Annotated in this window: 107 protein-coding genes, 10 tRNA genes, 1 other RNA gene and 2 pseudogenes (2 of these 120 cut by a window edge); 71 read left to right on the top strand and 49 right to left on the bottom strand. The window is 64.2% G+C overall.

Translation table 11 applies throughout. From position 1 onward, the window contains the following. Both Lysil_RS12870 and Lysil_RS12865 read right to left on the bottom strand, forming a co-directional pair. Positions 1-242, bottom strand: the 5' portion of a protein-coding gene (locus tag Lysil_RS12870; RefSeq protein ID WP_103075924.1) for a hypothetical protein. The gene continues 139 nt to the left of window position 1, outside the view; 242 of the gene's 381 nt are visible here — the first part of the coding sequence; the start codon lies at positions 240-242; its stop codon lies off the left edge, out of view. Positions 243-388: 146 nt separating this feature from the next. Continuing rightward, complete coding sequence (locus Lysil_RS12865) at positions 389-1,564, bottom strand: thiolase family protein (RefSeq protein WP_103076067.1); 1,176 nt, start codon at positions 1,562-1,564, stop codon at positions 389-391. A 181-nt stretch (positions 1,565-1,745) separates the two neighbouring features. On the opposite strand from Lysil_RS12865, the gene Lysil_RS12860 reads away from it, so the two are divergent. Next, complete coding sequence (locus Lysil_RS12860) at positions 1,746-4,682, top strand: S8 family serine peptidase (protein WP_205756938.1); 2,937 nt, start codon at positions 1,746-1,748, stop codon at positions 4,680-4,682. A 127-nt stretch (positions 4,683-4,809) separates the two neighbouring features. Here the strand turns inward: Lysil_RS12860 and Lysil_RS12855 are convergent, their stop codons facing one another. Together Lysil_RS12855 and Lysil_RS12850 are read right to left on the bottom strand one after the other, a co-directional pair. Next, the gene (locus Lysil_RS12855; RefSeq protein ID WP_103075922.1) at positions 4,810-5,967 is read right to left on the bottom strand and encodes an isovaleryl-CoA dehydrogenase; all 1,158 of its coding nucleotides are present in this window, start codon (positions 5,965-5,967) and stop codon (positions 4,810-4,812) included. 65 nt (positions 5,968-6,032) lie between these two features. Then, on the bottom strand, positions 6,033-7,130 hold the full coding sequence (locus tag Lysil_RS12850; RefSeq protein ID WP_103075921.1) for a Glu/Leu/Phe/Val dehydrogenase dimerization domain-containing protein: 1,098 nt from the start codon (positions 7,128-7,130) through the stop codon (positions 6,033-6,035). 259 nt (positions 7,131-7,389) lie between these two features. On the opposite strand from Lysil_RS12850, the gene Lysil_RS12845 reads away from it, so the two are divergent. After that, the gene (locus tag Lysil_RS12845) at positions 7,390-10,923 is read left to right on the top strand and encodes a methylmalonyl-CoA mutase family protein (protein ID WP_240600617.1); all 3,534 of its coding nucleotides are present in this window, start codon (positions 7,390-7,392) and stop codon (positions 10,921-10,923) included. A gap of 50 nt (positions 10,924-10,973) precedes the next feature. Further along, positions 10,974-12,959, top strand: coding sequence for an ATP-binding protein (locus Lysil_RS12840; protein WP_103075919.1), 1,986 nt, complete (start codon positions 10,974-10,976; stop codon positions 12,957-12,959). Between the two features lie 36 nt (positions 12,960-12,995). Here the strand turns inward: Lysil_RS12840 and trmY are convergent, their stop codons facing one another. Both trmY and Lysil_RS12830 read right to left on the bottom strand, forming a co-directional pair. Then, positions 12,996-13,589 (bottom strand): tRNA (pseudouridine(54)-N(1))-methyltransferase TrmY, encoded by a 594-nt coding sequence (trmY, locus tag Lysil_RS12835; RefSeq protein WP_103075918.1) that lies wholly within the window; start codon positions 13,587-13,589, stop codon positions 12,996-12,998. An 84-nt stretch (positions 13,590-13,673) separates the two neighbouring features. Further along, positions 13,674-14,147, bottom strand: a complete 474-nt coding sequence (locus tag Lysil_RS12830) for a hypothetical protein (protein WP_103075917.1) — start codon at positions 14,145-14,147, stop codon at positions 13,674-13,676. 229 nt (positions 14,148-14,376) lie between these two features. Here Lysil_RS12830 and Lysil_RS12825 point away from each other — a divergent pair, with 229 nt between their 5' ends. Then, a complete protein-coding gene (locus Lysil_RS12825) occupies positions 14,377-15,924 on the top strand; it encodes a hypothetical protein (protein ID WP_103075916.1) in 1,548 nt (515 codons plus the stop codon). Here Lysil_RS12825 and Lysil_RS12820 read toward each other — a convergent pair. Then, a complete protein-coding gene (locus tag Lysil_RS12820; protein ID WP_103075915.1) occupies positions 15,921-16,763 on the bottom strand; it encodes a class I SAM-dependent methyltransferase in 843 nt (280 codons plus the stop codon). The genes Lysil_RS12825 and Lysil_RS12820 overlap by 4 nt on opposite strands. Before the next feature lie 104 nt (positions 16,764-16,867). Here Lysil_RS12820 and Lysil_RS12815 point away from each other — a divergent pair, with 104 nt between their 5' ends. Next, a complete protein-coding gene (locus tag Lysil_RS12815) occupies positions 16,868-17,338 on the top strand; it encodes a YehS family protein (RefSeq protein ID WP_103075914.1) in 471 nt (156 codons plus the stop codon). An 11-nt stretch (positions 17,339-17,349) separates the two neighbouring features. Here Lysil_RS12815 and Lysil_RS12810 read toward each other — a convergent pair. Beyond that, a pseudogene (locus tag Lysil_RS12810) lies at positions 17,350-17,895 on the bottom strand (RNA-binding protein); the annotation flags it as partial. Between the two features lie 103 nt (positions 17,896-17,998). Between Lysil_RS12810 and Lysil_RS12805 the strand changes: the two are divergent. Next, complete coding sequence (locus Lysil_RS12805) at positions 17,999-18,856, top strand: PA4780 family RIO1-like protein kinase (protein ID WP_103075912.1); 858 nt, start codon at positions 17,999-18,001, stop codon at positions 18,854-18,856. Positions 18,857-18,883: 27 nt separating this feature from the next. On the opposite strand, the gene Lysil_RS13455 is transcribed toward Lysil_RS12805, so the two are convergent. After that, positions 18,884-19,024 carry a hypothetical protein gene (locus Lysil_RS13455; RefSeq protein ID WP_165782494.1) on the bottom strand — a complete coding sequence of 47 codons (141 nt, stop codon included), beginning with the start codon at positions 19,022-19,024 and terminating at the stop codon, positions 18,884-18,886. A 55-nt stretch (positions 19,025-19,079) separates the two neighbouring features. After that, positions 19,080-20,468: an ATP-dependent RNA helicase DbpA gene (gene dbpA, locus Lysil_RS12800; RefSeq protein WP_103075911.1), complete on the bottom strand. Its 1,389-nt coding sequence runs from the start codon at positions 20,466-20,468 to the stop codon at positions 19,080-19,082. 54 nt (positions 20,469-20,522) lie between these two features. On the opposite strand from dbpA, the gene Lysil_RS12795 reads away from it, so the two are divergent. The 7 genes from Lysil_RS12795 to Lysil_RS12765 all read left to right on the top strand — a co-directional run bounded on the left by Lysil_RS12795 (position 20,523) and on the right by Lysil_RS12765 (position 25,705). After that, positions 20,523-21,368, top strand: a complete 846-nt coding sequence (locus Lysil_RS12795) for an alpha/beta hydrolase (protein ID WP_129588441.1) — start codon at positions 20,523-20,525, stop codon at positions 21,366-21,368. Continuing rightward, positions 21,365-21,808 (top strand): helix-turn-helix transcriptional regulator, encoded by a 444-nt coding sequence (locus tag Lysil_RS12790; RefSeq protein WP_103075909.1) that lies wholly within the window; start codon positions 21,365-21,367, stop codon positions 21,806-21,808. Before Lysil_RS12795 ends, Lysil_RS12790 begins: the two co-directional genes overlap by 4 nt. A 33-nt stretch (positions 21,809-21,841) precedes the next feature. Next, positions 21,842-22,252, top strand: coding sequence for a VOC family protein (locus Lysil_RS12785; protein WP_103076066.1), 411 nt, complete (start codon positions 21,842-21,844; stop codon positions 22,250-22,252). Positions 22,253-22,285: 33 nt separating this feature from the next. After that, positions 22,286-22,762: an iron chaperone gene (locus Lysil_RS12780; protein ID WP_103075908.1), complete on the top strand. Its 477-nt coding sequence runs from the start codon at positions 22,286-22,288 to the stop codon at positions 22,760-22,762. Continuing rightward, the gene (locus Lysil_RS12775; RefSeq protein ID WP_240600577.1) at positions 22,763-23,971 is read left to right on the top strand and encodes a glycoside hydrolase family 18 protein; all 1,209 of its coding nucleotides are present in this window, start codon (positions 22,763-22,765) and stop codon (positions 23,969-23,971) included. A 67-nt stretch (positions 23,972-24,038) separates the two neighbouring features. Then, the gene (locus Lysil_RS12770) at positions 24,039-24,962 is read left to right on the top strand and encodes a M14 family metallopeptidase (protein ID WP_103075907.1); all 924 of its coding nucleotides are present in this window, start codon (positions 24,039-24,041) and stop codon (positions 24,960-24,962) included. Beyond that, complete coding sequence (locus tag Lysil_RS12765) at positions 24,959-25,705, top strand: queuosine precursor transporter (RefSeq protein WP_240600575.1); 747 nt, start codon at positions 24,959-24,961, stop codon at positions 25,703-25,705. The genes Lysil_RS12770 and Lysil_RS12765 overlap by 4 nt, the downstream gene beginning before the upstream one ends. Here Lysil_RS12765 and ppx read toward each other — a convergent pair whose 3' ends face one another. From ppx to Lysil_RS12740, 5 genes are all read right to left on the bottom strand, one after another. Next, positions 25,706-27,238 (bottom strand): exopolyphosphatase, encoded by a 1,533-nt coding sequence (ppx, locus tag Lysil_RS12760; protein WP_103075905.1) that lies wholly within the window; start codon positions 27,236-27,238, stop codon positions 25,706-25,708. A gap of 39 nt (positions 27,239-27,277) precedes the next feature. After that, complete coding sequence (gene ppk1, locus Lysil_RS12755) at positions 27,278-29,371, bottom strand: polyphosphate kinase 1 (RefSeq protein ID WP_103075904.1); 2,094 nt, start codon at positions 29,369-29,371, stop codon at positions 27,278-27,280. Further along, positions 29,368-30,672 (bottom strand): phosphate regulon sensor histidine kinase PhoR, encoded by a 1,305-nt coding sequence (phoR, locus tag Lysil_RS12750; protein ID WP_103075903.1) that lies wholly within the window; start codon positions 30,670-30,672, stop codon positions 29,368-29,370. The genes ppk1 and phoR overlap by 4 nt, the downstream gene beginning before the upstream one ends. An 11-nt stretch (positions 30,673-30,683) precedes the next feature. After that, on the bottom strand, positions 30,684-31,388 hold the full coding sequence (phoB, locus tag Lysil_RS12745) for a phosphate regulon transcriptional regulator PhoB (protein ID WP_103076064.1): 705 nt from the start codon (positions 31,386-31,388) through the stop codon (positions 30,684-30,686). Positions 31,389-31,476: 88 nt separating this feature from the next. Beyond that, positions 31,477-33,120 (bottom strand): M48 family metalloprotease, encoded by a 1,644-nt coding sequence (locus tag Lysil_RS12740; protein ID WP_103075902.1) that lies wholly within the window; start codon positions 33,118-33,120, stop codon positions 31,477-31,479. A 118-nt stretch (positions 33,121-33,238) separates the two neighbouring features. On the opposite strand from Lysil_RS12740, the gene grxC reads away from it, so the two are divergent. From grxC to Lysil_RS12710, 6 genes are all read left to right on the top strand, one after another. Continuing rightward, positions 33,239-33,499: a glutaredoxin 3 gene (grxC, locus tag Lysil_RS12735; RefSeq protein ID WP_103075901.1), complete on the top strand. Its 261-nt coding sequence runs from the start codon at positions 33,239-33,241 to the stop codon at positions 33,497-33,499. 104 nt (positions 33,500-33,603) lie between these two features. Then, positions 33,604-34,611 (top strand): isocitrate dehydrogenase, encoded by a 1,008-nt coding sequence (locus Lysil_RS12730; RefSeq protein ID WP_103075900.1) that lies wholly within the window; start codon positions 33,604-33,606, stop codon positions 34,609-34,611. Positions 34,612-34,739: 128 nt separating this feature from the next. Then, a tRNA-Pro gene (locus Lysil_RS12725) sits at positions 34,740-34,816 on the top strand. A 20-nt stretch (positions 34,817-34,836) separates the two neighbouring features. After that, a tRNA-Arg gene (locus Lysil_RS12720) sits at positions 34,837-34,913 on the top strand. A gap of 29 nt (positions 34,914-34,942) precedes the next feature. After that, positions 34,943-35,019, top strand: a tRNA-His gene (locus tag Lysil_RS12715). A 54-nt stretch (positions 35,020-35,073) separates the two neighbouring features. Continuing rightward, a tRNA-Lys gene (locus Lysil_RS12710) sits at positions 35,074-35,149 on the top strand. Positions 35,150-35,193: 44 nt separating this feature from the next. Here Lysil_RS12710 and Lysil_RS12705 read toward each other — a convergent pair. Next, positions 35,194-35,278: transfer RNA gene (locus Lysil_RS12705), tRNA-Leu, on the bottom strand. Between the two features lie 213 nt (positions 35,279-35,491). Between Lysil_RS12705 and tig the strand changes: the two genes are divergently transcribed. The 8 genes from tig (at position 35,492) to Lysil_RS12665 (ending at position 44,375) form a co-directional block, all read left to right on the top strand. Further along, entirely contained in the window at positions 35,492-36,793 is a 1,302-nt protein-coding gene (tig, locus tag Lysil_RS12700) for a trigger factor (protein ID WP_103075899.1), read from the top strand. A 67-nt stretch (positions 36,794-36,860) separates the two neighbouring features. Then, positions 36,861-37,487 (top strand): ATP-dependent Clp endopeptidase proteolytic subunit ClpP, encoded by a 627-nt coding sequence (gene clpP / locus Lysil_RS12695; RefSeq protein ID WP_103075898.1) that lies wholly within the window; start codon positions 36,861-36,863, stop codon positions 37,485-37,487. A gap of 125 nt (positions 37,488-37,612) precedes the next feature. Then, entirely contained in the window at positions 37,613-38,911 is a 1,299-nt protein-coding gene (gene clpX / locus Lysil_RS12690) for an ATP-dependent Clp protease ATP-binding subunit ClpX (RefSeq protein ID WP_103075897.1), read from the top strand. Between the two features lie 174 nt (positions 38,912-39,085). Then, positions 39,086-41,566 carry an endopeptidase La gene (gene lon, locus Lysil_RS12685; protein ID WP_103075896.1) on the top strand — a complete coding sequence of 827 codons (2,481 nt, stop codon included), beginning with the start codon at positions 39,086-39,088 and terminating at the stop codon, positions 41,564-41,566. A gap of 208 nt (positions 41,567-41,774) precedes the next feature. Next, on the top strand, positions 41,775-42,047 hold the full coding sequence (locus Lysil_RS12680) for an HU family DNA-binding protein (RefSeq protein ID WP_103075895.1): 273 nt from the start codon (positions 41,775-41,777) through the stop codon (positions 42,045-42,047). A gap of 8 nt (positions 42,048-42,055) precedes the next feature. Further along, positions 42,056-42,130, top strand: a tRNA-Val gene (locus Lysil_RS12675). Between the two features lie 99 nt (positions 42,131-42,229). Further along, positions 42,230-42,306: transfer RNA gene (locus Lysil_RS12670), tRNA-Asp, on the top strand. A 98-nt stretch (positions 42,307-42,404) separates the two neighbouring features. After that, complete coding sequence (locus Lysil_RS12665) at positions 42,405-44,375, top strand: SurA N-terminal domain-containing protein (RefSeq protein WP_103075894.1); 1,971 nt, start codon at positions 42,405-42,407, stop codon at positions 44,373-44,375. A 76-nt stretch (positions 44,376-44,451) separates the two neighbouring features. Here Lysil_RS12665 and Lysil_RS12660 read toward each other — a convergent pair whose 3' ends face one another. The 3 genes from Lysil_RS12660 to gloB form a co-directional block, all read right to left on the bottom strand. Further along, positions 44,452-45,237, bottom strand: coding sequence for an enoyl-ACP reductase FabI (locus tag Lysil_RS12660; RefSeq protein WP_103075893.1), 786 nt, complete (start codon positions 45,235-45,237; stop codon positions 44,452-44,454). A gap of 75 nt (positions 45,238-45,312) precedes the next feature. Continuing rightward, entirely contained in the window at positions 45,313-46,020 is a 708-nt protein-coding gene (locus Lysil_RS12655; protein ID WP_129588440.1) for a lytic transglycosylase domain-containing protein, read from the bottom strand. Continuing rightward, the gene (gene gloB / locus Lysil_RS12650) at positions 46,017-46,775 is read right to left on the bottom strand and encodes a hydroxyacylglutathione hydrolase (RefSeq protein WP_103075891.1); all 759 of its coding nucleotides are present in this window, start codon (positions 46,773-46,775) and stop codon (positions 46,017-46,019) included. The genes Lysil_RS12655 and gloB overlap by 4 nt, the downstream gene beginning before the upstream one ends. A gap of 12 nt (positions 46,776-46,787) precedes the next feature. On the opposite strand from gloB, the gene Lysil_RS12645 reads away from it, so the two are divergent. From Lysil_RS12645 to dnaQ, 3 genes are read left to right on the top strand one after another with little or no spacing between them, the layout of a single operon-like run. After that, complete coding sequence (locus tag Lysil_RS12645; RefSeq protein ID WP_103075890.1) at positions 46,788-47,444, top strand: class I SAM-dependent methyltransferase; 657 nt, start codon at positions 46,788-46,790, stop codon at positions 47,442-47,444. Between the two features lie 5 nt (positions 47,445-47,449). Continuing rightward, positions 47,450-47,896: a ribonuclease HI gene (gene rnhA, locus Lysil_RS12640; RefSeq protein WP_103076063.1), complete on the top strand. Its 447-nt coding sequence runs from the start codon at positions 47,450-47,452 to the stop codon at positions 47,894-47,896. Continuing rightward, positions 47,896-48,603, top strand: a complete 708-nt coding sequence (gene dnaQ, locus Lysil_RS12635) for a DNA polymerase III subunit epsilon (RefSeq protein WP_103075889.1) — start codon at positions 47,896-47,898, stop codon at positions 48,601-48,603. The genes rnhA and dnaQ overlap by 1 nt, the downstream gene beginning before the upstream one ends. Before the next feature lie 6 nt (positions 48,604-48,609). Here the strand turns inward: dnaQ and Lysil_RS12630 are convergent, their stop codons facing one another. Next, positions 48,610-49,317, bottom strand: a complete 708-nt coding sequence (locus Lysil_RS12630; protein WP_103075888.1) for a PP2C family protein-serine/threonine phosphatase — start codon at positions 49,315-49,317, stop codon at positions 48,610-48,612. A gap of 241 nt (positions 49,318-49,558) precedes the next feature. Next, positions 49,559-49,649 (bottom strand) — tRNA-Ser (locus tag Lysil_RS12625). A gap of 68 nt (positions 49,650-49,717) precedes the next feature. On the opposite strand from Lysil_RS12625, the gene Lysil_RS12620 reads away from it, so the two are divergent. Continuing rightward, positions 49,718-50,128, top strand: coding sequence for a DUF6165 family protein (locus tag Lysil_RS12620; protein WP_103075887.1), 411 nt, complete (start codon positions 49,718-49,720; stop codon positions 50,126-50,128). Here the strand turns inward: Lysil_RS12620 and Lysil_RS12615 are convergent. Further along, positions 50,101-51,177 carry a glycosyltransferase family 9 protein gene (locus Lysil_RS12615; RefSeq protein WP_103075886.1) on the bottom strand — a complete coding sequence of 359 codons (1,077 nt, stop codon included), beginning with the start codon at positions 51,175-51,177 and terminating at the stop codon, positions 50,101-50,103. The genes Lysil_RS12620 and Lysil_RS12615 overlap by 28 nt on opposite strands. Positions 51,178-51,203: 26 nt before the next feature. Between Lysil_RS12615 and Lysil_RS12610 the strand changes: the two genes are divergently transcribed. Together Lysil_RS12610 and Lysil_RS12605 are read left to right on the top strand one after the other, a co-directional pair. Then, the gene (locus Lysil_RS12610) at positions 51,204-51,932 is read left to right on the top strand and encodes a 3-deoxy-D-manno-octulosonic acid kinase (protein ID WP_165782493.1); all 729 of its coding nucleotides are present in this window, start codon (positions 51,204-51,206) and stop codon (positions 51,930-51,932) included. Further along, positions 51,929-52,669, top strand: coding sequence for an MBL fold metallo-hydrolase (locus Lysil_RS12605; RefSeq protein ID WP_103075884.1), 741 nt, complete (start codon positions 51,929-51,931; stop codon positions 52,667-52,669). Before Lysil_RS12610 ends, Lysil_RS12605 begins: the two co-directional genes overlap by 4 nt. 7 nt (positions 52,670-52,676) lie before the next feature. On the opposite strand, the gene ffs is transcribed toward Lysil_RS12605, so the two are convergent. The 4 genes from ffs to Lysil_RS12585 form a co-directional block, all read right to left on the bottom strand. Beyond that, positions 52,677-52,773, bottom strand: an RNA gene (gene ffs, locus Lysil_RS12600) — signal recognition particle sRNA small type. Between the two features lie 57 nt (positions 52,774-52,830). After that, positions 52,831-53,955 (bottom strand): inorganic phosphate transporter, encoded by a 1,125-nt coding sequence (locus tag Lysil_RS12595; RefSeq protein WP_103075883.1) that lies wholly within the window; start codon positions 53,953-53,955, stop codon positions 52,831-52,833. Positions 53,956-53,965: 10 nt separating this feature from the next. After that, positions 53,966-54,592 carry a DUF47 domain-containing protein gene (locus tag Lysil_RS12590; protein WP_103075882.1) on the bottom strand — a complete coding sequence of 209 codons (627 nt, stop codon included), beginning with the start codon at positions 54,590-54,592 and terminating at the stop codon, positions 53,966-53,968. Positions 54,593-54,690: 98 nt separating this feature from the next. Next, a tRNA-Ser gene (locus Lysil_RS12585) sits at positions 54,691-54,783 on the bottom strand. 96 nt (positions 54,784-54,879) lie between these two features. Here Lysil_RS12585 and dnaX point away from each other — a divergent pair. From dnaX to Lysil_RS12565, 4 genes are read left to right on the top strand one after another with little or no spacing between them, the layout of a single operon-like run. Then, entirely contained in the window at positions 54,880-56,643 is a 1,764-nt protein-coding gene (gene dnaX, locus Lysil_RS12580; protein ID WP_103075881.1) for a DNA polymerase III subunit gamma/tau, read from the top strand. A 3-nt stretch (positions 56,644-56,646) separates the two neighbouring features. Continuing rightward, the gene (locus Lysil_RS12575) at positions 56,647-56,973 is read left to right on the top strand and encodes a YbaB/EbfC family nucleoid-associated protein (protein ID WP_103075880.1); all 327 of its coding nucleotides are present in this window, start codon (positions 56,647-56,649) and stop codon (positions 56,971-56,973) included. Positions 56,974-56,994: 21 nt separating this feature from the next. Further along, positions 56,995-57,594: a recombination mediator RecR gene (gene recR, locus Lysil_RS12570; protein WP_103075879.1), complete on the top strand. Its 600-nt coding sequence runs from the start codon at positions 56,995-56,997 to the stop codon at positions 57,592-57,594. A 3-nt stretch (positions 57,595-57,597) separates the two neighbouring features. Beyond that, entirely contained in the window at positions 57,598-57,948 is a 351-nt protein-coding gene (locus Lysil_RS12565; RefSeq protein WP_103075878.1) for a histidine triad nucleotide-binding protein, read from the top strand. A 411-nt stretch (positions 57,949-58,359) separates the two neighbouring features. Here Lysil_RS12565 and Lysil_RS12560 read toward each other — a convergent pair whose 3' ends face one another. Genes Lysil_RS12560 through Lysil_RS12545 form a run of 4 tightly spaced genes read right to left on the bottom strand, consistent with a single transcriptional unit; the run spans position 58,360 to position 62,553 of the window. Then, entirely contained in the window at positions 58,360-60,276 is a 1,917-nt protein-coding gene (locus tag Lysil_RS12560) for a transglutaminase TgpA family protein (RefSeq protein WP_425477178.1), read from the bottom strand. A gap of 2 nt (positions 60,277-60,278) precedes the next feature. Continuing rightward, entirely contained in the window at positions 60,279-61,256 is a 978-nt protein-coding gene (locus Lysil_RS12555) for a DUF58 domain-containing protein (protein WP_103075876.1), read from the bottom strand. Then, positions 61,256-62,206 carry an AAA family ATPase gene (locus Lysil_RS12550; RefSeq protein WP_103075875.1) on the bottom strand — a complete coding sequence of 317 codons (951 nt, stop codon included), beginning with the start codon at positions 62,204-62,206 and terminating at the stop codon, positions 61,256-61,258. The genes Lysil_RS12555 and Lysil_RS12550 overlap by 1 nt, the downstream gene beginning before the upstream one ends. A 29-nt stretch (positions 62,207-62,235) precedes the next feature. After that, entirely contained in the window at positions 62,236-62,553 is a 318-nt protein-coding gene (locus Lysil_RS12545; protein WP_103075874.1) for a hypothetical protein, read from the bottom strand. Between the two features lie 167 nt (positions 62,554-62,720). On the opposite strand from Lysil_RS12545, the gene Lysil_RS12540 reads away from it, so the two are divergent. The 13 genes from Lysil_RS12540 (at position 62,721) to Lysil_RS12480 (ending at position 73,395) form a co-directional block, all read left to right on the top strand. Then, the gene (locus Lysil_RS12540) at positions 62,721-63,236 is read left to right on the top strand and encodes a YceD family protein (protein ID WP_103075873.1); all 516 of its coding nucleotides are present in this window, start codon (positions 62,721-62,723) and stop codon (positions 63,234-63,236) included. Between the two features lie 50 nt (positions 63,237-63,286). Then, positions 63,287-63,481 (top strand): 50S ribosomal protein L32, encoded by a 195-nt coding sequence (gene rpmF / locus Lysil_RS12535; protein ID WP_103075872.1) that lies wholly within the window; start codon positions 63,287-63,289, stop codon positions 63,479-63,481. Positions 63,482-63,596: 115 nt separating this feature from the next. Then, positions 63,597-64,586 (top strand): beta-ketoacyl-ACP synthase III, encoded by a 990-nt coding sequence (locus Lysil_RS12530; protein WP_103075871.1) that lies wholly within the window; start codon positions 63,597-63,599, stop codon positions 64,584-64,586. A 28-nt stretch (positions 64,587-64,614) separates the two neighbouring features. After that, entirely contained in the window at positions 64,615-65,607 is a 993-nt protein-coding gene (fabD, locus tag Lysil_RS12525) for an ACP S-malonyltransferase (RefSeq protein ID WP_103075870.1), read from the top strand. Next, on the top strand, positions 65,604-66,347 hold the full coding sequence (gene fabG, locus Lysil_RS12520) for a 3-oxoacyl-ACP reductase FabG (RefSeq protein WP_103076062.1): 744 nt from the start codon (positions 65,604-65,606) through the stop codon (positions 66,345-66,347). The genes fabD and fabG overlap by 4 nt, the downstream gene beginning before the upstream one ends. A gap of 131 nt (positions 66,348-66,478) precedes the next feature. Then, positions 66,479-66,721 carry an acyl carrier protein gene (gene acpP / locus Lysil_RS12515; protein WP_103075869.1) on the top strand — a complete coding sequence of 81 codons (243 nt, stop codon included), beginning with the start codon at positions 66,479-66,481 and terminating at the stop codon, positions 66,719-66,721. A gap of 87 nt (positions 66,722-66,808) precedes the next feature. Then, entirely contained in the window at positions 66,809-68,047 is a 1,239-nt protein-coding gene (fabF, locus tag Lysil_RS12510; protein WP_103075868.1) for a beta-ketoacyl-ACP synthase II, read from the top strand. 22 nt (positions 68,048-68,069) lie between these two features. After that, on the top strand, positions 68,070-69,449 hold the full coding sequence (locus Lysil_RS12505) for an aminodeoxychorismate synthase component I (protein WP_103075867.1): 1,380 nt from the start codon (positions 68,070-68,072) through the stop codon (positions 69,447-69,449). 2 nt (positions 69,450-69,451) lie between these two features. After that, positions 69,452-70,255, top strand: coding sequence for an aminodeoxychorismate lyase (pabC, locus tag Lysil_RS12500; RefSeq protein ID WP_103075866.1), 804 nt, complete (start codon positions 69,452-69,454; stop codon positions 70,253-70,255). A 38-nt stretch (positions 70,256-70,293) separates the two neighbouring features. After that, positions 70,294-71,427, top strand: coding sequence for an endolytic transglycosylase MltG (mltG, locus tag Lysil_RS12495; protein ID WP_103075865.1), 1,134 nt, complete (start codon positions 70,294-70,296; stop codon positions 71,425-71,427). 11 nt (positions 71,428-71,438) lie between these two features. Beyond that, on the top strand, positions 71,439-72,074 hold the full coding sequence (tmk, locus tag Lysil_RS12490; protein WP_103076061.1) for a dTMP kinase: 636 nt from the start codon (positions 71,439-71,441) through the stop codon (positions 72,072-72,074). Next, positions 72,071-73,042: a DNA polymerase III subunit delta' gene (locus Lysil_RS12485; protein ID WP_103075864.1), complete on the top strand. Its 972-nt coding sequence runs from the start codon at positions 72,071-72,073 to the stop codon at positions 73,040-73,042. Before tmk ends, Lysil_RS12485 begins: the two co-directional genes overlap by 4 nt. Next, positions 73,039-73,395: a PilZ domain-containing protein gene (locus tag Lysil_RS12480; RefSeq protein WP_103075863.1), complete on the top strand. Its 357-nt coding sequence runs from the start codon at positions 73,039-73,041 to the stop codon at positions 73,393-73,395. The genes Lysil_RS12485 and Lysil_RS12480 overlap by 4 nt, the downstream gene beginning before the upstream one ends. A 54-nt stretch (positions 73,396-73,449) precedes the next feature. On the opposite strand, the gene Lysil_RS12475 is transcribed toward Lysil_RS12480, so the two are convergent. After that, positions 73,450-75,501 carry a 3-hydroxyacyl-CoA dehydrogenase NAD-binding domain-containing protein gene (locus tag Lysil_RS12475; RefSeq protein WP_103076060.1) on the bottom strand — a complete coding sequence of 684 codons (2,052 nt, stop codon included), beginning with the start codon at positions 75,499-75,501 and terminating at the stop codon, positions 73,450-73,452. A 157-nt stretch (positions 75,502-75,658) separates the two neighbouring features. Between Lysil_RS12475 and rpoE the strand changes: the two genes are divergently transcribed. The 9 genes from rpoE (at position 75,659) to recO (ending at position 84,172) form a co-directional block, all read left to right on the top strand. Beyond that, entirely contained in the window at positions 75,659-76,264 is a 606-nt protein-coding gene (rpoE, locus tag Lysil_RS12470) for an RNA polymerase sigma factor RpoE (RefSeq protein ID WP_103076059.1), read from the top strand. Then, entirely contained in the window at positions 76,261-77,091 is an 831-nt protein-coding gene (locus tag Lysil_RS12465; RefSeq protein WP_103075862.1) for a sigma-E factor negative regulatory protein, read from the top strand. The genes rpoE and Lysil_RS12465 overlap by 4 nt, the downstream gene beginning before the upstream one ends. Positions 77,092-77,166: 75 nt before the next feature. Continuing rightward, positions 77,167-78,669: a Do family serine endopeptidase gene (locus Lysil_RS12460; protein ID WP_103075861.1), complete on the top strand. Its 1,503-nt coding sequence runs from the start codon at positions 77,167-77,169 to the stop codon at positions 78,667-78,669. Positions 78,670-78,784: 115 nt separating this feature from the next. Next, the gene (gene lepA, locus Lysil_RS12455) at positions 78,785-80,578 is read left to right on the top strand and encodes a translation elongation factor 4 (protein ID WP_103075860.1); all 1,794 of its coding nucleotides are present in this window, start codon (positions 78,785-78,787) and stop codon (positions 80,576-80,578) included. Between the two features lie 9 nt (positions 80,579-80,587). Continuing rightward, entirely contained in the window at positions 80,588-81,394 is an 807-nt protein-coding gene (gene lepB, locus Lysil_RS12450) for a signal peptidase I (protein WP_103075859.1), read from the top strand. Positions 81,395-81,430: 36 nt separating this feature from the next. Then, positions 81,431-81,796: a DUF4845 domain-containing protein gene (locus tag Lysil_RS12445; protein WP_103075858.1), complete on the top strand. Its 366-nt coding sequence runs from the start codon at positions 81,431-81,433 to the stop codon at positions 81,794-81,796. Positions 81,797-81,799: 3 nt separating this feature from the next. Beyond that, positions 81,800-82,471: a ribonuclease III gene (rnc, locus tag Lysil_RS12440; RefSeq protein WP_103075857.1), complete on the top strand. Its 672-nt coding sequence runs from the start codon at positions 81,800-81,802 to the stop codon at positions 82,469-82,471. Next, a complete protein-coding gene (gene era, locus Lysil_RS12435; protein WP_103075856.1) occupies positions 82,468-83,364 on the top strand; it encodes a GTPase Era in 897 nt (298 codons plus the stop codon). Before rnc ends, era begins: the two co-directional genes overlap by 4 nt. Before the next feature lie 16 nt (positions 83,365-83,380). Continuing rightward, the gene (recO, locus tag Lysil_RS13450; RefSeq protein WP_165782492.1) at positions 83,381-84,172 is read left to right on the top strand and encodes a DNA repair protein RecO; all 792 of its coding nucleotides are present in this window, start codon (positions 83,381-83,383) and stop codon (positions 84,170-84,172) included. Here the strand turns inward: recO and Lysil_RS13445 are convergent. Continuing rightward, positions 84,100-84,798 carry an Hpt domain-containing response regulator gene (locus Lysil_RS13445; RefSeq protein ID WP_165782491.1) on the bottom strand — a complete coding sequence of 233 codons (699 nt, stop codon included), beginning with the start codon at positions 84,796-84,798 and terminating at the stop codon, positions 84,100-84,102. The two genes, recO and Lysil_RS13445, sit on opposite strands and share 73 nt — an antisense overlap. Before the next feature lie 73 nt (positions 84,799-84,871). Between Lysil_RS13445 and rlmD the strand changes: the two genes are divergently transcribed. From rlmD to Lysil_RS12400, 6 genes are all read left to right on the top strand, one after another. Then, positions 84,872-86,218, top strand: a complete 1,347-nt coding sequence (gene rlmD, locus Lysil_RS12425) for a 23S rRNA (uracil(1939)-C(5))-methyltransferase RlmD (protein WP_425477169.1) — start codon at positions 84,872-84,874, stop codon at positions 86,216-86,218. A 3-nt stretch (positions 86,219-86,221) separates the two neighbouring features. Beyond that, positions 86,222-86,737 carry a CYTH domain-containing protein gene (locus Lysil_RS12420; RefSeq protein ID WP_103075854.1) on the top strand — a complete coding sequence of 172 codons (516 nt, stop codon included), beginning with the start codon at positions 86,222-86,224 and terminating at the stop codon, positions 86,735-86,737. Between the two features lie 34 nt (positions 86,738-86,771). Then, entirely contained in the window at positions 86,772-87,785 is a 1,014-nt protein-coding gene (gene nagZ / locus Lysil_RS12415) for a beta-N-acetylhexosaminidase (RefSeq protein ID WP_103075853.1), read from the top strand. After that, positions 87,782-88,348 carry a hypoxanthine-guanine phosphoribosyltransferase gene (locus Lysil_RS12410; protein ID WP_425477168.1) on the top strand — a complete coding sequence of 189 codons (567 nt, stop codon included), beginning with the start codon at positions 87,782-87,784 and terminating at the stop codon, positions 88,346-88,348. The genes nagZ and Lysil_RS12410 overlap by 4 nt, the downstream gene beginning before the upstream one ends. Before the next feature lie 29 nt (positions 88,349-88,377). After that, a complete protein-coding gene (locus tag Lysil_RS12405; protein ID WP_103076057.1) occupies positions 88,378-89,139 on the top strand; it encodes an S-methyl-5'-thioinosine phosphorylase in 762 nt (253 codons plus the stop codon). Between the two features lie 24 nt (positions 89,140-89,163). Then, positions 89,164-89,249, top strand: a tRNA-Leu gene (locus tag Lysil_RS12400). Between the two features lie 83 nt (positions 89,250-89,332). Here Lysil_RS12400 and katG read toward each other — a convergent pair. The 13 genes from katG to ccmA all read right to left on the bottom strand — a co-directional run bounded on the left by katG (position 89,333) and on the right by ccmA (position 101,984). Further along, positions 89,333-91,507, bottom strand: a complete 2,175-nt coding sequence (gene katG, locus Lysil_RS12395) for a catalase/peroxidase HPI (protein WP_103075852.1) — start codon at positions 91,505-91,507, stop codon at positions 89,333-89,335. A gap of 152 nt (positions 91,508-91,659) precedes the next feature. Next, positions 91,660-93,834 (bottom strand): TonB-dependent receptor, encoded by a 2,175-nt coding sequence (locus Lysil_RS12390; protein WP_103075851.1) that lies wholly within the window; start codon positions 93,832-93,834, stop codon positions 91,660-91,662. Positions 93,835-93,965: 131 nt separating this feature from the next. Then, entirely contained in the window at positions 93,966-94,571 is a 606-nt protein-coding gene (locus tag Lysil_RS12385) for a cysteine dioxygenase family protein (protein WP_103075850.1), read from the bottom strand. 73 nt (positions 94,572-94,644) lie between these two features. Beyond that, on the bottom strand, positions 94,645-95,637 hold the full coding sequence (locus tag Lysil_RS12380) for a tetratricopeptide repeat protein (protein WP_240600570.1): 993 nt from the start codon (positions 95,635-95,637) through the stop codon (positions 94,645-94,647). 2 nt (positions 95,638-95,639) lie between these two features. Further along, entirely contained in the window at positions 95,640-96,086 is a 447-nt protein-coding gene (locus Lysil_RS12375; RefSeq protein ID WP_425477177.1) for a cytochrome c-type biogenesis protein, read from the bottom strand. Beyond that, complete coding sequence (locus Lysil_RS12370) at positions 96,083-96,628, bottom strand: DsbE family thiol:disulfide interchange protein (RefSeq protein WP_103075847.1); 546 nt, start codon at positions 96,626-96,628, stop codon at positions 96,083-96,085. Before Lysil_RS12370 ends, Lysil_RS12375 begins: the two co-directional genes overlap by 4 nt. Further along, positions 96,625-98,547 carry a heme lyase CcmF/NrfE family subunit gene (locus Lysil_RS12365; protein ID WP_103075846.1) on the bottom strand — a complete coding sequence of 641 codons (1,923 nt, stop codon included), beginning with the start codon at positions 98,545-98,547 and terminating at the stop codon, positions 96,625-96,627. The genes Lysil_RS12370 and Lysil_RS12365 overlap by 4 nt, the downstream gene beginning before the upstream one ends. Beyond that, a complete protein-coding gene (gene ccmE / locus Lysil_RS12360) occupies positions 98,547-99,011 on the bottom strand; it encodes a cytochrome c maturation protein CcmE (protein ID WP_103075845.1) in 465 nt (154 codons plus the stop codon). Before ccmE ends, Lysil_RS12365 begins: the two co-directional genes overlap by 1 nt. Then, entirely contained in the window at positions 99,008-99,166 is a 159-nt protein-coding gene (locus tag Lysil_RS12355; protein WP_103075844.1) for a heme exporter protein CcmD, read from the bottom strand. The genes ccmE and Lysil_RS12355 overlap by 4 nt, the downstream gene beginning before the upstream one ends. Continuing rightward, a complete protein-coding gene (gene ccmC / locus Lysil_RS12350) occupies positions 99,163-99,900 on the bottom strand; it encodes a heme ABC transporter permease CcmC (RefSeq protein WP_103075843.1) in 738 nt (245 codons plus the stop codon). Before ccmC ends, Lysil_RS12355 begins: the two co-directional genes overlap by 4 nt. A gap of 65 nt (positions 99,901-99,965) precedes the next feature. After that, positions 99,966-100,583: an azurin gene (gene azu / locus Lysil_RS12345; RefSeq protein ID WP_103075842.1), complete on the bottom strand. Its 618-nt coding sequence runs from the start codon at positions 100,581-100,583 to the stop codon at positions 99,966-99,968. 79 nt (positions 100,584-100,662) lie between these two features. Beyond that, a complete protein-coding gene (gene ccmB / locus Lysil_RS12340) occupies positions 100,663-101,346 on the bottom strand; it encodes a heme exporter protein CcmB (RefSeq protein ID WP_103075841.1) in 684 nt (227 codons plus the stop codon). After that, a complete protein-coding gene (gene ccmA, locus Lysil_RS12335; RefSeq protein WP_103075840.1) occupies positions 101,343-101,984 on the bottom strand; it encodes a heme ABC exporter ATP-binding protein CcmA in 642 nt (213 codons plus the stop codon). The genes ccmB and ccmA overlap by 4 nt, the downstream gene beginning before the upstream one ends. A 121-nt stretch (positions 101,985-102,105) precedes the next feature. On the opposite strand from ccmA, the gene Lysil_RS12330 reads away from it, so the two are divergent. The 3 genes from Lysil_RS12330 (at position 102,106) to Lysil_RS12320 (ending at position 105,491) form a co-directional block, all read left to right on the top strand. Further along, positions 102,106-103,254 carry a pyridoxal phosphate-dependent aminotransferase gene (locus Lysil_RS12330; RefSeq protein ID WP_103075839.1) on the top strand — a complete coding sequence of 383 codons (1,149 nt, stop codon included), beginning with the start codon at positions 102,106-102,108 and terminating at the stop codon, positions 103,252-103,254. A gap of 28 nt (positions 103,255-103,282) precedes the next feature. Beyond that, complete coding sequence (gene msrA / locus Lysil_RS12325; RefSeq protein WP_103075838.1) at positions 103,283-104,623, top strand: peptide-methionine (S)-S-oxide reductase MsrA; 1,341 nt, start codon at positions 103,283-103,285, stop codon at positions 104,621-104,623. A 64-nt stretch (positions 104,624-104,687) separates the two neighbouring features. Continuing rightward, positions 104,688-105,491 carry an amidohydrolase gene (locus tag Lysil_RS12320; RefSeq protein WP_103075837.1) on the top strand — a complete coding sequence of 268 codons (804 nt, stop codon included), beginning with the start codon at positions 104,688-104,690 and terminating at the stop codon, positions 105,489-105,491. A gap of 54 nt (positions 105,492-105,545) precedes the next feature. Here Lysil_RS12320 and rluB read toward each other — a convergent pair whose 3' ends face one another. The 4 genes and pseudogenes from rluB to Lysil_RS12300 all read right to left on the bottom strand — a co-directional run bounded on the left by rluB (position 105,546) and on the right by Lysil_RS12300 (position 109,571). Further along, positions 105,546-107,201 carry a 23S rRNA pseudouridine(2605) synthase RluB gene (gene rluB / locus Lysil_RS12315; RefSeq protein ID WP_103075836.1) on the bottom strand — a complete coding sequence of 552 codons (1,656 nt, stop codon included), beginning with the start codon at positions 107,199-107,201 and terminating at the stop codon, positions 105,546-105,548. A 150-nt stretch (positions 107,202-107,351) separates the two neighbouring features. After that, positions 107,352-107,922: pseudogene (gene scpB / locus Lysil_RS12310) on the bottom strand (SMC-Scp complex subunit ScpB); the annotation flags it as partial. 5 nt (positions 107,923-107,927) lie between these two features. Continuing rightward, complete coding sequence (locus Lysil_RS12305) at positions 107,928-108,848, bottom strand: segregation and condensation protein A (RefSeq protein ID WP_103075834.1); 921 nt, start codon at positions 108,846-108,848, stop codon at positions 107,928-107,930. A gap of 216 nt (positions 108,849-109,064) precedes the next feature. Continuing rightward, positions 109,065-109,571 (bottom strand): hypothetical protein, encoded by a 507-nt coding sequence (locus Lysil_RS12300; protein WP_103075833.1) that lies wholly within the window; start codon positions 109,569-109,571, stop codon positions 109,065-109,067. A 98-nt stretch (positions 109,572-109,669) separates the two neighbouring features. Between Lysil_RS12300 and Lysil_RS12295 the strand changes: the two genes are divergently transcribed. The 3 genes from Lysil_RS12295 to Lysil_RS12285 all read left to right on the top strand — a co-directional run. Continuing rightward, positions 109,670-109,969, top strand: a complete 300-nt coding sequence (locus Lysil_RS12295; RefSeq protein ID WP_103075832.1) for a YciI family protein — start codon at positions 109,670-109,672, stop codon at positions 109,967-109,969. Continuing rightward, positions 109,966-110,238: a BolA family protein gene (locus tag Lysil_RS12290; protein ID WP_103075831.1), complete on the top strand. Its 273-nt coding sequence runs from the start codon at positions 109,966-109,968 to the stop codon at positions 110,236-110,238. Before Lysil_RS12295 ends, Lysil_RS12290 begins: the two co-directional genes overlap by 4 nt. 73 nt (positions 110,239-110,311) lie before the next feature. Beyond that, positions 110,312-112,252 carry the 5' portion of a glycoside hydrolase family 3 N-terminal domain-containing protein gene (locus Lysil_RS12285; protein ID WP_103075830.1) on the top strand. Its footprint extends 303 nt past the window's final position, so only the first 1,941 of its 2,244 coding nucleotides appear in the window; it begins with the start codon at positions 110,312-110,314; its stop codon lies beyond the right edge, outside the window.

The raw sequence follows: 112,252 nt of genomic DNA, 5'->3' as shown, positions 1-112,252 counted from the left end.
GCGTCGGCAGCTTGCTTGGAGGCAGCGTCGGCAGCGCTGGCGGCGGCATCGGCACCGGCCTGGGCAGCCTGGGCGGTAGACGCTGTACCGCCAGAGGTCGCAGCGGCCTGGTCAGCGGACTGCTGGGCGCTGGTGGCGGCCTTGTTGGCGTCGGCGGCAGCATCGTTGGCCTGCTGCGAGTTCGAGCAGGCGGAAAGTGCAATACCCATGGCCAGTGCCAGGAGAGCCTTGTTCATTGTCATGTCGGGATCCTCATGATGTGGTTTGGGTAACGCGTTGGGCACGCGTTGGCTGTCATCATGACCCAATGATGAGCCGTGTCAAGAACCTTGGCCGGTTTTTTTGCGGATTGCGTTGGGCCGAAGTTAAAACGGCTTCAGCCTCGCCTTCACACCAGCTCGATGGCCATGGCAGTGGCTTCGCCGCCGCCGATGCACAGCGAAGCCACGCCGCGCTTGCCGCCACGGGACTGGAGTGCGTGGATCAGCGTCACCAGCAGGCGTGCGCCGCTGCAGCCGATGGGATGGCCGAGCGCGACCGCGCCGCCATTCACGTTGAGCTTGTCGTGGGGGATGCCGAGCGCCTTCATCGGCGCCATGGCGACGACGGAGAACGCCTCGTTGACTTCGAACAGATCGACGTCGCCGACCGACCAGCCAGCCTTGTCCAGCACCTTGCGGATCGCATCGACCGGCGCGGTGGTGAACACTTCCGGCGCTTGCGCATGCGTGGCGTGGGCGACGATGCGGGCGATCGGCTTGGCACCGGCAGCCTTCGCGGCGTCGGCCGACATCACTACCAGCGCGGCAGCGCCATCGGAAATCTTCGAGGAGGATGCCGCCGTCAGCACGCCGTCCTTGCCGAAGGCCGCGCGCAGGCCGGGAATCTTGCTGGTGTCGATCTTGCCGGGCTCTTCGTCGGCATCGATCACCACGTCGCCCTTGCGGCCGCTGACGGTCACCGGTGCGATTTCGGCCTTGAAAGCACCCGAAGCCATGGCCGCCTGGGCACGACGCACGCTTTCGGTGGAATAGGCGTCGACATCCTCGCGGCTGAAATCGAGCGTTTTGCAGGTGGCATCGCCGAAGACGCCCATGGCCTTGCCGTCTTCGGGGTTGGTCAGGCCGTCCCACGCCATGTGGTCGAGGAATTCGGCGCTGCCATAGCGGATGCCGGTGCGCGAACCATTCAACACGTGCGGTGCGTTGGTCATCGATTCCATGCCGCCGGCGATCACGGCGTTGGCGCTGCCGGCCTTGATCAGGTCGTGGGCCAGCATCACTGCCTTCATGCCCGAGCCGCAGACCTTGTTGATGGTGGTGGCGCCGGCCTTGTCGGGAATGCCGGCCTTGCGTGCCGCCTGGCGTGCGGGGGCCTGGCCGAGACCGGCAGGAAGCACGCAGCCCATGATGACTTCGTCGATCACATCGGGCTTGATGCCGGCGGCGTCGACCGCGGCGCTGATGGCGGCTGCGCCGAGCACTGGGGTGGCGACGCCGGTGAACTGGCCGAGCATGGAGCCGATGGCGGTGCGCTTGGCGCCAACGATGACGATGTCAGACATGACGATTCCGGTCTGGAGGGGGACAGCCCTCGATTATCACCCAGCCAGCGCATGGTGGCGACGCACCAGGCAATCCACTCACATTCCCTTCTTGCCACGGTGCTGGCTGCGGCGTTACAAAGGAATACGACATGGATCACATTCCGGGCATGCCTGGAGCCCCTTTGGAGGAAGGCCGAAGATGATGAAAATGCATCGCAACGCGTTGTCCGTTGCCGTTGTCCTGGCGCTGTCGTCGCTGGCCTTGAGCGGTTGCGGGGGCGGGGGCGGCACGAAGTCGGGTTCGGGCGGCACGACGGTGCCACCGTTCACTCCGACCATCGCCACCGATGCGACGCTGACCAACATCGTCCCGCCGACCATCGCCGCGGAACCGGCGCCCGCGACTTTTTCCGATCCCAACCTCGCGCAGATGCACGTGCTGATCAACGATGCCGGCGCCTTGGGTGCGGGCAAGATCGGTACCGGCGTCAAGATCGGCTTTCTCGACACCGGCATCGACCACAACAATCCTGCGCTTGCAGGGCGCGTGCAGCAGCCGGAATATATCAACGTCGATCCCTCGACCAACAACACCGCGGTTGATGACGTGGTCGGCCACGGCACCATCGTCGCCTCCCTTGCGGCGGGCAAGCCGATGGCGGCCAACTACCTCGACACCAACAACAATGTCGTGGGTACTTCCACCTGGCAAGGCGGTGTGGCGCAAGGCGCGACGGTCATTTCCTCGCGCATCATCGAGGACAATCCGCCGCCGCCGCCGAATCCCGGGCAAGGGGGCACCCCGATCGGTGCCGGGCAGGGCTATGGCACCACTTTCCAGCAATTGAATGCGCAGCTTGCCGATGCCGGCGCGAAAATCATCAACAATTCCTGGGGCGGCCTGTACTGGAACGATCCCGCGCTGTCGGTGGAATTGCAGACGGCGTGGAAGGATTTCGTGGTCAATCGCGGCGGGCTGGTCGTGTTCGCCAGCGGCAACGATGGCGCGACGCCCGCTCTGCTGCCGAACCCATCGGACAACGCGATGTTGCCGAGCAAGGATGGTGGCGATGCAGTGCTGGCGAAGGGTTGGATCACCGTTGGCGCACTCGACCCCGCGAAACCGACGCAACTCACGTCGTATTCGCAGCAGTGTGGCGTGGCGATGAATTACTGCATGGTCGCGCCCGGCGACGTGGTGATCGCGCAGCACTACAACTCGACGTCCGCGTATGGCCTGTACAACGGCAGCGGCACCTCGTTCTCGGCGCCGCAAGTGAGCGGTGCGGCGGCGGTAGTGTGGGCGCAATTCCCGTATTTCAACAACGACCTGGTGCGACAGACGTTGCTTGGCACGGCCAAGGATCTCGGTGCACCCGGTGTCGATCCGGTATTCGGCTGGGGCTTGCTCGACGTGACCAAAGCGGCGAACGGTCCGGGCAATTTCGCCTGGGGCGATGTCACTGTGTCGTTTTCCGGCAATTCGATCTGGCGCAATTCCATCGTCGGTGCCGGCGGTTTGATCAAGCAAGGCAGCGGGACGCTGACGTTGACGCAAGCGCAGGGCTACACCGGCGCCACCAGCGTGCAGGGCGGCGCTCTCGACATCCGCCAGGGGCTGGGTGGCTCGGCCCTGTCGATTTCATCGGGTGCACAAGTCTTCGCCAGCGGGACATTCGGACAGAGCGTCGGCAACGCCGGATTCTTCGTCAATGGCCGCGATGCCGGTTCCACCATCAATGGCAATTACACGCAGTCGGGCACCGGCAATCTCGGTATCTGGCTGGGCACGCCGTTGCAGGTCAACGGCACTGCGTCGATCGCCGGCCAGCTGAGTCTGCTCGGGACGCGCACCGGTTACACCACGCAGGCGAAGGAGAACTTGCTGAAAGCGAATGGCGGCCTCAGCGGCACGTTTGCCGCGGTCAAGGCCGCGCCCAATGTCTTCCTTGACGCGACGGTGGGCTACGACGCCAACAATGCCTTCCTCAACATCAACCGCATCAACGTGACTGCCGCTGCCGTGAGTCTTGGCCTGCCGACGACGACCATCGCCACGGCAACGCGCGTCGAAGGCGCGATGACGGCGATCGACGGCCAGCTCGCAAGCGGCGTCGGCGCGATTCCCACCGGCTTCATCAATGGTGCCGCGGCGATCCAGCAGACGCCGAATGCACAAGTCGCCGAACGCACGTTGTCATCCCTGTCTGGCCAATTGCAGGCGGCGTCGGCGACGATGACACTGGAATCGCTGGATGCCGGGCGCCATGCCCTTGATCGGCGTTTCGCCAGCCTTTCCAACGATGCGCTGTTGAAGGGGGCGTGGACGCAGGATCTGCAACGCGATGGCACGTTGGCGCAATCGGGATTGAACAGCATCGGTCTCGACGTGAGCGGCACGATGTCGGGCTACGACCAGCGCATCGGCCGCGACGCGGTGGTCGGCATGGCGATGAGCCAGACACGCTTGAACGGCTGGATGAACGGCTTGGGTGATCGTGCCCGCGGCAACCAGGCCGAAGCGCAGATGTATGCGGGCCTGTGGCGCGATGGCTGGTTCGCGTTCGGCAGCGCCGGTGCCGGTCGTTTCGATCGCCGCACCGATCGTTTGTTGCAACTCGGCCTGCAGGTTGATGGCGCGAGTGCGCTGCAACGCGGCAACTACTTGTTCGCCGATGTCGAGGGTGGATACCGCTTCGCGCTGTCGGGCCTGGATCTCACGCCGTATGTCGGGACCCAATACGCCTCGATTCGCAACGACGGTTTCCGCGAACTGGATGCGTCGGGATTCGGATTGCAGGCGAATACCTGGCGCAATGATCGCTGGCAGGGCTATGCGGGGTTGCGCGCGAGCCATGACTGGCGGTTGGCGAATGGCTGGCGTTTCGGAATGGAGGCGCGCGGCGAATTCCAGCAACTGCTGCACGGGAACGACACGGTGCTGGCGAGCTTCACCGGTGTCGAACAATGGTCGCCTGTCACCGGCTTTGGGTTGGCGCGGCAGGGCAGTCTGTTCGGATTGGGCTTCACGCTCGATCCGACGAAGCTGACGCACCTGCGCTTCGACCTGAGCCAGCGCAACAGCAGTCTTGGCAATGCAAGGACGTGGATGGCGATGTACGAGCGGCTGTTCTGATCGCACCTACTGCGCTCGTCATCCCGGGCGCGCGTCCAGTGCTCGCCACCTCATGGGCTTCAGCCCACTTCGGTGGCTGCGCGCTTCCGCGCATCCCGGCCTGACTTCGCTCGTGACGGTGCGAGGCTTAGCCTTGCCCGTTGAATAGTTCGCGGCCGATCAGCATGCGGCGGATTTCGTTGGTGCCGGCGCCGATCGCGTAAAGCTTGGCATCGCGCAGCAGGCGTCCGGTCGGGAACTCGTTGATGTAGCCGTTGCCGCCGAGCGCCTGGATCGCTTCCAGCGTGACGTCGACTGCGGCTTCCGAGGCGTGCATCAGGCAGGCGGCGGCGTCGACGCGACTCTTGCGACCTGCGTCATAGTCGCGCGCCACCGAATAAGCGAAGGCGCGGCTCGACTGCAACGCCGTGTACATGTCGGCGATCTTGGCCTGCATCAACTGGAAGGTGCCGATCGCCACGTCGAACTGCTTGCGTTCGCGCACGTAGGGCAGGGTGATGTCGAGCGCGGCCTGCATCAGTCCGAGCGGGCCGCCACTCAGCACCAGTCGTTCGGTATTGAGGCCGGACATCAGCACCTTGACGCCGTGGTGCACTTCGCCGACCACGTTCTCCTGCGGGATCGCGCAATCCTCGAACACCAGCTCGCAGGTGTTGGAGCCGCGCATGCCTAGCTTGTCGAGCTTCTGTGCGGTGCTGAAACCCTTCATGCCTTTCTCGACGATGAAGGTGGTCATGCACTTGCTGCCGGCGTCCTTGCCCGCGGTGCGCATGTAGACCAGCAGCACGTCGGCTTCGGGACCGTTGGTGATCCACATCTTGTTGCCGTTGGCGATCCACATGCCGTCGCGCAATTCGGCGCGGCAGGACATTGATCCCACCACGTCGGAACCGGCGCCCGGTTCGCTCATGGCCAGCGCGCCCTTCCATTCGCCGCTGCACAACTTCGGCAGGTACTTTTCGCGCTGCGCCTGATTGCCGTTGGCGTACAGGTTCGACACGCACAGATTGGAATGCGCGCCGTAGCTGAGGCCGACCGAACCCGAGGCGCGGCTGATTTCCTCCATCGCCACCATGTGCGCGAGATAACCCATCTCGCTGCCGCCGAATTCGCCGGGCACGGTCATGCCGAGCAGGCCCATCTCGCCAAGTTTCGGCCACAGGTCCTGCGGGAACATGTTGTCGTGATCGATGGCGGCAGCGCGCGGCGCGATTTCCGCGTCGGCAAAACGGCGGACGGCATCGCGCAGGGCGTCGATGTCTTCACCAAGGCTGGGAGTGCGCATTGCGGGTCAATCCTTTTGCTTGTCGTCGCCGGCCACGCCGATGGGCATGGCCGGACACGTGCCGATCAGTGGCGAATGCGGCCCTTGAAGCGCGCGGAACCACGACCCATCGGCAACTTGAGCTTGCCGATCGACTCGATGCGCTCCTCGGCGAGGCGATCCGCGGCCTGGTAGGTCGGGATGTTGTCGCGTTCGGAGATCTCGTAGATGCGGCCGAGGTTGTGGTAGATGGTGCGCATCATCCGCATCGCGCGTTCGCGGTTGTAGCCGTCGATTTCCAGCGACACGTTCATCACGCCGCCGGCATTCACCGCGTAATCGGGCGCGTAGAGGATGCCGCGGCGCTGCACTTCGTCGCCGATCTCGTTGCTGGCGAGCTGGTTGTTGGCCGCGCCGCAGATGATCTTGGCCTTGAGGCGCGGCAATGTCTTCTCGTTGATGGTGCCGCCGAGCGCGCACGGCGAATAGACATCGGCGTTGACGTCGTAGATCTCGTCGAGGCCGACCGCTTCGGCGCCGTATTCGCTCACGGCCTTGTCGACCAGCTGCTTGTTGATGTCGGTGACGAAGATCTTGGCGCCGCGTTCCTTCAGCAGCTTCACGAACTCCATGCCGACGTGGCCGAGGCCCTGCACCGCGTAGGAATGCTTGCCGACTTCCTCGTCGCCGTACTTCTTGTTGAGCGTCGCCATCAGGCCCTGCAGCGTGCCGTAGGCGGTGAACGGCGAGGGATCGCCCGAACCGCCGTGGACCTGGTGCACGCCGGTGACGTATTCGGTTTCGCGGAACACGTATTCCATGTCGTTGACATCGATGCCGACGTCCTCGGCAGTGATGTAGCGGCCGCCCAGCGATTCCACGAACTGGCCGAAGGCGCGGAACAGCGCTTCCGATTTGTCCTTGGCCGGATCGCCGATGATCACCGCCTTGCCGCCGCCGAGGTTGAGGCCGGCCACCGCGTTCTTGTAGGTCATGCCGCGCGACAGCCGCAGCACGTCGTTCAGCGCTTCATCCTCGCTCTTGTACGGCCACATGCGCGTGCCGCCCAACGCCGGGCCGAGCACGGTGTTGTGGATGGCGATGATCGCCTTCAGGCCGGCGTCCTTGTTATGGCAGAACACGACCTGCTCGTGGCCGGTGGTGTCGAGGGTTTCGAAAATCATTCGTAGCTCCGATGAGCATTGGCAGCTGGCGGCCGATGCGTGGTCCGGGAAGGAAGCGCGCCGAGCCGGATGGCTGGGGGCGGCATATTCTAGCCCTTCCCATCCGCCGGCTTGCGTGCGCCGCCGCATGGGCAGGGATGAATGTGGGCTTGACACGGCGGCCCGTTCGGTATGCGCAAATGGCGGCAGGGATGCCCGCGCTACAATGGGAAATTCCCGAAATCCGGCTTGAAAGCGCATGAGCACGCCCGCCCAGACGATGACCGAACGCCAGTCCACCGCGGCCAGCGAGAGCGCGGTGCCGCTGCGCTTCGTGACCGCCGCCAGCCTGTTCGATGGACATGACGCCGCGATCAACATCATGCGCCGGTTGATCCAGGCGCAGGGCGCGGAAGTGATCCACCTCGGCCACAACCGCAGTGTCGAGGACGTGGTGCGCGCGGCCCTGCAGGAAGACGCCGACGGCATCGCGCTGTCGTCCTACCAGGGTGGGCATGTCGAATACTTCAAGTACATGGTCGACATGCTGAAGGAACGCGGCGCGCCGCACATCAAGGTGTTCGGCGGCGGCGGCGGCACCATTACCCCGGAAGAAATCCGCGAGCTCGAGGCCTATGGCGTCGAACGCATCTATCACCCCAACGATGGCATGAAGATGGGGTTGGTCGAAATGATCGAGGACGTGGTCAAGCGCGCCGATGATGGCCGCCAGGCCACGGCACGCAGTTCCAGCAACGATGCGCCAGGCATCGACGACGAAATCGGCATCGGTCGCGTGCTGTCGGCGATCGAGGACGGCCAGCTGGGCGAATCCGAACTCGCACACCTGCGCAAGCAGTGGCAACTGGCGGGCGGGAAGACGCCAGTGATCGGCATTACCGGCACCGGCGGCGCCGGCAAGTCGTCGGTGACCGACGAGCTGCTCAATCGCTTCCTGGCGAATTTCCCGCAGATGCGCATCGCGGTGATTTCGGTCGATCCCACCCGCCGCCGTACCGGTGGCGCGTTGCTGGGCGATCGCATCCGCATGAACTCGCTGCGCAGCCATCGCGTCTACATGCGTTCGATGGCGACGCGCCGGCAGAACGTGGCGACCAATGCGGTGCTGAAGGATTGCATCGCCTTCCTGAAATCACTCGACTACGACCTGGTGATCGTCGAGACCGCCGGCATCGGCCAGAGCGATTCGGAGATCGTCGATCTGGTCGATTTCCCGATGTACGTGATGACCAGCGATTACGGCGCGGCGTCGCAGCTCGAGAAGATCGACATGATCGATTACGCCGAACTGGTCGTGCTCAACAAATACGACAAGCGTGGTGCCGAGGATGCGCTGCGCGATATCCGCAAGCAGTGGAAGCGCAATCGCGTGGCGTTCCAGACCAAGGACGAAGACGTGCCGGTCTATCCGACCATCGCATCGCAGTTCAACGATCCCGGCATCAGTTGGATGTTCGCCAACCTGTGCCGCCTGCTGCGCGGGAAGCTGTCGCTGCCGGAAGCGAAGTGGTCGCCTGCGGTCGATACCACGTTGAAGGAACCGCGTGCCACCGTGCTGATTCCCGGTGCGCGCGTGCGTTATCTCGCCGAGATCGCCGAGCAGGGCCGTTCGATCAACACGCAAATTGAAAAGCAGTCCGACATCGCCGATCGCGCCCAGAGCTGCTGGGAAGCGCTGCGCGAACTGGATGACGCCAAGCTGCCGCAGACGCTGGAGTTGTATGCCCGCGATGACGTCCAGCCAGGTGCGGTCGATGCCGATCGTTCCTTGCTGACGCTGCGTCAGCGCTACAACGATGCCGTGCAATCGCTGAGCAACGAGAACCTGAAACTGCTGCGCGAATGGCCGGCACGCCTGAAGTCGATCACCGATGACGTCACCGAATACCAGGTGCGTGGCAAGACCATTCGCGTCGAGAATTATCGCGAATCACTGAGCCACCAGAAGGTGCCGAAGATCGCCGCACCGACCTACAAGTCGTGGGGCGAGCTGCTGGTCTTTCTCGGCAAGGAAAACCTGCCGGGCTCGTATCCGTATACCGGCGGCGTCTATCCGTATCGCCGCACCGGCGAGGATCCGATCCGCATGTTCGCGGGCGAAGGCACACCGGAACGCACCAATCGTCGCTTCCACTATTTGAGCGTTGGCCAGCCGGCCGCGCGCCTGTCGACCGCGTTCGACAGCGTGACGCTGTACGGCGAGGATCCCGCGCCGCGCCCGGACATCTACGGCAAGATCGGCAATTCTGGGGTCAACATCCCGACGCTGGACGACATGAAGAAGCTGTATTCGGGCTTCGACCTGTGCGCGCCGACCACTTCGGTGTCGATGACGATCAACGGGCCGGCGCCGATGATCCTCGCGATGTTCATGAACACGGCGATCGATCAGCAGGTCGAGAAATACCTGAAGGAAGATCCGGCACGCTGGGCCGAAGCGCAGCAGAAGATCGATGCGTTCTTCGCATCTCAGCTCGATAAAGGCATCTCACGTCCGCGCTACCACGGCGACCTGCCGCCGACCAACGATGGACTCGGGCTGGGACTGCTCGGCGTGACCGGCGACCAGCTGGTCGATGCCGACACCTATGCGCGCATCAAGGCGGAGACGCTCAAGACCGTGCGCGGCACCGTGCAGGCCGACATCCTCAAGGAAGACCAGGCACAGAACACCTGCATCTTCAGCACCGAATTCGCGCTGCGGATGATGGGCGATATCCAGCAGTACTTCGTCGACCACGCCGTGCGCAATTTCTACTCGGTGTCGATTTCCGGCTACCACATCGCCGAAGCCGGCGCGAACCCGATCTCGCAGCTGGCGTTCACCCTCAGCAACGGCTTCACTATCGTCGAGTACTACCTCGCGCGCGGGATGAAGATCGACGACTTCGCGCCCAACCTGTCGTTCTTCTTCTCCAACGGCATGGACCCGGAATACACCGTGATCGGCCGCGTCGCGCGGCGCATCTGGGCACGCGCGATGCGCGAGCGTTACGGCGCCAATGAACGCAGCCAGATGATGAAATACCACATCCAGACGTCAGGCCGTTCGCTGCACGCGCAGGAAATCCAGTTCAACGACATCCGCACCACGCTACAGGCGCTGTACGCACTGTTCGACAACTGCAACAGCCTGCACACCAACGCCTACGACGAAGCGATTACCACCCCCACCGAGGAATCGGTGCGGCGCGCGGTGGCGATCCAGATGATCATCAACAAGGAACTCGGGCTCAACTTCAACGAGAACCCGTGGCAAGGCAGCTTCGCGGTCGAGTACCTCACCGATATCGTCGAGGAAGCGGTCTACAAGGAATTCGAGGCGATCAGCGAGCGCGGCGGCGTGCTCGGCGCGATGGACACCATGTACCAGCGCGGCAAGATCCAAGAAGAAAGCTTGTACTACGAGCACAAGAAGCACGATGGCAGCCTGCCGCTGGTCGGCGTCAACACCTTCCTGCCCAAGGAACACGCCGGCGAAGTGGTCACCGAGATCGAGTTGATCCGTTCGACCGAGGAAGAAAAGGGTCAACAGATCGAGAACGTGCGCGCCTGGCAGATGTCACGCAACGCCTTGGCGCCGGAAGGCGAAACCCATCACGAACATGTGGTCGAGGATGCGGCGGTGGAGGGCGAGGTCCACGATGGTCATGGCCTGGGGTATCTGCAGAAGACCGCGCGTGACCGGAAGAACGTGTTTGCAGCGCTGATGGAGGCGGTGAAGACGCATAGCCTGGGGCAGATCAGCCATGCGTTGTACGATGTGGGTGGGGAGTACAGAAGGAATATGTGACAAGGTTCTGTCGACTTTCTAATCAATTTTATTTTTTCTGGGGGTAGACAGTGTCAGATCACCATGCGCTCGATGGATTTGATCCGCTTGCAACTTCGACCGACGGTGGCGATGAATTCGTCTCTGTCATAGAAGAGGCAAGCAAGCGAATTGTTCACAATATTCTGAAGAGCTATACGGGGTACTTCGATGTTTTTTCGGAATTGATCCAAAATGCACTAGACGCAGTGCAGGCGCGCACCAGAAAAGATGATGCGTCTTACAAGCCGAAAGTTTGGATCTCGATAGACATTCCATCTGGTTTGGTGCAGGTCGTAGACAACGGAATTGGAATGTCGGAGTCAGAGTTTCGTTATTGCCTTCGACCGAATGTCAGTTTTAAGAAGCAGGCTGACTTGCGCGGGCACAAGGGGGTTGGAGCAACTTTCCTCGCATACGGATTTTCATTTCTAAAACTCCAAAGCAGGAAGAGTGGTTTGGAATTGGCTGCAATTCTTCGTCAGGGACGCCAATGGGCTGAGGACAATAGCGGTACCGTTCCGCGACCAAAATTTGAGGCTACGAAGTTTGAAGTGCCATACCTGGTGGGTGAAGCAAGTGGAACTTCGGTTTCTATCTTTGTGGGTAAAGCGCCAGGCGAGAGGCCAAAGAACCTGAATTGGATTGGTGCACAAAGTGCTGATCAATGGGCCGAAATACTGAGAATCAAGTCTCCACTTGGTGGCATCTATCTTTCGGCAGGAAAAACACCTTCCATCGAGGTGGTTATTGAGGTTACGTCTGCTGAGGGGACTAAGACACGTAAAGAACTATCAAGCCCTGACTATTACTACCCTCATGAAATTCCGGGGTTGAAGATTCAAACGGTTTCTGATGTTGCCAAGGCTGTAGCGAAGGTTGAAGGTGACCCAGCTACAAAATTCGCGCGCGTTGGCGCGGAATTCAAACGCCTCGATGCTCTATGGGAAATTTGGGATCGCGAGGCGATTCTTTCAGACGAATCCCCCTTTGCGTCAGCACTCACTGAAGAATCCAGAACGCTTATTGAAAAGCATAATGTGATTGTGTACGCAGTATTCCTGCGTTCCGCAAAAATATGGGGTGAATTCAACGACGAGGTTTTGAAACTTAGAAAAGGGCAGCGTTTGGTTCATGGTGGCCTGCAGTTGGCTTCGGATTTCATGCCTCAAGGTGACCTATCGATTATTCCGCTGACGAGCACAATCGGTTATCAGGCGAATACGCATGTTGTTGTCCACTTCACGGATGGCAATCCTGATATGGGGCGAAAAATTTTCCAACCAGAATTGACTGAACTAGGTGAGCAGTTAGCTGTCAGGGCAGTCAATGTGTTCAAGCGGTTTTTGACCCATTTGAAACCGGATACTGGTGCGCAAGTAATCACACCAGAGAAAGAACTTTACGACTGGAAGAAAGCGCAAGAAGCGTATCGTGATGCGAACCCACTGGCGTTCTCGTCGGATCATGGCTCTGTGGCGTTGATCTCAAAACCTCGTCAAGAGCAAGATGTTATTGCGCTCTTCCATGAATTTGTAGGTATGGGCTTGATTACCGGATACAAATTTCTTGGCACAAGCCAAAGTGACCGATATGACTCGCTTTTCTTGCTTGATTACGATTCAGGCGAGAAATTTGCGTTTAGCCAAAGGAACCGATTGGGCGTGTCAAAAGATCTTTCGCAAGTTGGTCTGAGCGAACCCAAGGTTCTGGAATATAAGTATTCTTTCGATGGATTAATCACCGATTTGGACCGAGAGGAGAAGTTCGCGAAACAAATCGACTTGGTGGTCTGCTGGTCGGTTGGCTCTTCGTATAAAGAGCGCTTCTATTTCGAGCCACTTCTTGTGGGCGATGAAGGGTCATCTCGAAATTTCTATGGGAGTACCCATCAAGTTTTTCTGACTGGGTCTCACGGACAACCCCAATTCGAGTTGATCGTACTCGAAGATTTAGTTTCTTGGCTTCAAGATCCAGTGTCCGAGGAAGCGAGGCAGAAGCGAAAATACAGGGATTGAGGCAGCGATCAGGTCAACGAATATCGGATGGCCACGCTACCGCTGATCCAACTCATAATGAATCAACACCACACACTGCGACGCAAACAGCATCTTTGATCCCAGCGTGATTTTCTTTGCGCCGAGGCGTTCAAGGCTATGGAAGGTCTTTTTCGGCATCGGGATGTGGTCGGTCAGCAGGAAGCAGGGATTGCCCTCGAACACCTGCTCGCGGATTGGTGCGCCTTTCCTGTCCATCACGAAGAGTTGGTGATCTTCGGCGAGTTCCTGCACCAGTCGCTCGAAGCTCACCGTGCGCACGGTGACGCCCGATTCCACCGGTCGCGTTTCTTCCTTGCCCATTCCCCTGGAGACATCCAGCGCGTTGGCGATCTTGCCCAGCAGCGCGCGCTCGTCGAAGCCGCCGATGTCATGCATGGCATCGGGTTCGAAGCGGATCGTGCGGGAGAAATCCTGGGTGCTTTCCAACACCAGGTAGACCGTGACATCCGGGCGGTGCGACTGGGCCACGAAGACAGCGTTCATCAGCGTATGCGCGAGGATTTCGGTATGGGCCTCCTTGCCAATGGATGCCAGCAGTTTCTGGCTGTCCGTGGGTGCCGCCCGTGCTCTCAGTACGAAGGTTCGCATGTGTGTCCTGGCTGATGAGTCGTCGCATGCGGCACATGACTCGCCGCCGATCTCATCATGCCAGCGTGGGACGAAAGAGTGGAACTACCAGCTGCGGCGAGCACGCCCAGGGCCACTGCTGCCCTGGCCGATGCTGATACTCACGCCGACGTCGTGCGCGTTGCCTTCATTGTTGTAATAGCGCTTGCAGGTATTGAGTTGGGCGGCCTGGAAGTTGCTATTGCCGAAGCGGTTGGAATAACCGACGCCAACCGTGGCACTGCCATGCGGCTTGCCGTCGCAGGTATCCACGCGTTCGAGGGTATTTGTCGGTGCAGCGAAGCGTTTGGCCGGATCGTAGGGATAGCTGCCGGCCGGCATGGTGCTGCGGGTTTCCGGGACGCCGCTGGCGTCGCCACGCGGATCGGTGGGCGCGTAGGAATAGGTCGGCTGGTTGGGCAGGGAGAGATCGAGTGCCTTCGCGGACGCTGAAGATGCGGAATCGGACTGGCCGCCGCCTGCAGCCAGAGCCGGCGAGGTGGCGATCATCAAGAGCACCAGGGGCAGGATCTGCTTCACCGCGTCACTCCTGGATGCCTGCCGGGATGGAGGTCATGGCAACACGCTAGCAACACCCGGTTGAATGCCTGCTGTCTTCCCTGCAATACCTGCCGTGGATCTGCTCTGGTGTGATGTCGATCCGGGTATTGAGCCGACTCTCGTCACTTTGCCTGCAAGTTCCGTTGGCGGGGATATTCATTCGACGGATTCGATGCAACTATCGCGATATCCATCGGGGGAGATCTGCATGCGGCATTTCGTTTCGGGCGCGTTCGCCTTGCTGTGCCTGTGTTCGATATCGGGTATTGCACGCGCAGCGGAGCCCCAGTTCGCGTATTGCTCGGTCAACGATGCCGGCGGACGCAATATCTGGGTGTCGCAGATTTTTCCGGCGCCGCCGAATACCGACCCGCTGGGCAACGAACTCGCGACCGAATTCCATGCCTATGTCGGGACGCTCGGTGGTTCGGGCGACAAGTCGTGCGTGGTTGCGCCGCGCCAGGCACTCGAGGATTTGCGGGTGAAGATCGCCGGAATCATGGGCAGGCGATCGTTCGGCATCCGCGTCTACAAATGGCATGACGTGCAGTGGATGCCCAGCGCGGCGATGTATGCGCGAACCGCGCCGGCGCCAGCCGTTGCCAGCGACAGCTACGTCTATTGCCGGACGGCGGATTCCGATGTGCGCAAACTGGTCACCAGTGCCGTCTTCACTGCAACACTGCCAGCGAGGAGCAACGGCGAGTATTACGGTACGTTGACCCGTTACGCGCAGGCATTCGCCCGCAGCGCGGCAGCCAGCTACGGCGTCGCGCCGGACGCGCTGTGCATCGGCAGCGACACCCAGGCCGAAGCGGACAAGAGTCGCAACGATTATCGCCATGCGTTCCCGTTCACTGGCATCAAGATCATCGAGATGCCATGGACGCCGGACCCGGCGCTGGCGTCGCCGCCCGCGGCTGCGGTGCAGCGATCAATGCCTGTCGCCAACGCTCCCGCGAATGCAAAGCCCGCGGCAGGTGCCAGTGATGATGTCGAAGCCGAGTTCTGGGGCCGCATCGGCAAGAGCAGGCAGATCGCCGATTACAAGGATTATCTGGCGGCATTCCCGCAGGGACGCCACGCCCCGATCGCGCGGATGGAAATCAGGCGCCTCGGTGGCACGGTCGATGCGAATGTGGCGGCCCCCGCAGCTCCAGTCGTGCAGGCGCCACAGGTTCCTACCGATGACGATGCATTGTCACGACGCGTCGCGAGTGAAAAGTTCTTCCAGATTCCGGCAGGAAACGGCGTGCCCATCGAGCGGTCCGGAACGCGCATGATCGGCACGATTCCGGTGTTGACCAAGGTGCAGGTGCGGCGTACGGCGGGCGGCAATCAGTGCCAGCTTCGTAGCGAATCGACGGCGGGCAGCGGGGGCACGTCGGCGACGACCACCGTGGATGGATCGGCTTGGGCGGGACTGTTGCCGCTGGACTCGGCGATTCACTCAGCCAGTGCATACGGCGCGAGCGAATTCACCGTCCACACTGTTTCCGTCGACGCGTTGCAGGGGCAGCCGTTCCCGCTGGTCGAGGGTGGCACGTTCGGCTACACCTTTGTCCAGAAAACCGTCATGGCGACCGGCAATCCGATCGAATCCACGATCACGACACAGTGCATGGTGGGCGCCACGGCCTCGGGCACGTTGCAATGCACGCAGACGTTCTCCAACCCGGGGTTGAAGCCGCAGCAGTTGCGGATGCATTGGGATGGCGCGGTCGGTTGCTTCGTGCAGGATCTCGGCAATCCCTAACGCTTCACCGCCAATACCCCGTCCAGCGCCAGCTCCGCCTTGAAGCCGGCTTTTTCCAGTCGTTTCTGCACTTCGCGCGGCACGTCACGGCCGCTGGTGAGTTTGTTCGGACTGCCGGTGTAGTGGAACAGCCGGCCGCCACGCCGCAACACCCGCGCCAGTTGATCATAGAACGCCTGCGAATACAGTTCGCCGGCGATGCCGAAGCGTGGGGGATCGTGCAGCACGGCATCGAACGACGCTGCAGGCAGTTGCGAGATCGCCAGCGAGACATCGCCATGCGCGAGTTGCAAGCGGCCGCCACTGGCGGGCGCATCGGGATCGGGTGACCACGGATTGAGCGTCCGCAGCCACAGCACGTCTTCGTTCTTCTCGAACGACTGGATGCGGGCGACACCAGCATCGAGGCAGCAGGCAGCGAAATAACCAAGTCCGCCGCAGGTATCGAGCACCGTCTTGCCTGACGGCTGGATCAGCGTGACCTTGCGCCGGGCATCGTCGAGCGGCGATTCCTTCGAGGTCGGCAGCATCTTGATGCCATCGATCTCGAACGTGGGAACGTCCCATTCGGTCGGCACCAGCTTGATCAGCTTGCCGGCATAGCGCGAGACCGCCGCGAACTCGTCGTCGTGCCACCAGTAGATCGTGCGGTCCTTGAGCTTGCCCGGCCACGGATAACGCACGCCGCGATAGCTCCAGTCATCAGCGGACAATAGCGCCTCGTCATTGCTGCGGCCAAGATCGAGCGAGCCGGCCCACGAATCCGCACCGCGATCGCAGGCAGCGGTCAAGGCGTCGCCGAGGGCGCGGGTCAGCAAGGGGCCGGTGTATCGGGTCAAGCGTAGATCTCCGGAACGGGAGTGCATGCTAGCGCGCATCCCGGACTTGCAGGATGCGACACTAGCGCTCTGTTCCGTTTCGCCATCCGCCGGGCTGCTTCGCCATGATCAACAACGACATCCTCCGCAGCATCCGCTACATGCTCGATCTCAGCGACAACAAGGTGATCGAGGTCGCGGGACTGGCCGATCCCGGGTTCGTCATCGACAAGGATGATGTCCAGGCGTTCCTGAAGAAGGAAGAGGAACCGGGTTTCATCGCCTGCAGCGACAGCGTGCTGGCGCATTTCCTCGATGGACTGGTCATCCACTTCCGTGGCAGGCAGGACGGCGCGCCGCCGCGAGCGGTGGAGAAACGCATCAACAACAATCTGGTGCTGAAGAAGCTGCGCGTCGCTTTCGAGCTCAAGGACGTCGACATGCACCAGGTGTTCGTCGATGCCGGCTTCCCGGTGTCGAAGCCGGAACTGTCGGCGCTGTTCCGCCAGCACGCGCACAAGAACTTCCGCCCCTGTGGTGACCAGATGATGCGCAATTTCCTGAAAGGCCTGACCCTGCGCGTGCGCAAGGGTTAGTCGTTTCGCGCTCAGAAGCGCTCGCCGACCGGCAGGTAGCGCCACGCGCCGACCGGCATCTTCGCCAATCCGACCTTGCCGATGCGCAGGCGCCGGATCGCGACCACGCCCAGGCCGACTTGTGCGCACATATCGCGCAGTTGCCCGCTTTGCACGCCTTTCAGGGCGAAACGCAGGCGGATTTCGTTCTGCCAGCTGACCCGGCACGGGGGCAGGGTGCGGCCGTTGAACTGCAGACCGTGGCTCAGTCGACTCAAGCCATACGGCGCGATCTCGCCGCTGACTTCGACGACGAATTCCTGTTCGATCGTGTCGACATCCTCGGTCAGCCGGCGCCAGATGCGACCGTCCTGGGTGAACACCATCAAGCCGCTGGCATCGTTGTCGAGAGGAACCAGTGGCGTCAGGCGTTGGAAGTGGCGCTTCAATGGTTCGATGCCGGAAGGATCATCGGCCCAGCGGGCGTCATCTTTCACCAATGCCACCGCGGGCATGTTGCCAGCGATGGCGTCGAAGCCAACGGGTTTGTGCAGCAGGATCGTGGCGGGTTCCACCGCGTCCGATGGTTCGGCCCCGCGTTTTCCCCATCGAATCGGTTCGGGCATGGATCATGGGCCGGTAAACGAGACAGGCAGTGTATCGATCAGGCACTCTATTGCGATGAAAACTCCTGCAGGACTGCAAGCGCTGATCGATGACGGCGTGATCGATGGCGTGGTGCGACCGCTCAAGAGCGGCAAGGAAGCCTCCGTATACGTGGTGCGCGCCGGCGACGATATCCGTTGCGCGAAGGTTTACAAGGACATGGCGCAGCGCAGTTTCCGCCAGCGCGTGCAATACCAGGAAGGGCGCAAGGTACGTGGCAGCCGCGAGGCGCGCGCGATCGGCAAAGCCAGCAAATACGGGCGCAAGCAGCAGGAGACCGCGTGGAAGAACACCGAAGTCGATGCGCTGTACCAGTTGCGGGATGCCGGCGTGCGCGTGCCGCATCCCTATGGCTATTTCCACGGCGTGCTGGTGATGGAATTGGTGGTTGATGCCGACGGCCACTCCGCGCCGCGCTTGGCCGAGGTGGAACTGTCAGCCGATCAGGCGCGCGAGTTTCATCGTTTCCTGGTGCGCCAGGTGGTGAGGATGCTGTGCGTCGGCCTGATCCATGGCGATCTGTCGGAATACAACGTGCTGGTCGCGCCCGATGGCCCGGTGATCATCGATTTTCCGCAAGTGGTCAGCGCCGCCGGCAACAATGCCGCGCGCACCATGCTGTTGCGTGACGTCAACAACCTCACCGCTAGCCTTGGCCGCTGGGCGCCGGAGTTGCTGGAGACCTGGTATGGCGAGGAAATGTGGGCGCTGTTCGAGGCCGGCGAACTGCTGCCGGACAGCGAATTGACCGGTGTCTTCGTACACGACGAATCGGCTCCCGATCTCGACGCCGTGCGCCATGCGATCAACGATGCGCGCGAGGAAGCCCTGATCCGCCAGCAGGGGCGCGAGGCGGCAGCCGAGGCGGAGTGAGCGCGGGAACCGCAGTTCCCGATGCCGTCATTCGGCCGGCGGCGGGGTGGTTCCGGGCTTCTGCTTGGCTTCGCGTTCGGCCTGCTTCTTGGCGTCCTTCTCGTCCTGCTTCTTTTTCTTGGCGAGTTCGCGCTGGCGTTTTTCGAAGGAATAGTTGGGCTTGGCCATGATTGGTTCCGTTGGGGATGCGCCAGTGTACCGCGCAGGCCCGCCACAGCCCGGTTCAGAATTGCCGTACGCGGAACTTGCGGCCCTTGATTTTCCCGGCCTGCAGCCGCGCCAGCGCCTTCGTGGCGTGGTTTCGCGCGATCGCGACATAGCTGCGCGTCGGGAACACGTCGATCTTGCCGACCGCGTCGCCCGGCAGCCCGGCATCGCCGGTCAGCGCCCCGACGATGTCGCCGGGGCGCAGCTTGTCGGTGCGACCGGCATCGATCCGCAACGTGACCATCGGCGCCGCCGGCGCGGCATTCGGGCGCAGGCTGGCGAGTGCGGGGCGCTGCCAGCGTGGTTTGATCCCGAGCTGTTCTTCCATCGTCACCACGCGGGCGACTTCGCGCGCGCCGCACAGGCTCATCGCCAGGCCGCTGCGGCCGGCGCGTCCGGTGCGACCGATGCGATGCAGATAGGTGTCGGGATCGGTCGGGAAGTCGTAATTGACCACGGCGCCGAGATCGTCGATGTCGAGTCCGCGCGCGGCGACGTCGCTGGCGACCAGCACATTGCAGCTGCGGTTGGCGAAGCGCACCAGCACTTCGTCGCGGTCGCGCTGTTCCATCTCGCCGTGCAATGGCAGCGCGGAGAATCCGAGGTGGGCGAGCGAGGCGGCGACATCATCGACATCACGACGCATGTTGCAGAACACCACCGCCGAACCGGGATCGTGCTGCAGCAACAGACCGGCGAGGGCGGCGGGTTTCTGCGCCGGTTCCACCTCGAAAAACAATTGTTCGATCACCGGGCGCTGGGCAATGTCGCCGACGGTCACTTCCAGCGCATCGTGGGTCAGGCCATGTCCGATGGCGCGGATCGCGTCCGGATATGTCGCCGAGAACAGCAGGCTCTGGCGCGTCTTCGGCAGTTTGCCGGCGATTTCGCGGATCGCATCCTCGAAGCCCATGTCGAGCATGCGGTCGGCTTCGTCCAGCACCAGCACACTGACGCTGCGCAGGTCGAGCACCCGCTTGCGCATCAGTTCCTGTACGCGGCCGGGGGTTCCAACCACCACCTGCGGCGCGTGCTGCGCCAGCGAGGCGAGCTGCGGCGCCAGCGCGGTGCCGCCGGTGAAGATCGACAGTTTGAGATTGGCGATGCCGGTGGCGAGCTTGCGAATGTGCTTGCCGACCTGGTCGGCCAATTCGCGGGTCGGACACAACACCAAAGCCTGCACGCCAGCCTGCGTCGGGTCGATCCGGTGCAGCAGCGCGAGTCCGAACGCGGCGGTCTTGCCGCTGCCGGTCGGCGCCTGCGCGATCAGGTCGCGGCCTTCGATCAGCGCGGGCAAGGCCTGCGCCTGGATCGGCGTCATCCGCACATGGCCCAAGGCGTCGAGGCCCTGGAACAATTCGGGCTTCAACGGCAAGGTGGTGAATTCGGGGGCGGCGTCGGTCATGCGTCATGATACGGTGTCGCCGATCGCGGTTTTTGATTCCGTCAGGAGAACGGCGTGCGCCACCTATTCGCGATAGTGCTGCTGCTGTTCATCCCTTGCGCACGCGCGCAGACGACAGTGAGGTTGTGGCCGGGCGCGGCGCCGGGGACCGGCCATTGGGCGCAGCACGAGCAGACCATCACCGGGACGCCGGTCGGCACCATCATCATCAACGTGACCGAACCGACATTGACGGCGTACCTGCCGGACAAGGGCAAGGCGACCGGCGCCGGGGTGATCATTGCGCCCGGAGGCGCGTTCGTCGCGCTCGCGGTCGGGCTCGAGGGCGAAAACGTGGCGCGCTGGCTGCAACAACGCGGCATCGCCGCCTTCGTGCTCAAGTACCGCATTCCGGAAAAACGTGGCCAGGGCATACCCGACGACATGGACATGGATGCGGCGGCGAAGTACGGTACCCAGGATGCATTGCGCGCGCTTGCGCTGGTGCGCGAACACGCGATGGAATGGGGCGTCGCTCCGGGCAAACTCGGCATTCTCGGATTTTCGGCGGGCGCGATGGTCGCGAGCAACACCGCGCTGCAATCCGATGTCCGGACGCGACCCGACTTCGTGGCCTTGCTCTACGGTGCACCATTCGGTGTGATGCCGGCGATTCCGAAAGCACTGCCACCGATATTCATGGCCTGGGCGCAGGATGATCCGGTGGCGTTGCCGCAGATCGAGCGCTTCCACATGGCACTGGATGCCGCGGGCATGAAGCCGGAAGCACACATATTCGCCACTGGCGGCCATGGCTTCGGCATGAAACACCAAGGGACCAGCAGCGATCACTGGCCGGAAGAATTCCGTGATTGGCTGGTGGCTCGGAAATTCGTGCCGGCGGAGCCGTCAACGCCATGACCGGCCGATCCCCTGATGCGGTGTTCCTGCGCGATCTCGCGCGATTGCGCCGCGTCCGTGACCGCATGGATCGCGAGTACGCCAAGCCACTCAACGTCGATGAACTGGCGCACGATATCGGCATGTCGTCCGGGCATCTCAGCCGACAATTCAAACTTGCGTTCGGCGAGTCGCCCTACAGCTACCTGATGACGCGCCGGATCGAACGCGCGATGGCGATGCTGCGACGTGGCGACCCCAGCGTCACCGAGATCTGCTTCGCGGTTGGCTGCGCGTCGCTGGGCACGTTCACCACGCGCTTCACCGAACTGGTCGGCGTCTCGCCCGGCGTGTATCGGCGTGAAGCCGCGCTGGCGACGGCGGGGATGCCGGCGTGCGTGGCGCGCCAGGTGACGCGACCGATCAGGAATCGAGAAGCGCCGACTCCGGAGTCCACCTAGCATCATGGCTCCACCCATGCAGCGAACATGATCATGGACATCACGATTCATTCGAGTTTCCTCCCGCACCTCGATCCCGACGCGTCACTGGCTTTCTATCGCGACATCCTCGGTTTCGAGGTCCGCAACGATGTCGGCTACAACGGCATGCGCTGGCTTACCATCGGTCCGCCCGACCAGCCCGGCACCTCGATCGTGCTGTTTCCGCCGGCCGCCAGCCCGGGCGTGACCGACGACGAGAAACGCATCATCTCGGAAATGATGGCCAAGGGTACTTACGCGATCATGCTGCTGGCGACGAAAGACCTTGATGCCGCATTCGAACGCATCCAGGCCAGTGGCGCCGAGATCGTCGAGGAACCGACCATGCAACCCTACGGCGTGCGCGATTGTGCCGTGCGCGATCCCGCTGGCAATTTGCTGCGCCTGCAGGAACGCAGCTGAAATTCCGCTCCGAACAGATCCGAGGACATCGACATGAGCCAGACCACCAGGAAAACCGCGAGCAAGATCACGAAGAAGGCCAAGACGGGCGCCAGCCCATCGGAGGGTTTCAGCGCCGCCGAGCGTGACGCGATGAAGGAACGCGCCCGCGAACTCAAGGCTGAAAAGAGCCGGGCAGACGGTGAAGCCGACGTGCTGGCCAAGGTCGCCGAAATGGACGCATCGGACCGCGCGATGGCCACGCGCCTGCACGCCATCGTCAAATCGGTCGCGCCGGGGCTGATGCCGAAGACGTGGTATGGAATGCCTGCTTATGCGAACACGGATGGCAAGATCATCTGCTTTTTCAAGGATGCGAAGAAGTTCGGAGACCGCTATGCGACATTGGGTTTCAACGACGCCGCCATGCTGGATGATGGCGTGATGTGGCCGACGTCCTATGGCCTGAAAGACTTGGGCGATGCCGAGGAAAAGAAGATCCGTGCGTTGGTGAAAAAGGCGGTGGCTTGAGTGTCGCGCCAGCCCGTGTTTCGACGCATGGCGATTGCCTGCATCCTTCTGGCTGGAGGAATCGTTCCCGCCGCACGCGCCGCCGATGCGCCATTGTCGAAAGTCGTCGCCGCCTACTACCCGGGCGGTTCGTCGTCGCGCTATCCGATCGAACATATCCCAGCCGACACGCTGACGCATCTGTTCTATGCGTTCGCGCGGATCGAAGACGGTCAATGCGCGGCGAAGGCGAATGCCGATGCGAATTTCGTCGCGCTGGCGAAACTGAAACGTGAACATCCGAAACTGCACACCATCATTTCGATTGGCGGCTGGGAAGGCGATGGATTCTCGGACGCAGCGCTCACCGACGCCAGCCGCAAGCGTTTCGTCTCGTCGTGCATCGCCGAGTTCTTCGATCACCAGCGCGGAACGTTCGACGGCATCGACATCGATTGGGAATTCCCGGTGTATGGCGGACCGCAGCACATCGCCGCACGCCCCCAAGATCATCACAACGCGACCTTGTTGCTGCAGGAGTTCCGTCGCCAGCTGGACGGCATCGGCAAACGGCGCGGACAACACTTGTGGCTCACCGCGGCCTTGCCCGGTGGGCGCATGGAATCCGCGGGTGCCTATGATCCGGCGAAGAGCTATGAACTGGCCGCGGTGGCGAAAACGCTCGATTTCATCAACCTGATGAGCTACGACATGGGCACCACGTTCTCCCCGGTGACATCGTTCAACGCGCCCATGCGCGAAGTTCCGGAAGATCCGCTTGCTCCCGAATCACGGCGCTGGAACAGCGTCGAAGGCGCGGTCGCGTATTACCGTGCGCATGGCGTGCCGGCGGACAAGCTGGTGGTGGGCGTGCCGTTCTATGGTCGCGGTTATCACGTCACCCGTGACGGCAACGACGGGCTGTATCAACCGTATTCCGGCACGTATCCGGCCGGCGATTGGCGTGTCATCAAGGCGAAGCTGTTGGGCGATCCGCAGTGGCAACAGCATTGGCATCCGGTCGCGCAGGCGCCGTGGCTGTTCAACGCCAAGGAGCATGTCTTCGTGAGCTATGAAGATCCGCGCTCCATCGGAATTCGTGCACGCTTTGCCCGCGACCACGGCTTGCGCGGCGTGTTCACCTGGGAACTGACCGCTGACGACGATGAAGGCAGCTTGCTGCGGGCGATGGCGCAGCCGTTCGAACGGGATAGAGCATTCGGGAAATGAAGCGTCCGCTGCGCATCGCCATCGTCGGCCTACAATGCTTGTCCGGACCAGCTGAGCGAGTAGGTCGATGACGCTTCAACACTTCTATCCCGTCGGTACTCCCGGCCAGCCGTGGGGCGCGGCCGAGAAGGCCGAATGGCGCGCGCGCCAACGCAAGCAGCGCAGCTATGCCGACGACGTGGTGAGCGCCATTGACCGCCTGCGTGAATGCTTCGATGTCTCGGAATACGCTCGCCTCGACGAGTCGCCCGACGGCGTGTACCCGCTGTTCGCGTTGCGCAGTCGCGACTGGAACGATGCCTTGCCGATCGCGCTGGTGACCGGCGGCGTGCACGGCTACGAGACCAGCGGCGTGCACGGTGCGCTGCAATTCCTCGATCGCCACGCCCAGGATTACGCCGGCCGTGTCAACCTGCTGGTCGTGCCCTGCGTCAGCCCTTGGGCGTACGAGCGGATCAATCGCTGGAACCCCGATGCGATTGATCCCAACCGATCTTTCCATCCCGACAGTCCCTGCGCTGAATCGGCGGCATTGCTGGAATTGGTGGCGCCACTGCGCGGTCGTTTCCTGATGCACATCGACCTGCACGAAACCACCGACAGCGACGAATCCGAATTCCGACCTGCATTGGCCGCGCGTGATGGTGCGCCGTTCGAGCCGGGCACCATTCCCGATGGCTTCTACCTGTGCGCAGATTCCGCCAATCCGCAACCGGGCTTCCAGCAGGCGGTGAACGCGGCTGTCGAAAAAGTCACGCATATCGCGCCGGCCGATCCCGATGGCACCATCATCGGCTCCCCGGTGGTCGCGCCCGGCGTGATCGAATATCCGCTGCTGGAGTTGGGCTTGTGCGCGAGCATCACCGATGCACGCTACACCACCACCACAGAGGTCTATCCGGACAGTCCGCGCGCTTCGCCGGCGCAGTGCAATGACGCGCAGGTCGCCGCGATCCGCGGGGCGCTGGACTACGCGCTGGCGCATCCGTGATATCCGCGTCGCCACGCCAGGGGTTTCGCTATTACGACATGCTGGTCGCCGGCATGGTCGCGGTACTGCTGTGTTCCAACCTGATCGGTCCGGCCAAGGTCAGCGTGATGGACGTGCCAGGGATCGGGCCGCTCAGTTTCGGCACCGGCAACCTGTTTTTCCCGATCGGCTACATCTTCGGTGACGTGCTCACCGAGGTCTATGGCTATGCACGGGCGCGCCGCGCGATCTGGGCTGGTTTCGGCGCGATGATCTTCGCCACGGTGATGGCGTGGGTGGTGGTGCACATGCCGATGAGCCCGGCCGAACCATTCAACAAGACGTTGCAACCGGCGCTGGAAGTCGTGTTCGGCAACACCTGGCGGATCGCGCTGGCATCGATGATCGGCTACTGGGTCGGCGATTTCGTCAACGCCTTCGTGATGGCGCGGATGAAAATCATCACCCAGGGCAAGCACCTGTGGACGCGCACCATCGGTTCGACGGTGGTCGGGCAGGCCTGCGACAGCATCACCTTCTATCCGATCGCCTTCCTCGGCATCTGGGAAAGCACCACGCTGGTCAAGGTGATCCTGTTCAACTGGACGATGAAAGTGTTGGTCGAAGTCGTGCTGACCCCTGTGACGTATGCGGTGGTCGGCTGGTTGAAGCGCGAGGAGGGCGTCGACACGTTCGACCACGCCACGCACTTCAATCCCTTCACCTTGCGCGATGAAGGCGAGATCATGCAGCGCGGGCAGTAATCAACCCGCCTGCACGATCAACTTGAACCCGAGGCTGGCGATATCGGCCTGTTCGCCCAGCAAGTCGGCGCGCAATAACGGGCGTTCGTCGAGCCAGCGCCCAGAAAGCTCCAGGCGCATCGTGTTCTTGTCGGCGCGCAACCTCAGGCGCGGAATCGCTTGCCCCTCGTGCGAGCGATGCATCAACACCGCGAGTCGCAACAACACGCACAGTCGTCGCGTGGTCTGGCGCAGGCGTGCGGGCAGGGCATCGAACATCGACTTCGGCAGGCCGCGACGATGGCTGCGCACCAGGATCGCCAGCATCTGCTGTTCCTGCTGGGTGAAACCGGCCACGTCCGAGTGTTCCAGCACATAGGCACCATGCAGGTGGTACTGGCTATGCGCGATCACCAGGCCGATCTCGTGCAGGCGTGCCGCCCAGCCGAGGATCAGGCCGTCGTCGGGATCGAGCTTCCAGCTCTTGTGCACTTGGGCGAACAACTCGGTGGCGGTGCGCTCCACCCGCGTCGCTTGCGCGATATCGACGCCGTAGCGCTGCATCATCGCGTTGACCGAACTGTCGCGCGCATCGTCGCCACCGGCGCGGCCGATCATGTCGTAGAGGATGCCTTCGCGCATCGCCGCCTTGCTGACATCCATTTGCCGAATGCCCAGCGTCGCGAATGCGGCTTCGAGTACCACCACGCCGCCGGCGATCACCGGGGTGCGGTCGTCGGACAGACCGGGCAACTGGATCTTGTTGATGCTGCCCGCGGCGAGCATCAGTTCACGCACGTGCCACAGCGCTTCCGGCGTGATCTCGCCATTGCTGATGCCGGTGCCGGCGCAAATCTTGCCGATCGCCTTGATGGTGCCCGACGATCCCATCGCATCGTCCCAGCCCAGCGCGCGATAGGTGTTGGAGAACTGCTGGAATTCCGCGGCGACTGCGGTCAGCGCCTGCTTCCATTTCTTGCGGGTGAGCTTGCCGTTGGCGAAGAAACGCCGGGTCGTCGCCACGCAACCGACCTGCAGGCTTTCGCGTTCGATCGGTTCCAGCCCGCTGCCGATGATGCATTCGGTGGAACCGCCGCCGATGTCCATCACCAAGCGCAGCTCGCCGCGTTTCGGCGGCTGCGCGTGGGCGACGCCGAGATAGACCAGTCGTGCTTCCTCGCGGCCGGACACCACTTCGATGGAATGGCCGAGCGCGATTTCCGCCGGCACCAGGAATTCCTGGGAATCACGCAACCTGCGCACGCTGTTGGTGGCGAGCGCGCGCACGCGCCACGGCGGGATGTCGCGGATGCGCTGGCCGAAGCGCGACAGGCAATCGAGCGCGCGTTGCTGCACCGGCGCACTGAGCTGGCCGGAACGATCGAGCCCTTCCGCCATCCGCACCATCTCGCGGATGCGGTCGACCACGCGCAACTGGCCCAGCGTGTAGCGCGCCACCACCATGTGGAAACTGTTGGAGCCGAGATCGACCGCGGCCAGCAGGTCGCCGTCGCGCAGGGGCGTGTCAGGAGTGCTGGCGCGACTCGGGCTCATGGTGGGCAAGCTTAGTGGGTCAATCGTGATGGCGCACGATCACGCGTTTGGTGCCGGTCCGTCGATACGTTCCAGCAGCGATAACTGCGCTGCATGTGGCGGCTGCCCATCGACTGGATGCAGGTGCAGGTATTGGCCATCGGGTTGCAGTTCCCACGCCTGCGTGTTGTCTTCGAGATAGTTCGCCAGCACTTCGTCGTAGACGCGCTTGGCCAGCACCGGATCGAGGATCGGGAAGCAGGTCTCGACGCGCCGCAACAGGTTGCGTTCCAGCCAGTCGGCGGAAGAACAGAAGATTTCCGGGTCGCCGTCGTTGGCGAACCAATACACGCGATGGTGTTCGAGGAAACGGCCGACGATCGAACGCACGCGGATGTTGTCGGAGACGCCGGGCACGCCCGGCCGCAGCGTGCAGGCGCCGCGCACGATCAGGTCGATCTTCACCCCGGCTTGCGATGCCGTGTACAGCGCGCGCACCACGTCGGGTTCGTTCAACGCGTTCATCTTGGCGATCACGTGCGCCGGCTTGCCCTTGCGGGCGTGCGCGGTCTCGCGTTCGATGCGTTCGAGCAGGCCGCTGTGGAGGGTGAACGGCGACAGCAGGATGCGCTTGAGCTTCATCGCCGACGCCAGGCCGGAAATCTGCTGGAACGCGCGGTTGACGTCCTCGCCGATGTCCTTGTTGCAGGTGATCAGGCCGATATCGGTATACAGGCGCGCGGTGCCGCTGTGGTAATTGCCGGTGCCGAGATGGACGTAACGGCGCAGGTTCTTGCCCTCGCGGCGGATGATCAGCAGCATCTTGGCGTGCGTCTTGTAGCCGACCACGCCGTACACCACCTGCACGCCGGCCTCCTGCATGCGATCGGCAAGCCCGAGGTTGGCTTCCTCGTCGAAGCGTGCGCGCAATTCCACCACCACGGTGACGTCCTTGCCGTTGCGCGCGGCGCGGATCAGCTGGTCGACGATCGCGGAGTCCTTGCCGGTGCGATACAGCGTCTGCTTGATCGCCAGCACGTCGGGATCGTCGGCGGCTTCGCGGATCAGGTCGAGCACCGGCGTGAACGCGTCGAAGGGATGATGCAGCAACACGTCGCCGGCGGCGACGCGGCGAAACATCGATTCCTCGTCCATCTGCCGCGGCAGCATCGGCAGGAACTTCAGGTCGGGACGATCGCGCACCAGATCGTAGACCTGGATCACGCGGTTGAGATTGACCGGGCCACGGATGCGATACACCGCGTTTTCGGTCAGTTCGAAATTCTGCAGCAGGAAGCGTTCGATCTCGGGCGGGCAGTTTTCCGCCAGCTCGAGTCGCACTGCCTTCAGATAACCGCGACCGACCAGTTCGTCGCGCAACGCGTGGGCGAGATTGTCGACTTCCTCCTCGTCGACGATCAGCTCCGAATTGCGGGTGACGCGGAACTGGTACGCGCCCTTCACCTTCAGTCCGGGGAACAGCTCATCGACGAATTCCGACAGCACCGAGGACAGGAACACGAAGTCCTGGCCGCCTTCGCCGCTGAGATCGGGGATCTGGATGATGCGCGACAGCGAACGCGGCGCGCGCACGATCGCGAGATGGCCCTTGCGGCCAAACGCATCGCGGCCCTGCAACACCACCACCACGTTGAGCGCCTTGTTGAGGATACGCGGAAACGGGTGCGAAGGATCGAGCGCGATCGGCGACAGCACTGGCATGATCTGTTCGCGGAAATACTTGCGCAGCCAGTCCGCTTGCTGTGGCGACCATTGCTCGCGTTGCAACAGGCGGATGCCCTCGGCGAACAGTGCCGGGCGCAGCTCGTCGTAGAAATTGGCGTATTGCGCCTGCACAAGTTCGGCGGCGCGTTCGTGGATCTGCTGCAGCACCGTCGCGTGCGAACGGCCATCCGGCCCTGGTTGCAGGCCAAGGTGTTCGGCGTGCTGCAGGCTGCCGGCGCGGATCTCGAAGAATTCGTCGAGGTTGGTGCAGGAAATGCACAGGTAGCGCAATCGTTCCAGCAGCGGCACCGCGGGATCGTACGCCTGCGCCAGCACGCGGAAGTTGAAGTCGAGCTGCGACAACTCGCGGTTGAAGTAGAGCGAGGCATCGTGCAGATCGGGCTTGACCCGTCGCGTCGATGCCTTCATTCCGCGGCTGGTCGCGGGACGACCCGTTCCTTTCCGAAGTGACATGAAAACGTACTTCCTTTGCCGACCTCGCTATGGATCTCGAGGCGGGCGTCGTGGTGGTTCAGGACATGCTTGACGATGGACAGCCCAAGCCCGGTGCCGCCGGTTTCACGCGCGCGGCTGGTGGAGACACGATAGAACCGTTCGGTGATCCTGGGAATATGCGCGGCGGGAATCCCGTAGCCGCTGTCGGTCACGTTCAGCACCGCGCCATCGCCTTCGTGCGCGAAACGGACGTCGATGCGACCGCCGGCCGGTGTATAGCGGATGGCGTTGCCGATCAGGTTGGAGAAGGCGCTGTGCAGTTCCTTGTTCGATCCCCACAGATCGACGCCGGCGCTGTCCTCGATGGTGATGGCCTGGCGCCCCTGGCTCAACGCCTCGGCCTCGCGGCGCAGCACTGCCAGCATCAACGGCATCGCGACATGGTCGTCGGGCATGCGTTCCTGCGACTCCAGCCGCGACAGCGTCAGCAGGTCTTCCACCAGTTGCGTCATCCGCAGCGACTGGTGGCGCATCTCGGCGAACATCCGTGACGTCTCGGGGTCTTCCTCGGTATCCATCATGTCGAGATAGCCGTGGAGCACCGTCAGTGGCGTGCGCAATTCATGCGAGACATTGGCGACGAAATCGCGGCGCATCTGTTCGAGATGCATCAGCTTGCTGACGTCGCGCGCGATCAGCAGCCACAGGTCATCGGAGTAGTGGATCAACTTCAGGCTGAGATGGACGCCGGGATTGAAGGCCAGCTGTTCGTCCATCAGTGGTTCGGCATCGCGGCCCAGCGACAGCCAGTCCGGCACGCTCAGTTCGCCCAGATGCGTCGCCAGATTTCCGCCGAGATCGCGCGGGTAATGCAGTCCGAGCAGGCGCTGCGCCGCTTCGTTGAACCACACCACGCGGTGTCCCTTGCGTGCCATCACCACAACGGCGTCGGGCAGCGCGGCCGCGGCGGCGCGATAGGTGCGCAGCATCGTCGTCAGGCGTTGCTTGCGGGTCCGCGTTTCATCTTGCTGGCGGGCCAGCAGGCGTTCGGTTTCGTTCCACAATCCCGGGCCCTGCGGCGGATGGATGCGCCGGCGCGCGGCGATGTGGTTGAGGATGGTATGCATCCGCCAGTAGTGCCAAGCCAGCACGCCGAGCGCGGCCAAGGCCAGCGCAGCCCAGAAATGCCCGCTGAGGATCCCGGCCAGCGCCGCCAATGCCAGCGCGACGCCGAGCGGCAGCAGGGTCGCGAGCCAGGCCGAACGAATGCTCATCCAGCCCTGCGTCAGGCCGAGATCGAGAAGCGATAGCCGGCGCCACGCACCGTCTGCACCATGTGGTCGAGCGTGTGCGGTTCCAGTGTCTTGCGCAGGCGGCGGATGTGGACGTCGACGGTGCGTTCCTCCACGTAGACGCTGCCGCCCCAGACATGATCGAGCAGTTGCGAGCGGGTATAGACGCGCTCGGGATGGGTCATGAAGAAATGCAGCAGGCGGTATTCGGTCGGGCCGATCGCCACCGGCAACGCATCCTCGCCAACGGGCTGCGCGAACACGCGATGGGCGGCACCGTCGATGCGCAGGGCGCCAACCGCGACATTGCCTTCCTCGTCGTCCTCGCGCGAACGCCGCATCACCGCGCGGATGCGCGCCAGCAGTTCCCGCGAGGAAAACGGCTTGACCACGTAATCGTCGACACCGGCTTCAAGCCCGCTGACGCGATCGTTCTCCTCGCCGCGCGCGGTGAGCATGATGATCGGCACGTCGCGAGTCATGCTGTCCTTGCGCCAGCGCCGTGCCAATTCCAGACCGCTGGTGCCGGGCAGCATCCAGTCGAGCAGGATCAGGTCGGGCAGGCGATCGGCGATCGCGTTCTGCGCCTCGCGGGCATCGCCGGCATGGACGGCGTCGTACTCGGCCTTGCGCAGGGCAAAGGCGACCATGTCGCGGATGGCGGGTTCGTCGTCGACGATCAGGATGCGCTTCTGCACGGTGTGGCCCAAATGGCGGATCGTGACAGGAAACGACAGTTTATTGACAATACGATGACACCGTCATCGCGAATCGAATTCAGCAAAATTATCTCAATGAATCAAGCGTTTGCCGAAGGTTCTTGTCATCGTTCGGACCTGTATCCATGTCGCGGATGCCCTGTTTGCGCATTTCCAGCACTTCCGGGGTGATGGCGGTGATGCGGGCATCGATGCGGGTGCGGGCGTAGTAATCGAGATCCGGGCGGCGCTTCAGGGTATGGAGCTGGAGCAGGGCGCGCTGGGGATTGCCGTTCAGGTAGGCGGCCTGGGCATACGCCTCGCCGGCACGGATGGTGTCGCCGGCCTGTTCGGCAGCGCGGCCGTAGGCGCTCTGGAAGACGGGATCGTCGCCGCCATCGGCAGTCAGTGGGCGCAGGACCTCGACCGCATGCTGGCCGGCTGCGCGCCCGCCACGCTGGTTCAGGATTTGCGCGTAGGCGATCGCGATGGCGCGGTTGCCTGGCATGCGCTGGATCAGGGCATTGAGGCGGGAATCCGCTTCGGCACGATGGCCGAGACCGTTGTCGGCTTCGGCCATGCCCACCGCCAGCCACCAGTTGTCCGGATGCTTCTGCAGCAACTGCCCGAGTATCGTGCCGGCGGGTGCGTATTGGCCCGCAGCCAATCGCGCGACAGCCTGGCCATAGCGTTGTGCGTCGTTGAGCGGGTGACGGGTCGCCATCCGTTCGTATTCCTGCACCGCCAGGGCTGGCGTGGCCGCGGTGAGCGCGCGCATGCGTTCCTTGGCGAAGTCGAAGATGCCGCTGGCGGCGCGTTGCGACACCTGCACGCGCATGCCGGGCGGCAGCAATGGATTGTCGCGGCTGGCGATATTGGTCACCACCGGCGCGCTGCTCATCTGCGCGGCGCGCGCCTTGGCCTCGGCGATGCGGGTGCCGGTGACCGGATGGGTGAGGAGGTAATCGGGCGTCTGTTCGCGATCACCGCCGCGGTTGGCGCGCATCGCGGTTTCCATGCGCTCGAAGAATCCCGCCATCGCGTTGGGATCGTAGCCGGCGCGTGCCAGCAGGCGGATGCCGACGCGATCGGCCTCGGATTCGTTGCTGCGCGAATAGTCGAGCTGGCGCTGCACCAACAGTCCTTGCGCACCGGCGACCGCGGCCATCGTCGCGTTGCTGGCGGAATTGCCGCCACCACCGGCCTTCTGCGCCACCACGATCGCACCGAGCATCGCCAGCAGGATCGGCAACTGGTCGCGCTGCGCGCGTTCCACCGCGCGCAGCACATGCGATTGGCTGACGTGCGAGACCTCGTGCGCCAGCACCGCCGCGACTTCATCCTCGCGCTCCGCGGTCAGCACCAGTCCGCTGTTCACCGCGACGTAGCCGCCCAATGTGGCGAAGGCGTTGATCTCGCGTTCGCGCAGCAGGAAGAAGGTGAACGGCATGCTGTTGGCATCGCTCGATGCCACCAGCCGGTTGCCAACGCCCTGCAGCCAGTCGCCCAGCAGCGGATCGTCCAGCGTGTAGTCGAAGCGGCGCAACTGCGCCAGCGTCATCGCACCGTATTCGCGCTGCTCGGCCGGGGTGATGATCCGCGCCGCCGACGACCCCATGTCCGGCAAGTGGCCCTGCTGGGCGCGGGTGGCGCCGACGGCGAGCGTGAGTCCGATGGCAATGGCGGTGGGCAGATGGCGACGCACTCGGGAGATCCGGCGGTGGGACTGCATAATCATGTGGCCTGATCCCGGGGCAGGAGTGAATTTGGTGTAAACCGCGCCGGCCAGCGGCTGCAAAACGGGCGCGGAAGCCCCATCATGGACAGGCATTCCCGTCATCGGTTCCATCATGCCCACGCCCGAAATCGTCATCTACTCGACCCAAGTCTGCCCATATTGCGTGGCGGCCAAGAATTTCCTCAAGAGCAAGGGCCTGGAGTGGCGCGAAGTCCGCATCGACCTCGATCCTGTCGAACGCGAAAAGATGGTGGCGAAGGCCAAGCGCACCAGCGTGCCGCAGATCTTCGTCGGCGAAACGCATGTTGGCGGCTACGACGACATGATGGCGTTGCACCGCGCCGGCAAGTTCGAGCCGTTGCTGCAGGCCTGAAAGGCCACGAATCCCGCCGCCATCTGGCATAATTGCGGGATTCCGTTTCATGCGCTGACGCGCCTTTGCGCGCATTCGTCGCGCCCGTACCCGAGGACCCTGCAATGACCCAGACCATCACCGTGATCCGCGGCGACGGCATCGGCCCCGAGATCATGGCCGCCACCTTGCACGTGCTCGACGCGATGAAGCTCGACCTCGCCTGGGAGGAAGCCGATGCCGGCATGGTCGCACTGGAAAAGCATGGTGATTTGCTGCCTCAGGCAACGATCGATTCGATCAAGCGCAACACGATCGCGCTGAAGGCGCCGCTGACCACGCCGGTGGGCGAGGGCTTCACCTCGATCAACGTCACCCTGCGCCGCATGTTCGACCTCTACGCCAACGTGCGTCCGGCGCGCAGTTTTCCCAATACCAAATCGCGCTTCCCCAACGACATCGACATCATCACCGTGCGCGAGAACACCGAAGGCGCGTACCTGAGCGACGGCCAGGCGGTGAGCGAAGACGGCGAAACCGCCACGCTGGTGCAGAGGGTCACCCACAAGGGATCGGAGCGCATCGTCCGCTACGCCTTCGAGATGGCGCGCAAGATCGGCCGCAAGAAAGTGACGGTGGTCCACAAGGCCAACATCATGAAGTCGACTTCGGGCCTGTTCCTGAAGACCGCGCGCCAGGTGGCCGCGCAATATCCGGACATCGAGTGCAACGAGATGATCGTCGACAACACCTGCATGCAGCTGGTGATGAAGCCGGAGCAGTTCGACGTGATCGTCACCACCAACCTGTTCGGCGACATCATCTCCGACCTCTGCGCGGGCCTGGTCGGTGGCCTCGGCTTGGCGCCCGGCGCCAACATCGGCGAGCACGGCGCGATCTTCGAGGCCGTCCACGGTTCGGCGCCGGACATCGCCGGCAAGGGCGTCGCCAATCCCTGCGCGCTGTTGCTCGCGGCGGGCCAGATGCTCGATCACCTCGGCATGCCGGATCAGGCCACGCGCCTGCGCAACGCGATCGTCGCAACGCTGGAAGCCAAGGACAACCTGACGCCCGATCTCGGCGGCAGCGGCACCACGACGAGCTTCGCCGAAGCGATCGCACGCAGACTCTGACGCGCATGATGTCCACGGCAATTTGACACTGCCGCGGGTGGACGCGACAATGCCGCTCGTTTCGCGAGTGTCGTTGCACGGTTATGCAGGGACCGCAGGGCGGGCAGGAAGAACGGGTTCTCTCTCGTCGGGGTATAGCGCAGTCTGGTAGCGCGCCTGCTTTGGGAGCAGGATGTCGGGGGTTCGAATCCCTCTACCCCGACCACTTCCGCTTCCGTTTCCTCTGCGCCCGTAGCTCAACCGGATAGAGCACCGGCCTTCTAAGCCGGTGGTTGCAGGTTCGATTCCTGCCGGGCGCGCCAATCGCGAACGTGACGTTCCAGTTTCAATGGTGGCTGTAGTTCAGTTGGTTAGAGCACCGGATTGTGATTCCGGATGTCGGGGGTTCGAGTCCCCTCAGCCACCCCATTTTCCATCGTGGTATTTGCACGTGTTCGCACATGCAGTATCATTTGCAGTTCGGGGCTGTTAGCTCAGTTGGTAGAGCAGTTGACTCTTAATCAATAGGTCGAAGGTTCGAATCCTTCACAGCCCACCAAACAAGAAACACCCAGCCAATAGCTGGGTGTTTTCTTTTGTGGGTGGTGCGAAAGCCGGGACTCGAACCCGGACGCCTTGCGGCACTGGTACCTAAAACCAGGGCGTCTACCAATTCCGCCACTTTCGCAATGGAGCGAAGTGTAACGAGCCCGCGAGCCAATGCCCAATTTCAAAGTGCCCAGCGAGCGCTGGCGAGCATGGAACTGCAAAGGCGAGTTTTTTGGCCGACTGGCAGGATCGGCGAAAATCGGCGAAAATCCCCGGCTTGCCCTCGCGCCGCGCGGGCTCCGAACAACCTACAACGTCAGGCCGCAGGACAACGCGGCAAGCAGGAGCGTCCATGCAAGTCTCGATCGAATCCACCGGCAATCTGGGCCGTCGCGTCACTTTCAAGGTGCCGAGTACCGATTTCAACGACAAGGTGGGTTCACGCCTGCGCGAAATCGCGCGCGACGCCCGCATCAAGGGCTTTCGCCCGGGCAAGGTGCCGGCCAGCGTGATCGACAACCGCTACGGCGAGCAGATCCGCGGCGAGATCCTTGACGGCATGCTCCGCGAAGGCTTCGGCAAGGCCGTGGAAGGCCAGGACCTGCGCATCGCCGGCAATCCGCGCATCGTCCCGAACAGCGATGTGGCGGGCGAGGGCGAACTGGCCTACGTCGCCGATTTCGAGCTGGTTCCGGATTTCGGCACCATCGAGGCCGGCAAGCTCAACGTGATCCGCAACACCGCGGAAGTCACCGAGGAAGACATCGACCGCATGGTCGACAACCTGCGCGCACAGCGCCAGAGCTGGTCGCCGGTATTGCGCGCCGCCAAGGGCGGCGACCTGGTCGACGTCGAGATGAGCAGCGAGGTCGATGGCCAGCGCATGCCGCCGCAGGGCGTCGAATCGGCATCGACGGTGCTGGGTTCCGCGCAGATGCTGCCGGCGCTGGAAAGCGGGCTGGAAGGCTTGGCCACCGGTGAGGAAAAGGACATCGAGATCGCATTCCCGGCCGATTGGCGCATCGAATCGCTGGCCGGCAAGACCGCCAAGGTCCACGCCAAGGTGACCCAGGTCGCCGAAGCGACGTTGCCCGAGATCGACCAGGCCTTCATCCGCAGCTTCGGCGTGCGCAGCGGCGAGATGGAACAGTTCCGTCGCGACATCCGCCAGAACCTCGAGCGCGAGCTCAAGGGCGCGCTGATGTACCGCTTGCGTCGCGAAGTGGGCGAAGCACTGGTGACGGCCTACGCCGGCACCGAACTGCCGCCGCGCCTGGTGCAGGAAGAAGCACAGGCGATGGCCAATGCCGATGCCGAGCAGGCGCGCCAGAACGGCGCCCAGGTGGTCGAAGCCGCACCCGGCCCGTACGCCGAGGCCGCCCGCAAGCGCGTGCTGGTGGGGCTGCTGGTGGGTGAGATCGCCCGCCAGAACAAGCTGAGCCTCGATTCCAACCGTCTGGTCGAAACCCTGCGCCTGATCGCCTCCACCTACGAGGAGCCGCAACAGGTCATTGATTTGTACCGCAACGATCCCCAACTCATGCAGGGTCTGCAGAACCGCGTGATGGAAGAGCAGGTGATCGACTGGATCGCCGGGCAGGCCCAGCACACGGAACAGGCAATGTCCTTCCAGGACGCCATCCGCGCCGAATGATCAGCCAAGGCTGATCGTTGCCTTTGCTAAGGTCACGGGTCGCGTCACCACACATCGGAGCTCGAGCATGTCGATTCCCGCAACTTCCCTGAACCTTGTGCCCATGGTGGTCGAACAGACCAGCCGTGGCGAGCGCGCCTATGACATCTATTCGCGCCTGCTCAAGGAACGGGTGATCTTCCTGGTCGGCCCGATCGACGACAACGTCGCCAACTTGGTGGTGGCGCAGCTGCTGTTCCTCGAAGCGGAAAACCCCGAGAAGGACATCAGCCTGTACATCAACTCGCCGGGTGGCGTGGTCACCGCCGGCATGTCGATCTACGACACCATGCAGTTCATCAAGCCGGACGTCTCCACCATCTGCGTGGGCCAGGCGGCGTCGATGGGCGCGGTGCTGCTGGCGGCGGGCGCGGCGGGCAAGCGCTATGCCCTGCCGAATTCTCGGGTGATGATCCACCAGCCACTGGGCGGCGCCCAGGGCCAGGCGGCCGACATCGAGATCCAGGCGCGCGAGATCCTGACGCTGCGCCAGCGCTTGAACGAGATCCTCGCCAAGCACACCGGGCAGTCGATGGAAACCATCGGCCACGACACCGACCGCGACAATTTCAAGGACGCCGAGGCCGCCCGCGCCTATGGCCTGATCGACCAGGTGCTGGCACGCCGTCCCGACGAGACCATCCAGGCCGCGTGACCGGGTCGGAGAATCGCCGCAAGCCATTGATTCAAAAGAGTGTTTGATCCGGTGCCCACGACAGCTGGGCGCTTGGTCTTATGCTATCTTCCGGGAGAGCCACTCTCCCAAGCTCAGGACAGGGAATGACAGACGACCGCAGCACCCGCACGACCGACAGTTCGAAGATCCTGTACTGCTCGTTTTGCGGCAAGAGCCAGCACGAAGTCCGCAAGCTCATCGCCGGTCCCAGCGTGTACATCTGCGACGAGTGCGTCGAGCTGTGCAACGACATCATCCGCGAGGAGCTGGAGCAGAAATCCGACTCCACCCGCAGTGCGTTGCCGAAGCCGCAGGAAATCCTCGAGGTCCTCGACCAGTACGTGATCGGCCAGTCGCGCGCCAAGAAGACGCTCGCGGTCGCGGTGTACAACCACTACAAGCGCATCGAGAGCCGGCAGAAATCGGACGAGATCGAACTGGCGAAATCGAACATCCTGCTGGTCGGGCCGACCGGTTCGGGCAAGACGTTGCTGGCGGAAACGCTGGCGCGCCTGCTCAACGTGCCGTTCACCATGGCCGATGCCACCACGCTCACCGAAGCCGGCTACGTCGGCGAGGACGTGGAAAACATCATCCAGAAGCTGCTGCAGAAATGCGACTACGACGTCGACAAGGCGCAGCACGGCATCGTCTACATCGATGAAATCGACAAGATCTCGCGCAAGAGCGAAAACCCGTCGATCACCCGCGACGTCTCCGGCGAAGGCGTGCAGCAGGCGCTGCTCAAGCTGATCGAAGGCACCGTTGCCAGCATTCCGCCACAGGGTGGCCGCAAGCATCCGCAGCAGGAATTCCTGCAGGTCGATACTCGCAACATCCTGTTCATCGTCGGTGGCGCGTTCGCCGGGCTGGACAAGATCATCCAGCAGCGCACCACCGAAGGCGGCGGCATCGGTTTCAGCGCCAAGGTGAAGTCGTCCGAGCGCAAGGCCGATACCGGCAAGGTGCTGGCGGATGTCGAACCGGAAGACCTGATCAAGTTCGGCCTGATCCCGGAATTCGTCGGTCGCCTGCCGGTGGTCGCGACGCTGGAAGAGCTCGACGAACCGGCGCTGGTCAAGATTCTCTCCGAGCCGAAGAACGCCATCACCAAGCAGTTCCGCAAACTGTTCGAGATGGAAGGCGTTGAGCTGGAGTTCCGTCCGGAAGCGTTGGCTGCGATCGCCCGCAAGGCGCTCAAGCGCAAGACCGGCGCGCGCGGATTGCGCACGATCGTCGAATCGGTGCTGCTCGACACGATGTACGACCTGCCGTCGCTGCAGGGCGTGAGCAAGGTGGTGGTGGACGAATCGGTGATCGACAACAGGACGCCGCCGTTCATGATCTACGACACCGCGGCACCAAGCGCGCAGCCGCCGCAGAAGATCGCTGCAGCCGAATAAGCGGCATCTTCCCTTGGTGATGACGGGCCGGCCACTGCGCCGGCCCGTTTGCGTCTGGATGAATGGAATCCGCAGGTGAATCCACGGGAAAAAGCGTGGTGGCGTCCCTTGCAAATGCCGGGAACGTGCCGCACCTTGCTAGGAAGCAATCCATGCCGTAGCGGAGCACGATAAATGACTGACCAGACGACCCCGACCGCCAGCACCAGCAGCCTGCCCGAGGGCGACCTGCCGGTCTTGCCGCTGCGCGACGTGGTGGTGTTCCCGCACATGGTGATCCCGCTGTTCGTGGGCCGCGAGAAATCGATCAAGGCGCTGGAAGTGGCGATGGAAGGCGACAAGCGCATCCTGCTGGTGGCGCAGACCTCGCCCGATATCGACGATCCGGCGCAGGGCGATCTTTATTCGGTTGGCGCGCTGGCGCAGGTGCTGCAATTGCTCAAGCTGCCCGATGGCACCATCAAGGTGCTGGTCGAAGGCACCGAGCGCGTCGGTGTCGCGCAGGTGCAGGCGCACGATGGCGCGCTCTACGGCATCGCGCAGGAGCTGCCGGCGTCGCCGGAGCGTGATCCCCAGGAAGTCGAGGCGCTCAGTCGCTCGCTCACCGGGTTGTTCGAGCAGTACCTCAAGACCAATCGCAAGCTGCCGCCGGAGTTGATGCAGACGCTGCAGACGCTGGACGATCCCGCGCGCATCGCCGACAGCATCGCCGCGCATTTGGCGGTGCGCCTGGCCGACAAGCAGAAATTGCTGGAAACCGTCGATGTCGGCGAGCGCCTGGAGCAGCTGATCGGCCTCGTCGATGGCGAGCTCGACGTCCAGCAGCTGGAGAAGAAGATCCGCGGCCGCGTCAAGTCGCAGATGGAAAAGAGCCAGCGCGAGTACTACCTCAACGAGCAGATGAAGGCGATCCAGAAGGAACTTGGCGAGGGCGAGGAAGGTGCCGGCGGCAACGAACTCGACGTGCTCGGCAAGAAGATCGCCGATGCCGGCATGCCCAAGGCGGTGGAAACCAAGGCCAAGGCCGAATACGCCAAGTTGCGGCAGATGTCGCCGATGTCCGCGGAAGCGGGCGTGGTGCGCAACTACCTCGACTGGCTGCTCGGCGTGCCGTGGAAGAAGCGTTCGAAAGTGCGCAAGGACCTGAAGGTCGCGCAGGACGTCCTCGACGCCGACCACTTCGGCCTCGACAAGGTGAAGGAACGCATCCTCGAATATCTCGCGGTGCAATCGCGCGTGTCGAAGATGAAGGGCCCGATCCTGTGCCTGGTCGGGCCACCGGGCGTCGGCAAGACCTCGCTCGGCCAGAGCATCGCCAAGGCCACCAATCGCAAGTTCGTGCGCATGGCGCTGGGCGGCGTGCGCGACGAGGCCGAGATCCGCGGCCATCGCCGTACCTATGTCGGCTCGATGCCGGGCCGCATCGTCCAGAACCTCAACAAGGTCGGCGCGAAGAATCCGCTCTTCGTGCTCGATGAAATCGACAAGATGGCGATGGACTTCCGCGGCGATCCTTCGGCGGCGTTGCTGGAAGTGCTCGATCCCGAGCAGAACCACATCTTCAACGACCATTATCTCGAGGTCGATCTCGATCTCTCCGAAGTGATGTTCATCGCCACTTCCAATTCGATGAACATCCCCGGTCCGTTGCTCGATCGCATGGAGGTGATCCGCATCCCCGGTTACACCGAGGAAGAAAAGCTCAACATCGCCATGCGCTACCTCGTGCCCAAGCAGATGAAGGCCAACGGCCTGCGCGAGGGCGAATTGTCGATCGAGGACAGCGCGGTGCGCGACATCATCCGCTACTACACCCGCGAGTCCGGCGTGCGCAACCTCGAACGCGAAGTCGCACGGATCTGCCGCAAGGTGGTCAAGGACATCGCGCTGGCCGGTCCGCAACCGCAGAAGGGCAAGCGCAAGCCGAAGACCGTGGTGGTCAATGCGGCCAACCTCGACAAATACCTGAGCGTGCGTCGTTTCGATTACGGCCAGGCCGAAGCCGAGAACGAGATCGGCATGGTCACCGGGCTGGCATGGACCGAAGTTGGTGGCGACCTGCTGCAGATCGAAGTGGCGCTGGTGCCGGGCAAGGGCGGGATGATCCTGACCGGCCAGCTCGGCGACGTGATGAAGGAATCGGCGTCGGCGGCGTTGTCGGTGGTGCGTTCGCGCGCCGAGCGCCTCGGCATCGAACACGACTTCCTGCAGAAGTTCGACATCCACCTGCACGTGCCCGATGGCGCGACGCCCAAGGACGGCCCGAGCGCGGGCGCGGCGATGACGACGGCGCTGGTGTCGTCGCTGACCAAGATCCCGGTGCGCGCCGACGTTGCGATGACCGGTGAGATCACCCTGCGCGGGCGCGTCACCGCGATCGGCGGCCTGAAGGAGAAGCTGCTGGCGGCGCTGCGTGGCGGCATCAAGACCGTGCTGATCCCCGACGAGAACCGCAAGGACCTGGTCGATCTGCCGAAATCGGTGACCGAGGGCATGAAGATCGTGCCGGTGAAGTGGATCGACGAGGTGCTGGACCTGGCGCTGGAACGGCCGATCGCGCGGCTCGAAACCGCCAGCGCCGAGGCCACGATCCCGGTTCCGGTGTCCACGCGCCGTCGCCGCGAGCCGGCCAAGGAGCGCGGCGTCAAGCACTGATTTGGCTGAATGGCGCCCCCGCGCCGCCGTGCCTGCCATACACTGGTGCGGTTGCGGAAGCGCGGAAGCGGCTGGTATAACGGCCCGGCCTGATCCGGGCGAACGCATCCCGTTCCGGGATTTTCCGTTTTCGCCTTACGGCCACCTGCGGTGGCCCGACTGGCTTTCCATGATCGATTCGATCGATCCCCCACAGTTAGGAGTACTCATGAACAAAGGTGAATTCATCGATGCCGTGGCCGTTGCGGCCGGTCTGTCCAAGATGGACGCGACGCGCGCCGTCGACGGCGTGATCTCGGTGGTCGGCAGCACGCTGAAGAAGGGTGATGCCGTGACGCTGGTCGGCTTCGGCACCTTCGAAGTGCGCGCCCGCGCCGCGCGCCAGGGCCGCAACCCGAAGACCGGCGAAACCATCGATATTCCCGCCGCAAAAGTTCCAGCCTTCAAGGCCGGCAAGGCGCTGAAGGATCAGGTGAGCTGATCCACAACGGGCGCTTAGCTCAGCGGTAGAGCGTCTCCTTTACACGGAGAGGGTCGGGGGTTCGAAACCCTCAGCGCCCACCACTTCGACACCCGGCCACGTGCCGGGTGTCTTCGTTTTGGAATTTCGTGTTGCCGATGCTTGCGCATTCATTCGCGTCACGTTATTCTTTCCAACTCAACGGAGCGGTAGTTCAGCTGGTTAGAATGCTGGCCTGTCACGCCGGAGGTCGCGGGTTCGAGTCCCGTCCGCTCCGCCAGAACGAGAACACAGAAGGTGCCGAAAGGCGCCTTTTGTTTTGCCCGGACATTTGCATCGCGTTACACTTCGCGGTCGGCTGAAACCAAGACCCCATCGATGCTGCAAGCACTGCGTGACAAGACCGCCCGCTGGATCGCCCCGACCATCCTCGGGTTGCTGATCATTCCATTTGCACTGTTCGGCATCGAACAGTACGTCGGTGGCCGCAACGACACCTACGTCGCGCGCATCCAGGCGCCGCCGACGTGGTGGAAGTCGGCGCCATCGTTCTGGCCGCTGTCCAAGCTGTGGACGACCGACGACATCAGCCAGCAGGATTTCCGCCAGCAGTTCGACCAGATGCGCCAGCAGCAGCGCCAGAGCCTGGGCGATGCCTTCGACAGCCAGCAATTCGAGAGCGCCGACAACAAGCGCAAGGTGCTGGACCAGATGATCGACGTGCGCGTGATGCTGCTGGCCACCAGCCGCAACGGCATCAGCGTCTCCGATGCCTCGGTCCAGAAGACCATCAATGCGATCCCGAACTTCCAGGTCAACGGCAAGTTCGACCTGGCAACCTACCAGCGCACGCTGGCCACGCTGCAACCGCCGACGACACCGGAAGTGTTCGAAGCGCAGATCCGCGATGGCTTGCGCCGCGAGGCACTCGCCGGACGCATCGCGCTCAGTGATTTCGTGACGCCGGCCGAAGCCAGTCGCCTGACCAACGCATTGACCGAACAGCGCGAAGTGCAGATCGTCGCCATTCCCGCCGCCGTGGACACCTCGCCGGTGAGCGATGCCGAGGCCAAGGCGTGGTATGACGCCCACGGCGCGCAGTACATGCAGCCGGTGCAGGCGACCTTCGAGGTCGTCGATGGCGATCCCGCGAAGATCACCTCGTCGACGATCGATGAAGCGCAGTTGCGCAAGCAGTACGACACCGACAAGGCCAAGTACGTCGCTGGCAATCAGCGCCTGGCATCGCACATCCTGGTCGCCGTCGCCAAGGACGCCAAGCCGGAAGTGGTCGCTGCAGCCAAGGCCAAGGCCGAGCAGCTGGACGAACAGGCGAAGGCGCCCGGCGCGGATTTCGCCGCGTTGGCCAAGGCCAATTCCGACGATACCGGCTCGAAGGCCAAGGGCGGCGATCTCGGCTGGGTCGCGCAGGACGGCAGCATGGTCAAGCCGTTCGAGGATGCGCTGTTCGCGACGCCGAAGGGCGCCATCAGCGCACCGGTGCGTTCCGCTTTCGGCTTCCACATCATCCAGGTGCGCGACATCAAGGAAGGCAAGGTCACCACGTTCGAGGAAGCGCGTCCCGAAATCGAGAAAGCGCTGGCCAAGACCGCCGGCGCGAAGGCGCTCAATACGTCGATGGGCGTGCTGGCCGACGAGGCCTACAAGAATCCCGCCAGCTTCGCCGCGACCGCGGTGGCGCAGAAGCTGCCGTTCGAGAAGATTGGCCCGGTCGTGCCGGCAGCGGTGCAGGGCATTCTCGCCGAGCCGCAGGTGCGCCGCGTGGCGTTCTCGGACAACCTGCTGAAGAACAAGGGCGTGAGCGATCCGATCACCATCACGCCGGGTCACTCGGTGATGGTGCATGTGGTCGACTACACCCCCGCGCGCCAGCGCCCGCTGGTCGAAGTACATGACCAGGTGATCGCCGACGTGCGCGCCGATCGCGCCAGCAAGGCCGCCGCCGCGCGCGCCGATGCGATGATCAAGGCGATTGCCGCTGGACAGACGATGGCGCAGGTCGCCGCGGCGCAATCGCTGGCGGTGCAGCCAGCCGCGACGCTGCCGCGCGGCAATGTGCCGACGCCGGCGGTCAACAAGGCGATTTTCTCGATCGCGCGTCCGGGCGCCGGCAAGCAAAGCGCCGGCAAGGTGCAGCTGCCGGATGGCGGCTGGGCAGTGTTCGCGGTGAGTGCGGTGAAGCCGGGCGATCCTGCGGCGTTCCCGCCGGAAGCGCGCGCCGGGCTGATGCAGCAGATCGCCCAGGCCAATGGCCAAGCGTCGGCGGACGGCTACGTCAAGGCAACGCGCAAGTTGTTCAAGGTCACCGTCGCCGAAGATCGTCTCTGATCTTCGCGTCGCGAGTGGCCACAAAAAAGCCCGGCATTGCCGGGCTTTTTCTTTCGTGCGTGAGTGAAGCAGGAACTCATTCGATCCCGCTCATCCCCATGATGTTGTAGCCGGAATCGACATAGGTGATTTCACCGGTGATGCCGCGCGCGAGATCCGAGCACAGGAATGCCGCGGTGTTGCCGACATCCTCGATGGTGATTGCGCGACGCAGCGGCGCGACCGCTTCGAACGCCGTGAGCATCTTGCGGAAGTTGGCGACGCCGGAGGCGGCCAGCGTGCGGATCGGGCCGGCCGAGATCGCATTGACGCGGGTGCCTTCCGGACCGACGCTCATCGCCATGTAGCGCACCGTCGCTTCCAGGCTGGCCTTGGCCACGCCCATGGTGTTGTAGTTGGCGAGCGCGCGTTCCGCACCGAGATAGCTCAGGGTGAGGATGGCGCCGTTGCGGCCCTTCATCAGCGGACGCGCGGCCTTGCCCAGCGCGGCCAGCGAATAGGCGCTGATGTCGTGGGCGATGTGATAGTTCTCGCGGGTGATGCCGTCGAGGAAATCGCCTTCGATCGCTTCGCGTGGCGCGAAGGCGATGCAATGGACGAGGATGTCGAGGCCGTCCCAGTGCTGGCCCAGTTGCGCGAAGCACTCGTTGATCTGGCCGTCATCGGCGACATCGAGCGGCAGCACCAGCTTGGCGCCGTATTCGGCGGCGGCGTCTTCCACGCGCGATTTCAGCTTCTCGTTCTGGTAGGTGAGGACGAGCTCGGCGCCCTCGCGATGCATGGCCTCGGCGATGCCGGTGGCGATCGAACGCTGGCTGGCGATGCCGGTGATGAGTGCGCGTTTGCCCTGCAGGAACCCCATGGATGACACCTGTGTCGCGTGGAAAGTGGACAGTGTGCCGCGCGCGGGGCCCGCCGTCACCCTTCGCCGGCGTAGCTAGCCTTTCGGCTCGCGCAGGACCCTGGGCAGTTGCAGGCGTGGCAGCGTGCGCTGCAGGGGCGCCTTCCAGCGATCGCTGTCGCCGTGGCCGAGGATGTCGCAGGCGATGGCGTGGATCTTGTCGGGATAGATGCGGGTGATGAAGGACAGGCCGGCGCCGCCACGGCGTTGGGCGATGCGCATGCGGCCATCGCCGGCGTTGTAGGCCATCACCGTGGTGCGCCAGTTGCCGCCGAACTGCCGATGCAGCGTCTTGAGATAGGTCAACGCGGCGCGGGTCGAGGCTTCCATCGACATGCGATCGTCGCGACCACCACCGACATGCAGGCCATGCGAGCGCGCGGTGGCGGCGGTGAATTGCCACAGCCCTGCTGGCCCATCGCCGCTGCGCTGGTCGGGTTCGTAGTGACTTTCGACAAAGGGAATCATGGCGTACTCGCTGGGCAGACCCGCGGCGATGATGCGGGTCAACACATAGTCGAAGCGGCCGAGTGCAGGATCGCGCGGATCGATCAGCCGGCGCACGTACGGTGCGTAGTGGCGGCGCCAGGTCGCGGAGGCGTCCGCACATTCGGGCGAGCCGAGGTGCGACTGGAACTGCGTCAGCACGGCTTGGCCGGTGGTTGTTTCGGGTTCAATCGCTGGCAATGCCGGGCTGGTGGCAAGCGCCAGCGCGAGCACGATACCTCGTCGAGGCAGCGTCACCGGAAGTCATCCTTCCAGCTACGCAGCGCGGCGAATGCCTCGACACGATCTGCAGGCGAATGGCCCAGCCGCTGTTCCAGCATCGATCGGATCTCCGGGGCATCGCTGCGCAGGAACGGATTGCAGGCGCGTTCCGAGGCGATGGTCGTAGGCAGCGTCGGCTCGCCGCGGCCGCGCAATGCCGCGACATCCTCCACCCTTCGTTGCAAGGCTGCGTTGGCGGGATCGACCGCCAGCGCGAAACGCGCGTTCGACGCGGTGTATTCGTGGGTGCAGCAAACGGTGGTATCGCCGGGCAGGGCGGCCAGGCGATCGAGCGAGGCCAGCATCTGCGCCGGGGTGCCTTCGAACAGTCGACCGCAGCCGAGGCTGAACAGCGTATCTCCGCAAAACAGCAGTTGGTCCGTGGAATAGGCGATATGGCTCAGCGTGTGTCCGGGCACGGCGAGCACATCGAAGCGCCACGGTCCGATCTCCACCACATCACCCTCAGTCACGCGATGTGTGGCGATCGCAATGCGCGGGTCGTCGGGCGCGAAGATCGGCACGTCGGGCCAGCGCGCATGGAGTTCCGGCAGGCCGTCGATGTGATCCCAATGGTGGTGGGTGATCAGGATTGCGTTCGGTCTTGCATCGCCCAAACGCGCGAGTACCGGTGCGGCATCGCCCGGATCAACCACGATGCTCGATTCCCCATCCTGCAGGAACCAGATGTAGTTGTCTTGGTAGGCGGGGATCGGTTCGAGTCGTGCCATACACTAGTCACCATGCCCAGCCTGCTGCCACGCCGTCAACCCGATCTGCCCGCGCGCGACTGGTTCGAGAGCGCCCACGGGCAGGTGGTGCTGGCCTGCGAATGGCCCTTGCTGGACGCCGCCGGACACGAACGCCCGGGCCTGCCGTGGCTGTGCATCGCGCCGACCGAGCGGCCCACCGAGTTGGACAATCGCCATCTGGTCTGGCTGCAGGTGGACGGAGGCGATGCGCTCGCGGGCGATGTCGCCTGCGCAACGGGACGCTGGCCGCTGGCGAGTGAATCGGTCGGGACCATCGTCCTGCAACACGCCGGCGACTGTGGTTTGGCGTGGGACGAGGCCCTGGTCGAAGCCGCACGCGTGCTGGTGCCGGGTGGACGGCTGTGGCTGTTCGGCCTGAACCCTTTGTCCCCGTATCGACGTTATTGGTGGCGCCAAGGCATCACTGATGCTGAACCGTTCACCTGGCGTCGTCGCCTGCGCCGTCACGGCTTCGCGCCCGACGCGGTGGCCGAAGGCATCGGACCGGCATGGAATCCGCAGCGCATCGCCGCGATGCAGACCGGTGCCGGCGCGCGCGCGGCCTACCGTTTGTGTGCCGAAAAACGTTCCATCCCGTTCACCGTGACTCGCGCCCGCGCGCCCAGCCCGACGCTGACACTGGCATGAGTGTGGTGAAGCGGATCGAGGCGCATACCGATGGCGCCTGTCTCGGCAATCCTGGTCCCGGCGGCTGGGCGGCGTTGTTACGCTACGGCGCCCACGAACGGGAAGTGCATGGCGGCGAGGCGCAGACCACCAACAACCGCATGGAATTGATGGCGGCGATCCGCGCGCTGGAAGCATTGACCGAGCCATGCGAGGTCATCCTGCACACCGACTCCCGTTACGTGCAGCAGGGCATTTCCGAATGGCTGGTGGGTTGGCGTCGGCGCGGCTGGAAAACCGCCGGTGGCGATCCGGTGAAGAACCAGGACCTGTGGCAACGATTGGACGAAGCGCGATCGCGCCACAAGGTCGAATGGAAATGGGTGAAGGGCCACGCCGGCGATCCCGACAATGAACGCGTCGATGTGCTGGCGCGCGACGAAGCGATCAAAATGAAAGAGGCGATGGTCTGATGCGCCAGATCATACTCGATACCGAAACCACCGGTCTGGAATGGAAGATCGGCAATCGCGTGGTGGAAATCGGTTGCGTGGAATTGCTGGAACGGCGGCCGAGCGGGCGCACCTTCCACGTCTACATCAATCCGCAACGCGAGTTCGAGCCGGGCGCGCAGGAAGTCACCGGGCTCACGCTCGACTTTCTCTCCGACAAACCGCTGTTCGCCGACATCATCGACGACTTCCTCGCTTTCATCGACGGCGCCGAGCTGGTAATCCACAACGCCGCGTTCGACGTCGGCTTCCTCGACAATGAACTGTCGCTGGCAGGCGACAGTTACGGAAAGTTGGGGGATCGCGCCAGCATCCTCGACACCCTTGCAATGGCGCGGCAGAAGTATCCGGGCCAGCGCAATTCGCTGGATGCGTTGTGCCGTCGCCTCGGTGTCGACAATTCGCATCGCCAGTTGCACGGCGCCCTGCTCGATGCCCAGTTGCTGGCCGAAGCCTATCTGGCGATGACGTCGGGGCAGGGCGAGATCGGCTTCGATGCTTCGACGGACAACGCGAGCGACGTGCCGGTGATGTCATGGCTGCCGAGCGGCGATGCCGGAGCGCGTCCGCGCGTGGCGATCTCGCCTGCCGATGTCGCGGCCCACGCCGCACGCATGGCGGCGATCGCGAAGAAGGCGCAGGACGGCCGGGTGCTGTGGCCGCAATGAGCGGCGTCAGCTGTTGCGGATCAACACGGCGGTGACATTGTCCGAACCGCCGCCATCGAGCGCTGCGGCGACCAGCGTATCCACCGTTTCCTGGGCGCTGCACTCGACGTTGGCGAGGATGCGCGCGATCGCCTGATCGTCGACATGCTCGGTCAGGCCATCGCTGCATAGCAGGAGTTGCGCGCCCTTGGCGAAATCGCCGGCGATGTGTTCGATGTTGAGTTGCGACGGATCGGTGACGCCCAGCGCCTGCGTCACCATCTTGCGCTGTGGATGGGTGCGCGCCTCGTCGCGGGTCAGGATGCCCTGGATGACCAGTTCCTCGACATGGCTATGGTCCTGGGTGAGCTGGAGCAATCCCTGGCCAGCGCGCCACAGATAGGCGCGACTGTCGCCGACCCAGGCCACATCGAAACGATCGTTGCGGATGATCGTCGCGACCACGGTGGTGCCCATCGGCAGCGCCTCGGCGCGGCGACGCGACGCGCGCACGATGTCCTCGCCGGCGATGCGCACGGCCTGCACCAGCGGCGTGCCATCGCGCACCTCGCGCAGCACTGCGTCACGCGCCAGCGCGCTGGCGATTTCGCCGAAGTCGTGGCCGCCGATGCCATCGGCCACCAGCCACAGGCCCAGCGCTCCTTCGCCGTGGTAGGTGTCCTCGTTGAGACTGCGCCGAAGCCCGGGGTGGGTCAGATGGCCGAATTCGTACATGCAGGCATGATCGCGGGCGCTGGCGATGATTACAACCCGTTGTGCGAAATGCGAAATGCGAAATGCGAAGGCCCCATGAGAGGGAGGGATAGATTCGCGCCATCCATGGCGCTCACCCCTGCGGGGCAGCCTTCGGCTGTCCACATCGGCAGTCCTGCCGATGTGTCGAACCCAAGAGAGTTCTCACCAATCCCGCACCACGCAATAACAAAAAACGCCCCAGAGGGGCGCTTTTTGTTATTGGCGGAGAGGGAGGGATTCGAACCCTCGGTACGCTATAAACGTACGCCTGATTTCGAGTCAGGTACATTCGACCACTCTGCCACCTCTCCGAATTGGGTGCAGCGAGCCGGTTATGATACGGCTCCCTCGCACTTGCGGCAACCTGCCGGAGCCAATGATGTCTGAATTGCTCGTCCCCGTGTCCTATGGCGAATTGCTCGACAAGATCGCGATCCTGCAGATCAAGTCCGAGCGCATGAGCGATCCGGCCAAGCTGGCCAATGTCCGCAACGAGCTTGTGGCTGCCGAGCGCACCTGGGCGGCACATCCGGCCTCGGCGCAGGACATCGCGGTGTTGCGCGCCGAACTCAAGGCCGTCAACGAGCGCCTGTGGGTGATCGAGGACGATATCCGCCTGAAGGAGAAGGCGCAGGCCTTCGACGCCGAGTTCATCAAGCTGGCGCGCAGCGTGTATTTCGAGAACGACACCCGCGCGAAGATCAAGAAGGACATCAACCTGGCGCTGGGCTCGACCTATGTCGAGGAGAAGTCGTATCAGGATTACGGCAGCGGTTCCGGCGCTGCCTGATCGCTGACATAGCGTTCGAACGCCGCGATCGCATCGTCCACGGTCACCAGGTCCATCACGCCTTCGCGTTCGATCTTGGTGCCCCATTTGAGTTCGGCCGCCGGCTTGCCGAGAAATTTGCGGGCGGCGTCATCGTAGCGATCGACGCAATAGCGACGGTCGGAATACGGGCCGCTGCGCGCCGGATTGCTGGCCGCATGCAGGCCCAGCACCTTGGCGCCCATCGCGTTGGCGATATGCATCGGACCCGAGTCGGGCGTCATCACCAGGTCGGCGCGAGCGAGCAGGGCGGGTAGCTGTTTCAGCGTGTCCTTGCCGATCAGGTCGAGCGCCGGATGTTTCATCGCCGCAAGGATGGCGTCGCCGGTGGTGCGTTCGAGTTCGCTGCGGCCACCGCATAGCACCACCTTCCAGCCGCGTTCGACGGCGTGATCGGCCACTGCGGCGTAGCGATCATTGCGCCAGTTGCGCACCACATGGCTGGAGCATGGCGAGATCATCAGCACGCGGCGGCCGTCGTCGTCCCATTGCGCGCGCGCCCATTCGTGCGCTTCCGCTGGAACCGGTAGATCCCACACTACTTCGGTCTGCTGCAATCCCAGCGGTTCGCAGAAACTGCCGATGGCATCGAGGACATGGATGCCGGGACGATCGGCGATGCGCGCGTTGATGAACAGTCCGTGCAGGTCCTTGGAGCGCGAACGGTCGTAGCCGACGCGCAGCTTCGCCGGCACGAAGGCCGACAGGAGATTGGAGCGGGCGGCGACCTGCATCTGAAGCAATGTGTCGAAGCCGCCAGGGTGCAGTTGTCGCAGTTTGCGTCCGAGTGTGCGCATGCCGGCAAAACCACTGGACTTGTCGTATTCGACGAACTCCACGCCTTCGAGTCCGGCCAGCAGTTTGTGTTCGCCCTTGCCGATGATCCAGGTCAGCGCGATGTCCGGCCACGCCTGGCGCAAGGTGCGCACCAGCGGCACGACGTGGGTGACATCGCCCAGGGCAGACAGGCGCAGCAGGCAGAGGTGGCGGGGCGGCGATGATGGACGCACGACGTTGCTAGACTCGCGGCATGGCGATGGCGCATCAAATTACCACGGCTTCAAGTGACGCTCCGGCGATGCTGGGCGCGACCGCCATGCCACAGCCACAGGCATGGTGGTTCGATCCCGCATCTCCGCAACTTTCGGCGACGCCGGTGCAATCGGGCGGACGCGGCAGCGCGTGGTTCGTGCATGGGCCGTTCGGCGATGGCGTGTTGCGGCATTACCGCCGCGGCGGTGCGATGGCGAAATTGAGCCGCGATCGTTATCTGTGGGGCGGCGAGGCGCGGGTGCGCAGTGTCGCCGAATTTCGCCTGCTGGAAGCATTGCAGTCGCGCGGTCTGCCGGCACCGGCGCCGATCGCGGCGGCCTACTGGCGCGCAGGGGCGTGGTATCGCGCGGCGATCATCGTGGCGAAGATCGCCGATGCGCGCACGCTGGCGTCCACGATCGTTGCCGGCATGGGTGACGAACCGGGTTGGCACGCGGCGGGTGCGATGATCGCGCGCTTCCATGCCGCCGGCCTCGAACATGGCGATCTCAACGCCCACAACATCCTGTTCGATGGCAACGACAAGCCGTGGCTGATCGATTTCGACAAGAGCCACCTGCATGCGACGCTTGATCGACGCAAGGCCGAAGCCAACCTGGCGCGGCTGGAACGTTCGATTCGCAAGGTTGGTGGCGGACAATCGCAGGCCTACCTGCAGCGCGTGATCGCGGCGTTGCGCGCGGGTTACCGCACACACGGAGACATTGCATGAGCTGGTCACTGCGTTTCCACGGTGTCGGCAACGCGTCGGCGGCGGGCCAACTTGGTTCGGCGATGGCGACCATCGAGCGCGATGGCAAGCCGTGGCTGACCATCGACTGCGGTGCCGAAGGTCTCGACCATTACCTCGCGACATATGGCGAGTATCCGAAGTCGCTCTTCATCACCCATACCCATCTCGATCACGTCGGCGGCTTCGAGCGATTGTTCGTCGGTGCATGGTTCGATGAGGCATTGCGCGGCGGCGTGCGGGTGTATTGCCCGGCCAGCGTGGTGCCGCTGCTGCATCAGCGCGTCGGCGATTACCCGAATGCATTGGCCGAGGGCGGCGTCAATTTCTGGGAAGCGTTCCGACTGGTTCCGGTCGGCGAACGCTTCTGGCACGACGAGTTGCATCTAGAAACATTCGCGGTGCGCCATCACTGGCCGAAGTCGGCCTACGGATTGCGTCTGCCGGGCAGCGTGGTGTGGACCGGCGATACCCGGCCGATTCCCGAAGTGTTGAGGGTGGTGGCGGATCGTGGCGAGGTGATCGCCCACGATTGCGGATTGGCCGGCAATCCCTCGCATACCGGCTTCGATGATTTCCTGCGCGAATACGACGCGGCAACGCGGGCGCGCTGCGTGCTCTATCACTATGGTTCGCCGGCAGAGGCGCGGATCATGCGCGAGCAGGGTGCGCGCGTCGCCGAACCGGGCGAAGTGATCGCGTTGCCATCGCCCAAATAAGGTGGCGGCCCCGCCAACGATCCTCGGCGCACGCGTCATTCAATACCGTTGCTGCCTTCCGGCCCTGGCGGGATTTTCGAACTAGCGTCGCGAGGGGCCGACGGGGCCACCATGGAAATATGCGGGGTGCGAACTCCGCAGCCGCGCAGTTTAGCAGATCGTCAGGCCCAGCCAAGCCCTTCGGCGATGCGGAACATCAGCCACGACATGCCACCAGCCGCCGGAATAGTGAGGATCCACGCCCAGACGATGCGTTCGATCACGGTGAGTTTGAGCGCGCGTGGATTCTTGCCGAAGCCCACGCCCATGATTGCAGTGGAGATGCTGTGCGTGGTCGACACCGGCATGCCGAAATGCGCGGCGGTGAGCAGGATGGTGGCCGAGGCGGTTTCGGCGGCGAAGCCGTCGATCGGCTGCAACTTCACCATCTTGTGGCCGAGCGTCTTGATGATGCGCCAACCACCGGTTGCGGTGCCGGCGGCCATGATCAGTGCGCAGGTCGCGATGATCCAGCTGTCGATGTGCGAATTGTCGCTGCTCGACGGATGCAGGAACGACAGCCATTGCGGCAGGGCATCGAGCGTGCCCGCGGCCTGCGCACCGAACAGCGCCAGCGCGATGATGCCCATGGTCTTCTGCGCGTCATTGCTGCCGTGTGCAAAACCCATGTAGGCCGCGGAAACGAGCTGTGCCTTGCCGAAGAAGGCATTGACCCAGCGCGGTCGCGCGAAGCGCGCGAATGGGCCGCCAGCGCGATGCAGTGCGGCGATGATCGCGTAGAGGAGGGCGAGGATCAGCACGCCGAGCACGAAGCCCGCGATCGGCGACGACACCATCGGCAGTAGCACCTTCCACAATATGCCCTTGTTGGTGGTCCAGCCGCCATCGCCGGCGTGCGACCACATCAACGCATGCCAGTTGCCGTGTGATGACGCCAGCACCGCGCCGCAGAGGCCGCCAATCAGCGTGTGTGACGACGATGACGGCAGGCCGAGCCACCAGGTGATCAGGTTCCAGCTGATGCCGCCGAGCAGCGCGCAGAGAATGACTTGCGACGTAACCTGGGCGACATGGGTGTCGATCAGGCCGGACGAGATCGTCTTGGCGACCGCAGTGCCGAAGAACGCGCCGACCAGATTCATCGCGGCGGCGAGCATCACCGCCTTGCCCGGCGTCAGCACCTTGGTCGCGACCACCGTCGCGATGGAATTGGCGGTGTCGTGGAAACCGTTGATGAATTCGAACACCAACGCGGCGAAGATCACCAGCAGCAACAAGGCCAGCATCGTGGTTGCCTCAGGAGTTCTTCAGCACGATCTGGTATGCGACCACGCCGGCTTCGCGGCAGCGGTCGATCGCCTTCTCGAGGATTTCGAAGAATTCCTTGAGCAGGAACATTTCGCTGGCGTCGAGGCGGCCGGAATAGATGTCGCGGTGGAGTTCGAGGATCAGGCGATCGGCTTCGGCTTCAAGCGCGCGCAGGCGCTCGTTGAGCTTGCTCATTTCCTCGAGGTCCATGTGGTGCAACCCGCGCACCATCTGCACCACGACGCCGGCGGCCTGTTCCAGCATGGCGGCGCGCGGAGCGAAATCGATCCCGTCCAGCCGGTGCTGGGCCAGCGCGTAGCGATCGGCGAAACGCTCGACCTGCTTGGGGATCTTGTACAGCGCCGAACTCAGGGACTCGATGTCCTCGCGCTCGATCGGGGTGATGAAGCTGTCCACCAGCGCGTGGTTGATCTTGTCCGAGGCGACGCGCTCACGCTGGCGAGCCAGCTTGAAGGCATCCAGCGCAGGGTTGCCCACCGGGTTCTTCAGCAGCTGGTACAGCGCCTTGGTGCTCTCGTGCGCGGCATCGGCCGCTTCGTCCAGCAAATCGAAGAACTGTTTGCCGGAACCGAAGATCGTCTGGAGGGAGAACATGTGGGGCGTGTCTCGTGGGCCGTTGCAGGCGAATGTGGCGATTTTGCTACAGATCGCCCCCATACGCGAAAGCCCCCTTGCGGGGGCCTTGGCGTATCTGGCGGAGAGAGGGGGATTCGAACCCCCGAAGCGCGGTTTAGACGCTTACACACTTTCCAGGCGTGCTCCTTCAACCACTCGGACACCTCTCCGTGCGAGCCGGGCATTGTACCCGTCAGGGGCGGGGCAGGCAAAACGCCGGGCCATCCGATCACGGCAAGCGACCCGGCTCGTGGCAAAATCAGCGGATGAGCTATCTCGTCCTTGCACGCAAATGGCGCCCCAAGCGGTTTTCCGAACTGGTGGGCCAGGAACACGTGGTGCGCGCGCTCACCAACGCGCTGGATTCCGGTCGCGTCCATCACGCCTTCCTGTTCACCGGAACGCGCGGCGTCGGCAAGACCACCATCGCGCGCATCTTCGCCAAGTCGCTGAACTGCGAGCAGGGCAGTTCCGCCGAGCCGTGCGGGGAATGCGCGACCTGCCGCGATATCGACTCCGGCCGCTACATCGACCTGCTGGAAATCGACGCCGCCTCGAACACCGGCGTCGATGACGTCCGCGAGTTGATCGACAACGCGCAGTACATGCCGTCGCGCGGTCGGGTGAAGGTCTACCTGATCGACGAAGTGCACATGCTGTCGAAATCGGCCTTCAATGCCTTGTTGAAGACGCTGGAGGAGCCGCCGGGACACGTGAAGTTCCTGCTCGCCACCACCGATCCGCAGAAGCTGCCGGTGACGGTTTTGTCGCGTTGCCTGCAGTTCAACCTCAAGCGCCTCGACCTGCAGCAGATCGATGGCCAGATGCGCAAGATCCTCGCTGCGGAAGAGATCACGTTCGAGGATGGCGCGATCCGGCAGTTGACCAAGGCCGCCGATGGCAGCCTGCGCGATGGGCTGTCGCTGCTCGACCAGGCGATCGCCTATACCGGCGGCCAGCTCGGCGATGCCGCGGTCGCGACGATGCTCGGCAGTGTCGATCACGCGCGGATTGGCGCCTTGCTGGATGCCTTGTCGGCGAACGATGGCGAACGGGTGATGACGGAAACTTCTGCATTGGCCGAGTTTTCGCCGGACTGGGCGCATGTGCTGGATGCACTGGCCGATGCGCTGCATCGCGTGCAGGTGCGGCAGCTGGTGCCGAACGCCGAAGTGGCTGCCGATGGCGTCGACATCGAAACGCTTGCGGGATCGACGCGGCCCGAACTGGTGCAGCTGTGGTACCAGATGGCGTTGAACGGGCGTCGCGATCTTGCCTATGCGCCGAGTCCGCGCGCCGGTTTCGAGATGACCCTGCTGCGCATGCTGGCGTTCCGTCCGAACCAGGGCGCGCAGGCACAGGCGCCAGCGACGGGCGCAGCGAACAACGCGACAACTGCAGCGGCGCCGGCACTATCTCCATCTGCCGCGCCATCGGCACGTGCGGCCTCGCCATCGGGCGCCGAGGCTGCGCGCGCGGCCTTGCGCGAATCAATGGCGACACTGCCATCGCCGCCACCGCTGCGCGCGCCAACGCCCGCACCCGTGCGTGAAGCGGCATCTCCCCCGCCACAACGCACGGCCAGCATCGAGACTGCGCCACCCGCGCAAGCGGCGGCAGCGCCCGCGACCGCAACCATGCAAGCGCAGGATTGGCCGGATTTCGTGGTGAAGGCGCCGCTGCGTGGTGCCGTGCGCGAAATGGCGGCCCATGCGGTGCTGTTGCGTCATGTCGGCGACCAATTGGTGTTGGGCCTGCCGCCGAATCTCGATCACCTCAATCGTCCGCAGATGGTGAGCCAGCTCGCCGAGCAGCTCGCGCCGGTGCTGGGCTATGTACCACGCGTGCAGATCGAAATCGTGCAGGATGCGCCGGCCGATTCGCTGCGCCAGCGTGCAAGTCGTGAACGCGATGCGCGCCAGCAGGCCGCGGAAGCCGCGTTCATGGGCGATCCCGATGTGCAGAAGCTGGTGGCGCGCGGTGCCCGCGTGGTGCCCGATTCCATTCGACCTTACGAAGACCAGGAGTGAACGATGCGCGGCAATCTTGCCCAATTGATGCAACAGGCGCAGAAGATGCAGGAAAGCATGCAGCGCGCCCAGGACGAACTGGCGCAGATCGAAGTCGTCGGCAACGCCGGTGGCGGACTGGTGAGCGTGACGATGACCGGCAAGATGGAGTGCCGCAAGGTACGCATCGATGCCTCGGCGCTGGCCGATCATGAAATGGCGGAAGACCTGATCGCCGCTGCGGTCAACGACGCGGTGAACAAGGCCAACGAAGTGACGCGCGAGAAAATGAGCGCCGCCGCGACGGGGCTGCCGCTGCCGCCGGGCATGAGCCTGCCGGGTTTTGGTTGATCGGCATCGGTTGATCATTCCTTGAGTAGCGGATTGCTGGAACAGTTGATCGACGCGCTGCGGGTGCTGCCCGGGGTGGGGCAGAAAAGTGCGCAACGCATGGCCTACCACGTGCTGGAACGCGATCGCGATGGCGGTCAACGCCTGTCGGAGGCCTTGGCGTCCGCGGTGGAGCGCATCGGGCATTGCAAGCGTTGTCGCGATTTCAGCGAAACCGAACTGTGCGCGACCTGTGCCAGCGCATCGCGCGACGGCCACCAGTTGTGCGCGATCGAGTCGCCAGCGGATCGTCTGGCGATCGAGCAGGCGACCGGGTATCGCGGCCTGTATTTCGTGCTGCAGGGACGGCTGAGTCCGCTCGATGGCATCGGCCCGCGCGAGCTCGGGCTGGACCAGCTCGCGGATCGCCTGGGCGAAGGCGAGGTGCGGGAACTCATCATCGCCACCAATCCGACGGTGGAAGGCGATGCGACTGCGCACTATCTGGCGCAGATCGCACGCAAGCACGCGGTTCGACCGAGCCGCCTGGCGCATGGTCTGCCGTTGGGTGGCGAACTGGAATACATCGATCGCGGCACATTGGCGCATGCCTTCGGCAGTCGCGCGGAAATCACGGAGTAGCGCATGTCCGAGACCATTTTCAGCAAGATCATGCGGCGGGAAATCCCGGCCGATATCGTCTATGAGGACGACGACATGATCGCGTTCCGCGACATCGCGCCGCAGGCGCCGGTGCACGTGCTGTTCGTGCCCAAGCGCGATTACGCCACGCTCAACGATGTTCCCGCTGATGCGTCGGAAGTCATCGGAAAGCTGGCGGTCGCCGCGGCGTCATACGCGAAGCGCGAGGGCTTCGACCAGTCGGGATATCGCATCGTGATGAACTGCAATGGCGACGCCGGGCAGACGGTGTTCCAGATTCATCTGCATCTGCTGGCGGGTGCGCCGTTGGGACGGTTCGGAACGAAGGGGTGATCGCACGTGCTGGCTGGCGTGTTGCCCAAATCCTTTCGAATGCTGCGAGGAACCTGCCTTCTCGCGCCCGGCGTGCGCTCGCTTGGGTGGCCCTATTGCCGACACGCCGTGAATACGTCCATGTAGGCTCAGCCGCCGCATCCATGCGGCGGAATGGTCGGCCATAGGGACCCACCGCGCAGGCGCTGCCGGGCGGGGAGCGTTTCGTCGCTGCGATGGATTAACAACGCGCGCGTGCTGTTGCTCTTTCGCGAGCCGCCACAACACGCGCGCGGCCAGTGGGCGGTCTGCCCGATGCGCGGGCATACGAGGCAGGATGCCGAGTCGAGCCTCCATGGATGGATTCACGGCGTCCCGCGCATTGGGTCTGCCGCCTACGCCAGCCAGCGCGTGCGAGGCTTTCCGGACACGTCACGGTCGATGCGAACGTAACGCGCGAATCAACGAGCGGCGTTCACCATCATCCATCGCATAACGCGTGGTATTGAATCGTGCGACCAGCGACGACAGGTCGGATGCCTGCTGCGGTCGCGCCGTCTGCACGCGTCGCAGCCAGTCATCAGCAGTCTCGTGCGCCTCACGCGCCAGTCCGAGTGTCGCGTAGCGCCGATTCACCCCGCGCCACGCCCGCAATAGCGGATCGCGTTCGCGCTCACCGCGCGCCAACCACCACGTTGTGATGGCCAGCGCGATGCCGGCCGCGATCGCGAACAACACGATCAGCATCGACGGCGACAGATGGTCGATGCCGAAGCGACTGAACATCGTCGCCTGGCGATTGGCGTTGAAACCGAGCACGAAGTCGTTCCAGCCGCGCCGCAGGTCGTCGCCGATATTCCAGACGGATCGGACGTCGATGAGACCGCCGAACGCACGACCCGGCATGCGATCGGCGAGGGTGTCGTAGATGCGTTCCGGTGCGACCGCCGCGGTGGGATCGATGCGCGTCCAGCCGCGTCTGGCCAGCCACACTTCGGCCCAGGCGTGCGCATCGGAATTGCGGATCACCCAGTAATCACCGACCGGATTGTGGTAGCCGCCGGCGTAACCGATCACCACGCGCGCAGGAATGCCGGCGCCGCGCATCAACACCACGAAGGCACTGCTGAATTGCTGGCAATAACCGGTGCGGCCCTGGAACAGGAAGTCGTCGATCCAGTCGCGTCCGGGCTCGGGCACGGTCAGCGAATAGGCGAAATCCTTGCGGATCATGTCGAGCGCGCGGCTGATGATCGCGACATCATCGCTGCCGGCTTCCCTGCGCCATTGCCGCCCCAATGCCAGCGTGCGCGGATTGCGATTCGGCAATGCCAGGTTGGCGCGACGTTCGCTCGCGTCCAGCGCGGGATCGAAGCGCTGTACCGGCGCGGCCTGCAACTGCCAGCGCGTGAGTCCGGTCAGTGGCGCGATCGAACGCAGGCTAGCATCGCGGCCGGATTGCGCGCCGTCCGGTGTCGTCGTGGTGAATTCGAGTGTCGCCAGCAGGCGCTGGTCGCTGGGTTCGACATCCAGCGTGTAGCGCCAGCGTGTCGGTGCCAGTGATAGTTTCGGGGCAGCGAGGGGTGATGGCGTTGGTCGCCACGTGCTGCCATCGAAATCGTCCAGCGTCATCGCCCGCCAATACATTTCCTGCGGACGCGGCGCAGTTCCCTCGAAGCGCGCGCGCATCGCCGGGCTGTCATCGTTCAACGCATCCATCCAGCGATCGGGTGTCATCGATTCGCTCAGTCCGGGCTTGGACACCGCACGATCCGGCAATCCCCACAGTGGCGAGGCGAGACGCGGGAACAGCCAGAACGCGGCGAGCACCAGCGGCAGCGCCAGCAACAGCAATTTTCCCGCGGCGCGCAATGAATCGAAAGGCGACCAGCCGGCGAGATCGATGCCGGCGTCGAGATCGGAAAGTCGCAACAACGTGGCCAACGCGGCGGCGACCGCGAGGGCGCCGAGCAGCAGCGACAACGGCCCCTGGTCGAGCAGGTAGGTGGCGAACGGCGCGAACAATCCGTAGGCAACCAGGCTGCGGGCGTCGCGCACGTTGGCGGTTTCGGTCGGCTTGAGCGCCAGCATCATCGCCAGCAAGGCGCAACCGGTATCGCGGCCGATGCGTCGATAGACCGAGAACACCGCGATCGCCAGTGTCAGCGCCAACGCGATCCGCACCAGCGCGGGCAAGCGTCCGCGCGTCGACAACGCCATGCTCAGCAAGGCGACGCCACCGACCGCGATCGCCACCAGCGGTTGCAATTGCAGCAGCAACGGCAGCAACAACAATGCCGTGGCCGCGTACAGCCAGCGCCGGGTGGTGGCATCGAGCGTGGTCGTGATGCTCACGGGGAACGCTCCGGCAAGCGTGCGAGCGCTTCCAGGCAGGCATGACGATGTTGCGGTCCGCGATTCGCCGGCAATGCGCGACCGATCGGTGGACGCAGGCCATAGCGACGACCATGGCGTTCCGCGAGTTCGACCCAGTGCGCCAGGCGCGAGATGGCGTGTTCCCAGGGAAGATGCCGCACATCGTCCCAGTCGAGCAGGACATCGGCATCGACGCGTTGCTCGTACTCGCGTGTCAGCAAATGCGTCGCGCGCGCCGAGGCTTTCCATGCGATCGCGTGCGGCGCATCGCCGTGGCGATATGGTCGCAGCTGGTGGATGTCATCGCCGGCCGATGCCGGTTTTGCGCGCTGGCCACCGTAGCCGCGATCCGGCAATGGCGGCCCGTCGGTTTCGGGCGCCGGATAAATCAGCCAGCCCTGTCCCTGCCACAACCAGCTCCAGGCACAGGCGAGCCCGAGCGGGCGGGTGGTGGCGAGTTCCAATCGTCCCGCTTCCAGCCAGCCGCGTTTTGCGCCGGGAATCTGCAACGTCGCGTAGGTGATTGCGCTCGCATCGGTGCCGGCAACGCTGCGCCCATCCGCGCAATCCAGTTGCAATCCACTGCGCGCGCGACCATCGCTGGCCGCCAGTCCGATCTTCACCTGCAACGATTCACCGGCATGCACGGGTTCGGCGTCGATCGATGCCACGCGCAATCCCGACAATTGCAGGTGTGCGTAGACCAGGCTGGCCAATCCCGCCGCCAGCAACAGCAACGACAGCAGCAGTGCCGGATTGTTGTTGTAGTTGAGCGCGCCGAGGAACATCACGGCGACCAGCACGGCGTAGAACAGCCCGAACTTCGTCGGCAGCACGTAGACGCGACGACGGTCGATCGTCATCGGCAACGGATCGACACGGCCGCGGCGACGGATCCAGCCTTCCAGTCGCTGCCGGAACGGCGGTCGTCCGGCGGACACCTCGGCCGTCATCAGTCGACCGGAACCGCCAGCAGGATCGATCGCGCCAGTGCACGCGCATCACCGGCGTCGCCATTCGCCACCAGTCGATGCGCGGCGACATGCGGGAACAGCGTCTGCACGTCATCGGGAAGCACATGGCCGCGCCCGAGCAACAACGCGTGCGCGCGGGCAGCACGCAGCAATGACAGTCCCGCGCGCGGCGACAGGCCGACACGGACACCGGGATGGTTGCGGCTGCGTGCGATCAGTGCCTGCAGGTAATCGATCAAGGCATCGCTGGCGTGCACCTGCTGGACGGCAGCGCGGATCGTCATCAGGTCGTCGCGACCGATTTGCGGCCGTGCCTGCGCGATCAGCAGGCGACGTTCCTCGCCGAGCAGCAGTGCGCGTTCGGCATCGGCGCCGGGATAGCCCATCGAAATGCGCAGCAGGAAACGATCAAGTTGCGAATCGGGCAGGGGATAGGTGCCGACCAGATCGACCGGATTCTGCGTGGCGATCACGAAGAACGGTTCCGCCAACGTGCGCGTCACGCCATCGAGCGTGACCTGGCGCTCGGCCATCGCCTCCAGCAGTGCGCTTTGCGTGCGCGGCGGCGCGCGATTGATTTCATCGGCCAGCAAGACGTGGGTGAACACCGGCCCGGGATGGAATTCGAAGCGCGAGGCTGGCGCTTCGTAGATCGAGACGCCGAGGACATCGGCGGGCAGCAGGTCGGAGGTGAATTGGATGCGCTGGAAGTCGAGTCCGAGCGTTGCCGCCAGCGCGTGCGCCAGCGTGGTCTTGCCGAGGCCGGGCAGGTCTTCGATCAGCAGATGGCCGTCGGCCAGCAAGGCGACGAAGGCCAGTCGCACTTCCAGCGGCTTGCCAAGCACCAGCTGGTTGATCTGGCGTTGCGCGGCATCGAGCGCGCCGGCCTGGGCGTCGGCGAGGGGGCGGGGCGGTGTGGCGGTGCGCATCGGGGGCTGTGCTCCGGTGAATGGTTCGGTCAAGTGACGGTTTGCGCATCCAGCTGGCGGCGGCCGGCGTCGAGGCGGCTGCGCACGGCTTCCAGTTCGGCGATGCCGGCCTCCATTCCATGCTGCTGCAGCCACATCCGCTGGCGCAACAGATCGTGCAGTGCATCGCGCAGGGCGGCATCGGCGTGTCCGGCGCTGGTGATGCCGTCCAGCTGGCGGCGCACGCGCGTCAGTTGCAGTTCCAGCGCATCGGCGCTGTCCATCACCTCATGGAGCAGGTTCCAGCGCTGGCGTTGCCGCTGCCGCCGCACCGGCAAAATGGCGGTGACGACGGCCACAATCGCCACGATGGGGACGAGTAAAATGAATGTGTTCAACAACCGCCCCGAGATCCTGATCCTGAACGGCAGTGTGTCGATTGGCCGGCGCCGGTGCAAATCCCCCGGCGGCGATGTTCTGCCGCACCTCCGGGAGTTTGACAGTCCCCCCGTTCATCCTTAAAATTCATCGGCTTATGTCCCCGAATTTACCCGATCAGCTCGATCCATGGCGCATGGTGTCGGCGCAACGGCTGTTCGAGGGCAGGCTGGAACTGGCGGAATTGCCACGGCTGGCCGGTCTGCTGGCTGATCGCAAGGGCGAAATCGCCTATCGCATCAGCTTCGACCGCGACGCCATGCAGATCGCCTATGCCACGCTGGAGATCGAGGCCGCGTTGCCGCTGGAATGCCAGCGCAGCCTGGAGTCCTTCGAACTTCCGGTACGGATCGACCAGCGCATCGCGTTCATCCGCGACGAAGCCGAGGAAGCAGCGCTTCCGGAAGGCTACGAAGCGTGGCTGGTGGATGCGAGCGATGTGATCTCGCCGCGGGATCTGATCGAGGATGAATTGATCCTCGTGGTTCCGGCGATTCCGGTCAAACCGGGCACCGAGGCCATGGCGGCCGAGTGGTCGCCCGACGAGAAAGAAGTCGCGGCGGCCAATCCGTTCGCGGCACTGGCAGCGCTCCGGCGCGACCAGAAAGAGTAACGATTTAGCCGCCCGGGCGACCGGGCACCGATTCTCCAGGAGTTTGTCCCATGGCTGTCCAGAAATCCCGCGTTTCCCCGTCCAAGCGTGGCATGCGCCGCGCGCATGATTCGTTGACGTCGAAGCAGCTGTCCACCGATCCGACCAGCGGCGAGACCCATATCCGCCACCACGTCACCGCCGACGGCTACTATCGTGGCAAGAAGGTGCTTCCGTCCAAGACCAAGGCGGTCGCGGAAGATTGATTCCGCCTTGGCGGAATCCACTGTTGTGATCCTCCGGGACGATGCCGACATGGTTGGCGTCGTCCCGTCGCGTTTCCGGAATCCGGCGCTCTCCCAACGCCCAGGAGCCTGATCGATGGCTGAAGTCGTTTCCCGCGTTTTTTCCCGCATTGCCGGTACCGGCAGTGCCTTGCCGGCACAGGTGGTCACCAATGACGACCTCGCCAAGCGCGTCGACACCAGCGATGAATGGATCGCGAGCCGGACCGGCATCCGCCAGCGCCACGTCGCCGGCGAGGGCGAAACCACGGTCACCCTCGGCGAAGAGGCTGCGCGCAAGGCGATGGCCGCCGCCGGGGTCACCCCCGGCGAGATCGACCTGATCGTCTTCGGCACCACCACGCCGGACCTGATCTTCCCGTCCTCGGCCTGCCTGATGCAGGCGCGCCTGGGGATCGCCGGCTGCCCGGCCTTCGACGTCAATGCCGCCTGCTCGGGCTTCATCTATGCACTCGCGGTCGCCGACAAGTTCGTGCGCAGCGGCGAGCATCGCTGCGTGCTGGTGGTCGGCTCGGAAACGTTGACGCGCATGGTCGACTGGAACGATCGCGGCACCTGCGTCCTGTTCGGCGATGGCGCCGGCGCCGTCGTGCTCAAGCCCGACAGCGAGACCGGCATCCTCAGTACCCATCTGCACGCCGATGGCAGCAAGAAGGAGCTGTTGTGGAACCCGGTCGGCGTCTCCGTCGGCTTCAAGCCGGAAGAACCCAACGCCGGCGTCAAGGTGGTGATGGCCGGCAACGAGGTGTTCAAGCACGCGGTCAAGGCCCTCGACGGCCTGGTCGATGAAACACTGGAAGCCAATGGTCTCGATCGCCATGACATCGACTGGCTGATCCCGCACCAGGCCAACCTGCGCATCATCGAAGCGACGGCCAAACGCCTCGACATGCCGATGGAACGCGTGATTGTCACCGTCGACAAGCACGGCAACACCTCGTCGGGCTCGGTGCCGCTGGCGCTGGACTTCGCGGTGCAGTCCGGCAAGGTCCAGCGCGGCCAGTTGCTGCTGCTGGAAGCCTTCGGTGGCGGCTTCACCTGGGGTTCGGTGCTGCTGCGCTACTGAGCGGTCGTCCTTCACCATTCCGGCGCGAATGGTGGCCTGGTGCGGCTACCATGACGGGCCCTCCCCATACGAGTCATCCGTGACCGCACTCGCCTTCGTGTTCCCCGGCCAGGGCTCGCAGAGCCTCGGCATGCTGGCGGAACTCTCCGAACTGCATCCCGTCATCCGCAGCACCTTCGATGAAGCATCGGATGGGGCGGACGTCGACCTGTGGGCGTTGTCGCAGGGCGGCCCGGAGGAGATGCTCAATCGCACCGAATACACCCAGCCGGCACTGCTGGCGGCGGGCGTGGCGGTATGGCGTGCATGGCAGGCACAGGGCGGGGCGCAGCCGTCGCTGCTGGCTGGCCACAGTTTGGGTGAATACAGCGCGCTGGTCGCTGCCGGTGCCTTGTCGTTGAAGGACGGCGCGCATCTGGTGCGCATCCGCGGGCAGTTGATGCAGGATGCCGCGCCTGCCGGAACCGGCGCGATGGCGGCGGTGATCGGTGCCGACGATGCGTTGGTCGCCGAAGTGTGCAAGGCCGCGTCGGAATCGCAAGTGGTGGTGCCAGCCAATTACAACTCGCCGGGGCAGATCGTGATCGGTGGTGATGCCGCCGCGGTCGATCGCGCGTTGGCATTACTGTCGGAGAAGGGCGTGCGCAAGACGGTGAAGCTGGCCGTCAGCGTGCCGTCGCATACGCCGTTGATGCGCGAAGCCGCCAATCGACTCGCCGAAACCATGCGCGGGCTGCACTGGCATGCGCCGACGTTGCCAGTGGTGCAGAACGTCGATGCCCAGGTGCACGCCGATATCGATGGCATCCGTGATGCGCTGGTGCGCCAGTTGTATCTGCCGGTGCGCTGGACCGACTGCGTGCAGGCGCTCGCGGCGAAAGGCGCAACGCGCATCGGCGAATGCGGCCCGGGCAAAGTGCTGGCGGGCCTCGCCAAGCGCATCGACAAATCCCTCGACGCACGCGCCCTCGGCAGCGTGCCGGAATTCGCAACCGCACTGGAAGAATGGAACGCCCGATGAGTAAACCGCTTGAGAATCAAATCGCGCTGGTGACCGGTGCATCGCGCGGCATCGGTGCCGCGATCGCTGACGAACTCGCCGCACGTGGCGCCACCGTGATCGGAACCGCCACCACCGAATCGGGCGCGGCCACGATCGGCGAACGGATGAAAGCGGCTGGCGGCCACGGCCGCGTGTTGAACGTCACTGAAGCCGGCGCGATCGAAACATTGATCGACAACATCCAGAAGGAATTCGGCGGCCTCGATATCCTCGTCAACAACGCTGGCATCACCCGCGACAATCTGCTGATGCGGATGAGGGATGAAGACTGGCAGGCGATCCTCGATACCAATCTCACCAGCGTCTATCGCGCCAGCAAGGCGGTGATGCGCGGGATGATGAAGGCGCGCAAGGGCCGCATCGTCAACATCGCATCGGTGATCGGCGTGACCGGCAACGCGGGGCAGTCCAATTACGCCGCAGCCAAGGCCGGCATCATCGCTTTCAGCAAGTCGCTGGCGCGCGAGATCGGCAGCCGCGGCATCACCGTGAACGTGGTCGCGCCCGGCTTCATCGCCACCGACATGACCCGCGATCTGCCGGAAGACGCCAAGGCCGCGATGCTCCAGCAGATCGCGCTGGGACGCCTCGGCGAACCCGCCGATATCGCCCGTGCGGTAGCCTTCCTGGCGGGCCCCGATGCCGCCTACATCACCGGCGAGACCCTGCACGTCAACGGTGGCATGTACATGTCGTGACGCCGGGCCTGTATTCCGGCATCATTGCCGGCCGGCGGCCCGGGCTTCCATCCGCCGCCGGATTGCTTGCCAAATCCACTTTTGCACTACACTAGAACCTGAAACCTCCCTCCCTCTGGAGCAGCAATAACATGAGCACCATCGAAGAGCGCGTCAAGAAAATCGTTGTCGAACAGCTTGGCGTCAAGGAAGAAGATGTCAGCACCAATGCCTCGTTCGTGGACGATCTCGGCGCCGATTCGCTCGATACCGTCGAGCTGGTGATGGCGCTTGAAGAAGAATTCGAGTGCGAGATCCCGGACGAAGACGCCGAGAAGATCACCACGGTCCAGCAGGCGATCGACTACGTCAAGGGTCACGTCAAGACGGCCTGATCGCGCCCGCGATCACCACTCATGGGGCCGCGCATCGCGGCCCTGTGCGTTTCAGCGAACAGAAGATCCAGGGATCACGGAGTCAGCATGTCCAAGCGTCGCGTCGTCATCAGTGGTCTCGGCATTCTTTCGCCGCTCGGCCTCGATCTGGCGTCCAACTGGGATGCCATCACCCACGGTCGCTCCGGCATCGGTGCGATCACCCATTTCGATGTCGAAGCGTACCCGGCCCGCATCGCCGGTGAAGTACGCGGCTTTGATCCCGCGCAGTGGGTCGCGGCGAAAGATGTCAAGAAGATGGATCCGTTCGTCCATTACGGTGTCGCGGCATCCGCCATGGCGATCGCCGATTCCGGACTGGAAATTTCCGGCGAAGCAGCGGAACGCATCGGCGTCGCGATCGGCGCCGGCATCGGTGGCCTGCACGGCATCGAGGAAACCACGCTCAAGCTCGCCGAGGGCGGACCGCGTAAAGTCTCGCCGTTCTACGTGCCCAGCACCATCATCAACATGATTTCCGGCCAGGTCTCGATCATGACCGGCGCCAAGGGCCCGAACATCGCCGTGGTCACCGCCTGCACCACGGCGGCGCACAACATCGGCCTGGCGATGCGCATGATCCAGTACGGCGAAGCCGACGCGATGATCTGCGGCGGCGCCGAATACGCCATCACCCCGACCGCGGTCAGCGGTTTCTGCGCGATGAAGGCGCTCTCCACCCGCAACGACGACCCGACGCGCGCATCGCGACCGTGGGATCGCGATCGCGACGGCTTCGTGATGGGCGATGGCGCCGGCGTGCTGGTGATCGAAGAGTACGAACAGGCGAAGGCGCGTGGCGCGAAAATCTACGCCGAACTGATCGGTTTCGGCATGAGCGGCGACGCCTATCACATGACCGCGCCCAGCGAAAACGGCGATGGCCCCGCGCGTTGCATGCGCGCGGCGATGAAGGATGCCGGCGTCAATCCGCAGGACATCGGCTACATCAACGCGCACGGCACATCGACGCCAGCCGGCGATCTCGGCGAAACGCGGGCGATCAAGCTGGCGCTCGGCGATGCCGCGAAGTCGGTGATGGTGTCGTCGACCAAGTCGATGACCGGCCATCTGCTCGGCGCCGCTGGCGGCGTGGAGGCGGTGTATTCGGCGATGGCGCTGCGCGAAGGCGTGATCCCGCCGACCATCAACCTCGACAATCCGTCGGAAGGTTGCGATCTCGACTACGTGCCGCACACCGCGCGCCAGGAACAGGTGGAGATCGTGATGTCGAACTCGTTCGGCTTCGGCGGCACCAATGGCACGCTGGTGATGCGTCGCGTCTGACCCGCGATCGGATGCTCGAGCGATGTCGCGTCTGATCCGGCGTCGCCTGTCCGGCACCATCGACCTGTTGCGCCTGCATCGCCACGATCCGGCGCGCTATCCGCTGTTGCTGGAATCGTCGGCGCATGCGCTCGATGCCTCGGCGCGCAAGCACGCGCACTGGGACATGTTGCTGGTCGCCGACGGCGCTGGCGTGGCTTGTGATCGCGCTGGAACATTGCACGACCTGCAGGGTGATGCGCTGGCCGGCGGGTTCCTCGACCATCTCGAACGCGACTGGCAAGCGCATCGAGTCGCACCCGATCGCGCCGACGCCGATCTTCCGTTCCGTGGCGGCTGGGCAGTGTTCTGCGCCTACGAAGTAGCGGAAGAGATCGAACCGACATTGACGTTGCCGCTGGCTGCAGGTGATGGTCCGCGCGCTGTCGCGTTGCGTTGTCCGGCGGCGATCCTGCGCGATCACGCGACCGGGGAATCGATCGCCATCGCGGAAGACGGATGCGGGGAATGGATCGATCGCATCGAGCATGATCTGCAGGCATCGACCGCTCATGGCGAACCTGCCTGGCATTCGCCCGTCGAAATCGCCGAAGACGATCCGCAACACTTCCTCGATGGTGTCGTGGCGGTGCTGCGCCACCTGCATGACGGCGATATCTACCAGGCCAATTTGTCGCGTGGTTGGCAGGCGCGGTTCGCGCAACTCGTCGATCCGTCGGTGTTGCATGCGCGTCTGCGCGCGGCCAATCCCGCGCCGTTTTCCGGGTTATTCGTGCATGACGGCTGGGCACTGGCGAGTTCGTCGCCGGAACGGCTGGTAACGATTCGCGAAGGCATCGCCAGCACGCGACCGATCGCCGGCACGCGGCCACGCATCGCCGGTGACGACGATCAAGCCCGTATCCGCGAATTGATCGACCACCCCAAGGAGCGCGCCGAGCACGTGATGCTGGTCGATCTCGAACGCAACGATCTCGGTCGCGTCTGTGTCGGTGGCACGGTGGAAGTCGACGAGTTGATGACCGTCGAGAGCTACACCCATGTCCATCACATCGTCAGCAATGTGCGTGGTGTGCTTGCTCCGGATGCGAGTCCGATCGACGTGCTGCGCGCGACCTTCCCCGGCGGCACCATCACCGGCTGCCCCAAGGTGAGTTGCATGCGGATCATTGCGGCGCAGGAAGGGATCGGCCGTGGCGCCTACACCGGCGCGATGGGCTGGCTCAACCGCGATGGCGACATGGATCTCAATATCCTGATCCGCAGCGCCGAAGTGACGGGCGACAGCGTGCGTTTCCGCACCGGCGCCGGAATTGTGCTGCAGTCGATCGCCGCGAAGGAATTGGCGGAAACACAGGCCAAGGCACGCGGGCTGTTGCGCGCGTTGGGCATGGAGGAATGACGATGGATGTGCGCATCTTCCATGGACAGAATCGCGTTGCGCAGATCGATCCCGGCGATCGCGGACTGGCCTATGGCGATGGCCTGTTCGAGACGATGCGCGTGCATCGCGGCGGGATTCCATGGCTGGATGCGCATCTACGTCGTCTGCGACATGGTGCGGATCGATTGGGAATCCTGCTTCCGGATGACACATTGTTGCGCGTGGAAATCGCATCGGCTTGCGCGAACCAGGATTCCGCCGTGCTCAAGTTGATCGTCACGCGCGGTACCGGTGGCCGCGGCTATGCGCCGCCTGATCCCGCACAACCGATGTGGCTGTTGTCGCTGCACGCGGCGCCATTGCCGATGCAGGACGTCAGTGTCGTCTGGTGCGGCACGACGCTTGCGGAACAGCCGGCGCTGGCGGGACTCAAGCATTGCAACCGCCTCGAACAGGTGCTGGCACGACGGGAAGTGGTGGCTGCCGGCGCCGATGAGGGCTTGATGCACGCTGCCACGGGCCATGTCATCTCGGCGACCGCGGCAAATCTGTTCATCCATGATGGCGGCGACGGCTGGCTGACGCCGCCGCTTGATCGCTGCGGCGTGGCGGGCGTGTGTCGCGACTGGTTGCTGCATCACGCACCGGCGCGCGAAACGCCGCTGGATCGTCCTGCGGTGCTGCGTTCATCCGCCATATTCCTCTGCAATGCCGTGCGCGGTATCCTGCCGGTACGCCGCCTCGATGCGCGCGAGTGGCCAGAGAGTGCGCATCTCCGTGCGCTGCAGCGCCAGCTTGCCGCCGCGCATCCCGGCTTGAACTGAAATGCTGGCCTGACAGGCTCTGGACGAGGAAAGAATCGATGCGCGCACCGAAAAAGAAACGCGGATTCAAGGGGCTGTTTCTGGTCCTGCTGCTGGCATTGGCGGCCGCGGGGTACTTGGCTTGGCGCCATTACACGGTGTTCGTCGGGCAACCGTTCTCCGGTTTGCGCGATGACCAGCGCATCAGTGTCGGCAAGGGCAATGCGCTGCCACAAGTGCTGCGCAGATTGCGCGCTGCCGGTGTCACCGAAGGGTTCGATATCGAATGGCAGGTGCTGGCGCGCCAGCTTGATGCCGCGGGCAAATTGCAGGTGGGCGAGTACGCGCTGAAGAACGGCATGACGCCGGGCGAACTGCTGCGCAACATCCGCGACGGCAAGGTGGTGAGTTATCGCTTTACCCTGATCGACGGCTGGAATATCCGCGATCTGCGCAAGGCGCTGGCCAAGGCCGAACCGTTGACACACACCATCGACGCGATGACCGATGCGCAGTTGATGGCGGCGCTCGGCCATGGCGGACAGCATCCTGAAGGCCGCTTCCTTCCGGAAACCTATCTGTACAACACCGGCGACAGCGATCTCGGCGTGCTGAAACAGGCGTATGCGGCGATGGACAAGGTGCTGGCATCGGAGTGGGCTTCGCGTGCGCAGGGATTGCCGTTCAAGACTCCCGACGACGCGTTGACGCTGGCATCGATCGTCGAAAAGGAAACCGGCAACCCCGATGATCGGGCGAAGATCGCCGGTGTGTTCGTGCGCCGGCTCGCGGCGGGCATGCGCCTGGAAACCGACCCCACCGTGATCTATGGCATGGGCACGAGCTATGCCGGCAACATCCGCAAGAAGGATATGCAGACCGATACGCCATACAACACCTATCTCCGCGTCGGCTTGCCGCCGACGCCGATCTCGATGCCGGGCAAGGCGGCGCTGCAGTCGGTCATGCACCCGGCCCCCGGCGATGCCATCTATTTCGTTTCCAGTGGCGATGGCAGCGGCCACAGCCTGTTCGCGACGACTTTTACAGAACACCAGGCCAACGTGAACACCTATCTCGCGCGCTATCGCGCCGGACAGGCCAAGGGACCACTCGTCGGCACGACGACGTCCACGGATGATGCGACCGTGCAAACCCCGGCGCCGGCACCCGCCGGAGCAGCGAAGCCGTGACCGAACTGGCGATGGCGCCACGCCTGATCACGCTGGAAGGCGGCGAGGGCGCCGGAAAATCCACGGTGCTGGCGGCGTTGGCACAGGCATTGCGCGTGCATGGCGGCGAGGTGGTGACGACACGCGAACCGGGCGGTACCCCTTTGGCCGAACGCATCCGTGAATTGCTGCTGCATCCGGACAACGCCGATGCGCCGACCGCGGAAACGGAATTGCTGTTGATGTTCGCGTCGCGCGCGCAGCATGTTTCGGTGGTGGTGCAGCCGGCATTGGCGCGTGGCGACTGGGTGCTGAGTGATCGCTTCACCGATGCCAGCTTCGCGTATCAGGGCGCGGGGCGTGGTGTCGATGCCGCGACGATCCGCCAACTCGAAGCGCGTTTCGTTGGACTGCGGCCGGGCTTGACCCTGCTGCTCGATGTTCCGGTCGCGGTCGGTCGCGCCCGAGCGCAAGGGCGCGCGGCACCGGACCGCATCGAATCCGAAGCCGATGGTTTTTTCGAATGCGTGCGCGCGACCTATCGCGAACTCGCTGCTGCCGAACCGCGGCGTTTCCACGTGATCGATGCCAGCCAGCCGGCGGAACAGGTTGCCGCCGCTGCAGTCGCCGCGCTCGATCGTTACCTGCAGCGCATGGATCGCGGATGACGGCTGGATTCGCGCCCTGGCAGCAAGCGGCCTACACACGGGCCACCGTGAGCCTGGACGAAGGACGCCTCGGCCATGCGTTGCTGGTCTGTGGGCCGACGCGCATCGGCAAGCGTGCACTGGTCGATCATCTCGCCAAACGCGTGCTGTGCCTGACGCCGGATGCCGATGGCGAGCCGTGCGGACGCTGCCGCAGTTGCACGCTGTTCCCGACTGGCGCGCATCCCGACCTGCGTATCGTCAAGTTGGAGATGAACAAGGAAGGCACGCGCCTGCGCAGCGAGATCGTGATCGACCAGGCGCGCGATGTCGGTGCGTGGCTGTCGTTGACGTCGCAGCTCGGCGGTGCGCAGGTGGTGATCGTCGATCCCGCCGACGCGATGAACACCGCGGCAGCCAACGCCTTGCTGAAGACGCTGGAAGAACCGTTGCCGAATCGTTACCTGTGGCTAGTATGCGCGCAGCCGAATCGTCTTCCCGCGACCATCCGCAGCCGCTGCCAGCGCCTGGAGTTGACCTTGCCGAACCATGCCGATGCGTTGCAGTGGTTGCTCGAGCAGGGACAGCCACGCGCCGATGCCGAAGCCGCGCTCGCTGCGGCACAGGGCGATCCCGGGCAGGCGTTGCTTTGGTTGACCACGGGCGGAATGGCGCTGCGCAAGCAGGTCGATGCCGATTTGCGCGCGATCGCGAGCGGCAACAGCGGTGCGATGGAGATCGCGCAGCGCTGGGCAGCCGATGGCGATGCGGCGCAACGCCTGCGCTTCGCCGCCGATCTTGCCCTCGAGCAGGCAACCCGCTTGACCGCTGCCACGGAAACCCGCAGGCTGGCGAAGTGGTTCGATCAGGCCAACCGCGTGCGTGACTTGTTGCGGACGACGGTGCGGGCGGATCTGGCGATTGCCGGATTGCTGCTGGAATGGCGAACGGGGAATAACGGACGAACGGAAGGAGCGAGACGCGCATGAGCACACCGCAGGGCGGACGCCAGGCCATCGTGTCGTTGCCATTGGCCGACAAGGACCAGGTCTACGAGGCCTACATGCCGTTCGTGCGCAATGGCGGGCTGTTCGTGCGCACGACCAAACGCCATTTCCTCGGCGATCCGGTGTTCCTGCTGGTGACGTTGCCGGGATCGAGCGAGCGCGTGCCGGTTTCGGGTCGCGTGGTGTGGGTGACGCCGCCAGGCGCGCAGAGCGGACGCCCGGCCGGTATCGGTGTGCAGTTCGATGACACCGCGGAAGCGTTGGGATTGCGCGGCAAGCTGGAAGTCGAACTCGCGGGACGCCTCGAATCGGACAAGCCGACTGCGACGATGTAGTGGTGGTATCGCACGCGCTGGCTTGGCGGGTAGCCAGCTCCGCGCGTGCCGGCTTTACCGCAATGCATCCCAACCCGCCCGCGGCGCGAATCGCTCACCATGCGTCGCCTGCAATGCGTTGAGTCGAGCGAGCAACGCATCGACGCCGCTCTCGCGCACATACTGGATCGGACCGCCACGGAACGGCGCGAATCCGGTGCCGAAGATCACCCCGGCATCGAGCAGATCGCCATCGGCGACCACGCCATCGTGCAGGCAGGCCACTGCTTCGTTCACCAACGGCAGGATCAGGCGATCCTCGAGATCGGCAGGGGCCTTGTAATCGGCGGGTACTTCGGGTTTCACCGCTTTGCCATCCTTCCACGCATACAGGCCTTGCCCGTCCTTCTTGCCGCGCTTGCCCGCTTCCGGCGGTGTCGACAAGGCGGTGGGGATTTCCAGCCCGAGGAAGGGCGCGAGTTCCGCACCGACACCAGCGGCGACATCGAGGCCGACGGTATCGATCAGTTCGATCGGGCCCATCGGCATGCCGAAGCGCGTCGCGGCCTTGTCGATCACCGGACCGGGAATGCCTTCCGACAATGCCCGCGCCGCTTCCAGCAGGTACGGGAACAACACGCGGTTGACGAGAAAACCCGGCGTGCCCGCGACCGGTACCGGCAGCTTGTCGAGCTTCTTGCAGAACGCGGCGAGGCGTTGCTGGGTTTGCGCGTCCATCGTGTCGTGATGGATCAGTTCCACCAGCGGCATCAGCGCGACCGGATTGAAGTAGTGCAAACCGGCGAAGCGTTCCGGATGGCGCACATGCTCGCGTAACTCGTTCAACGGGATCGACGAAGTATTGGTGGTGAGCAGTGCGCCATCCTTCATCCACGGTTCGACATCGGCATACAACGCACGTTTCGCCTCGGGATTCTCGATGATCGCCTCGATCACCAGATCGGCATCGGCGATGCCATCGCCAGCGACATCGCCCTTCAGTCGTTCTGCCACCACTGCGCGCGCAGCAGCATCCTTCACCTTTTTCGCGAACAGTTCGCCAGCGCGTGACAAGGCGCCATCGATGAAGCGCTGCTCGCGATCCTGCAACGTCACCTCGAAGCCCTTGTAGGCCGCCCATGCCGCGATATCGCCGCCCATCACGCCAGCGCCGATCACGTGCACCTTGCGGATGGCGGAATCGCCGGTGCCGAGCGACTTCAGGCGTTCCTGCAGGAAAAAGACCCGGATCAGGTTGCGCGCAGTCGGTGTCGCCGACACTGCCACCACGCTGCGACGTTCGCTGCCGAGTTGCGCCGCCGTGGTGCTGAACGGTCCCGGTCTGCGCCAGCTTTCGATCAAAGCATAGGGCGCCGGATAGTGCGCTTTCGGCGCCTTGCGTGCGACCTGCTTCATCATTTGCGGCGCCAGCAACTGTCGCACTGGCCACGCGTTGGTGATCGCTGCCAGCGCGCGTTGCTTGAACGGTCGCGTGGTGCCTCGCAGTGCGAGTTCAGCCGCAGTGTCGATGAGCACGGCGGGATCGACGACCTTGTCGACCAGGCCCATCGCGCGGCCGGACGACGCGCTGACGCTGCGACCGGTCAGCATCAGGTCGAACGCCGCCGGCGCGCCGATCAGTCGCGGCAGGCGCACGCTGCCGCCCCAGCCAGGGAAGATGCCGAGCTTCACTTCCGGCAGGCCAATCCGGGTCGAGGGATCGTTGCTGGCGACGCGATAACGGCAGGCCAGCGACAGTTCGGTGCCGCCACCCATGCAGAAGCCGTGGATCGCCGCGACCGTCGGGCAGGGCAGGCGGGCGATACGATCGAACACCTGCTGGCCATTGCGGATGGCGTCGGTGGTGGTGCCCTTGAGGTCGAATTGCTGGAATTCGCGGATATCGGCACCGGCGATGAAGCCGCGCTCCTTGGCCGAGCAGAACACCACGCCGCGCGGCGGATCCATCGCCAGTCGTTCGACGATCAACCCCAGTTCGCGCAAGGCGTCCTGCGAAAAACTGTTCACGGATTGGTCGGCGCGGTCGAAGGCGATGATCTCGACACCGTCGGGGCGGGACAGGTGGCGCCAGTTGCGCAGCGGCAGGCCATCGAAGCGCGTGCTCATGGCGGACATTCCTTGGCGTATGGATTCAGCTGCCCATCATCCCCAATCCCCGGTTCTGCGGTCAAATGGCGGGGTCGGGAACTCCGGGCCGGGCGCGCGGTCGAAAGCTGCAACCCCGACCAATCCGACGCCTCCACGAATGCGAATCGCCCAGACCATGGCAGAGCCGATCGATGACCTCGACGCCGAACTGGTCCGCCGCGTCCAAGGCGGACAGCAGCCGGCCTTCGACCAGCTGGTGCGCAAGCACCAGGCGCGGGTGACTGCGCTCATCGGTCGTTACATCAACGATTGGAGCGAATGCCAGGACGTGGCGCAGGAAGCCTTCCTGCGTGCATATCGCGCCATCGGTACCTTCCGCGGCGATGCGCAGTTCTCCACCTGGATGCATCGCATCGCGGTGAACACGGCGAAGAACCATCTCGCCGCGCAACGCCGCCGGCCGCCGACCGACGATATCGATTTCGTCGATGCCGAGCAGTACGCCGGTGGCTTGCGCATGCGCGATTCCGATACGCCGGAACGCGAAGCGATGCGCCAGGAAGTGGAGATGACGGTGATGCAGGCGGTCGATGCGCTGCCCGAGGACCTGCGCACCGCCATCACCCTGCGCGAAGTGGACGGCCTCAGTTACGAGGAGATCGCCGGGCAGATGGGCTGCCCGATCGGCACGGTGCGTTCGCGCATCTTCCGTGCCCGCGATGCCATCGACAGTGCGCTGCGCCCGTTGCTGGGCCAAGGCGCGACCCGGAGTCAATCATGAAGCACGATTTCATCGACACACATGCACGCGAACAGCTGTCGGCCCTGCTCGATGGCGAACTCGATGGCGACGCCGCGCGTTTCCTGCAACGCCGCCTGGAGCACGACGATGCGCTGGTCGGCCAGCTGGTGCGCTGGCAGCTGGCTGGCGACGTGTTGCGCGCCCATGCGCGTGCGCCACATGAACATGAAGAAGAGGATCTCGCCGGTCGCGTGCGTGCGGCGATCGAACGCGAACAGTCGCAGGCGGTGTCGAAGAAGCCGCGGCGCGGCTGGATGCTGTGGGGCAGTGGACTTGCGGCCGCGGCGGCATTCGGTTTCGCAGCGTTGAACCTGCCGGCAACGGTCGATCCCGCGCCGCCGGCGCCGACGAAGGTGGCGGCGACGATGCCCGCCACGCAGCGCGCCGTGGCACCGCTGGCAGCCGCACCGATCACCGTGGCGGTAGCGCCGAAATCATCGCCGGCCGATGCCGTTGTCGAACCCGTCGCGCATCGCGTGGCCGAAACCGCGCCGCACCATCGTCAACGCGAAGAGGTTGCCAACGTTCCCCGTCATGTGCAGCGTGATGTGCAGGAGGAGGCGCCCGTGCCGCAGCAACGCGAAGTGGCGGTTGCCGCCAGTGCCGCTCCGGCCAAGGCGAAGACGAAGCTGGATCGCAATCCGTTCTCGATGCCATCGGCCGCCGCGCAATCGGAACTTCCATGGCCGAAGGCGACGCTGCCCGGGTTCAATTCCGGCCTCAACGCCGATTTCCGCAGCGACAGTGCCAGCGGCAATCCCTTCATGCCACATCGGGCGACGTTCGAATCATCGCCGCAGCATTGAATCCGTTCGTTCACGTTCCACCATTTTCCTGCCCATGCAGGTGATCCCGTCATGCCAGTTCCAAGGAAATCCGCCATGAATCCACGCATCCGGTCCAACGTGAAAACCCTCGCGATCGCCTGCAGTCTCGCGCTTGGCGTTGCCGCAGTCCCGGTGGTCGCACTGCACGCGCAAAACGATCGCGCGGCAGTCGCGCAACCGGCGCCGCCGGTCACCGGCCTGCCGGATTTCACCGGCTTGGTGAAGACGGTGGGACCAGGCGTGGTCAACATCGAGGCCAAGATCAAACCCAAGCGCGCGAAGACAGCGCGGCAGGCGCCGGACATGGGCGACATGCCGGAATTCTTCCGGCGTTTCTTTGGTGAAGGGATGCCGATGCCGGGCATGCCCGATGGCGATCAAGCGGGCATGGCGGGGACCGCGATCGGCAGTGGTTTCATCATCTCGGCGAACGGCGACATCCTCACCAATCATCATGTGGTCGATGGCGCCGACAGCGTGACGGTGAAATTGCCTGATGGACGCAGTTTCCCGGCGCAGGTGAAGGGCAGCGATGCACAGTCCGATGTCGCGTTGTTGCACATCGACGCCAGCGGCTTGCCGGCACTCAAACTCGGGGATTCGCGCAATGTGCAGGCGGGCCAGTGGGCGGTGGCGATCGGTTCGCCGTTCGGGCTCGACAACTCGGTGACCGCCGGCATCGTCAGCGCGATCGGCCGCAGCAATCGCAACCAGACCTACGTGCCCTTCATCCAGACCGATGTCGCGGTGAACCGCGGCAATTCCGGTGGCCCGCTGCTCAACACGCGCGGCGAAGTGATCGGCATCAACTCGCAGATCTTCAGCAATTCCGGCGGTTTCGAGGGCGTGAGCTTCGCCATTCCGATCGACACCGCGATGGCGGCGGTCAAGCAACTCAAGGCCACCGGCAAAGTGCGCTACGGCATGCTCGGGGTGGTGATGCAGCCGGTCGGACCGACCGACGCCAAGGCGCTCGGCCTGCCCGACAGCCGCGGCGCGCTGATCAACCAGGTGCAGCCGGGCAGCGCCGCGGAGAAGGCCGGCTTGCAGCAGATGGACGTGATCCGCGCCTTCAACGGCGAGCGCGTGCGCGACCAGACCGAACTGGCGCCGCGCGTCGGCCTGCAGGCGCCGGGCACCCGCGCGATGGTGACGGTGTGGCGCGATGGCCGTGAGCGTGAGATCCCGGTGGTGCTGGGTGCACTGGATGATCGCAACGCTGTCGCCAGCAACGGTTCCGGGCGTGTCGCGCCTGTGGTTCCGGCAGCGGCCGGCAATCGTCTTGGCCTGCAATTGGAAAACCTGGACGCGCGTGACCGCCAGGAACTCGGCCTGCGCCCGGGCGAAGGCGTGGGGATTGCCGATGTGCGCGGCGACGCCGCGCGCGATGCCGGCCTCGGTCGCGGCGACGTGATCCTGGCGCTGGGGCGGACCAGGGTTGGCTCGGTGGCGGCGCTGCAGGCGGAGCTGGGCAAGCTGAAGAAGGGCGACAGCGCGATGTTGCTGGTTCGCAATGAAGCCGGGCAGGCCTTCGTCACGGTTCCCGTGGATCGCTGAGGACCTGCTCGATAGGGCAAACAGGCGCGGCATGCGATAATGCCGCGCTTATGTCCATTGGGCCGCTCGCCGGCCGTTGCCAGCGATCCGCATGCCCCAGGAAACACCCCCCGCCATGCGGAATATCCGCAATTTTTCCATCATCGCGCATGTCGACCACGGCAAGTCGACGCTGGCCGATCGCATCATCCAGTTGTGCGGTGGCCTGCAGGCGCGCGAAATGGAAGCGCAGGTGCTCGATTCCAACCCGATCGAGCGCGAACGCGGCATCACTATCAAGGCGCAGTCGGTGTCGCTGCCGTACACGGCGCGCAATGGCGAGACCTACCAGCTCAACTTCATCGACACGCCCGGCCACGTCGACTTCAGTTACGAGGTGAGCCGTTCGCTGGCCGCGTGCGAAGGCGCGCTGCTGGTGGTCGATGCCGCACAGGGCGTGGAAGCGCAATCGGTCGCCAACTGCTACACCGCAGTGGAGCAGGGTCTCGAAGTGGTGCCGGTGCTCAACAAGATCGACCTTCCCACCGCCGACATCGAGCGCGTCAAGAAGGAAATCGAGGCGGTGATCGGCATCGATGCCGAGGACGCCGTTTCGATCAGCGCCAAGACCGGCCTCAACGTGGAGGACGTGCTGGAAGCGATCGTCGCGCGCATTCCGCCGCCGCATCCGCGCGATACCGACCGGCTGCAGGCGCTGATCATCGATTCGTGGTTCGACAACTACCTCGGCGTGGTGTCGCTTGTGCGCGTCATGCAGGGCGAGATCAAGCCCGGTGACAAGCTGCTGGTGATGTCGACCGGTCGCACCCATCAGGTCGACAGCGTTGGCGTGTTCACCCCGAAACGGAAAGTGCTGACCAAGCTCGGCGCCGGCGAAGTAGGCTGGGTCACCGCATCGATCAAGGACGTGCATGGCGCGCCGGTCGGCGACACGCTGACGCTCGCCAGTCTTCCGGCATCGGAGCCGCTGCCCGGGTTCCAGGAAATGCAGCCGCGGGTGTTTGCAGGGCTGTTCCCGGTCGACAGCGATGACTATCCGGACTTGCGCGAGGCACTCGACAAGTTGCGCCTCAACGACGCCGCGTTGCGTTTCGAACCCGAGAGTTCGGAAGCGATGGGCTTCGGTTTCCGCTGCGGCTTCCTCGGCATGCTGCACATGGAGATCGTGCAGGAACGCCTGGAGCGCGAGTACAACCTCAACCTGATCAGCACCGCGCCGACGGTGATCTACGAAGTGCTGAAGACCGACGGCACGGTGATGCCGCTGGACAATCCGGCCAAGCTGCCGCCGCCGAACATGCTGGCCGAAGTACGCGAACCGATCATCCGCGCCAACATCCTGACGCCGCCCGATTACGTTGGCAGCGTGATCAAGCTGTGCGAGGACAAGCGCGGCAGCCAGGTCGGCATCACCTACCTTGGCAGCCAGGTGCAGATCAGCTACGAACTGCCGATGGCGGAAGTGGTGCTGGATTTCTTCGACAAGCTGAAATCGGTGAGCCGCGGCTACGCCTCGCTCGATTACCACTTCGTGCGTTTCGAGGCTGGTCCGTTCGTGCGCGTGGACACGCTGATCAACGGTGATCGCGTCGACGCGTTGTCGCTGATCGTGCATCGCCAGTATGCCGACCGTCGCGGTCGCGAGTTGACCGAGAAGATGAAGGAACTGATCCCGCGCCAGATGTTCGACGTCGCGATCCAGGCGGCCATCGGTGCGCAGGTGATCGCGCGCACCACGGTCAAGGCGCTGCGCAAGAACGTGCTGGCCAAGTGCTACGGTGGCGATGCCTCGCGCAAGAAGAAGTTGCTGGAAAAGCAGAAAGAAGGCAAGAAACGGATGAAGCAGGTCGGACAGGTGGAAATCCCGCAGGAAGCCTTCCTCGCGGTCTTGCAAGTGGACAACAAGTAAAGGACATCTATGCGCTGGTTCGAACCCCTGCTGGTCATACTCACGCTCGTCACCGGGCTCGTCTGGGCGTTGGACAAGTGGGTGTGGAAGCGCGCGCCGCGCGAGGACAGCCTGCTCGATGAAGGCCACGAGAACGGCCTGATCGAAACCGCCCGCAGCTTCTTCCCGGTGCTGGCGATCGTGCTGGTGCTGCGCACCTTCATCGCGGAGCCATTCCGCATTCCTTCGGGATCGATGATCCCGTCGCTGCAGATCGGTGATTTCATCCTGGTCAACAAGTTCGCCTACGGCCTGCGCCTGCCGATCAGCAATACCCGGATCGTCCCGATCGGTGATCCCAAGCGCGGCGACGTGGTGGTGTTCAAGTATCCGGGAATGACGCCGGACGATCCGCAGAAGGGCGAGGATTTCGTCAAGCGCGTGATCGGCCTGCCGGGTGATCGCGTCGGTTACCACATGGGCCAGCTCACCATCAACGGCGTGCCGGTGAAATACCAGACCATCCGGGCGGTGCCGGACGGCGATGGCGAGGGCATGGCGCGACCGTCCGAGTTGCGCACGGAAGACCTGCCGGGCCATCCGCACCAGATCCTGGTATCGGACGACAGCCTGGCGCTGGGCGCGCAGGGCGACCAGGACCTGGTGGTGCCGCAGGGCCAGTACTTCGTGATGGGCGACAACCGCGACAACAGCCTTGACGGGCGCTTCTGGGGCACGCTGCCCGAGGCCAACCTGCGTGGCCGTGCCTTCGCCGTGTGGATGCATTGGGGCCATGACGGCATCAATCTGTCGCGCGTGGGCCATTCCGTTCCATAATCTGGCTCATCGCACATCCACTCTGGGGAACCCGGCATGAAGCGTTCGCAATCCGGCCTGTCGATGATGGGCTTCCTGTTCTTCCTGATCCTCGCCGGTTTCGTCGCCTGGATCGTCATGAAGATCTTCCCGATGTACCGCGAATATTTCGCGATCAAGGACGCGTTCAAGGGCATTGCCACCACCGAAGGCAATTTGCACGACAACGCCAGCATCCAGAAATCGCTGGAGAGGCGTTTCGATATCGGTTACGTCGATGTCGCCATCGCCAAGCAGGTGCACTACGAGAACCAGACCAACAGCATCGTGATCGATTACGAGCGCGAATCCGAGCTGGTCGGTCCGTTCTCGCTCAAGGGCACCTTCCACATCGACCAACCGCTTGCCGCGAAGACGGAGTAAGCACTGAAGCTGGACTACCGCTTCCGTGATCCGGCGCTGCTGACGCGGGCGCTGACCCATCGCAGTGCGCCAGGCCGCGCCCACAACGAACGCCTGGAATTCCTCGGCGACGCCGTGGTCAACCTGCTGGCCGCGGAAGCGCTGCATGCCCGCTGGCCGGGCGCGGACGAAGGCGCCTTGACCCGTGCGCGCGCCGAACTGGTGCGGGAATCGGCGCTGGCGGCGTTGGCGCGGACGCTCGATCTCGGCAACGAACTCACGCTGGGGGCGGGCGAGATCAAGACGGGTGGATTCCGCCGCGATTCGATCCTTGCCGATGCGCTGGAAGCGATCGTCGGCGCGGTCTTCCTCGATGGTGGTTACGAAGCTGCGCGCACGCTGGCGCTGCCGTGGTTCGAGCCGATGATCGATGCCTTGCCGTCGCCGCGCGATGTCGGCAGGGACGCCAAGACCCGTTTGCAGGAATGGTTGCAGGGACGCCGCCGGCCGTTGCCGCTGTATGCATTGCTGGAAGAGTCCGGGGAGGAACACGCGCGCATCTTCACCGTGAGCTGCACGCTGGAAGATGAACCCGGGTTGCAGGCGAGCGGGCAGGGACGATCGCGTCGCGCCGCCGAGCAGGCGGCTGCGGAAAGCGTGCTGGCGCGGCTCGAGGGGAGCACAATAGCCAAATGAACGAACCTGTCTTCCACGCCGGTACGGTGGCCGTGATCGGCCGCCCCAACGTCGGCAAATCGTCGCTGATCAATGCCCTCGTCGGCAGCAAGGTCAGCATCACTTCCGATCGTCCGCAGACCACCCGTCACCGAATGCTCGGCATCGCCAGCTTCCCGGCCGGGCAGATCGTCCTGGTGGATACGCCCGGCATCCACGGCCCGCAGAACCGCGCCATGAGCCGGGTGCTGAACCGTGCGGCGCGTGGTGCGCTGGAAGGCGTGGACGCGGCGATGCTGGTGATCGAGGCGGGCCGCTGGGACGAGGAAGACACGCTGGCCTTCGATGCCCTGCGCAACGCCGGCGTGCCGGTGGTGCTGGTGGTGAACAAGGTCGATCGCACCAAGAACAAGGAAGAGCTGCTGCCGTTCCTGCAGAAGGCCGCCGAAGGTCGTGATTTCGCTGCGGTCCTGCCGGTGTCGGCGACCAAGCGCGCCGGGCTGGAAGGTCTGGTGAAGGAATTGCTGTCGCTGCTGCCGGAACAACCGGCGCTGTACCCCGATGACGAAATCACCGATCGCAGCATGCGCTTCCTCGCCGCGGAATTCGTCCGCGAACAATTGATGAGGCAGTTGGGCGACGAATTGCCCTATGCCGCAGCGGTCGAGATCGAACGTTTCGAGCTGGATGGCGAAATGTTCCGGATCGGCGCGGTGATCTGGGTCGAACGCGATGGCCAGAAGGCGATCGTGATCGGCAAGGGCGGTGCGCGCCTGCGCGAGATCGGCACCAAGGCACGCCTGCAGATGGAGAGCAGTTTCGGCCACAAGGTGTTCCTGGAAACCTGGGTTCGCGTGCGCGAAGGTTGGTCGAACGACGAGGCCGCGTTGCGGACACTCGGCTACGGCCAGTGAGTCCGGGCTGACGGGCGTGCGTTACGTCGGCGAGCCCGGCTATGTGCTGCATGTCCGGCCGTGGCGCGAAACCAGCCTGCTGGTCGAAATCCTGAGTGCGGAACACGGGCGCTTGGGATTGCTCGCGCGCGGCGTGCGCAGCCCACGCCAGCAGATGCTGCGCGCGGCATTGGCGCCGCTGCAGTCGATCCGTTTCGATGCGGTGCAACGCGGCGAACTCGCGCGATTGACCACGGCGGAAGCGATCGATGTCGCGCCGCGGATCCATGGCGATGCTGCACTGTCGGCGTTCTATCTCAACGAACTCACGCTGCGCCTCGCGCCGCGCCAGGACCCGCAACCGGAACTGTTCCGCGCCTATGGCCGCACCCGCGCGCTGATCGGCGCTGGTGCGCCGCTGGCGTGGACGCTACGGCGTTACGAACGCGACCTGCTCGATGCCCTCGGCGTCGGTTTCGATTGGGCGCGCGATGCCGATGGCCAGGCGGTCGATCCAGCAGCGCGCTACCGCATCGATCCCGATGGCGGCTTGCGTCGTGTCGGGCAATCGAAGGGCAGCGATGACCCGCGGCGTCATCCCACCGGTCGCGTGTTGCTGGCGTTGGGGGGCGATGGCCAGCCGGTCGAGGACGATCTCCCGGCGCTGCGGCGGGCCATGCGCGAGTTGCTGATGCAGCACCTCGGTGGGCGCGGCCTCCGCGCTTGGGAGATGGCGTCGGAACTGGCGCGGATCGATCAGCGCGATCCGTCGCCGGCATCGGCAAGCGCGGAATCGATCGCTGTGGAAAACCGCGAACGCGCCGATTGAGACAGCGGCTGTTCGTGCAGGTCGCGCGCGGCCTGCGCCAGCGCGAGCGCGCCGACGAAACCGCAACTCGCCTTGAGTCGGTGCAACATCCCGCGGGCGGCATCGGCATCACCACGTTCCAGTGCCCCGAGGATGAAATCGCGTTGCGCCGGCAATTCGGCACGGAACAGGCCACGCATCGTCTCGACGTGTTCGCGACGTCCGCCCAACGCGCGCAGCGCGGCGACGTCATCCCAATCCGCAGCTGCGGCATCGTCCGAGAGCAATGCCGCGAGCGCACGATGCCAAGCCTCGATCGGTGATGGTTTGCGCACCACGGCAACGAAACCGTCAGTTTCCAACTGTCGTGCGATTTCCGGCGCAGCATCGGCGGTATGGGCCAGCGCCGGGCAATCGCGACGTGGCACCAGATCGTCGGTGCGCAACCGGCGCAGCAGGTCGCTGCCGTTGCCGTCGGGCAGGTTGGAATCGATCATCCATGCGTCGTAAGCATTCGCACGCGCCATGCGCATTGCTTCGGCGCAATCGACCGCAACATCGACCTGCGCCGGGAAGGATTCGAGCGCGTCGCCCAGGAACATCGCGTTGACCGGGTCGTCTTCGACCAGCAGGACTCTGGGCATCATCCCGAAACCGTAGCATGGGCATCCCGCAGCGGCGGATGCGACAATACGCGGTCACGCTCCAGCCGGTATCCACGTGTCCCGCAACCGCATCGACCGCACGCCTTTCGAAGTCCGCATCACCGATCTCAGCCACGATGGTCGTGGCGTCGCCCGTCGCGAGGAGGGCGTGCACGCCGGCAAGGCGATCTTCGTCTCCGGTGCGTTGCCCGGCGAACGCGTGATGGTGGAACAGACCGGAAAATCCCGGCATTTCGACGAAGCGCGGACGCTGGACGTGCTGGAAGCATCGCCGGATCGCGTCGAGCCGCGCTGCCCGCATTTCGGCACCTGCAGCGGCTGCGTGTTGCAGCACCTCGACGCCGGCGCGCAGATCGCGCTGAAACAACAGGTGTTGCTGGAGAATCTCGAACGCATCGGTCATGTCACGCCGAAGCAGGTGTTGCCGGCGTTGACCGGCAGCGCCTGGGGTTATCGTCGCAAGGGTCGCTTTTCGGTGAAACGTGTCGAGAAGAAGGACAAGACGCTGGTCGGATTCCGTGAAACCGACCCGCGCTTCGTCGCCGATCTGCGCGAGTGCCATACCGTGGTGCCGCAACTCGGCATGAAGGTCGCTGCATTGTCGACGCTGGTGGACTCGCTCGATGGTCGCGCCGATATTCCGCAAATCGAATTCATCGCCGGCGACCAGGACGTGGTGCTGGTGTTCCGTCACCTGCAACCGTTGAGTGACAATGACCAGGCAGCACTGGCGGCATTCGCGGTGGAACACGGCTTCACGATCTTCCTGCAACCCGGCGGTTTGTCATCGGTGCATCCGTTGCAGGAGCCCGCACCGGAATTGTCGTTCGCATTGCCGGAGTGGAACGTTGAATTGGCGTTCCGTCCGCTCGATTTCATCCAGGTCAATGGCGACCTCAATCGTGGGATGATCGCGCTCGCGCTGGAACTGCTCGATCCGCAGGCCGACGACCACATCCTCGACCTGTTCTGCGGCCTTGGAAATTTCACCCTGCCGCTGGCGCGTGTGGCCGGCCGCGTTACCGGTGTCGAGGGCGATGCCGGATTGGTGCAACGCGCGCGCGACAATGCGCAGCGCAACGGTCTCGCCAATGCCGACTTCCACGCCGCCGATCTCTCGGTCGAGTTGCGCGGCCAGCCGTGGCTGAAACAGCCGTACACGAAACTGCTGCTCGATCCGCCGCGTTCGGGCGCGATCGAAGTGTTGAAGCAACTTCCGTTGGACGGACTGGAACGCATCGTCTACGTCAGCTGCCATCCGGGATCGTTGGCGCGCGACGCCGGCTGGCTGGTCAACGAAGCCGGCTGGACGTTGCAGTCCGCCGGCGCGATGGACATGTTCCCGCAGACCGCGCATGTCGAATCGATTGCCGTGTTCACACCGCCAAAAAAGGGGAAGTGACGAATGGGCATCGAGATCGAACGGAAATTCCTGCTGGCGAATGACGATTGGCGCGGCGCTGTCGAAACCACCATCGCGATGGGGCAGGGCTACCTCAACGATGCCGCATCGGTGCAACGGGGCGTGCAGAACACGTCGGTGCGCGTGCGACTGGAGGGCGATCAGGCGCGGCTCAATATCAAGTCGCGTGAAGCCGGCGCGTCGCGACAGGAATTCGATTACCTGATTCCCGTCGCCGACGGCGAGGCGTTGCTGGCGTTGTGTGTCGGCGGCCGGATCGAGAAGCGTCGCCACCATGTCCACCACGATGGACACCTTTGGGAAATCGATGAATTCCTCGGCGACAACGCCGGCCTGTTCGTCGCTGAAATCGAGTTGGATTCGGTCGATGAAGCGTTCACGCGGCCGTCATGGCTGGGCCGCGAAGTCACCGATCTGCTGCGCTATTACAATCTCAACCTGGCCTCGTATCCGTATGCGCAATGGCGCGCAGACGAATGCGACGCCCGCGATGCCTGATCTGCACGCATCGCATTGACCACCTGGAGTCATCATGCTTGTCATTGGCATCGCCGGAACCGAACTCAACGCGCAGGAGCGCGACTGGCTGCGGCATCCCGCCTGCGGTGGCGTGATCCTGTTCACCCGCAACTTCGCCTCGCGTGCGCAGGTCGGCGAACTGTCGCAGTCGATCCGCGAGGCCGCGCCGCGCCCGCAACTGATCTGTGTCGATCAGGAGGGCGGCCGCGTGCAACGCTTCCGCGACGGCTATAGCGCATTGCCGGCGTTGGAGGGCTTCGATGCGCTGTATCGCAAGGATCGCACTGCCGCGCTGGAACTGGCGCGCGAACATGCGTGGCTGATGGCCAACGAAATCCTCGCCTCGGGCGTCGATCTCAGCTTCGCGCCGGTGGTCGATCTCGGTCGCGGCAATCGCGCCATCGGCGATCGTGCGTTCTCGCCAGATCCGCAGGTCGTCGCCGATTTCACCCGCGCCTACGTCGAGGGCATGCATGCCGCTGGAATGGCGGCGACGCTCAAGCATTTCCCCGGCCACGGCTCGGTGCTGGAAGACACGCATTTCGACAATGCCGCGGACATGCGCACCCTCGACGAATTGCGCGCGACCGATCTGGTTCCCTTCGAAGCCGGCATCGCCGCAGGTGCCGACGCAGTGATGATGGCGCACGTCGCTTATCCGAACGTCGCGCCGGAACCGGCGGGATATTCGCCATTGTGGATCGAAGGCATCCTGCGCAAGGAAATGGGCTTCCGCGGCGTGGTGTTCTCCGACGATATCGGCATGGCCGCAGCGCACGGTGTCGGTGGCATCAAGGCACGCATCGATGCGCACTACGATGCCGGTTGCGATGTCGTGCTGGTCTGTCATCCGCAACTGGTGGAGGAATCGCTGGCGGCGGTCGATCAGCGAGGCCCGCTCAACACCATGGCGATGGTCGGGCTGATCGGGCGCGGCGCGCTCGGTTGGGACGCGTTGCTGGCCGACGCGCGTTACGACAGCGCGCAGCGCGCGATCGATCGTGACGAATTGCGGAGGAACGCATGACCGCCGTGGCGCATCCGCCGCTCGCCGACGCCTTGGCGAAATCCGACCTGCTGCACGATCACGCGGCGATCGATGCCGCGATCGCCGGCATGGCCGATGCGGTGCGCGCGGACTACGATCCGGATGACGTGCCGTTGTACGTGACCGTGATGCACGGCGGCATGCCGTTCGCCAGCGCGCTGGCGATGGAACTCGGCAAGCGCGGCCTCGATCTCGAATTCGACTATCTGCACGCCACGCGTTATCGCGGCCAGACCTCGGGATCGGGGCTGGCGTGGCTACATCGCCCGGCGACGCCGATGCGAGATCGTCGCGTGCTGCTCGCCGACGACATCCTCGATGAAGGCCACACCATGCTCGCCGTCAAGCAGTGGTGCGAGGACCAGGGCGCGCGCGACGTGCGTATCGCGGTGCTCGCGGTGAAGAAGCACGATCGCTGCGTCGATGGCATCCACGCCGATTACGTCGGGCTGGAAGTCGCCGATCGTTACGTCTTTGGCTACGGCATGGATTACCACGAGCAGGGCCGCAACCTGCCGGGAATCTACGCCTTGCGCGACTGACCTTGCTTGACTGAAAGGGAGTGATGGAGATGAGTGAAGCGCAGGCGATCGATCTCGCGGTGATCGGCGGCACCGGCGTCTACGCGCTGGCCGACCTCGCCGATGCCGAATTGCACCAGCCAGTCACGCATTACGGTGCACCTTCGGGGCCGGTGCGCGTCGGCATGATAGGCGAACGCCGCGTCGCCTTCCTCGCGCGCCATGGCGAAGGGCATTCGCTGCCGCCGCATCGCATCAACTATCGCGCCAATCTCGCCGCGCTGAAATCGCTGGGCGCGACCCGCGTGCTCGCGCTCAACACCGTCGGCGGCATCAGCGAACGTTTCGGCCCGCGTGTGCTGGCCTGTCCCGACCAGTTGATCGACTACACTTGGGGCCGCATCTCGACCATCTGCGAAGAGCCGGGCACGGACGTGTTGCATGTCGATTTCGGCGAGCCGTATTCGCGCAGCCTGCGCCAACAGTTGATCGCTGCCGCGCGCAGCGCCAATGTTGCGTTGGTGGAAGACGGCTGCTACGGCGCCACCCAGGGGCCGCGACTGGAGACACGGGCGGAGATCGCGCGGATGCGTCGCGACGGCTGCGATCTGGTCGGCATGACCGGCATGCCGGAGGCCGGATTGGCACGCGAAATGGCACTCGATTACGCCTGTGTGGCGATCGTCGCCAACTGGGCGGCGGGGACTGGCCCGAACCCGGACGAAGTCATCACCCTGCAGGACGTGCTCGACAACGTCGCCGCAGCGACTGGCCAGGTCGGGAAATTGCTGACCGTGCTACTGGAGCCATGACACGTCGTGGTAAGATATGCGCATGCCGGTGTGGCGGAATGGTAGACGCGGCGGACTCAAAATCCGCTGGCAGTGATGTCGTGTAGGTTCGAGTCCTATCACCGGTACCAATGTTGGATCCTTGGATTTTGAGGCTGAAGTCCACAAGAAACCCGCCGAAATGGCGGGTTTCTTGTTTGCGCTTGCCGCGGTATCAGCCCAGATCGAAACGATCGAGATTCATCACCTTGTGCCATGCGGCAATGAAGTCGCGAACGAATTTCTCTTGAGCACCAGCGCTGGCATAGACCTCGGCCACCGCCCGCAGCTGCGCGTTCGAACCGAACACGAGATCGACCCGTGAACCGCGCCACTTCGGCGCGCCGGTGGCGCGATCGCGGCCGACGAATGCCGTGCTCGCCTCGGACTCAGGCGTCCATGTCGTGCCCATGTCGAGCAGGTTGACGAAGAAGTCGTTGGTCAGCGTGCCGGGCTGCTTGGTGAACACGCCATCGCCGGAATCGCCGATGTTGGTGCCAAGCACGCGCAGGCCGCCGATCAATGCCGTCATTTCGGGCACGGTGAGCGTGAGCAATTGCGCCTTGTCGACCAGCAATACTTCCGCGGGTACGGCGTAGTCCTGCTTCAGGTAATTGCGGAAACCATCGGCGATCGGTTCCAGCATGCCGACGGAATGCACATCGGTCTGTTCCTGCGCTGCATCCATCCGCCCTGGCGTGAACGGCACCGTGATTGTTTGACCAGCCTTCTTCGCTGCCTCTTCGACACCGGCGCAACCGGCGAGCACGATCAAGTCGGCGAGCGACACTTTCTTTCCACCCGTCTGTGCCGCATTGAACGCACCGCGAATCTCTTCCAGCGCCGCCAACACCATCGCCAGGCGTTGCGGCTGGTTCACCGGCCAATCCTTTTGCGGCGCCAGGGCGATGCGCGCACCGTTGGCGCCACCGCGCTTGTCGGAACCGCGGAACGTCGACGCCGATGCCCACGCCGTCGAGACCAGTTGCGATACCGTGAGGCCCGACGCCAGCACCTTGGCCTTCAGCGTCGCGATGTCCTGTGCGTCGATCAGCGGATGATCGAGCGCCGGGATCGGATCCTGCCACAGCAGTTCTTCGGCTGGCACGTCCGGGCCGAGGTAGCGCGTGCGCGGACCCATGTCGCGATGGGTCAGCTTGAACCACGCCCGCGAGAACGCATCGGCGAACTGGTCGGGATGTTGCTGGAAGCGCTTCGAGATCGGCCCGTAGACCGGATCGAGACGCAGCGTCAGATCGGTGGTCAGCATCGTCGGCAGATGTTTCTTCGCCGGATCGCGCGCATCGGGAATGGTCGCCTGCGCATCCTTGGCAACCCACTGGTGCGCGCCGGCCGGACTCGTCGTCAATTCCCATTCGTGGCCGAACAGATTGTCGAAGAAGTGGCCGCTCCAGCGTGTCGGCGTCTGGCTCCACGTCACCTCGAGACCGCTGGTGATGGTGTCGTCGCCATTGCCGCTGCCGTAGCGATTCTTCCAGCCGAGTCCCTGTTCTTCGAGGCCGGCGGCTTGCGGTTCCGGCCCGACATTGGATGCCGGTGCCGCGCCGTGGGTCTTGCCCAGTGTGTGGCCGCCGGCGATCAATGCCACGGTTTCCTCGTCGTCCATCGCCATGCGCGCGAAGGTCTCGCGGATGTCCTTGGCGGCGGCGAGCGGATCGGGATTGCCGCCCGGTCCTTCCGGATTGACGTAGATCAGGCCCATCTGCACGGCGGCGAGCGGATTCTCCAGTTCGCGATCGCCGAAGTAGCGCTTGTCGTCGCCGAGCCACGTGGTTTCCGCGCCCCAGTCGACGCCATCGGGTTCCCAGGCATCGGCGCGGCCACCGGCGTAGCCGAAGGTCTTGAGGCCCATGGTGTCCAGCGCGACAGTGCCGGCCAGCACGATCAGGTCGGCCCACGACAACGCATCGCCGTATTTCTGCTTGATCGGCCAGATCAGGCGGCGCGCCTTGTCGAGATTGACGTTGTCCGGCCAACTGTCGAGCGGGGCGAAGCGCTGCTGGCCCGATCCGGCGCCGCCGCGGCCATCATTCGCGCGATAGGTTCCCGCGCTATGCCAGGCCATGCGGATGAAGAGGCCACCGTAATGGCCGAAATCGGCGGGCCACCATGGCTGCGAATCGGTCATCAACGCGGCGAGGTCACGCTTCACTGCCGCCAGATCGAGGCTGGTGAAGGCCTTGGCATAATCGAAGTCCGCACCCAGCGGATTCGCCAGCGGCGAGGGCTGGCGCAACACGCCGAGGTTCAATTCTTCAGGCCACCACTGGTGGTTGCTGGTTCCGACGCCCGCAGGGTGGATGAACGGACACTTTGCTTCAGTCGACATGGCTTGCTCCCGGTTGAGTGTGGGCAGGGCAGCAATGTCGCGGATGCGAAACGGGTGCCGTGTTCCCAGACTCTAGGGCCAGCAAGTCGATTGTGGAATTCGATTGTTCCGATGGGAGCCATAGTGGATGACTATGGCCCCAGCGGGATAGATCAGAACGCCTTGCTCAACACCAGATAGGCACCAGCACGCTGGCTCCATTGCGGTGCACCGACGCCGATGCCGGAACCATCGCGCAACTGGTACGACTGGTCGGTGGCATTGATCACCGCCAGGCGCGTGTTGATCTTGCCGATCATCGGCAGGTTGAAGTTGCGCGCGACCGACAGGTTGAGCTGCCAGTATTCCGGCAGGTGCTCCGAATTCACGTAGCCCCTGCGCAGGCCGGAACCGTAGAGGAAATCGGCGCCAAAGGTGGTGCCGTGCCAGTTGTAGCTGATGCCGCCCGAGCCGCTCAGACGCTGGTCGTGGTCGAGGTGGACCCAGTGCGTGGCGACGTAGTCGAGTTCATCCTGGCCGAAGTTGAACTGGTTGGTGATGATGTTCCTGCCCTTGGCGCGGCTCGACGACAGGTTGAAGTAGGCGTTCAGGTCCTTGCCGGCGTAGTTCACGCTGAATTCGGCGCCACGCACGCGCCCATGCTCGTAGTTGAACGGCGTGTACACCAGCGCCGTGCCGAACTGGCCTTCATCGAGCAGATTGCGCACTTCGCGATCGAAGACGTCGAGACCGAAGGTCCACGACGTGCCGACTTTCTGCGCCACGCCGATATCGTAATAGTTCGAGCGTTCCGACTTGACGTTGGTATTGACGTTGGTGGGTACCTGGTTGGTGGTGCCCTGGAACAACGCGATGTCGGTGGGGGAAATCAGTTCCGTCGGCGGCGGCGTGAAGTAGCGCGCGTAACCGGCGTGCAGGGTGGTGCCATGCGCCATCTGGTAGACGAAGCCGATGCGCGGGCTAGTCTGGCTCTCTTGCACATAGGCATTCACCTTGTCGGCGCGCAGGCCGTAGTTCAGGGTGAATTTGTCGGTGATGCTCCATTCGTCCTGCAGATACACGCCATAGGTGCGCGCATTGACGCGCGGCGCGGTATCGACGATGGTGAACGGCGTGGTCGAGGTCTGGTTGCCGTCGGCGTCGGCCGGGAACACCAGCGCGTTGTTGCTGCTGGTCGGGCGTTCGCTGCTGGCGTAAATGCCGTAACGCAGGGTGTGCTTGCCGCTGGCCAGCGGCGTGGAAAAATCGGCTTGCAGGGTATTGGCGCGATTGCCGCGATGGATGGTGCCGGCGACGCCATTGAAGATCAGGTCGCCGACGGTGTCGGGACGATAATCGACCGAGGTGTAGCGCTGGCCGACCGCAATCTGGTAATCGGTTGCGCCGAAGCCGCCCTGCAGCGACAGGATGCCGAAACGGGTGATTTCGCGCTGGCGCTGGTCGAGCGTTGCCGAATCCGGCGGGGTGGCGCCGGCAAGATCGAAGCTCGGGGTTTGCCCCGGATTGTTCGGAATCTGGAAGCGGCTGTTGCTCTGCCCGAACATGAAGCTCGCGCGCAGGTTTTCGTTGAACAGGTAGGAGACGTAGCCGAAACCGCGTGTCTGATGGGTGCGATCGTGGATGGCATTGCGCGCCGGCGTCGGGTTTTCGATGCCGAGATCGTTCTTCAGGTATTCGCCGGTGAGGAACCAGCTCCAGCGTTCGCCGCTGCCGTGCAGCGACAATTGCGGATTGATCGTGCCTTGCGAACCGACATTGAGGCTGGCCTTGCCGCCGAAATTGCCGTCGCCGCCACTGCCATCCTGATCGTGGTGGCGATGCGCGCCGCTTTCGGTGGTGATTTCGACCACGCCCGCGGTGCGATAGCCATACTGCGCCGGCAGCGCGCCGGTGAGCAGTTGCACTTTTTCGATGATGTCCGGGTCCAGCGACTGCCCGAAGCCGCTGATGCTCTCCGGCAGGATCACGCCGTTGATGCGGTACTGCAGATTGGCGTGGTCGCCGCGCACGTGCAATTGTCCGTAGGAGTCCTGGACCACGCCGGGCGCCTGCAACAGGATCTGGTTGACCGGGGTGGAGTCGCCCAGTGGCAGGCGGTCGATCGCTGCGGCATCCATCACGTACTGGCTGGCGCCGATGCTGGGCGAGAGCTGGTTGCGTGCGCGATCGAGCTTGGCGCTGACCTCGACGGAGCCCAGCACCTTGTCGTTGCCCTGATCAGTCGCGGTTTTGGCGGGGGCGGACGGCTGGCTCTCCTGAGCGGCGGCGAAGCCCGGGAGGGCAAACAGCGAGAGAGTGATGGCGAGCGTGAGGGAAGTCTGCTTCATTTACCGGGCCAGATATAAACGTAATGATATAGTGTTACAAAACCAGCGATCGGAACCCTGCCGGAAGTCATGCCCGGTGAGTTTCCATTCAGGGAAGGTAGATCGAGCGCCGATCTGATCGTCCGCTCAGTTCATGCCGCAGCGTCGAGCGTGAGTTCCTTGCGTACGTAGCGGTGCCAGCCATCGCCGCGGCTGCTTTGCTCGAACAGCCCGCAGCAGGTCATCGGCTGTTCGTAGATGTGGACCGAGACGGCGACATCGCGGTCACTGGCGTTGCGGATGGTGTGGTATTCGTGCGGCGGGATCAGGCAGCCGGCCGAGCCGGTATTGCCGGTCAGCGTATTGCATTCGACGAAGCGGAATTCGTCGCCCTCGCGTTCGGCGAGATCGTACTGGGTGATTTCGATATTGCCCGACCACACGCCTTCGACGCACCACATGCCGTGATGGTCATGGATCTTGGTGCCTTGGCCGGGCGCCCAGGTCATCGCCACCACGCCGTAGCCATGGCGGCGGCTGCGGTACAACTCGCGGCGCGCGTAGTGGCCGGGAACGGTCTGAAAGACGCAGTCGGGCAGTTCGACGCTGCCGGCCTTCATCAGCGCGCACAGGCCGTCGCGCAGGTGACGGGTGATCTCGCTGCGATCCGCGCCGCCGTGGAGCACGGCGTCGTCAACGGCGGCGATCAGACGGTCGCGGCCGGGAAAACTGCAGAGATTGGCGTCGGAAGTGGTCATGGCGGTGTTCGGTGTTCGATGGGGAATTCTAGCGCCGGATCCGCTGTCGTCCTTTCAAGCGACTGTCGTCCGTTCATTTGCCGAAATGGAGTTCAACTGGCACGCGGGCAGGCAGATCGACGCGGACCGGCGCGGTTTCGATATCGCCATCACCGCGCGTGGCCGAGCCGGAGCGCGAAATGCGCGCCAGCATTTCGACTGTCTTCATGGTGGAAAGGCGTGCAGTCGGCATCGGACTGTCGCGATCATCGAGCGTCAACGTGAGCGGCAGTTCCGACAACATGTGCTTTTCGACCGCGACCGGCATCGGCGGGCCACCGATCTGGCGCGCGATCACGAACACCGGCGTCGATGGATCGAGCTTGCCAAGATCCACGCCCGGATCGATCGCGACGCGTACCTGCACGCCATTCGCTGCCGGCGGGTTCGCGTGATCGCGCGGCGGCAGCTTGGCGGCGACACGCGCAGCGTCGATCTGCACGCCCAGCACTGCGGCGGCCTTGGCATCGACCAGCGGCAGCAACGATTCCCACACAGCGACCGCATCGGCATCGCGTCCAGCCTGCCGCAAGGCGATGCCCTTGAACCACAACGCGCGTTGCTGGTGCGGATTGCGCGCGATCGCGGCATCGAGCCATGCCAGTCCCTGCGCATCGAAGCGATGTTCCGGTGCAGCCAACGCACGCGCTTCCGCCGCGGCGACGAGGATGTCGGGATCGTTCGGCTTCAGTGTTGCGGCACGACTGGCGGCATCGGCGGCCTTGTCGTGCCGGCCCTGCGCGGCATAGGTCTGCGCCAGCACGCGCCAGGCGTCGGCATTGGTTGGATCGAGCGCCAACCGCGCCTGCAATTGTGCGGCCGCCTCGTCAATGGTGGCGGGCGCGCGACGCATCGCTGGATCGAGTGCCAGCGGCGTGCCGAGAATCCAGTACAGCGCCAGTGCGATGAAGATGCCTGATCCGCCCAGCGCGATGGCCAGCGGTCGCGCACGCGACCACAGCGGGCGCAACACGAAAGCGAGCAGCAGCAGCGATGCGACGATGGTGATGACGAGGAAGAGCTTCATGGTCACCATTCCTGGTTGTCGTCTGTTGGTGTCGGCAGGTCGCGAGCCTTTGCCGCGTTGCGCGCGATGATCCGCCACACCGCGATGCCGGCGATCAGGACCAATGCCAGCGGTCCGAACCACAGCAGCCAGGTACTGCGTTCCATGCGCGGCTGGTACAGCACGAATTCGCCGTAGCGCTGCACCAGGAATTGCTTGATCTCGCCATCCGATTTGCCTTCGTGCATCAGGCCGAGCACTTCACGACGGAGGTCGCGCGCCACCATCGCATTGGAATCGGCCAGCGACTGGTTCTGGCACATCACGCAGCGCAGTTCATTGGTCAGCGCGTGGAAGCGTTGTTCCTCGGCGGCGTCGCGAAATACCGGCGGCACGTCCGGCGCTTGCATCTGCGCCTGCACGACGCCGGCGCACAACAGCAACAGCGCGAGCAACCAATGACGCATCAGCGCGCGGACTCCGCGATGGCCAATGCGGGTTCCAGTTCGTTGTGGATGATGGTCGGCGTCAGCGCACCGACATGCTTCCAGAGGATCTTGCCCTTGGCGTCGACCAGATAGGTTTCCGGCGCGCCGTAGACGCCGAGATCGATCGCGGTCTTGCCTTCGGGATCGGACAGCACCAGCCAGAATGGGTTGCCGAGCTGCTCCAGCCAGCGTTTGGCGTCGGCGGGCTCATCCTTCCAGTCGTAGCCGATCACGCGCACGCGCTTGGTTTCGGCGAACGCAGTGAGCGTCGGGTGTTCTTCGCGACAGGCCACGCACCAGCTGCCCCAGACATTCAACACGAAGGGCTCGCCCCTGAGATCCTTGAGGCGAACGACGTGATCCGGATTGAACAGATCGCGCAACGCGAACTCCGGCGCGGTCTTGCCGATCAGCGGCGAGGGCAGGGCATCGCGATCGGCGCGACGACTCATCCACACGCCGGCGGCGAGCAGGACGGCGAGAACAGCGAAGACGGCCATTGGCAACCAGCGGCGAGTGGTCATGCGGAATCCTCCTTGCGGCGGAAGCGACGGTCGGTGGCGGCGATGAAAGCGCCCAGCGCCATCAACAATGCGCCCGACCAGATGAAGCGCACCATCGGCTTGCTGTGCACGCGCACGGCCCAGCTGCCGCCGCCCAGCGATTCACCGAGCGCGACGTAGCGATCACGGAACATGCCGCCGTGGATCGCGGCTTCGGTCATCACCTGGCCGCCGCTGGCGTAGTGGCGTTTTTCCGGATGCAGGATGGTGACGACGCGACCGTCGCGCAGCACGGTGATCGTGCCGATGCTGGCGTGGTAATTGGGGCCGTCGTGGTCATCGACACCGTCGAAGCGATAGGACTCGCCGTGCAGTTGCAACGATTGTCCCGGCATCAGTGCGACTTCGCGTTGTTCGACCAGTGCGTCGGCCAGCATCGCGCCGGAGACGAACACCGCGAGACCGAGATGCGCCAGCGTCATCCCGAGCATTTCCGGCGTGAAGCGGCGACCATTCGCGCGCAAACGCGACCACACGAAACGCAGCGTGCCGGCGAACAGCCACGTCGCGGCGAGGATCCCGAGCGTGGTGCGCAACTTGCCCTGCGGTGCCAGCCACCACGTGACGGCCGCAGCGATCACCGCAAGCACGGCCCATGGCAGCAACATCGCGATGATGCGGTTCGGTTGTTCCTGCTGCCAGCGCGTCAGCGGGCCGAACGGCAGGAGCAACACCAGCGGCGCCATCAGCAGCACGAACAGCAGCGAGAAATACGGCGGGCCGACCGAAATCTTGCCGAGGTTCAGCGCGTCCGCGAACATCGGGTAGAGCGTGCCGATCAGCACCATCGCGCAGGCGGCCGCCAGCAGCAGGTTGTTGGCGAGCAGCAGGGTTTCGCGCGAGGCGAAGGTGAACGGCTTGGCATGGCTCGTCGTGTCGGGTGCGCGCAGTGCGTACAGCAGCAGCGATCCGCCGATCACCACGCCGAGATAGACGAGGATGAAGACGCCGCGCGTCGGGTCGGCGGCGAAGGCGTGCACGCTGGTAATCGCGCCCGAGCGCACCAGGAAGGTGCCGAGCAGCGACAGCGAGAACGCGGCGATCGCCAGCAACAACGTCCATGCCGCGAAACTGCCGCGTTTCTCCGTCACCGCCTGCGAATGCAACAATGCCGCACCGGCCAGCCATGGCATGAAGCTGGCGTTCTCGACCGGATCCCAGAACCACCAGCCGCCCCAACCGAGTGTGTAGTACGCCCACATGCTGCCGAGGGCGATGCCAAGGGTGAGGAAACCCCAGGCGACATTGGTCCACGGCCGCGTCCAGCGCAGCCAGCGCGCGTCGACGTGACGATCGAGCAGCGCGGCGATCGCGAAGGCGAACGGCACCGCGAATCCGACGTAGCCGCAATAGAGGACAGGCGGATGGATGACCATGCCCGGGTCCTGCAACAACGGATTGAGGTCGCGGCCTTCTTCCAGTGCCGGCAACAGCCGATCGAACGGACTGCTGGTGAACACCAGCAGGGCGAGGAAGCCGAGCGACACCGCGCCGAGCACGCCGAGCACGCGTGCAATCACGACCTGTGGCAAGCGCCGCGAGAACGTCGCGACTGCGCCGGTCCACAGCGCCAGCACCAACAGCCATAGCAGCAGCGAACCTTCGTGCGCACCCCACACCGCGGTGTAGCGATACACCAGCGGCAGCAGCGAGTTGCTGTTCTCGGCGACGTAGGAGAAGGAACGATCCTGCACCACGAAGGCCCAGGTCAGCGCCGCGAATGCGAAGGCGACCAGCGCGAGTTGCGCGTAGGCAGCGGGACGCGCGACCGCCATCCAGTCGCGACGATCGCGTTGCGCGCCCAGCAACGGCAACACCGTCTGCAGGCAGGCCACCACCAGTGCCAGCAACAAGGCGTAATGCCCGAGTTCACCCAGCATCAGTTGTTTCCTGCGGGCGGCTGGTCGGGCACCGCGTGCTTGCGATGCGCTTCCGCCATCTTGTCGGCCACTTCCTTGGGCATGTAGTTTTCGTCGTGCTTGGCCAACACCTGGTCGGCCACGAACACGCCATCCTTCATTGATCCGCTGGCGATCACTGCCTGTTTCTCACGGAACAGGTCGGGCAGGATGCCGGTGTAGACGACCGGCAAGCGCGCGTCGCCGTCATCGACATCGAAATGCGCTTCCATCGATCCCTGCGCGCGCTTGAACGAACCGGCCGCGACCATCCCGCCGAGGCGGAAGCGCGCGTGATCGCCGGCCTCGCCCTTGAGGACACCCGATGGCGTGTAGAGATAGCTGGCGTTGCGTTGCAGCGCCATCGCGATCAACGCCGCGGCGATGGCCGAAGCCAGCACCAGCAACGCGACAAAGACGAGTCGGCGACGACGGGTCGGATTCATCGTGCCGTCTCGCCCTTGCGCGCGGCGTCGCGACGGAGACGCAACTTCGCTTCGCGACGCGCACGCGCGATCTGCAGTTTCGGCGCGATCCAGTCCCACAGGATCGCCAGCACGAAGATCACATAGGCCGCGATGACGTAACTTTGGTAATTCATGCCGTCTCCGCGATCCACGCCTTGCCGGCTTCGCGACGCAGGTTGTCGGCGCGCGCACGCGCCAGCAAGGCACCGACGAACCACACGTGTGTGCCGATCACCATCAGCCACAAGGGCAATTGCATGCTGGCGTCCATGTGCGACGGACCGGTCAGCGAAATCGTGCTGCCCTGGTGCAGCGAGTTCCACCATGTCACCGAGAACTTGATGATTGGCAGCAACACCACGCCGACCACGGCGAGGAAGCCGGCGGCACGTGCGGCCTGGCGGCGATCCTCGATGGCGGCGTACAAGCCGATCACACCGAGATAAAGGAAGAGCAGCAATAGTTCAGTCGTGAGGCGCGGATCCCAGTCCCACCACGTGCCCCACATCGGTTTGCCCCAGATCGATCCGGTGGCCAGCGTGACAGCGGTGTAGAGCGCGCCGATCGGGGCGCAGGCCATCGCCAGGATTTCCGCCAATTTGATCCGCCACACCAGCGCGATCGCGGCGTAGATCGCCATGCCGAGATAGACCGCCATGCTCATCCACGCCATCGGCACGTGCACGTAGAGGATGCGGAAGGCATCGCCTTGCTGGTAGTCGGCGGGGATGCGGAACAGTGCCAGCCACAACGCGACCGCCATCGTCACCGCACCGATGCCGTGGCACCACGGCGCCCAGCGCGCGGCGAAACGGTCGAAATAAGGCGGCGAGCCGAGTTGGTGGAACCAGCGGACGAGAGGGTGCATATCAGCCGCACAGGATACCAGCCCACGATCCTGCCGGGCTCGTTCGTGACGGATCGGAATTGGCCTCAGTGCAGGGTCAGTGTTCCGTGCATGGCCTTGAAATGTCCGGGGAAAGTGCAGAAATAGGCGAAATGCCCGGCGTGCAACCTGGCCACGGGGAAGGTCGCGCTGACGCTTTCGCCGCCACCGGCGAGCTTGCTGCGCGCGACCACGCGTTTGTCGCTGGGTTCGACGTAGCTGCGATACGGACCGGCGCCGATGCCGGCGCGCTCGACGCCGTTCATGTCGTCCATCTTCGCCACGATCACGTTATGGCCCATGATCCAGCGCGGCATCTTGCCGGTGTGTTCCAGCTTGATGGTGAAGGTCTCGCAGGCGTTGGGCACGTCGATGTTGGCGGCATCCCACGCTGGCGCATCGCCGGCATGCAGGGTGAACGAACAATCGCCCGGCGGCAGCAACGGCTGTGCAGGCGCGACCTGTTCGACCGGCACTTCCTTCGCGGCCAGCACGGCTTCGGGCGTCGCTTCGGCGCCGGGCTTCGGCGGCGGCTCCGGGGTGTTGGGGAGTTCGACCGATGGCTTGGCTGACGCAGCCGGCTGCGATTGCGCGGGGGGTGACTGCCGCTGCTGGCACGCGGCCAGCACCAGACAGCAGGCAATGGCCCAAGTCTGCCGTTTCATGCGCGATTGATTCCCCGTTGCTGTTGCAGTGTGGGTGCAAGTATGACGCAGGGATGATGAAGCAGTATCAACGCCAGCGTCAGCGCCAACCAATCCGCAAGGCAGCCGCTGCGACCACCGGCGCGACGACCAGTGATACCACCAGCATCGCGGCGAGGATCAGCAATGCGCCCGAGGCATCGAGTCCCTGCGCCGATGCCACCACGCTGCCGGCGCCGAACACCAGCACCGGCACGTACAGCGGCAATGCGATCAGCGCCAGCAACGCACCGGCGCGACGGATGCCGACGGTGAGCGCGGCGACCACCGCGCCGACCAGGCTGAGCAGCGGCGTGCCCAGCAGCAACGAGGCCATCAACACCGGCAGTTGTGCGTGCGGGAGATGCAGCAATTCAGCCAGCAATGGCGTGACCAGGATGATCGGCAGCGCCGTCGTCATCCAGTGGGTGAACACGCGCACCGCGACCAGCAACGACAGCGGTTGCGGCGACAACAGCCATTGTTCGAGCGATCCGTCCTCGGCATCGCCGCGGAACAGGGCGTCGAGGGCCAGCAATCCGGAGAGCAGGGCAGCCAGCCAGATCACCGCAGGTGCGGACTGCGCCATCGCGGCGGAATGGGTATCGATGCCGAGTGCGAACAGCACCACCACCAGCAATGCGAACAGCACCGGTTGCAGGGCATCGCCACGCTTGCGCCAGATCAGGCGAAGGTCGCGCAGCAGTATCGCGCGAATGGCCGGGAACATCGCTGCGACGGTCATGCCGCGCGTTCCATCAGCAACCGTCGCGTGCGAACCGGTGGCGCGGCGTAGGCGCCATGCGTCGTCACCAGTGCAGCGCCGTCGTCGTCGAGATGGGTGCGGATCAGGCGATTCACCAGTTCGATGCCGTCGAGGTCGAGATTGGCGTAGGGCTCGTCGAGCAGCCACAGCGGCGCCGGCGACAGCCAGATGCGCGCCAGCGACAAGCGTTTCTTCTGTCCGGCGGAAAGATGGCGCGCCAGTTGATCGTCGTAACCGGCGAGACCGACATGATCGAGTGCGGCGTCGATGCCGCGATCGCGCTTGCGTCCCAGCAATCCGCAGGCGACCTCAAGGTTTTCGCTGCAGGTCAGGTCGCCCTTGTGGCCGGGCAGGTGACCGAGATAGGCGAACGCCGACGCGCGGCGGGCGTGATCGAGATCGTCGTCGTCCATCCGCAAACTGCCGCTGTCGGCAGGCAGCAGGCCAGCCAGCACGCGCAGCAGGGTGGTCTTGCCGACGCCGTTGCCACCCTGCACCAGCAATGCTTCGCCACGCGCGACGGTGAAGTCGAGATCGCTGAAGATCGCTTCGTCGTTGCGGGAGAATCCCAGTCCGTGGACGGAGAGCAGCGCGGGTTGTGGCGTATGGCTGGGCACGAAGAGGGCGGTGGCAGCCCGACCGCGGGCCCGGGGTCATTCTATCCAGATGGCTGTCACCCGTTCATCTGGCCAGCTGCGTACACTTTTCACATCGTTCCGAAGGTTGAATCCCGTCGCCATGCAACCCGTCACCAAGCTGCCCAAGATCGGCACCACCATTTTCACCGTCATGTCGCAGTTGGCGGCCAAACACGGCGCCGTCAATCTCGGCCAGGGCTTCCCCGATTTCCCGGTGCCGGAACGGCTGGTCGCCGCGCTCGAAAGCGCGATGCGCGCCGGCCACAACCAGTACGCGATGATGACCGGCGTTCCCGCGTTGCGGCAGGCCATCGCCGACAAGACCGCGGACTGCTACGGCTGGCGTCCCGACGTCGATAGCGAGATCACCGTGACCAGCGGCGCCAGCGAAGCGATCTTCGACGCCATCCATGCGGTGGTGCACGCAGGCGAGGAAGTGATCGTCCTCGATCCCTGCTACGACTGCTATGAACCGGCGATCGATCTCGCCGGCGCGCGGGCCGTGCACGTGTCGCTCGATCCGGTGACGTTCGCACCGGACTGGGAGAAAGTGCGCGCGGCGATCACTCCGAAAACGCGGATGCTGATGATCAACAGTCCGCACAACCCCTCGGGCGCGATGTTCAGCGCCGCCGACATGCAGGCGGTCGCCGATCTGTTGCGCGGCACCGACATCTACCTGCTGTCCGACGAGGTGTACGAACACATCGTCTTCGACGGCGTCCGCCACGAATCCGCGTTGTATTACCCGGAACTGCGCGAACGCGCCTTCGTGATTTCCAGTTTCGGCAAGACCTACCACTGCACCGGCTGGAAGGTCGGTTACTGCATCGCACCGCCGGCATTGAGCGCCGAATTCCGCAAGGTGCACCAGTACAACACCTTCTGTACCTTCACTCCGGCACAGTTCGCCTTCGCCGAAATGATCGTGGCCGAACCCGACCACTACCGCGAACTCGGTGCGTTCTACCAGGCCAAGCGCGATCGCTTTCGCGCGCAACTGGAAGGGACGAAGCTGAAACCGCTGCCGGTGCCGGGCGGCTATTTCCAGCTGGTCGATTATTCCGACGTCAGCGACCTCGACGATCTCGAATTCAGCCGCTGGCTGACCACCGAACATGGCGTGGCAGGTATCCCACTGTCCCCTTTTTATGCCCAACCGTCCGCCGGACAGCGATTGTTGCGATTGTGCTTCGCGAAAAGCGATACAACGTTGAACCAAGCGATCGATCGCTTGTCGAAGTTGTAACCACGGAAAACGCAAACAGGAGCTTGTCATGAAATCCCCCCAAGTCATCGCGCTGCTGGTCGCGCTGTTCGTGACAGGCGTGCTGGCTGCATGTGGCTGGAAGTCGGTGCAGGCCGGTTCGGCGACGGCCGAAACCGCGGCACAGTCGAAACCGGTCACCTCCGCCGACCTGCAGGACATCTATTTCGGCATGGGCTGTTTCTGGGGTTCGGAAAAACGACTGTCGGCCGTGCCTGGCGTTGCCGAGGTGGAAGTGGGTTACGCCGGCGGCGATGCGCCACGGGTGAACTATCAGGATGTATTGAACGAGGAACAGGCGATCCGCGCCGGTCGCAGCCATGCGAAGAACCACGCCGAAGTGGTGCGGGTGCGCTACGACCCCAAGAAACTTGATCTCGCGACACTGCTCGCGGCGTTCTGGGAGAGCCATGATCCGACCCAGGTGGGCGGGCAGGGCAACGACATCGGCAGCAACTATCGCAGTGCGATCTTCTACACCACGCCGGCGCAGAAGACCCTGGCCGAACAGACCCGCGACATCTACCAGCAGGACCTGACGCGCGAAGGCTACGGCCACATCACTACCGAGATCCTGCCCGTGCGCAACTACAACCGCGCCGAGGAAAGCCATCAGGATTACCTGGTGAAGAATCCCGACGGTTACTGCGGCCACGGTGGTACCGGAGTGAAATACGGGCTCGCGGCAGCGGGCAACAAGTATCCGCAACTCGATGGGGCGACGTTGAGCACCGCGCGGCAACTGGTGATCTACGAAGCCGAGGATTGCCCGTTCTGCGCGCGTTTCGAAGCGGAAGTGTTGAAGACCTGGAAGTCGGACGTGCCGTACGTGCTGACGAAATCCCAGCAGGCGCCGAAGGGCTGGACGCTCGAGAAGCGACTGTTCGCGACACCGACGATTGTCTTGTTCAAGGACGGCAAGGAAGTCTCGCGCTACACCGGCTATACCGGCGAAAAGCAGAAGTTCTGGCAATGGCTGGGCTTCAACCTGCTCACTCCGGACCAGCAGCAGATCGCCTTTGAACGCGGCACCGAAATGCCCGGCACGGGGCCGTACCTGGAGGAACATCGCGCCGGCACCTACGTCGATCCGGTCAGCGGTGTCGCGCTGTTCCGCAGCGATGCCAAGTTCGACAGTGGTTGTGGTTGGCCGAGTTTCTTCGATCCGCAACCGGGCGCGCTGGTGTTCGAGCAGGACGACAGCCACGGCATGCATCGCACTGAAGTGCGCAGCGCGAGTTCGGGCATCCACCTCGGCCACGTTTTCGACGACGGTCCGCCACCGACTGGAAAGCGCTATTGCATCAACGGCAAGGTGCTGAAATTCGTGCCCGATCCGGTGAAGGGTTGATGCTGCCGTCGGTCGTCCCGAGCCGGTAAACTCGGGATCGACTGGCGATGGAGTGGAGTAGGTGATGAGCAAGCGCGACCTGCGCGTGTCCCTGGTGCAGGGCGATACCCGCTGGCATGACCCGGCCGGCAATCGCGACTACTACGCCGGCCTGATGGCGCCGATGCATGGCAATACCGATCTGATCGTGCTGCCGGAAACCTTCACCAGCGGATTCTCCAACGACGCCATCGGCAACGCCGAAACGATGGACGGCCCGACCATTGCCTGGCTGCGCGAGCAAGCAGCGAAACTGGACGCGGCGATTTGCGGCAGCGTGCAATTGCGCACATCAGAAGGCGTCTTCAACCGCATGCTGTTCGTGCGTCCCGATGGTGGTGTCGAGCATTACGACAAGCGCCACCTGTTCACCTACGCCGGCGAACACGAGCGTTACGCTGCGGGACAAGATCGCCTGATCGTTGAATGGCGTGACTGGAAGATCTGCCCGCTGGTCTGCTACGACCTGCGCTTCCCGGTGTTCTCGCGCAATCGCCTCGATGCCCATGGCGAACCCGAATACGACTTGCTGGTCTACGTCGCCAACTGGCCGTCAGCGCGTGCCTATGCGTGGAAGACGCTGCTGCGCGCCCGTGCGATCGAGAACATCTGCTTCGTCGCTGGCGTCAATCGTTGCGGCAAGGATGGCAACGGCCTGCACTATTCCGGCGACAGTGCCGTGCTCGACTTCCTCGGCCATCCATTGAGCGAATGCGCGGACGCTGAACTCACCACCACGACCACCTTGCTCGCCGCCGATCTTGCCGACTGGCGCGCGAAATTCCCAGCGTTGCGGGATGGGGATGGTTTCAGTCTGTCCGGGGTTTGACGCGTAAAGCAAAACACCGCAGCTGCAAGCCGCGGTGTTTCGTGTTTGTCGAACTCAGCCGCCACGCGGGCCGCGATGACCGCCGCCGCCCGGACGTCCACCGCCACCGGGGCGCGGGCCACGATTGCCTTGCGGGCGCGGTCCACCAGGTCCACCGGGACGATTGCCGCCGGGACGCGGGCCACCCGGATGCGCGCTGCGCGGCCGTTCGCCGTAGGGATTGAAGCTGCCCGGATTGGCATGATCGGAGGGAAAACTCGGCGCGTTGCCGGGATGTCCGTAGGGATGATGCGGTTTGGCTTCGCCGCGGGATGCGCCGTAGGGATTGCCGCCGCCATCGCCACGATTCGGCCCGCGACCCGGACCACCGGGTCCACGACCGGGGCCACCAGGACCGCCGGGACCACGACCCGGACCACCAGGTCCGCGTGCGGGGCCTCCGGGACCACGGTTCTGACCGAATTCGCGATTCTGGCCGTATTTCTTCGGCGCGCGATTGCCATCGACATTGCGATGACCGGTCGGGCCGGTATCGACGCCTTCCGGCACGTACCAGGTCTTCATCGCTGCCGGATTGTCGCCACCGCGCACTTCACCGGGGCGCATGCGCTGGCCGGGTTGGCGATCCGCGCCCTTGATCTTGAAGCGCTTGTTGGCCTGATTGGCGGCGGCATCGCCGGTCACCGTGAGCGCGCCGGGTTTGCGCGGGCCGCCACGACCACGACGATCCTCGCGGACGTTGTCGAAGCGACGCAGTTCGCGGCCTTCATCGGCGGCGTTGTGGCCGCTGACATAGCCTTCGCTGCGGCGTTCATTGAAATGATGGGCCGATTTGCTCGCCTTGCGCTGGCCGATCACCGGCTGCAGCGTGAGCGCCGACGGCGGGCCATCTTCCAGACCAAGCTTCTTGCGCAGCGCTTCCACCTGCGCATCCGGCAATTCCTGCGACTGGCCGCGCAGCAGCTGCTGCGGCAACGTCACCGTGCCATAGCGGATGCGTTTCAGGCGCGACACCTGGCAACCCTGTGATTCCCACAGGCGACGCACTTCGCGGTTGCGGCCTTCCTTCAGCAGCACCTTGAACCAATCGTGCGAATCGGAACCACCGATGCGTTCGATATCGTCGAACTTGGCCGGGCCGTCTTCCAGCTCGACGCCACGACGCAATGTGAGGAGGAGCTTGTCGCTGACCTGTTCCTCGCCTTCAGGCGGACGCACGCGGCAAACGTATTCGCGTTCGACTTCGAATGAGGGATGCATCATCGCGTTGGCCAGCTCGCCATCGGTGGTGAGCAGCAACAGGCCGGTGGTGTTGATGTCGAGGCGACCGATGGCGATCCAGCGCGCGCCCTTCAGCGTCGGCAGTGCATCGAAGATGGTCGGGCGACCTTCGGGGTCCTCGCGCGTGGTGACTTCGCCTTCCGGTTTGTTGTAGATCAGCACGCGTGCCGGTTCGGTCAGTGCGCTGGCGACGAAGGTCTTGCCGTCGAGTTCGATCTTGTCGCCGCCGCCCACGCTCATGCCAACCGTGGCGGCTTCGCCATTGACCTTCACTGCGCCCGCGGCGATGCGTTGTTCCAGCGCGCGGCGCGATCCCAATCCGGCCTGCGCCAGCACTTTCTGCAGGCGTTCTTCCAGCCTGGGCGCGGCGGCTGCGGCAGCCTCGCGTTGTTTCAGGGACAGGGTGCGTTTGATCGGTTGGTCACTCATGTTTAGCTCCAGTGCTGTCGCCGTCTTCGGCGAGGGCGGGTGTTTCGTCGTGTTCGACGTCGTGTGTTTCAGGGGAAGATGAAGCTTCAGCTTCATCGTGGTCGATGTCGCCGGATGCGGCTTCATCATTCATCGATGCATTAACCGAAACGGGCGCCGATGCGGGATCGAATTGCAATTGCGGATCCAGCTCGCCGAAATCCTTGAGTTCCGACAGCGGCGGCAGTTCGTCGAGGCGCTTCAGTCCGAAATAATCGAGGAAGCCCTTCGTCGTGCCGAGCAGTTCCGGTCGTCCGGGAACGTCGCGATGGCCGACCACGCGGATCCACTCGCGTTCTTCCAGTGCCTTGATGATGTTGCTGTTGGTCGCGACGCCGCGGATCTGTTCGATCTCGCCGCGGGTGATCGGCTGGCGATAGGCGATCAGCGCCAGCGTTTCCAGCGTGGCGCGAGTGTACTTGGTCTGGCGTTCCGCCCACAGCCGCGCCACCCAGGCGTGGACGTCGGCCTTGACCTGGTAGCGCCAGCCACTGGCGACTTCCACCAGTTCCACGCCACGGGGTTGGCATTCCGCCTGCAGGGTTTCCAGCGCGGCCTGCACGCTGCCGTCGGGTGCGGGCTCGTCGAGCGGGAACAGCCCATGGAGCTGTACCACGGTGAGCGGTTGCGGCGCTGCCAGCAGGGCGGCTTCGACGATGCGGTTGATCAGGGTCTGGTCCATCGGGCTCAGGTGTTGTCGGTCGCGGTGTCGGCGACGGGTGAATCGAATTCGCTGTCCGGCACTTCCGCAGGTGCGTCGGCGCTGGCAAGCGACTTGATGTAGATCGGCTGCAGCGCGGCTTCCTGCACGATTTCGATCAGCTGTTCCTTGGCCAGCGTGAGCATGCCGAGGAAGGTGACGACGATGCCGAGACGTCCTTCTTCCGCCGTGAACAGCGACTCGAAGCGGTGGAAGGCGCCATCGTGCAGGCGGTCGAGCAGTTCGGCCATGCGTTGGCGCACGCTCAAGGCATCGCGCTTGATCGCGTGGTGGGTGTAGAGATCAGCGCGCTTCAGCACATCGTGCAGGGCGAGCAGCATCTCCTTCAGTTCCACCGGCGGCGGCTCCCGCACCGCGGCGCGGTCGGGCACATGCGCCGAAGCGACGGTGGTGTCGCGATCCTGCCGGGGCAGGGTGTCGAGATCCTCGGCGGCCTGCTTGTAGCGTTCGTATTCCTGCAGACGGCGCACCAGGTCGGCGCGCGGATCGTCTTCCAGTCCTTCCTCGTTGGGCGGGCGCGGCAGCAGCAGGCGCGATTTGATCTCGGCCAGGATTGCGGCCATCACCAGGTATTCGGCGGCCAGCTCGAAACGCATTTCGTGCATGGCCTGGATGTAGTCGACGTACTGGCGGGTGATCTCGGCGACCGGAATGTCGAGGATGTCGAGGTTCTGGCGGCGGATCAGGTACAGCAGCAGGTCGAGCGGACCCTCGAACGCGTCGAGGATGACCTCGAGCGCATCCGGCGGGATGTAGAGATCCTGCGGGATTTGCAGCAGCGGCTGGCCGAGCACGGTCGCCAGCGGCATTTCCTGCTGCCGCGGGGCACCGGGGTGTTCGGGAGTTGCTGGCGCCTCGACGGCGATCGGCTGTTCGGATTCAGTCATGCATTCGGCGCGGGGCCGGCGGTGTCAGGCTCTGGTTCAACGGGTTGCACGTCGCCACAGCCGCGGGGGCGGTCGGGTCGCGCGAATCGGAGCGGAGGGCGGGAGCGGGCCCGGGGTGCCGTGTGGGGGAACGGCGGGGCACGCTGGTCGCGTATGGGGACCAAGCGTAAGCGGCCACGGGCGGCTTGTCCAGTCGGGCGGTTTGCAACGGGCGATTCAGGCCAGCGCCTCGCCGCGGCGGTCGTGGTAGCGGAAGGTCATCCACAGACCGACCGCGACCGCATAGCAGAGGTTGGGGATGTAGGCCTTGTCGAGCGTGGTGACATGCGTGGTCACCGCCGTGTAATTGGTATAGGCCGCCTGCGACAGGGTGAAAGCGGCGACGATCAGCATGAAGCGCACGAACACCGGCTTGCGCATGTGCAGGGCCAGCACCGTGCCTTCCGAGACCAGCACGCCGATCAGGAAGGGCATCGCGCCACCGATCAGGACCAGGTTGAAGGTGTTGTCCTGAGCGTGGGCCTTGAGCATCAGGTCGGCGAAAGTGACGCCCAGCGGCCGGCACAGCAGGAACAGCAGCAACCCGGTGGCGAAGGCCATGCTGCGCACGTAGCGTTCATTGCCATGCGCGGCAAGGATGACCTTGGCGGAAATCCACAGCTGCCCGCAGATGGTCAGCAGGATCAGCATCTGTTCGAGAATGGTGAAAGTGTCCCACTTCATGCCGGGCGTTGTGTGATTGCGCTCACATCAGCATACACGGCCGCGATGGTCGGGCGGCTGCGTAGACTGTCGGCATCATCCGGTTCGAGGAACAACGCATGTGGTATCTGATCGAAGGCTATGACGGCGCCGACGTGCTGGCACAGCGGCTGGCCCAGCGTCCGGCGCATCTGGCGCGCCTGCAGGCATTGCTGGATGAAGGACGATTGCTGCTCGCCGGGCCGTGTCCGGCCATCGATGCCGAGGATCCGGGCCCGGCGGGATTCAGCGGCAGCGCGGTGATCGCGGAGTTCCCGTCGCTGGAGGACGCCCGTGCCTGGGCCGAGGCCGATCCTTATCGCAGCGCTGGTGTCTACACGCGGGTGGAGGTGCGGCCGTTCCGCAAGGTGCTGCCATGAACAAGGACGCGCGAGTCGATGCCATCAGATCGGCGCTGGAAACGGCACTGCAGCCCGAAGCATTGGACGTCATCGACGACAGCGCACGTCATGCCGGCCACGCCGGCGCCCGTGATGGCCGCGGCCACTTCAAGGTGCGGGTTGTATCGGGCGTATTTGCTGGGCAGGGATTGCTGGCACGGCATCGCGCGGTGTACGACGCGCTCGGGACGTTGATGCAGACCGACATCCACGCGTTGCAGATCGAGGCGAAGACGCCGCAGGAGTGAGCGCTTCGTTGCTGCGATAAAGTGCGCGTGATATAGCTGCATTTTTCGCTTTCGACTGCGTGGTGAATCCGACATGCACAGTTCCATCCGGCGTCTTTCGTTGATCACCGCCTTGACGGCGCTGTTGCATCCCGCATACGCCAGTGCCGCCGATTGCAGCGCCGCTTCCCCACGCATCCGCAACCTGATGGCACGGATGACGGCGGCCGAGAAACTCGGGCAGCTCAACCAGCTTGCCCGGCAGGCGATCGCGACCGGTGCAGCTGGATCGCAAGGACAAGCCGGCGGCGATGAAGTGATCGCTGCCGGTGGCGTTGGCTCATTCCTCGGCGTGCGTGGCGTCGCCGATACGCGTCGTTTGCAGGAAATCGCGGTGACGCGTTCGCGATTGAAGATCCCGCTGCTGTTCGCCGATGACGTGATCCACGGCTATCGCACCATCTTCCCGGTGCCGTTGGCGGAGGCGGGCAGTTTCGATCCGGAACTAGCCGAACGCAGCGCGCGTATCGCGGCAGTGGAAGCAAGTGCCAGCGGCATCCACTGGACCTATGCACCGATGGTCGACATCGCGCGCGATCCACGATGGGGTCGTGTCGTCGAAGGATCGGGCGAGGATCCCTATCTGGGTTCAATGATGGCGGCGGCGCGCGTGCGCGGTTTCCAGGGCCGCGATCTTTCGGCGCACGACAGCGTGCTCGCCACCGCCAAGCATTTCGTCGGCTACGGCGCCGCGGAAGGCGGCCGCGATTACAACATCGCCTCGATGTCGCCGCAGACGCTGCAAGACGTCTACTTGCCGCCGTTCAAGGCAGCCGTCGACGCCGGCGTGGGATCGATCATGGCCGCGTTCAATGAACTCGACGGCACGCCGATGCACGCCAATGGCGCGCTGATCAATGGCCTGTTGCGCAAGCAATGGGGATGGAATGGCGTGGTCGTCAGCGATTACACCGGGGTGATGGAGCTGATGAACCATGGCGTCGCCGGCAATCGCGGCGATGCCGGCGAACGCGCGCTGCGTGCCGGCGTGGATGTCGACATGATCAGTGAGATCTACAGCAAGGAGCTGCCACAACGGGTGGCATCCGGACGATTGCCGCTCGCCGTCGTCGACGCCTCGGTGCAGCGCGTACTGGTCGCCAAATGCAGGCTCGGACTGTTCGATGATCCGTATCGCGGTGCCGATCCAGCACGCGAGCGTGCGTCCATCCTCACGCCCGAACATCGCCAGGTCGCGCGTGTCGCAGCCGGTCGTTCCATCGTCTTGCTGAAGAATGCGCGCGACGTGTTGCCGTTGCGCAAGGACATCGGCGAGGTCGCAGTGATCGGGCCGTTGGCCGATCAACCATGGGCGATGGTCGGCAACTGGCCGGGTGCAGGGAAACCCGAAGATGCAGTGACGCCGCTGGCCGCGCTGAGGAATACCCTGGGAGAGAAACGCGTGGTGTACGCGCGTGGCAGCGAATTGATCGGCGACGACCGCTCGGGTTTCGCGGCAGCAGTGAAAGCTGCGCGGGATTCCGATGTCGTGTTGTTGTTCGTGGGTGAGAGTCCGGAGATGAGCGCGGAAGCGGCGAGCCGCACGTCGCTTGATCTCCCCGGCAACCAGCAGGCACTGGCCGATGCGCTGGTCGCGACGGGCAAGCCGGTGGTCGCGGTGCTGTTGAATGGGCGGCCGCTTTCAGTCGGGAAACTGGCAGAGGAAACATCGGCGCTGGTCGAAGCATGGTTCCCCGGTATCGAGGGCGGCAACGCCATCAGCGACATCCTGTTCGGTGACGTCAATCCGGCGGCACGTCTCGCCATCACCTTCCCGCGCAACGTCGGCCAGGTGCCGATCTATTACGCGCACAAGATGACGGGACGTCCACCGCGCGCGGAAGAGAAATACACATCGAAGTACATCGACGCGCCGTGGACGCCGCTGTTTTCTTTCGGCTACGGCCTGAGCTACACCACCTTTGGTTACGACAAGCTGCGGATCGCGTCGCCACGCATCACCGCGAATGGCCGC

Origin of the sequence: Solilutibacter silvestris (genome assembly GCF_002895945.1) — a bacterium.
Lineage (GTDB): Bacteria > Pseudomonadota > Gammaproteobacteria > Xanthomonadales > Xanthomonadaceae > Solilutibacter > Solilutibacter silvestris.
The sequence above is the reverse complement of the archived record's forward strand: the minus strand, read 5'-3'. Positions and strand labels throughout refer to the sequence as shown.

What these genes read in the sequence shown, in the direction of transcription:
- Lysil_RS12865 (WP_103076067.1), bottom strand. Translation starts at nt 1,564, where the DNA reads ATGTCTGACATCGTCATCGTTGGCGCCAAGCGCACCGCCATCGGCTCC.
- Lysil_RS12860 (WP_205756938.1), top strand. Translation starts at nt 1,746, where the DNA reads ATGATGAAAATGCATCGCAACGCGTTGTCCGTTGCCGTTGTCCTGGCG.
- Lysil_RS12855 (WP_103075922.1), bottom strand. Translation starts at nt 5,967, where the DNA reads ATGCGCACTCCCAGCCTTGGTGAAGACATCGACGCCCTGCGCGATGCC.
- Lysil_RS12850 (WP_103075921.1), bottom strand. Translation starts at nt 7,130, where the DNA reads ATGATTTTCGAAACCCTCGACACCACCGGCCACGAGCAGGTCGTGTTC.
- Lysil_RS12845 (WP_240600617.1), top strand. Translation starts at nt 7,390, where the DNA reads ATGACCGAACGCCAGTCCACCGCGGCCAGCGAGAGCGCGGTGCCGCTG.
- trmY (WP_103075918.1), bottom strand. Translation starts at nt 13,589, where the DNA reads ATGCGAACCTTCGTACTGAGAGCACGGGCGGCACCCACGGACAGCCAG.
- Lysil_RS12825 (WP_103075916.1), top strand. Translation starts at nt 14,377, where the DNA reads ATGCGGCATTTCGTTTCGGGCGCGTTCGCCTTGCTGTGCCTGTGTTCG.
- Lysil_RS12815 (WP_103075914.1), top strand. Translation starts at nt 16,868, where the DNA reads ATGATCAACAACGACATCCTCCGCAGCATCCGCTACATGCTCGATCTC.
- Lysil_RS12805 (WP_103075912.1), top strand. Translation starts at nt 17,999, where the DNA reads ATGAAAACTCCTGCAGGACTGCAAGCGCTGATCGATGACGGCGTGATC.
- Lysil_RS13455 (WP_165782494.1), bottom strand. Translation starts at nt 19,024, where the DNA reads ATGGCCAAGCCCAACTATTCCTTCGAAAAACGCCAGCGCGAACTCGCC.
- dbpA (WP_103075911.1), bottom strand. Translation starts at nt 20,468, where the DNA reads ATGACCGACGCCGCCCCCGAATTCACCACCTTGCCGTTGAAGCCCGAA.
- Lysil_RS12790 (WP_103075909.1), top strand. Translation starts at nt 21,365, where the DNA reads ATGACCGGCCGATCCCCTGATGCGGTGTTCCTGCGCGATCTCGCGCGA.
- Lysil_RS12785 (WP_103076066.1), top strand. Translation starts at nt 21,842, where the DNA reads ATGGACATCACGATTCATTCGAGTTTCCTCCCGCACCTCGATCCCGAC.
- Lysil_RS12780 (WP_103075908.1), top strand. Translation starts at nt 22,286, where the DNA reads ATGAGCCAGACCACCAGGAAAACCGCGAGCAAGATCACGAAGAAGGCC.
- Lysil_RS12770 (WP_103075907.1), top strand. Translation starts at nt 24,039, where the DNA reads ATGACGCTTCAACACTTCTATCCCGTCGGTACTCCCGGCCAGCCGTGG.
- ppx (WP_103075905.1), bottom strand. Translation starts at nt 27,238, where the DNA reads ATGAGCCCGAGTCGCGCCAGCACTCCTGACACGCCCCTGCGCGACGGC.
- ppk1 (WP_103075904.1), bottom strand. Translation starts at nt 29,371, where the DNA reads ATGAAGGCATCGACGCGACGGGTCAAGCCCGATCTGCACGATGCCTCG.
- phoR (WP_103075903.1), bottom strand. Translation starts at nt 30,672, where the DNA reads ATGAGCATTCGTTCGGCCTGGCTCGCGACCCTGCTGCCGCTCGGCGTC.
- Lysil_RS12740 (WP_103075902.1), bottom strand. Translation starts at nt 33,120, where the DNA reads ATGCAGTCCCACCGCCGGATCTCCCGAGTGCGTCGCCATCTGCCCACC.
- grxC (WP_103075901.1), top strand. Translation starts at nt 33,239, where the DNA reads ATGCCCACGCCCGAAATCGTCATCTACTCGACCCAAGTCTGCCCATAT.
- Lysil_RS12730 (WP_103075900.1), top strand. Translation starts at nt 33,604, where the DNA reads ATGACCCAGACCATCACCGTGATCCGCGGCGACGGCATCGGCCCCGAG.
- tig (WP_103075899.1), top strand. Translation starts at nt 35,492, where the DNA reads ATGCAAGTCTCGATCGAATCCACCGGCAATCTGGGCCGTCGCGTCACT.
- clpP (WP_103075898.1), top strand. Translation starts at nt 36,861, where the DNA reads ATGTCGATTCCCGCAACTTCCCTGAACCTTGTGCCCATGGTGGTCGAA.
- clpX (WP_103075897.1), top strand. Translation starts at nt 37,613, where the DNA reads ATGACAGACGACCGCAGCACCCGCACGACCGACAGTTCGAAGATCCTG.
- lon (WP_103075896.1), top strand. Translation starts at nt 39,086, where the DNA reads ATGACTGACCAGACGACCCCGACCGCCAGCACCAGCAGCCTGCCCGAG.
- Lysil_RS12680 (WP_103075895.1), top strand. Translation starts at nt 41,775, where the DNA reads ATGAACAAAGGTGAATTCATCGATGCCGTGGCCGTTGCGGCCGGTCTG.
- Lysil_RS12665 (WP_103075894.1), top strand. Translation starts at nt 42,405, where the DNA reads ATGCTGCAAGCACTGCGTGACAAGACCGCCCGCTGGATCGCCCCGACC.
- Lysil_RS12660 (WP_103075893.1), bottom strand. Translation starts at nt 45,237, where the DNA reads ATGGGGTTCCTGCAGGGCAAACGCGCACTCATCACCGGCATCGCCAGC.
- gloB (WP_103075891.1), bottom strand. Translation starts at nt 46,775, where the DNA reads ATGGCACGACTCGAACCGATCCCCGCCTACCAAGACAACTACATCTGG.
- Lysil_RS12645 (WP_103075890.1), top strand. Translation starts at nt 46,788, where the DNA reads ATGCCCAGCCTGCTGCCACGCCGTCAACCCGATCTGCCCGCGCGCGAC.
- dnaQ (WP_103075889.1), top strand. Translation starts at nt 47,896, where the DNA reads ATGCGCCAGATCATACTCGATACCGAAACCACCGGTCTGGAATGGAAG.
- Lysil_RS12630 (WP_103075888.1), bottom strand. Translation starts at nt 49,317, where the DNA reads ATGTACGAATTCGGCCATCTGACCCACCCCGGGCTTCGGCGCAGTCTC.
- Lysil_RS12620 (WP_103075887.1), top strand. Translation starts at nt 49,718, where the DNA reads ATGTCTGAATTGCTCGTCCCCGTGTCCTATGGCGAATTGCTCGACAAG.
- Lysil_RS12610 (WP_165782493.1), top strand. Translation starts at nt 51,204, where the DNA reads ATGGCGCATCAAATTACCACGGCTTCAAGTGACGCTCCGGCGATGCTG.
- Lysil_RS12605 (WP_103075884.1), top strand. Translation starts at nt 51,929, where the DNA reads ATGAGCTGGTCACTGCGTTTCCACGGTGTCGGCAACGCGTCGGCGGCG.
- Lysil_RS12595 (WP_103075883.1), bottom strand. Translation starts at nt 53,955, where the DNA reads ATGCTGGCCTTGTTGCTGCTGGTGATCTTCGCCGCGTTGGTGTTCGAA.
- Lysil_RS12590 (WP_103075882.1), bottom strand. Translation starts at nt 54,592, where the DNA reads ATGTTCTCCCTCCAGACGATCTTCGGTTCCGGCAAACAGTTCTTCGAT.
- dnaX (WP_103075881.1), top strand. Translation starts at nt 54,880, where the DNA reads ATGAGCTATCTCGTCCTTGCACGCAAATGGCGCCCCAAGCGGTTTTCC.
- Lysil_RS12575 (WP_103075880.1), top strand. Translation starts at nt 56,647, where the DNA reads ATGCGCGGCAATCTTGCCCAATTGATGCAACAGGCGCAGAAGATGCAG.
- Lysil_RS12565 (WP_103075878.1), top strand. Translation starts at nt 57,598, where the DNA reads ATGTCCGAGACCATTTTCAGCAAGATCATGCGGCGGGAAATCCCGGCC.
- Lysil_RS12555 (WP_103075876.1), bottom strand. Translation starts at nt 61,256, where the DNA reads ATGACGGCCGAGGTGTCCGCCGGACGACCGCCGTTCCGGCAGCGACTG.
- Lysil_RS12550 (WP_103075875.1), bottom strand. Translation starts at nt 62,206, where the DNA reads ATGCGCACCGCCACACCGCCCCGCCCCCTCGCCGACGCCCAGGCCGGC.
- Lysil_RS12540 (WP_103075873.1), top strand. Translation starts at nt 62,721, where the DNA reads ATGTCCCCGAATTTACCCGATCAGCTCGATCCATGGCGCATGGTGTCG.
- rpmF (WP_103075872.1), top strand. Translation starts at nt 63,287, where the DNA reads ATGGCTGTCCAGAAATCCCGCGTTTCCCCGTCCAAGCGTGGCATGCGC.
- Lysil_RS12530 (WP_103075871.1), top strand. Translation starts at nt 63,597, where the DNA reads ATGGCTGAAGTCGTTTCCCGCGTTTTTTCCCGCATTGCCGGTACCGGC.
- fabD (WP_103075870.1), top strand. Translation starts at nt 64,615, where the DNA reads ATGGTGGCCTGGTGCGGCTACCATGACGGGCCCTCCCCATACGAGTCA.
- fabG (WP_103076062.1), top strand. Translation starts at nt 65,604, where the DNA reads ATGAGTAAACCGCTTGAGAATCAAATCGCGCTGGTGACCGGTGCATCG.
- acpP (WP_103075869.1), top strand. Translation starts at nt 66,479, where the DNA reads ATGAGCACCATCGAAGAGCGCGTCAAGAAAATCGTTGTCGAACAGCTT.
- fabF (WP_103075868.1), top strand. Translation starts at nt 66,809, where the DNA reads ATGTCCAAGCGTCGCGTCGTCATCAGTGGTCTCGGCATTCTTTCGCCG.
- Lysil_RS12505 (WP_103075867.1), top strand. Translation starts at nt 68,070, where the DNA reads ATGTCGCGTCTGATCCGGCGTCGCCTGTCCGGCACCATCGACCTGTTG.
- pabC (WP_103075866.1), top strand. Translation starts at nt 69,452, where the DNA reads ATGGATGTGCGCATCTTCCATGGACAGAATCGCGTTGCGCAGATCGAT.
- mltG (WP_103075865.1), top strand. Translation starts at nt 70,294, where the DNA reads ATGCGCGCACCGAAAAAGAAACGCGGATTCAAGGGGCTGTTTCTGGTC.
- tmk (WP_103076061.1), top strand. Translation starts at nt 71,439, where the DNA reads ATGGCGCCACGCCTGATCACGCTGGAAGGCGGCGAGGGCGCCGGAAAA.
- Lysil_RS12485 (WP_103075864.1), top strand. Translation starts at nt 72,071, where the DNA reads ATGACGGCTGGATTCGCGCCCTGGCAGCAAGCGGCCTACACACGGGCC.
- Lysil_RS12480 (WP_103075863.1), top strand. Translation starts at nt 73,039, where the DNA reads ATGAGCACACCGCAGGGCGGACGCCAGGCCATCGTGTCGTTGCCATTG.
- Lysil_RS12475 (WP_103076060.1), bottom strand. Translation starts at nt 75,501, where the DNA reads ATGAGCACGCGCTTCGATGGCCTGCCGCTGCGCAACTGGCGCCACCTG.
- rpoE (WP_103076059.1), top strand. Translation starts at nt 75,659, where the DNA reads ATGGCAGAGCCGATCGATGACCTCGACGCCGAACTGGTCCGCCGCGTC.
- Lysil_RS12465 (WP_103075862.1), top strand. Translation starts at nt 76,261, where the DNA reads ATGAAGCACGATTTCATCGACACACATGCACGCGAACAGCTGTCGGCC.
- Lysil_RS12460 (WP_103075861.1), top strand. Translation starts at nt 77,167, where the DNA reads ATGAATCCACGCATCCGGTCCAACGTGAAAACCCTCGCGATCGCCTGC.
- lepA (WP_103075860.1), top strand. Translation starts at nt 78,785, where the DNA reads ATGCGGAATATCCGCAATTTTTCCATCATCGCGCATGTCGACCACGGC.
- lepB (WP_103075859.1), top strand. Translation starts at nt 80,588, where the DNA reads ATGCGCTGGTTCGAACCCCTGCTGGTCATACTCACGCTCGTCACCGGG.
- Lysil_RS12445 (WP_103075858.1), top strand. Translation starts at nt 81,431, where the DNA reads ATGAAGCGTTCGCAATCCGGCCTGTCGATGATGGGCTTCCTGTTCTTC.
- era (WP_103075856.1), top strand. Translation starts at nt 82,468, where the DNA reads ATGAACGAACCTGTCTTCCACGCCGGTACGGTGGCCGTGATCGGCCGC.
- Lysil_RS13445 (WP_165782491.1), bottom strand. Translation starts at nt 84,798, where the DNA reads ATGATGCCCAGAGTCCTGCTGGTCGAAGACGACCCGGTCAACGCGATG.
- Lysil_RS12420 (WP_103075854.1), top strand. Translation starts at nt 86,222, where the DNA reads ATGGGCATCGAGATCGAACGGAAATTCCTGCTGGCGAATGACGATTGG.
- nagZ (WP_103075853.1), top strand. Translation starts at nt 86,772, where the DNA reads ATGCTTGTCATTGGCATCGCCGGAACCGAACTCAACGCGCAGGAGCGC.
- Lysil_RS12410 (WP_425477168.1), top strand. Translation starts at nt 87,782, where the DNA reads ATGACCGCCGTGGCGCATCCGCCGCTCGCCGACGCCTTGGCGAAATCC.
- Lysil_RS12405 (WP_103076057.1), top strand. Translation starts at nt 88,378, where the DNA reads ATGAGTGAAGCGCAGGCGATCGATCTCGCGGTGATCGGCGGCACCGGC.
- katG (WP_103075852.1), bottom strand. Translation starts at nt 91,507, where the DNA reads ATGTCGACTGAAGCAAAGTGTCCGTTCATCCACCCTGCGGGCGTCGGA.
- Lysil_RS12390 (WP_103075851.1), bottom strand. Translation starts at nt 93,834, where the DNA reads ATGAAGCAGACTTCCCTCACGCTCGCCATCACTCTCTCGCTGTTTGCC.
- Lysil_RS12385 (WP_103075850.1), bottom strand. Translation starts at nt 94,571, where the DNA reads ATGACCACTTCCGACGCCAATCTCTGCAGTTTTCCCGGCCGCGACCGT.
- Lysil_RS12380 (WP_240600570.1), bottom strand. Translation starts at nt 95,637, where the DNA reads ATGAAGCTCTTCCTCGTCATCACCATCGTCGCATCGCTGCTGCTGCTC.
- Lysil_RS12370 (WP_103075847.1), bottom strand. Translation starts at nt 96,628, where the DNA reads ATGACCACTCGCCGCTGGTTGCCAATGGCCGTCTTCGCTGTTCTCGCC.
- Lysil_RS12365 (WP_103075846.1), bottom strand. Translation starts at nt 98,547, where the DNA reads ATGCTGGGTGAACTCGGGCATTACGCCTTGTTGCTGGCACTGGTGGTG.
- ccmE (WP_103075845.1), bottom strand. Translation starts at nt 99,011, where the DNA reads ATGAATCCGACCCGTCGTCGCCGACTCGTCTTTGTCGCGTTGCTGGTG.
- Lysil_RS12355 (WP_103075844.1), bottom strand. Translation starts at nt 99,166, where the DNA reads ATGAATTACCAAAGTTACGTCATCGCGGCCTATGTGATCTTCGTGCTG.
- ccmC (WP_103075843.1), bottom strand. Translation starts at nt 99,900, where the DNA reads ATGCACCCTCTCGTCCGCTGGTTCCACCAACTCGGCTCGCCGCCTTAT.
- azu (WP_103075842.1), bottom strand. Translation starts at nt 100,583, where the DNA reads ATGAAACGGCAGACTTGGGCCATTGCCTGCTGTCTGGTGCTGGCCGCG.
- ccmB (WP_103075841.1), bottom strand. Translation starts at nt 101,346, where the DNA reads ATGACCGTCGCAGCGATGTTCCCGGCCATTCGCGCGATACTGCTGCGC.
- Lysil_RS12330 (WP_103075839.1), top strand. Translation starts at nt 102,106, where the DNA reads ATGCAACCCGTCACCAAGCTGCCCAAGATCGGCACCACCATTTTCACC.
- msrA (WP_103075838.1), top strand. Translation starts at nt 103,283, where the DNA reads ATGAAATCCCCCCAAGTCATCGCGCTGCTGGTCGCGCTGTTCGTGACA.
- Lysil_RS12320 (WP_103075837.1), top strand. Translation starts at nt 104,688, where the DNA reads ATGAGCAAGCGCGACCTGCGCGTGTCCCTGGTGCAGGGCGATACCCGC.
- rluB (WP_103075836.1), bottom strand. Translation starts at nt 107,201, where the DNA reads ATGAGTGACCAACCGATCAAACGCACCCTGTCCCTGAAACAACGCGAG.
- Lysil_RS12305 (WP_103075834.1), bottom strand. Translation starts at nt 108,848, where the DNA reads ATGACTGAATCCGAACAGCCGATCGCCGTCGAGGCGCCAGCAACTCCC.
- Lysil_RS12300 (WP_103075833.1), bottom strand. Translation starts at nt 109,571, where the DNA reads ATGAAGTGGGACACTTTCACCATTCTCGAACAGATGCTGATCCTGCTG.
- Lysil_RS12295 (WP_103075832.1), top strand. Translation starts at nt 109,670, where the DNA reads ATGTGGTATCTGATCGAAGGCTATGACGGCGCCGACGTGCTGGCACAG.
- Lysil_RS12290 (WP_103075831.1), top strand. Translation starts at nt 109,966, where the DNA reads ATGAACAAGGACGCGCGAGTCGATGCCATCAGATCGGCGCTGGAAACG.